Annotated in this window: 99 protein-coding genes, 1 tRNA gene and 4 pseudogenes (1 of these 104 running past the window's edge); 34 read left to right on the top strand and 70 right to left on the bottom strand. The window is 71.8% G+C overall.

Going from position 1 to position 113,735, the window contains the following annotated elements:
- Both IE145_RS21740 and IE145_RS21735 read right to left on the bottom strand, forming a co-directional pair.
- On the bottom strand, positions 1-266 hold the 5' end (the start) of the coding sequence (locus tag IE145_RS21740) for a hypothetical protein (RefSeq protein ID WP_189527130.1). Its footprint begins 400 nt before the window's first position; 266 of the gene's 666 nt are visible here — the first part of the coding sequence; its start codon is at positions 264-266; its stop codon lies off the left edge, out of view.
- Positions 263-655 carry an SseB family protein gene (locus tag IE145_RS21735; protein ID WP_189527147.1) on the bottom strand — a complete coding sequence of 131 codons (393 nt, stop codon included), beginning with the start codon at positions 653-655 and terminating at the stop codon, positions 263-265. The genes IE145_RS21740 and IE145_RS21735 overlap by 4 nt, the downstream gene beginning before the upstream one ends.
- Positions 656-1,155: 500 nt before the next feature.
- On the opposite strand from IE145_RS21735, the pseudogene IE145_RS21730 reads away from it, so the two are divergent.
- Positions 1,156-1,257, top strand: a pseudogene (locus IE145_RS21730) (3-hydroxyacyl-CoA dehydrogenase family protein); the annotation flags it as partial.
- 329 nt (positions 1,258-1,586) lie between these two features.
- Here IE145_RS21730 and IE145_RS21725 read toward each other — a convergent pair.
- From IE145_RS21725 to infC, 9 genes and pseudogenes are all read right to left on the bottom strand, one after another.
- Complete coding sequence (locus IE145_RS21725; protein ID WP_189527129.1) at positions 1,587-2,117, bottom strand: NUDIX domain-containing protein; 531 nt, start codon at positions 2,115-2,117, stop codon at positions 1,587-1,589.
- A gap of 87 nt (positions 2,118-2,204) precedes the next feature.
- Positions 2,205-3,558: pseudogene (locus IE145_RS21720) on the bottom strand (NsdA family TPR-like regulatory protein).
- Between the two features lie 465 nt (positions 3,559-4,023).
- Positions 4,024-6,576 (bottom strand): phenylalanine--tRNA ligase subunit beta, encoded by a 2,553-nt coding sequence (pheT, locus tag IE145_RS21715; protein WP_189527128.1) that lies wholly within the window; start codon positions 6,574-6,576, stop codon positions 4,024-4,026.
- Positions 6,576-7,715, bottom strand: a complete 1,140-nt coding sequence (gene pheS / locus IE145_RS21710) for a phenylalanine--tRNA ligase subunit alpha (RefSeq protein ID WP_189527127.1) — start codon at positions 7,713-7,715, stop codon at positions 6,576-6,578. Before pheS ends, pheT begins: the two co-directional genes overlap by 1 nt.
- A gap of 116 nt (positions 7,716-7,831) precedes the next feature.
- The gene (locus IE145_RS21705) at positions 7,832-8,989 is read right to left on the bottom strand and encodes a sensor histidine kinase (protein ID WP_189527126.1); all 1,158 of its coding nucleotides are present in this window, start codon (positions 8,987-8,989) and stop codon (positions 7,832-7,834) included.
- A 172-nt stretch (positions 8,990-9,161) separates the two neighbouring features.
- Positions 9,162-10,007: a TrmH family RNA methyltransferase gene (locus IE145_RS21700; RefSeq protein WP_189527125.1), complete on the bottom strand. Its 846-nt coding sequence runs from the start codon at positions 10,005-10,007 to the stop codon at positions 9,162-9,164.
- 118 nt (positions 10,008-10,125) lie between these two features.
- Positions 10,126-10,509, bottom strand: coding sequence for a 50S ribosomal protein L20 (rplT, locus tag IE145_RS21695; RefSeq protein ID WP_003970214.1), 384 nt, complete (start codon positions 10,507-10,509; stop codon positions 10,126-10,128).
- Between the two features lie 107 nt (positions 10,510-10,616).
- Complete coding sequence (rpmI, locus tag IE145_RS21690) at positions 10,617-10,811, bottom strand: 50S ribosomal protein L35 (protein WP_003970213.1); 195 nt, start codon at positions 10,809-10,811, stop codon at positions 10,617-10,619.
- 121 nt (positions 10,812-10,932) lie between these two features.
- A complete protein-coding gene (infC, locus tag IE145_RS21685; protein ID WP_189527146.1) occupies positions 10,933-11,592 on the bottom strand; it encodes a translation initiation factor IF-3 in 660 nt (219 codons plus the stop codon).
- A 390-nt stretch (positions 11,593-11,982) separates the two neighbouring features.
- Between infC and IE145_RS21680 the strand changes: the two genes are divergently transcribed.
- Positions 11,983-12,345 (top strand): DUF1844 domain-containing protein, encoded by a 363-nt coding sequence (locus IE145_RS21680; protein WP_006123336.1) that lies wholly within the window; start codon positions 11,983-11,985, stop codon positions 12,343-12,345.
- 89 nt (positions 12,346-12,434) lie between these two features.
- On the opposite strand, the gene IE145_RS21675 is transcribed toward IE145_RS21680, so the two are convergent.
- The 4 genes from IE145_RS21675 to IE145_RS21660 all read right to left on the bottom strand — a co-directional run bounded on the left by IE145_RS21675 (position 12,435) and on the right by IE145_RS21660 (position 16,034).
- Complete coding sequence (locus IE145_RS21675) at positions 12,435-13,148, bottom strand: MIP family channel protein (RefSeq protein WP_093813581.1); 714 nt, start codon at positions 13,146-13,148, stop codon at positions 12,435-12,437.
- Between the two features lie 107 nt (positions 13,149-13,255).
- A complete protein-coding gene (locus IE145_RS21670; RefSeq protein ID WP_189527124.1) occupies positions 13,256-13,984 on the bottom strand; it encodes an SseB family protein in 729 nt (242 codons plus the stop codon).
- 158 nt (positions 13,985-14,142) lie between these two features.
- Positions 14,143-15,324: a type VII secretion-associated serine protease mycosin gene (gene mycP, locus IE145_RS21665; protein WP_189527123.1), complete on the bottom strand. Its 1,182-nt coding sequence runs from the start codon at positions 15,322-15,324 to the stop codon at positions 14,143-14,145.
- Complete coding sequence (locus IE145_RS21660) at positions 15,321-16,034, bottom strand: hypothetical protein (RefSeq protein ID WP_189527122.1); 714 nt, start codon at positions 16,032-16,034, stop codon at positions 15,321-15,323. The genes mycP and IE145_RS21660 overlap by 4 nt, the downstream gene beginning before the upstream one ends.
- An 881-nt stretch (positions 16,035-16,915) precedes the next feature.
- On the opposite strand from IE145_RS21660, the gene IE145_RS21655 reads away from it, so the two are divergent.
- Entirely contained in the window at positions 16,916-18,118 is a 1,203-nt protein-coding gene (locus IE145_RS21655) for an amino acid deaminase/aldolase (protein ID WP_189527121.1), read from the top strand.
- 18 nt (positions 18,119-18,136) lie between these two features.
- On the opposite strand, the gene IE145_RS21650 is transcribed toward IE145_RS21655, so the two are convergent.
- Positions 18,137-19,207 carry a DUF2510 domain-containing protein gene (locus tag IE145_RS21650; protein WP_189527120.1) on the bottom strand — a complete coding sequence of 357 codons (1,071 nt, stop codon included), beginning with the start codon at positions 19,205-19,207 and terminating at the stop codon, positions 18,137-18,139.
- A gap of 47 nt (positions 19,208-19,254) precedes the next feature.
- The gene (locus IE145_RS21645) at positions 19,255-20,190 is read right to left on the bottom strand and encodes a LysR family transcriptional regulator (RefSeq protein ID WP_189527119.1); all 936 of its coding nucleotides are present in this window, start codon (positions 20,188-20,190) and stop codon (positions 19,255-19,257) included.
- A 70-nt stretch (positions 20,191-20,260) separates the two neighbouring features.
- Here IE145_RS21645 and IE145_RS21640 point away from each other — a divergent pair, with 70 nt between their 5' ends.
- Complete coding sequence (locus tag IE145_RS21640; protein ID WP_189527118.1) at positions 20,261-21,457, top strand: TDT family transporter; 1,197 nt, start codon at positions 20,261-20,263, stop codon at positions 21,455-21,457.
- Here IE145_RS21640 and IE145_RS21635 read toward each other — a convergent pair.
- The 4 genes and pseudogenes from IE145_RS21635 to IE145_RS21620 all read right to left on the bottom strand — a co-directional run bounded on the left by IE145_RS21635 (position 21,396) and on the right by IE145_RS21620 (position 26,599).
- Positions 21,396-22,106 carry a helical backbone metal receptor gene (locus IE145_RS21635; RefSeq protein WP_189527117.1) on the bottom strand — a complete coding sequence of 237 codons (711 nt, stop codon included), beginning with the start codon at positions 22,104-22,106 and terminating at the stop codon, positions 21,396-21,398. The two genes, IE145_RS21640 and IE145_RS21635, sit on opposite strands and share 62 nt — an antisense overlap.
- A 27-nt stretch (positions 22,107-22,133) precedes the next feature.
- Entirely contained in the window at positions 22,134-22,679 is a 546-nt protein-coding gene (locus IE145_RS21630; RefSeq protein WP_189527116.1) for a helix-turn-helix domain-containing protein, read from the bottom strand.
- A 164-nt stretch (positions 22,680-22,843) separates the two neighbouring features.
- A pseudogene (locus tag IE145_RS21625) lies at positions 22,844-25,464 on the bottom strand (ABC transporter permease/substrate binding protein).
- Complete coding sequence (locus IE145_RS21620; RefSeq protein WP_189527115.1) at positions 25,457-26,599, bottom strand: quaternary amine ABC transporter ATP-binding protein; 1,143 nt, start codon at positions 26,597-26,599, stop codon at positions 25,457-25,459. Before IE145_RS21620 ends, IE145_RS21625 begins: the two are co-directional and overlap by 8 nt.
- Before the next feature lie 260 nt (positions 26,600-26,859).
- Between IE145_RS21620 and IE145_RS21615 the strand changes: the two genes are divergently transcribed.
- The 5 genes from IE145_RS21615 to IE145_RS21595 all read left to right on the top strand — a co-directional run bounded on the left by IE145_RS21615 (position 26,860) and on the right by IE145_RS21595 (position 32,069).
- Positions 26,860-27,768: a 5'-3' exonuclease gene (locus IE145_RS21615; protein WP_189527145.1), complete on the top strand. Its 909-nt coding sequence runs from the start codon at positions 26,860-26,862 to the stop codon at positions 27,766-27,768.
- An 88-nt stretch (positions 27,769-27,856) separates the two neighbouring features.
- Positions 27,857-28,708, top strand: a complete 852-nt coding sequence (locus tag IE145_RS21610) for a siderophore-interacting protein (RefSeq protein WP_189527114.1) — start codon at positions 27,857-27,859, stop codon at positions 28,706-28,708.
- 576 nt (positions 28,709-29,284) lie between these two features.
- On the top strand, positions 29,285-29,869 hold the full coding sequence (locus IE145_RS21605) for a sigma-70 family RNA polymerase sigma factor (RefSeq protein WP_189527113.1): 585 nt from the start codon (positions 29,285-29,287) through the stop codon (positions 29,867-29,869).
- Positions 29,866-30,618, top strand: a complete 753-nt coding sequence (locus IE145_RS21600) for an anti-sigma factor (protein WP_189527112.1) — start codon at positions 29,866-29,868, stop codon at positions 30,616-30,618. Before IE145_RS21605 ends, IE145_RS21600 begins: the two co-directional genes overlap by 4 nt.
- An 80-nt stretch (positions 30,619-30,698) precedes the next feature.
- Complete coding sequence (locus IE145_RS21595; RefSeq protein ID WP_189527111.1) at positions 30,699-32,069, top strand: cryptochrome/photolyase family protein; 1,371 nt, start codon at positions 30,699-30,701, stop codon at positions 32,067-32,069.
- A gap of 62 nt (positions 32,070-32,131) precedes the next feature.
- On the opposite strand, the gene IE145_RS21590 is transcribed toward IE145_RS21595, so the two are convergent.
- The 5 genes from IE145_RS21590 to IE145_RS21570 are packed head-to-tail and all read right to left on the bottom strand — an operon-like array spanning position 32,132 to position 37,536.
- On the bottom strand, positions 32,132-32,935 hold the full coding sequence (locus tag IE145_RS21590) for a DUF1295 domain-containing protein (protein ID WP_189527110.1): 804 nt from the start codon (positions 32,933-32,935) through the stop codon (positions 32,132-32,134).
- Positions 32,932-34,284 carry a class I SAM-dependent methyltransferase gene (locus IE145_RS21585; protein ID WP_189527109.1) on the bottom strand — a complete coding sequence of 451 codons (1,353 nt, stop codon included), beginning with the start codon at positions 34,282-34,284 and terminating at the stop codon, positions 32,932-32,934. Before IE145_RS21585 ends, IE145_RS21590 begins: the two co-directional genes overlap by 4 nt.
- A complete protein-coding gene (locus tag IE145_RS21580) occupies positions 34,281-35,546 on the bottom strand; it encodes an SAM-dependent methyltransferase (RefSeq protein WP_189527108.1) in 1,266 nt (421 codons plus the stop codon). The genes IE145_RS21585 and IE145_RS21580 overlap by 4 nt, the downstream gene beginning before the upstream one ends.
- Positions 35,543-36,265 (bottom strand): DUF1365 domain-containing protein, encoded by a 723-nt coding sequence (locus tag IE145_RS21575; protein ID WP_189527107.1) that lies wholly within the window; start codon positions 36,263-36,265, stop codon positions 35,543-35,545. The genes IE145_RS21580 and IE145_RS21575 overlap by 4 nt, the downstream gene beginning before the upstream one ends.
- On the bottom strand, positions 36,262-37,536 hold the full coding sequence (locus IE145_RS21570) for an NAD(P)/FAD-dependent oxidoreductase (protein WP_189527106.1): 1,275 nt from the start codon (positions 37,534-37,536) through the stop codon (positions 36,262-36,264). Before IE145_RS21570 ends, IE145_RS21575 begins: the two co-directional genes overlap by 4 nt.
- 219 nt (positions 37,537-37,755) lie before the next feature.
- Here IE145_RS21570 and IE145_RS21565 point away from each other — a divergent pair, with 219 nt between their 5' ends.
- Positions 37,756-38,403, top strand: a complete 648-nt coding sequence (locus IE145_RS21565) for a fasciclin domain-containing protein (RefSeq protein WP_189527105.1) — start codon at positions 37,756-37,758, stop codon at positions 38,401-38,403.
- Positions 38,404-38,596: 193 nt separating this feature from the next.
- Positions 38,597-39,034 carry an SPW repeat protein gene (locus IE145_RS21560; RefSeq protein ID WP_189527104.1) on the top strand — a complete coding sequence of 146 codons (438 nt, stop codon included), beginning with the start codon at positions 38,597-38,599 and terminating at the stop codon, positions 39,032-39,034.
- A gap of 207 nt (positions 39,035-39,241) precedes the next feature.
- Here the strand turns inward: IE145_RS21560 and IE145_RS21555 are convergent, their stop codons facing one another.
- The 12 genes from IE145_RS21555 to IE145_RS21500 form a co-directional block, all read right to left on the bottom strand.
- Positions 39,242-42,082, bottom strand: coding sequence for a DEAD/DEAH box helicase (locus IE145_RS21555; protein WP_189527103.1), 2,841 nt, complete (start codon positions 42,080-42,082; stop codon positions 39,242-39,244).
- Between the two features lie 81 nt (positions 42,083-42,163).
- Positions 42,164-43,057 carry a diacylglycerol kinase gene (locus IE145_RS21550; protein WP_189527102.1) on the bottom strand — a complete coding sequence of 298 codons (894 nt, stop codon included), beginning with the start codon at positions 43,055-43,057 and terminating at the stop codon, positions 42,164-42,166.
- Between the two features lie 19 nt (positions 43,058-43,076).
- Positions 43,077-44,042, bottom strand: coding sequence for a twin-arginine translocase subunit TatC (gene tatC, locus IE145_RS21545; protein WP_189527101.1), 966 nt, complete (start codon positions 44,040-44,042; stop codon positions 43,077-43,079).
- A 51-nt stretch (positions 44,043-44,093) separates the two neighbouring features.
- A complete protein-coding gene (gene tatA / locus IE145_RS21540; protein ID WP_030088270.1) occupies positions 44,094-44,390 on the bottom strand; it encodes a Sec-independent protein translocase subunit TatA in 297 nt (98 codons plus the stop codon).
- A gap of 218 nt (positions 44,391-44,608) precedes the next feature.
- Positions 44,609-44,806, bottom strand: coding sequence for a hypothetical protein (locus IE145_RS21535; RefSeq protein ID WP_069738798.1), 198 nt, complete (start codon positions 44,804-44,806; stop codon positions 44,609-44,611).
- A gap of 74 nt (positions 44,807-44,880) precedes the next feature.
- Entirely contained in the window at positions 44,881-45,219 is a 339-nt protein-coding gene (locus IE145_RS21530) for a hypothetical protein (RefSeq protein WP_189527100.1), read from the bottom strand.
- Between the two features lie 23 nt (positions 45,220-45,242).
- A complete protein-coding gene (locus IE145_RS21525; protein ID WP_189527099.1) occupies positions 45,243-46,199 on the bottom strand; it encodes a helix-turn-helix transcriptional regulator in 957 nt (318 codons plus the stop codon).
- A gap of 13 nt (positions 46,200-46,212) precedes the next feature.
- On the bottom strand, positions 46,213-47,166 hold the full coding sequence (locus IE145_RS21520) for a helix-turn-helix transcriptional regulator (RefSeq protein ID WP_189527098.1): 954 nt from the start codon (positions 47,164-47,166) through the stop codon (positions 46,213-46,215).
- A gap of 161 nt (positions 47,167-47,327) precedes the next feature.
- On the bottom strand, positions 47,328-47,699 hold the full coding sequence (locus IE145_RS21515) for an FKBP-type peptidyl-prolyl cis-trans isomerase (protein WP_189527097.1): 372 nt from the start codon (positions 47,697-47,699) through the stop codon (positions 47,328-47,330).
- A gap of 105 nt (positions 47,700-47,804) precedes the next feature.
- Positions 47,805-48,785 (bottom strand): FKBP-type peptidyl-prolyl cis-trans isomerase, encoded by a 981-nt coding sequence (locus tag IE145_RS21510; RefSeq protein ID WP_189527096.1) that lies wholly within the window; start codon positions 48,783-48,785, stop codon positions 47,805-47,807.
- A gap of 190 nt (positions 48,786-48,975) precedes the next feature.
- Complete coding sequence (pafA, locus tag IE145_RS21505) at positions 48,976-50,337, bottom strand: Pup--protein ligase (protein ID WP_006123373.1); 1,362 nt, start codon at positions 50,335-50,337, stop codon at positions 48,976-48,978.
- Between the two features lie 173 nt (positions 50,338-50,510).
- On the bottom strand, positions 50,511-51,821 hold the full coding sequence (locus IE145_RS21500; RefSeq protein ID WP_189527095.1) for an MFS transporter: 1,311 nt from the start codon (positions 51,819-51,821) through the stop codon (positions 50,511-50,513).
- A gap of 135 nt (positions 51,822-51,956) precedes the next feature.
- Between IE145_RS21500 and IE145_RS21495 the strand changes: the two genes are divergently transcribed.
- On the top strand, positions 51,957-52,994 hold the full coding sequence (locus IE145_RS21495; protein WP_189527094.1) for a LacI family DNA-binding transcriptional regulator: 1,038 nt from the start codon (positions 51,957-51,959) through the stop codon (positions 52,992-52,994).
- Between the two features lie 46 nt (positions 52,995-53,040).
- Here IE145_RS21495 and prcA read toward each other — a convergent pair whose 3' ends face one another.
- The 6 genes and pseudogenes from prcA to arc form a co-directional block, all read right to left on the bottom strand.
- Positions 53,041-53,847, bottom strand: coding sequence for a proteasome subunit alpha (gene prcA / locus IE145_RS21490; RefSeq protein WP_189527093.1), 807 nt, complete (start codon positions 53,845-53,847; stop codon positions 53,041-53,043).
- 59 nt (positions 53,848-53,906) lie between these two features.
- The gene (gene prcB, locus IE145_RS21485) at positions 53,907-54,752 is read right to left on the bottom strand and encodes a proteasome subunit beta (protein WP_044371579.1); all 846 of its coding nucleotides are present in this window, start codon (positions 54,750-54,752) and stop codon (positions 53,907-53,909) included.
- Positions 54,704-54,890, bottom strand: a pseudogene (locus IE145_RS21480) (endonuclease domain-containing protein); the annotation flags it as partial. The gene prcB and the pseudogene IE145_RS21480, both read right to left, overlap by 49 nt.
- A 119-nt stretch (positions 54,891-55,009) precedes the next feature.
- On the bottom strand, positions 55,010-55,228 hold the full coding sequence (locus IE145_RS21475; RefSeq protein ID WP_010057120.1) for a ubiquitin-like protein Pup: 219 nt from the start codon (positions 55,226-55,228) through the stop codon (positions 55,010-55,012).
- A gap of 129 nt (positions 55,229-55,357) precedes the next feature.
- Entirely contained in the window at positions 55,358-56,869 is a 1,512-nt protein-coding gene (dop, locus tag IE145_RS21470; RefSeq protein WP_189527092.1) for a depupylase/deamidase Dop, read from the bottom strand.
- Positions 56,870-57,107: 238 nt separating this feature from the next.
- Entirely contained in the window at positions 57,108-58,874 is a 1,767-nt protein-coding gene (gene arc / locus IE145_RS21465; protein ID WP_006123382.1) for a proteasome ATPase, read from the bottom strand.
- A gap of 240 nt (positions 58,875-59,114) precedes the next feature.
- Here arc and IE145_RS21460 point away from each other — a divergent pair, with 240 nt between their 5' ends.
- Positions 59,115-59,426 carry a ferredoxin gene (locus IE145_RS21460; RefSeq protein ID WP_069743886.1) on the top strand — a complete coding sequence of 104 codons (312 nt, stop codon included), beginning with the start codon at positions 59,115-59,117 and terminating at the stop codon, positions 59,424-59,426.
- A gap of 31 nt (positions 59,427-59,457) precedes the next feature.
- Here the strand turns inward: IE145_RS21460 and IE145_RS21455 are convergent, their stop codons facing one another.
- The 3 genes from IE145_RS21455 to IE145_RS21445 form a co-directional block, all read right to left on the bottom strand.
- Positions 59,458-60,039 (bottom strand): hypothetical protein, encoded by a 582-nt coding sequence (locus IE145_RS21455; RefSeq protein WP_189527091.1) that lies wholly within the window; start codon positions 60,037-60,039, stop codon positions 59,458-59,460.
- A 215-nt stretch (positions 60,040-60,254) separates the two neighbouring features.
- Positions 60,255-61,172 (bottom strand): tRNA (adenine-N1)-methyltransferase, encoded by a 918-nt coding sequence (locus tag IE145_RS21450; RefSeq protein ID WP_189527090.1) that lies wholly within the window; start codon positions 61,170-61,172, stop codon positions 60,255-60,257.
- A 31-nt stretch (positions 61,173-61,203) separates the two neighbouring features.
- On the bottom strand, positions 61,204-62,454 hold the full coding sequence (locus tag IE145_RS21445) for a site-2 protease family protein (protein ID WP_189527089.1): 1,251 nt from the start codon (positions 62,452-62,454) through the stop codon (positions 61,204-61,206).
- A gap of 177 nt (positions 62,455-62,631) precedes the next feature.
- On the opposite strand from IE145_RS21445, the gene IE145_RS21440 reads away from it, so the two are divergent.
- Both IE145_RS21440 and IE145_RS21435 read left to right on the top strand, forming a co-directional pair.
- Complete coding sequence (locus IE145_RS21440; protein ID WP_229825728.1) at positions 62,632-63,477, top strand: RecB family exonuclease; 846 nt, start codon at positions 62,632-62,634, stop codon at positions 63,475-63,477.
- Positions 63,478-63,486: 9 nt separating this feature from the next.
- Complete coding sequence (locus tag IE145_RS21435; RefSeq protein WP_006123389.1) at positions 63,487-64,158, top strand: response regulator; 672 nt, start codon at positions 63,487-63,489, stop codon at positions 64,156-64,158.
- A gap of 98 nt (positions 64,159-64,256) precedes the next feature.
- Here IE145_RS21435 and IE145_RS21430 read toward each other — a convergent pair whose 3' ends face one another.
- The 3 genes from IE145_RS21430 to metH form a co-directional block, all read right to left on the bottom strand.
- Positions 64,257-65,855, bottom strand: coding sequence for an ABC transporter substrate-binding protein (locus IE145_RS21430; protein ID WP_189527087.1), 1,599 nt, complete (start codon positions 65,853-65,855; stop codon positions 64,257-64,259).
- Positions 65,856-66,159: 304 nt separating this feature from the next.
- Complete coding sequence (locus tag IE145_RS21425; RefSeq protein WP_189527086.1) at positions 66,160-66,870, bottom strand: HAD family hydrolase; 711 nt, start codon at positions 66,868-66,870, stop codon at positions 66,160-66,162.
- 143 nt (positions 66,871-67,013) lie between these two features.
- Positions 67,014-70,532, bottom strand: a complete 3,519-nt coding sequence (gene metH, locus IE145_RS21420) for a methionine synthase (protein ID WP_189527085.1) — start codon at positions 70,530-70,532, stop codon at positions 67,014-67,016.
- 251 nt (positions 70,533-70,783) lie between these two features.
- On the opposite strand from metH, the gene IE145_RS21415 reads away from it, so the two are divergent.
- The 5 genes from IE145_RS21415 to IE145_RS21395 all read left to right on the top strand — a co-directional run bounded on the left by IE145_RS21415 (position 70,784) and on the right by IE145_RS21395 (position 77,285).
- Complete coding sequence (locus IE145_RS21415; protein ID WP_006123393.1) at positions 70,784-71,548, top strand: IclR family transcriptional regulator; 765 nt, start codon at positions 70,784-70,786, stop codon at positions 71,546-71,548.
- 353 nt (positions 71,549-71,901) lie between these two features.
- Positions 71,902-72,693, top strand: a complete 792-nt coding sequence (locus IE145_RS21410; RefSeq protein WP_189527084.1) for an MIP/aquaporin family protein — start codon at positions 71,902-71,904, stop codon at positions 72,691-72,693.
- A 39-nt stretch (positions 72,694-72,732) separates the two neighbouring features.
- On the top strand, positions 72,733-74,277 hold the full coding sequence (glpK, locus tag IE145_RS21405) for a glycerol kinase GlpK (protein ID WP_189527083.1): 1,545 nt from the start codon (positions 72,733-72,735) through the stop codon (positions 74,275-74,277).
- Between the two features lie 14 nt (positions 74,278-74,291).
- Positions 74,292-75,902 carry a glycerol-3-phosphate dehydrogenase/oxidase gene (locus tag IE145_RS21400; RefSeq protein ID WP_069738780.1) on the top strand — a complete coding sequence of 537 codons (1,611 nt, stop codon included), beginning with the start codon at positions 74,292-74,294 and terminating at the stop codon, positions 75,900-75,902.
- A gap of 336 nt (positions 75,903-76,238) precedes the next feature.
- The gene (locus tag IE145_RS21395) at positions 76,239-77,285 is read left to right on the top strand and encodes a PAC2 family protein (protein WP_189527082.1); all 1,047 of its coding nucleotides are present in this window, start codon (positions 76,239-76,241) and stop codon (positions 77,283-77,285) included.
- Positions 77,286-77,370: 85 nt separating this feature from the next.
- Here IE145_RS21395 and IE145_RS21390 read toward each other — a convergent pair whose 3' ends face one another.
- The 5 genes from IE145_RS21390 to IE145_RS21370 all read right to left on the bottom strand — a co-directional run bounded on the left by IE145_RS21390 (position 77,371) and on the right by IE145_RS21370 (position 84,118).
- Positions 77,371-80,454: an NPCBM/NEW2 domain-containing protein gene (locus tag IE145_RS21390; protein WP_189527081.1), complete on the bottom strand. Its 3,084-nt coding sequence runs from the start codon at positions 80,452-80,454 to the stop codon at positions 77,371-77,373.
- A 126-nt stretch (positions 80,455-80,580) separates the two neighbouring features.
- Positions 80,581-81,810 (bottom strand): cysteine--1-D-myo-inosityl 2-amino-2-deoxy-alpha-D-glucopyranoside ligase, encoded by a 1,230-nt coding sequence (gene mshC, locus IE145_RS21385; RefSeq protein WP_189527080.1) that lies wholly within the window; start codon positions 81,808-81,810, stop codon positions 80,581-80,583.
- A gap of 121 nt (positions 81,811-81,931) precedes the next feature.
- The gene (locus tag IE145_RS21380; RefSeq protein ID WP_189527079.1) at positions 81,932-82,771 is read right to left on the bottom strand and encodes an SCO1664 family protein; all 840 of its coding nucleotides are present in this window, start codon (positions 82,769-82,771) and stop codon (positions 81,932-81,934) included.
- Positions 82,735-83,325, bottom strand: coding sequence for a DUF3090 domain-containing protein (locus IE145_RS21375; protein WP_030114163.1), 591 nt, complete (start codon positions 83,323-83,325; stop codon positions 82,735-82,737). Before IE145_RS21375 ends, IE145_RS21380 begins: the two co-directional genes overlap by 37 nt.
- A gap of 70 nt (positions 83,326-83,395) precedes the next feature.
- A complete protein-coding gene (locus IE145_RS21370) occupies positions 83,396-84,118 on the bottom strand; it encodes a histidine phosphatase family protein (RefSeq protein WP_189527078.1) in 723 nt (240 codons plus the stop codon).
- An 82-nt stretch (positions 84,119-84,200) separates the two neighbouring features.
- Between IE145_RS21370 and corA the strand changes: the two genes are divergently transcribed.
- A complete protein-coding gene (corA, locus tag IE145_RS21365; protein WP_189527077.1) occupies positions 84,201-85,196 on the top strand; it encodes a magnesium/cobalt transporter CorA in 996 nt (331 codons plus the stop codon).
- 35 nt (positions 85,197-85,231) lie between these two features.
- Here the strand turns inward: corA and IE145_RS21360 are convergent, their stop codons facing one another.
- Together IE145_RS21360 and IE145_RS21355 are read right to left on the bottom strand one after the other, a co-directional pair.
- Positions 85,232-86,020: a ferritin-like domain-containing protein gene (locus tag IE145_RS21360; RefSeq protein WP_189527076.1), complete on the bottom strand. Its 789-nt coding sequence runs from the start codon at positions 86,018-86,020 to the stop codon at positions 85,232-85,234.
- Between the two features lie 291 nt (positions 86,021-86,311).
- Positions 86,312-87,361 carry an LLM class F420-dependent oxidoreductase gene (locus IE145_RS21355; RefSeq protein WP_189527075.1) on the bottom strand — a complete coding sequence of 350 codons (1,050 nt, stop codon included), beginning with the start codon at positions 87,359-87,361 and terminating at the stop codon, positions 86,312-86,314.
- A gap of 139 nt (positions 87,362-87,500) precedes the next feature.
- On the opposite strand from IE145_RS21355, the gene IE145_RS21350 reads away from it, so the two are divergent.
- Together IE145_RS21350 and IE145_RS21345 are read left to right on the top strand one after the other, a co-directional pair.
- Positions 87,501-88,484: an aldo/keto reductase gene (locus IE145_RS21350; protein WP_189527074.1), complete on the top strand. Its 984-nt coding sequence runs from the start codon at positions 87,501-87,503 to the stop codon at positions 88,482-88,484.
- A complete protein-coding gene (locus tag IE145_RS21345) occupies positions 88,481-90,820 on the top strand; it encodes a helix-hairpin-helix domain-containing protein (protein WP_189527073.1) in 2,340 nt (779 codons plus the stop codon). The genes IE145_RS21350 and IE145_RS21345 overlap by 4 nt, the downstream gene beginning before the upstream one ends.
- Before the next feature lie 94 nt (positions 90,821-90,914).
- Here the strand turns inward: IE145_RS21345 and IE145_RS21340 are convergent, their stop codons facing one another.
- Positions 90,915-91,577: a hypothetical protein gene (locus IE145_RS21340; protein WP_189527072.1), complete on the bottom strand. Its 663-nt coding sequence runs from the start codon at positions 91,575-91,577 to the stop codon at positions 90,915-90,917.
- A 47-nt stretch (positions 91,578-91,624) separates the two neighbouring features.
- Between IE145_RS21340 and IE145_RS21335 the strand changes: the two genes are divergently transcribed.
- Positions 91,625-91,813, top strand: coding sequence for a DUF5703 family protein (locus IE145_RS21335; RefSeq protein ID WP_006123409.1), 189 nt, complete (start codon positions 91,625-91,627; stop codon positions 91,811-91,813).
- A gap of 70 nt (positions 91,814-91,883) precedes the next feature.
- Here IE145_RS21335 and IE145_RS33860 read toward each other — a convergent pair whose 3' ends face one another.
- From IE145_RS33860 to IE145_RS21320, 3 genes are all read right to left on the bottom strand, one after another.
- The gene (locus IE145_RS33860; RefSeq protein WP_189527071.1) at positions 91,884-92,696 is read right to left on the bottom strand and encodes a chaplin; all 813 of its coding nucleotides are present in this window, start codon (positions 92,694-92,696) and stop codon (positions 91,884-91,886) included.
- Positions 92,697-92,836: 140 nt separating this feature from the next.
- Positions 92,837-93,070, bottom strand: coding sequence for a chaplin ChpH (chpH, locus tag IE145_RS21325; RefSeq protein WP_006123411.1), 234 nt, complete (start codon positions 93,068-93,070; stop codon positions 92,837-92,839).
- A gap of 164 nt (positions 93,071-93,234) precedes the next feature.
- The gene (locus IE145_RS21320) at positions 93,235-94,566 is read right to left on the bottom strand and encodes a M20/M25/M40 family metallo-hydrolase (RefSeq protein ID WP_069738889.1); all 1,332 of its coding nucleotides are present in this window, start codon (positions 94,564-94,566) and stop codon (positions 93,235-93,237) included.
- Positions 94,567-94,748: 182 nt separating this feature from the next.
- On the opposite strand from IE145_RS21320, the gene IE145_RS21315 reads away from it, so the two are divergent.
- Both IE145_RS21315 and IE145_RS21310 read left to right on the top strand, forming a co-directional pair.
- Positions 94,749-94,836, top strand: a tRNA-Leu gene (locus tag IE145_RS21315).
- A gap of 62 nt (positions 94,837-94,898) precedes the next feature.
- A complete protein-coding gene (locus tag IE145_RS21310) occupies positions 94,899-95,837 on the top strand; it encodes a pseudouridine synthase (protein WP_189527070.1) in 939 nt (312 codons plus the stop codon).
- A 12-nt stretch (positions 95,838-95,849) separates the two neighbouring features.
- Here IE145_RS21310 and IE145_RS21305 read toward each other — a convergent pair whose 3' ends face one another.
- From IE145_RS21305 to IE145_RS21295, 3 genes are all read right to left on the bottom strand, one after another.
- Positions 95,850-96,479 carry an MBL fold metallo-hydrolase gene (locus IE145_RS21305; protein WP_189527069.1) on the bottom strand — a complete coding sequence of 210 codons (630 nt, stop codon included), beginning with the start codon at positions 96,477-96,479 and terminating at the stop codon, positions 95,850-95,852.
- On the bottom strand, positions 96,479-97,564 hold the full coding sequence (locus IE145_RS21300; protein WP_189527068.1) for an S-(hydroxymethyl)mycothiol dehydrogenase: 1,086 nt from the start codon (positions 97,562-97,564) through the stop codon (positions 96,479-96,481). Before IE145_RS21300 ends, IE145_RS21305 begins: the two co-directional genes overlap by 1 nt.
- Positions 97,565-97,634: 70 nt before the next feature.
- The gene (locus IE145_RS21295) at positions 97,635-98,336 is read right to left on the bottom strand and encodes a FadR/GntR family transcriptional regulator (protein ID WP_189527067.1); all 702 of its coding nucleotides are present in this window, start codon (positions 98,334-98,336) and stop codon (positions 97,635-97,637) included.
- A 150-nt stretch (positions 98,337-98,486) separates the two neighbouring features.
- Here IE145_RS21295 and IE145_RS21290 point away from each other — a divergent pair, with 150 nt between their 5' ends.
- Both IE145_RS21290 and IE145_RS21285 read left to right on the top strand, forming a co-directional pair.
- Positions 98,487-98,996, top strand: coding sequence for a gluconokinase (locus IE145_RS21290; protein ID WP_189527066.1), 510 nt, complete (start codon positions 98,487-98,489; stop codon positions 98,994-98,996).
- A gap of 11 nt (positions 98,997-99,007) precedes the next feature.
- A complete protein-coding gene (locus IE145_RS21285; RefSeq protein WP_189527065.1) occupies positions 99,008-100,405 on the top strand; it encodes a GntP family permease in 1,398 nt (465 codons plus the stop codon).
- 123 nt (positions 100,406-100,528) lie between these two features.
- Here IE145_RS21285 and IE145_RS21280 read toward each other — a convergent pair whose 3' ends face one another.
- Both IE145_RS21280 and IE145_RS21275 read right to left on the bottom strand, forming a co-directional pair.
- Complete coding sequence (locus tag IE145_RS21280; RefSeq protein ID WP_189527064.1) at positions 100,529-102,100, bottom strand: APC family permease; 1,572 nt, start codon at positions 102,098-102,100, stop codon at positions 100,529-100,531.
- Between the two features lie 95 nt (positions 102,101-102,195).
- Positions 102,196-103,167, bottom strand: a complete 972-nt coding sequence (locus tag IE145_RS21275; protein WP_189527063.1) for a hypothetical protein — start codon at positions 103,165-103,167, stop codon at positions 102,196-102,198.
- Positions 103,168-103,371: 204 nt separating this feature from the next.
- On the opposite strand from IE145_RS21275, the gene IE145_RS21270 reads away from it, so the two are divergent.
- Entirely contained in the window at positions 103,372-103,797 is a 426-nt protein-coding gene (locus tag IE145_RS21270; RefSeq protein ID WP_189527062.1) for an ASCH domain-containing protein, read from the top strand.
- Between the two features lie 48 nt (positions 103,798-103,845).
- Here IE145_RS21270 and IE145_RS21265 read toward each other — a convergent pair whose 3' ends face one another.
- The gene (locus tag IE145_RS21265) at positions 103,846-105,501 is read right to left on the bottom strand and encodes an FAD-binding dehydrogenase (protein WP_189527061.1); all 1,656 of its coding nucleotides are present in this window, start codon (positions 105,499-105,501) and stop codon (positions 103,846-103,848) included.
- A gap of 112 nt (positions 105,502-105,613) precedes the next feature.
- Here IE145_RS21265 and IE145_RS21260 point away from each other — a divergent pair, with 112 nt between their 5' ends.
- From IE145_RS21260 to IE145_RS21250, 3 genes are all read left to right on the top strand, one after another.
- Positions 105,614-106,135: an NUDIX domain-containing protein gene (locus tag IE145_RS21260; RefSeq protein WP_189527060.1), complete on the top strand. Its 522-nt coding sequence runs from the start codon at positions 105,614-105,616 to the stop codon at positions 106,133-106,135.
- A gap of 161 nt (positions 106,136-106,296) precedes the next feature.
- Complete coding sequence (locus IE145_RS21255) at positions 106,297-106,692, top strand: YidH family protein (RefSeq protein ID WP_189527059.1); 396 nt, start codon at positions 106,297-106,299, stop codon at positions 106,690-106,692.
- Complete coding sequence (locus tag IE145_RS21250; protein WP_189527058.1) at positions 106,689-107,003, top strand: DUF202 domain-containing protein; 315 nt, start codon at positions 106,689-106,691, stop codon at positions 107,001-107,003. The genes IE145_RS21255 and IE145_RS21250 overlap by 4 nt, the downstream gene beginning before the upstream one ends.
- A gap of 248 nt (positions 107,004-107,251) precedes the next feature.
- On the opposite strand, the gene IE145_RS21245 is transcribed toward IE145_RS21250, so the two are convergent.
- Complete coding sequence (locus tag IE145_RS21245) at positions 107,252-108,190, bottom strand: NADP-dependent oxidoreductase (protein ID WP_189527057.1); 939 nt, start codon at positions 108,188-108,190, stop codon at positions 107,252-107,254.
- 64 nt (positions 108,191-108,254) lie between these two features.
- Positions 108,255-109,550, bottom strand: coding sequence for an enolase C-terminal domain-like protein (locus IE145_RS21240; RefSeq protein WP_189527056.1), 1,296 nt, complete (start codon positions 109,548-109,550; stop codon positions 108,255-108,257).
- Between the two features lie 154 nt (positions 109,551-109,704).
- Here IE145_RS21240 and IE145_RS21235 point away from each other — a divergent pair, with 154 nt between their 5' ends.
- Positions 109,705-110,727 (top strand): phosphotransferase family protein, encoded by a 1,023-nt coding sequence (locus tag IE145_RS21235; RefSeq protein ID WP_189527055.1) that lies wholly within the window; start codon positions 109,705-109,707, stop codon positions 110,725-110,727.
- A 4-nt stretch (positions 110,728-110,731) separates the two neighbouring features.
- Positions 110,732-111,946: an acyl-CoA dehydrogenase family protein gene (locus IE145_RS21230; protein WP_189527054.1), complete on the top strand. Its 1,215-nt coding sequence runs from the start codon at positions 110,732-110,734 to the stop codon at positions 111,944-111,946.
- Between the two features lie 69 nt (positions 111,947-112,015).
- On the opposite strand, the gene IE145_RS21225 is transcribed toward IE145_RS21230, so the two are convergent.
- On the bottom strand, positions 112,016-113,353 hold the full coding sequence (locus IE145_RS21225) for a M28 family metallopeptidase (RefSeq protein ID WP_189527053.1): 1,338 nt from the start codon (positions 113,351-113,353) through the stop codon (positions 112,016-112,018).
- Positions 113,354-113,735: the final 382 nt, after the last annotated feature.

The raw sequence follows: 113,735 nt of genomic DNA, 5'->3' as shown, positions 1-113,735 counted from the left end.
CCGAGACGGTCCGCGAGCGCGCTCGCGTCGCTCACCAGGGCGCGTACTCCCCACTCCCACCGTTCGCAGAAATCCTCGAAATCCACCGACAGCCCTCGATGCCCTGCCTCCATGCCCGTCATGGCCAGACCCGAGAACCCTTTGCCCATCACCGACCCGGTGGCGCCACCGAGTTCACCGAGTTGATCGATGGTCGCGCCCACGCCCTGCGTGAACTTCACCACCGACGTCTGATCGAAGGCGAGGTCCGATCCGTCAGTGCTCACGGCCGCCCACCTCCTGCGCCGGAGTCGACCGCCGCGCCGTCCGGGACGATGCCGTTGACCGGCGGGAAGAACATCGCTCCGTCCTCATCGGCGATGTCCACCGCGAGCCCGGCGGGTTCGTCCAAAGTCGGCACGATCTCATCCACGATCCGCGCCCCGAGCAGCGCGACGTAGTCCATCAGACGATCACCCGGGCCGTGGTGAACAGCGAAGCGGGCCAGCGCCGTCTCGTCCGTGAACGCACAGATCCACCGAACACCGCCCGATCGGGCACTCCACAGGCCGGATTCCCCCGACGGAACCAGAAGAACCGTGCGCCGCATCTCACCCACCAACGCCCGTGGATCACCAACCCCCGCCCGTTGCTCGGATATTCGTTGGGCGAGCATCGTCCTCTGCTGTCCCACGGGTTCCCCCTCGTCTTGGTCGGCTGACGGCACCGTAAGGCAGAACAAGTATGCGGGTGGGCCGGTTCTCGCAGGTCCAAGTGTCCCCGTCTCTCCGCCTCATGGGCATGGGCACCTCCTGTATGTCCCGCCGAGACCGTCGAGTGGGAGCGTCACCGGCCTCCGGCGACAGAATGTCCCGCCCCCTTGAGTATGAAAGGAGCCGGGCCGTGATCCGTCGGCGAAGCCAGGGCGGAGGCAGCGATCCTCCACGCGGGCGTCCGCGGCTGGTACGAAGGCCATGTCCAAGGTGAGGACGAACGCCCGGGCGCGACGTCCGGGGCAGGCCACCCAAGAACACCGAACGCGGCTGAACCGTCCCTTGGTCGCCTACTCCAGACAGATGCCGTCGAACCGAGCGCGATCAGGCGTTCCTCGACGCTCGGGTAGGTAGTCTTTCTCCGAACACCGACCAGGGCGCCCAGCGCCGACCAGTTGTACGCGAGTACAAGGAGCCGCTGTACGCCGCTCCCCCGCTGCTCCAGCGCATGGTCGACGCGGGGCGCCTCGGCCGGAAGACCGGCTCGGGCTTCTACGCCTACTGACCGTCCCCCGGCCGGGCCCGCCGGGGCGCGTTGCGCCAGGTCTTCCCGGTGGGCGGGCCCGCCGCTCACGCGTCCGGGCCCGCCGTAGCGCCTTTCCGAGGTCAGGAGGGCACGGCCGAGGTGCCGATCACCGTGCGTCGCCGCCCGAGCCGGGGCCAACGTGGATCTCCGCCCCGTCGGATCCCCGGACTCGGGTGTACCCGCCGCTCGGGGCCGGGACGACGAGGCCACCCTCCTCCAGCGGGACCATCCCGTCCGTCCTCCCGAGGACATCGCCTGTTCCTCCCCGGGGGTGTCGCGTACCGGGGCCCCGGCGCGGGGCCGGGAGGTCAGCCCAGCCGCAGGTGGTGCAGCATCAGCAGCGCCGCCGCCATGTTCGCGGCGGGCACCTCGCCCCGGGCGATCATGTCCGGGACCACCTTGAGGGGTATCCACTCGCGGCGCGACGACTCGAAGGGGTCCTGCGGGTGGCCGGTCCAGTGCGCCTGGTCGGACCAGTAGAGGTGGTGGCGGGCGTCGGTGAGGCCGTTCGACGGTTCCACGGTGAGCAGGGGGCGCAGCTCTCCGGGGCGCCAGCCGGTCTCCTCCTCCATCTCGCGGGCCGCCGCCGCTGCGATGTCCTCGCCGTCCTCGACGACGCCCGCCGCCAGCTCCCATCCCCAGCTGTCGGTGATGAACCGGTGCCGCCAGAGCAGCAGCACCTCGTTGGCCTCGTTGACGACGGTGGCGGCCGCGACGGGGCGCAGCCGGATGACGAAGTGGTCGAGGTGGCTGCCGTCGGGCAGCTCGACATCCGCCAGATTCACCCGGAACCACGGGTTCTGGTACACATTCTGTTCGCTTAAGTTCGTCCACTGCACGGTTCTGCCGCCTTTCGACATGTTGGGGTCAACATGCCAGCAGGCTCGGCAGTCCGGGGGAACGGACGACGGGGGCGTCGGCGGAGCTCACAGAGGCACGCGGAGCGCCTCGTCGATGAGATCGGCGGTCCCCACGGCGTCGGCGCAGCCGCTCGCGGCCAGTTCGCGGCGCACCTGCCGCAGCCGGTCGCGCAGCCGCTGGGACTCCATTCCCCGGGCCCGTACGGCCATTTCGGCAGCTGTACCGGCCGCGCGATCGGCCTCGCCCTGGAGCAGTTCGATATGGCTGAGCATCGCGAGGCGGTGCACGCGCCCCCGGTCGTGCGCCGGGGCGCGCACGGCGGAGGCCGCGTGCTCCCGGGCGGCGGGCAGATCACCGAGACCGATCAGCGCCTCGGCCACCTGGACGTCGACCAGGCCCGGCTGGACGTAGCCGGTCTCGTCCGGCTCCCGCCCCGTATGGATCCGGCCCGCCTGGGCCTCGGCCCGCCCGATGCAGGCGCGGGCGCTCGCCGCGTCGCCGAGCTGGGCGTACGCCTTGGCCTGCATGGCGTGCAGATCGGCGGCGAGGGCCGGGGTGATGTGGTCGCCGGCGGCCCGCAGCGCGGCCTCGGCGAAGGCGATGGAGCGGCGGTAGTCGCCGAGGAACAGCGACTGGGTGACCAGCAGGGCGATCACATAGCCGCCGAGCCCCCGGTCCCCGCTGGACTTGGCGAGCCGCAGCGCCTGGTGGAAGTAGCGCTGGGCGAGTCCGTGGGCGTCGGAGTCGTAGGCGCAGATGCCCGCAACCGCGACCAGCCCCGCCGTCGCCCGGTGCAGGCTCCGGCCCAGCGCGTCGCTGTGCCCGCCGCGCAGCAGCGGCGCGGTCTCCGCGTTGAGGAAGCGGACGATCCGGGACCTGGTCGCGACGCCGCCCGTCTTGCGGTACATCTGCTCGTAGTGGTCACGGGCCGCCTTGAGCATCGCTATGTCGGCGGGGCTCACCCGGCCGGGGCCGGGACGGGAGACGTCGGTGTCCTCCGGGGGGGTTCTCCCACTCCCAGACCGGCATCACCGCCGAGGTCCCCGTGACGGCGGGGACGGCGGCGAGGTGCGGGCGCCGCTGTTCGTCGGAGCGCCACAGCGCGGTGGCCCGCTCGACGAACCCGGAGAGGGAGGCGTTCCCGGATCCGGTGTCCGTCCCCGCCGAGGCGGCCGAGGCGCCCATCCCGATGTCGTCGAGCCCGACGGGCCTGCCGAGCCGCGCGCCCAGCACCTCGCAGATGAGGTCGGGCACCTGGCCGCGCGGGCGCTGGCCCTTGAGCCAGCGGGAGACGGCGGTGTGTTCGTACCGCAGGCTCAGCCCGCGGGACCGGCCCGCCCGGTTGACGTGACCGGCGAGGCCCGCCCGGGAGACACCGGACTCCTCGATCAACGATTCGAGCAGGACATTGGGCTCCATCGTCCCCCCAGGTGCGTGTCGCAATGAGCCTAGTGGAGCACGATTCACACGGGGTGTGAACGGAATGCCCGAACCCTCCTGCTGTGCGCTCTGCCGCAAGGGTCCCGAGGTCGGTTGAATGAACTTCCTCGCAAGAGGCGGCCGGGTCGTCGGCTCCCCCTCGTAACGGCCCACGACCCGCACCCGCGCCGTCCGCACCGCTACCTGCCCGACACTCCGAGGCGGTGCGGACGGCGCCCGGACCGCACGGCCCACTGACCGACGACGAAGGAGGGTGGCTGCGGAACGGCGGCACGGAACCGCGCTTCCTCCCGGTTCCCGCCCCGGATCCGGTGTGTGGTCCCTCCGTCGATCGGCGGGACGGAGAAGGGGCGTATCCGGTGGCCGGATACGCCCCTTCTCGACGCCCGGGGAAGTCGCGCCCCGGGCGTCCGGGGCCTTACGCCCCGCGCAGCACCACGGGCTCTACGCCCCGCGCAGCACCGCGCCCGTACGCTCGGCGGCCAGGGCCACCGCGCTGTCGCGGGCGGCCGAGGCCTCCTCGACGGTCAGCGTGCGGTCGGCGGCGCGGAAGCGCAGCGCGTACGCCAGGGACTTGTTGCCCCCGCCGATCTGCTCGCCGGTGAAGACGTCGAACAGCCGCAGCGATTCGAGGAGTTCACCCGCGCCCTCACGCAGCGCCGCCTCCACGTCGGCGGCCGGGACGTCCCCGGCGACGACGAGCGCGACGTCCTGGGTCGCCACCGGGAAGGTGGAGATCCGGGGCGCCTGGAGCACCCCGTCGACGGCCTGTTCCAGAACGTCCAGCTCGACCTCGGCGGCGCAGGTCCGCTCGGGCAGGTGGAGCGCCTTGATCACGCGCGGGTGCAGTTCGCCCGCGTGTCCGAAGAGGGTCTCCTCGCCGTTCACCTTGACGTACAGCGCGGCGCAGCGGCCGGGGTGCCACGGGGCGTGCTGGTCGGCGCGGACGATGACCTCGACACCGGCCTCCGCGGCGATCAGGCGGGCCGCCTCGACGGCGTCCGCCCAGGTCGCCGGGGTGCCCTTGCCCCACCAGCCGGCCTGCTCGCGGGCGCCCGCGAGGACGACGGCGGCGCGGCGCGGCTGACGCGGCAGGGCCGCGTTCAGACCGGCGATCTCCTCGTCGGTGGGGCGGCGGTCGACGGGCAGCCGGACCGCGGCCGTCTCCTCCCCGGTCGATGGGGCCTCCCCTGCTCGAACGGAGCTGAGAGCTTGGGGAAGGAAGACCAGGCCGGTCTCGAAGAGCGCCAGGTCGTGGCTGCCGCGCCCGTCGTTGCGGCGCAGCGCGCCGAGGAGGCCCGGCAGCAGCGTGGTGCGCAGCGCCGGCTCCTCGTCGGAGAGCGGGTTGACCAGCTTGACCGTGCGGCGGCGGGCGTCGTCCGCCTCCAGACCGAGCTGGTCGAGGACCGCGTCGCCGATGAACGGGTAGCTCAGCGCCTCGACGTAACCGGCTCCGGCCAGCGTCCGGCCGATGCGGCGGTGCAGCCGCTGCCGGTCGGTGAGACCGCGCCCGGAGGGGGGCGTGGGCAGGGTGGAGGGCAGGTTCTCGTAGCCCTCCAGACGGATGACCTCTTCGGCGAGGTCGTTCGGCTCGTTCAGGTCGGGCCGCCAGGACGGGACGGTGACGATCAGCTCGTCCTGCCCGTAGACGTCGCAGCCGACCTCCTGGAGGCGGCGGACGACGGTCTCGCGGCCGTACTCCACACCGGCCACCCGGTCGGGGTGGTTCGCCGGCATCGCGATGGTGCGCGGCGCGTGCGGCGAGGTGATCTCGGTGACGCCGGCCTCGGCGGTGCCGCCCGCGAGGAGGACCAGCAGGTCGACCGTGCGCTGCGCGGCAGCGGCGGCGGCCTGCGGGTCGACGCCGCGCTCGAAGCGCTTGGACGCCTCGGAGGACAGCTTGTGGCGGCGCGCGGTGCGGGCGATCGAGATCGCGTCGAAGTGCGCGGCCTCGATGACGACCTCGGTGGTCAGCGCGTGCTCGCCGTCCGCGTCGGCGATCTCGGTGTTGGCACCGCCCATGACGCCGGCGAGGCCGATGGGCCCGCGGTTGTCAGTGATGACGAGGTCCTCGGCGTCCAGCACGCGCACGGTGCCGTCCAGGGTGGTGAGCTTCTCGCCCTGGGTGGCGCGGCGCACGCCGATCGGCCCGTCGACCCGGTTGCGGTCGTAGGCGTGCAGCGGCTGGCCGAGCTCCAGCATCACGTAGTTGGTGATGTCGACGGCCAGCGAGATCGGCCGCATCCCGGCCTTCTGGAGGCGGCGCTGCATCCAGATCGGCGAGCGGGCCTCGGGCTGGAGACCGGTGACGGTGCGGGCGGTGAAGCGGTCGCAGCCGATCGGGTCGGAGATCTGCACCGGGTAGCCGTACGCGTTCGGCGCGGGCACGTCCAGCAGCGCCGGGTCGCGCAGCGGCAGCCCGTAGGCGGTCGCGGTCTCGCGGGCGACACCGCGCATGGACAGGCAGTAGCCCCGGTCCGGGGTCACGGCGATGTCGAGGACCTCGTCGACGAGCTGGAGCAGCTCGATCGCGTCGGTGCCGGCCTCGTGCTCCGGCGGCAGCACGATGATGCCGTGGGTGCCGTCGTCGCCCATGCCGAGCTCGTCGGTGGAGCAGATCATGCCGTGCGAGGTCTTGCCGTACGTCTTGCGGGCGGCGATCGCGAAGTCGCCGGGCAGGACGGCGCCCGGGAGGACCACGACGACCTTGTCGCCGACCGAGAAGTTACCGGCACCGCAGACGATCTCCTGCGGTTCGCCGGTGCCGTTGGCGGTGCCGACGTCGACGGTGCAGAAGCGGATGGGCTTCTTGAACCCCTCCAGCTCCTCGATGGTCAGGACCTGTCCGACGACCAGGGGGCCCTTGAGGCCCGCGCCGATCTGCTCGACGGTCTCGACCTCGAGGCCGACGGAGACGAGCTTGGCCTGTACGTCACGGCCGGTCTCCGTCTCCGGCAGGTCGACGTACTCCCGCAGCCAGGAAAGCGGGACGCGCATCAGATCTCCATCCCGAACGGCCGGGTGAACCGGACGTCACCCTCGACCATGTCTCGCATGTCTTCGACGTTGTGGCGGAACATCAGCATCCGTTCGATGCCGAACCCGAAGGCGAATCCGCTGTACTTCTGGGGGTCGACGCCGCAGGCGGTGAGCACCTTGGGGTTGACCATGCCGCAGCCGCCCAGCTCGATCCAGCCCTCGCTGCCGCAGGTGCGGCAGGGGCGGTCGGGGTTGCCGACGGACTCGCCGCGGCAGACGTAGCAGACCATGTCCATCTCGGCGGACGGCTCGGTGAACGGGAAGAAGTTCGGCCGCAGCCGGGTCTTCATGTCCGGCCCGAAGAGCGCCTGGACCATGTGGTCGAGGGTGCCCTTGAGGTCGGCCATGGTCAGGCCCTCGTCGACGGCGAGCAGCTCGATCTGGTGGAAGACCGGAGTGTGCGTGGCGTCCAGCTCGTCGGTGCGGTAGACCCGGCCGGGGCAGACCACGTAGACGGGGGGCTTGCGCTGCAGGAGCGAGCGTGCCTGGACCGGGGAGGTGTGCGTACGCAGCACGACACCGGACTCGTCGCCCTCGGTGACCTTGCCGTCCGGCGTGGTGCCCTGGACGAAGAAGGTGTCCTGCATCTGGCGGGCCGGGTGGTCGGGCACGAAGTTCAGGGCGTCGAAGTTGAACCACTCCGCCTCGACCTCGGGGCCCTCGGCGATCTCGTAGCCCATGGCCACGAAGACGTCCGCGACGCGCTCCATGATCGTCGTCAGCGGGTGGCGGGCGCCGGCCGGGGTGCGGTCGTAGGGCAGCGTGACGTCCACGGCCTCCTCGACGAGCACCCGGGCGTCGCGCTCGGCCTCCAGCTCGGCCTGGCGGGCGGCCAGGGCCTTGGAGACGGCGCCACGGGCCTGGCCCACGCGCTTGCCCGCCTCGGCCTTGGCCTGCGGGGGCAGGGCGCCGATCTCGCGGTTGGCGAGGGACAGCGGCGAGGTACCTCCGGTGTGCGCGGTCTTCGCCTGGGCGAGCGCGTCGAGGTCACCGGCGGCGGCGAAGGCGGCGAACGCCTCGTCCCGCAGGCGCTCGATCTCTTCCGGTTTCAGTGCCTCGACCTCGACTGGGTCGTACGACTTGTTCGGTGCCGACATCTCTTCCCGTGCTTCCGATTGGCTGATGGCGCGACCCCGCTCGACGACTGGAGGACGCAAAGGTGCCAAAGGTCGAGTCTAAGGGCCGCAGGACGGTCGGGGCGCCTGTGGGCCGCTCACACCAGGTAGGCGGGCGTGCTCACAGGCAGAATAAATCGGAACTCGGCCCCGCCGCCGGGCCCCCGGCCGACGGTGATGGTGCCGCCGTGGGCCTCGACGATGCCCTTGACGATGTAGAGGCCCAGGCCCGTGCCGCCGCGCTTGCTGCCCCGCCAGAAGCGGGTGAAGACGCGGCTCATCGACTCCTCGGGGATGCCGGGGCCTTCGTCGCTCACGGTGACAGCCGTTCCCATCTCGTCGCAGCCGCCCGGCGCGGCTGCCGGGGCGATCTCAATGGTGACGGTTCCCTCGCCGTGGCGCACCGCGTTTTCCAGGAGGTTGCCGAGGACCTGGTCGACCTTGTCGGGATCGGCCCACAGGTCGGGCAGCGGTCCGCGGGTGCGGACGAGGAAGCGCTCGGCGGCCTGGCCGCCGGTGATGAGCGCCTGGATGTGCCGGGCCACGGCGGCGGAGATGTCGACGGGCTGGCGGCGCAGCTCCAGGCGCCCCGAGTCGATGCGGGAGATGTCGAGCAGTTCCGCGATGAGCCGGGTGACCCGGCCGGCGTCGGCGTCGACGGTCTCCAGCATCAGCCGCTTCTGGTCGTCGGTGAACCTCTCCCACTTGGCGAGCAGCGTGGCGGTGAACCCTTTGACGGAGGTCAGCGGGGAGCGCAGTTCGTGGGCGACGGTGGCGATCAGTTCGGCGTGGCTGCGTTCGGTACGCCGGCGGGCCTCGGTCCCCCGCAGGCAGACCACGACCCGGCGCACCGGTCCGGTCGGGTGCTCGCGTACGTAACGGGCGGAGACGAGCACCTCACGGCCGCCGGGCAGCAGCAGATTGCGCTCGGGCTGGCCGTTGCGGGTGGCGAGACCGCCGTACGGGTCGGTCAGCGGCCACCAGCGCTTGCCCTTGAGGTCCTCCAGCGGAAGGACGGCGTCCAGCGGCCGGCCGATCGCCTCGGCGCGGGGGGTTGCGGTGATCCGGGCGGCGGCGGTGTTGAAGCAGACGACGTGTCCGCGCTCGTCGGCGACGACGAGGCCGTCGGGAAGATCGTCCGGGTCGAGGCCACCGGCGAGGCCGTCCGGACCGGCCGCAGGACCGGCCGGCTCCTCGGCCGCGGCGCGCACGGCGGTGGTGCGCGCCGGTCGCGGCGCGCTCATGCCGACAGCCATCTTCCCGTATCCCCACCTCTCGAACAGGTGCAGTGGGCCCCCGAGTTCGTCACCCTACTAGGCGGCGGCGAACCGGCGACACCCTGTGGGGGCGCGGAGAGGAGTGCGCCGGTGGGAGGGGGCGCGGGATGGCCGGGATCGTGTGCTGACGGGCCGTGAGGGCGACGACTTGTTACGCGTCGGGGGCGCGCCGCGGACGCTGCGCGCGGGCGGAGGCGTAGAGGCAGACGGCGGCGGCGGTGGCGAGGTTGAGGCTCTCCGCCTTGCCGTGGATGGGGACGCGGACGACGGCGTCGGCGAGCGCGCGGGTCTCCTCGGGGAGCCCCCAGGCCTCGTTGCCGAAGATCCAGGCGGTGGGGGTGCCCATGGTGCCGGCGTCCAGCTCGTCGTCCAGGTCGTCGGCGCCGGCCCCGTCGGCGGCGAGGATCCGCACCCCGGCGTCCCGCAGGCCCTGGACGGCCTGCTCGACGGGGACGCCGACGGCGACGGGGAGGTGGAAGAGCGAACCGACCGAGGCGCGTACGGACTTGGGGTTGTAGAGGTCGACGGAGGCGTCGGTGAGGATCACCGCGTCGGCGCCCGCGGCGTCCGCGCAGCGCAGGACCGTACCGGCGTTCCCGGGGTCGCGGACGTTGGCCAGAACGGCCACCAGGGCGGGCCCGGCGTCCAGGATCTCCTGGAACGGGGAGTCCAGGAAGCGGCAGACGCCGATGAGGCCCTGCGGGGTGACGGTCTGGGAGACGTCGGCGAGGACGTCGGCGTCGGCCAGGTGGACCCGGGCGCCCGCCGTGTGGGCGGCCTCGACGATGTCGGCGTACCGTTCGGCGGCCTCGGGGGTGGCGAACAGCTCGATGAGGGTCGGCTCGCCGTCCCCGCCGCGGTGGGCGGCGGCCTCGCGTACGGCCTGGGGCCCCTCGGCGATGAACCTGCGCTCCTTGCCCCGGAAGTTGCGGCGGGCCAGCCGGCGGGCGGCGGCGACGCGCGGGGAGCGCGGGGAGATCAGTTCGGGGGTGCCCATGGTCGGCGGCGAGCCTCTCTGCGTACGGCGGTGGGGTTCAGCGGCAACGCACCGGACCCGCAGGCGGCGTGCGCCTGCGGGTCCGGTTCACGTACTGCCTGGGAAGGCGGTGCCTGGATCAGGCGGCCTTCGGGGCGTTGACGTCGCTCGGGAGGGCCTTCTGGGCGACCTCGACGAGGGCGGCGAACGCGTTGGCGTCGTTGACCGCGAGCTCGGCCAGGATCTTGCGGTCCACCTCGATGTTGGCGGCCTTCAGGCCCTGGATGAGGCGGTTGTACGTCATGCCGTTCTGGCGGGCAGCGGCGTTGATGCGCTGGATCCACAGCTGACGGAAGTCGCCCTTGCGCTTCTTGCGGTCGTTGTAGTTGTAGACCAGGGAGTGGGTGACCTGCTCCTTGGCCTTGCGGTACAGACGCGAGCGCTGACCGCGGTAGCCGCTGGCGGCTTCGAGGATTGCCCGGCGCTTCTTGTGGGCGTTGACTGCCCGCTTGACGCGTGCCACTTGTTAACTCCTTGTAGCGGGGCCGTGGGTGTCTTCACACGGCCCGGAAACGAATTGGTCCCGGTGTGATCGAGGTCGTGCCTCCGGGGCGAGCCGGAGGCCGGACCTCACTTGCCGAGAAGCTTCTTGATCTTCTTGGCGTCGGCCGGAGCCACGACGACCGTGCCGGTCAGCGAGCGGGTCTTCTTGGACGACTTGTGCTCGAGCAGGTGGCGCTTGCCGGCCCTCTCGCGGAGCACCTTGCCGGAGCCGGTGATCTTGAAGCGCTTGCTGGCACCGCTGTGCGTCTTGTTCTTCGGCATCGCGCCGTTCTCTCCTCGTCAGTGGCGCCCCTCACGGTGCGGAGCACCGGACTGCAGGGGCGTCAGATCTCTATGGGATTCCGGGATGACCCGGGGGCGCCTGGGTGGCGGCCCCCGAAGGTCACGCCTCGGAAGGTGTCTCGGCCGGAGCCTCGGCCGCGTCGGCCTGGGCCTCGGCGGTCTCGCCCTGGGACGCGGCGTCGGAGGAACCCTGACGCTCCGCCTTGCGGGCGGCCTGGGCCTCACGGGCTTCGGCCATGGCTTCGGTCTTCTTCTTGTGCGGGCCCAGAACCATGATCATGTTCCGGCCGTCCTGCTTCGGGTTGGACTCGATGAAGCCCAGGTCCTCGACGTCCGAAGCGAGACGCTGGAGCAGTCGGAAGCCCAGCTCAGGACGGGACTGCTCACGACCACGGAACATGATCGTGATCTTGACCTTGTCGCCCTGCTTGAGGAACCGGACGACGTGACCCTTCTTGGTGTCATAGTCGTGCGGGTCGATCTTCGGCCGGAGCTTCATCTCCTTGATGACCGTGTGCGCCTGGTTCTTGCGCGCCTCACGGGCCTTCATGGCCGACTCGTACTTGAACTTGCCGTAGTCCATGAGCTTGCACACGGGCGGACGGGCTGTCGCCGCCACCTCGACCAGGTCGAGGTCGTACTCCTGTGCGAGTTCCAGGGCCTTGGCAAGCGGAACAATCCCGACCTGCTCGCCACTGGGACCGACAAGTCGGACCTCGGGAACGCGAATCCGGTCGTTGATGCGGGGCTCGGCGCTGATGGATCCTCCTCGGTAGCACCACGCGACCGCCTGGCGGACAGCCGCGTAACGTCTTGTAACGTCAAGACCAACCGCGCCGGAACCGCAAAAATGCCCCGGACGGAACACAAGGCGAGGCTCCAGGAACTACCGGAACACCGCCGCGGTGGACCGCGGGGCTATCGGGCGGGCCCATCGTCCGTACGGAACGATGGTCGCCGCCTGACCGGTGACCCGCCGTCCTGAACGGACGGCCAGGTGGGAGATCGGAGCCTCCACTTGTGGGCCGGGCACATAGATGTCCGGCCGGTCGTTCCACCAGACTACCGCACGATCGCCGGTACCCGCACCACGGAGGCGGGAGGGACGCCCGCGGACGGAAGGGCGGTGGCCTGGCCTTATCGTGTGGGCATGAGCGACGCGACCCCCAGCAGTGAGAACCCCGGCTTCGACGACATGGCCCGCGACATCGCGGAGGTCCCCGCGGTCGAGGTGATCGTGACGGTCGCCGTCAACCTGATGAGCGCTGCCGCCGTGAAGCTCGGCCTCACCGAGGAGGGCGAGGACCACAAGGACCTCGACGAGGCCCGCAAGCTGGTCCACGCCCTGGCCGGACTGCTGGACGCGAGCACCACGGAGATCAGCACCTTCCACGCCTCGCCGCTGCGCGACGGCCTGAAGTCGCTCCAGCTCGCCTTCCGCGAGGCCTCACTGGTGCCGGACGAGCCCGGCCACGGCCCCGGCGAGAAGTACACCGGCCCCGTCTACGGCTAGCCGCGCCCTCCCCCGTACGCCAGGGAGCCCGCCGTCCCCCCGTGGGACGGCGGGCTCCCGCGCGTTTGCGTCGAGACCGTTCGCGGGCCTCAGATGGCGTCCTCGGTCTCCTCGGGCAGGACGTTGGGGAAGGGGTGGGTGAGCCGGTGGGCGTAGGCCGCGATCACTCCGCCGACCAGCGGCGCGACGATGAACAGCCAGAGCTGGGAGAGGGCGGCGCCACCCGCGAAGAGCGCCGGGCCGAAGCTGCGCGCCGGGTTGACCGAGGTGCCGGTCAGCGGGATGCCCACCAGATGGATCGCCGCGAGCGCCAGACCGATGGGCAGGCCGTCGAAGCCGGTGACCGCGACCTTGTGGGTCACCGCGAGGACCACGTAGACGAGCAGGAACGTCAGCACGACCTCGGCGAGGAAGGCGCCGCCGATGTTGATGCCGACGGCCGACCGGTCGTCGTAGCCGTTGGTGCCGAACTCGCCGCTGGTCTCCAGGCCGGGGATCTGCTTCGCCAGCAGGAACAGCAGGGCGGAGCCGACGATCGCGCCGAGGAACTGGGCCACCCAGCGCTCCACGGCCGTACGGATGTCGATGCGGCCGGCCATCAGCATGCCCAGCGTCACCGCCGGATTGACATGGCAGCCGGAGATCGGGCCGAGCGCATAGGCCAGGGCGAGGAGGGTGAAGCCGAAGGTGAGGGCGATCCCCACCGTGCCGAGGTATTCGACGGCGACCACCGCGGACCCCACGGCGAAAAACACCAGCAGCAAGGTGCCGAGAAACTCTGACGCCACGATCCGCTTCTGCATGGAACCACCTCGCGATGTCGTCCGGTTGGTCGGATTCCTCCGATTTTCCCGACAATTCTCATGGTGGTGGACGCTTCGCGCTCGTCGGGCCGGGGCTCACCCGTGGTTCAGCGGGTGAAAAGAGGCTCTCCCGGCATGGCCGTTCCGGCGGGGAGGAGGGCCAGGTCCAGGCCGCTGACCAGCCGGGCCCGCAGCATCTCACTGACCGACAGGGCCTGCGCGACGCGGCGGGCGGCCTCGGCGGGGACCGCGTCCGGGGCGAGGACGAGCGCGAGGGTGCCGTCCGCGCTGCCGGGGCCGAGGTGGGCCCGGACCACGGCGGGGTCGGCGGCGACGATGTCCCGTACGGCGTCGATGACCGCGGGGTCCTGGAGCGGGTCGGTGGTGGTGCGGTTCTCGGCCAGCGCCAGGAGCGCCTGTCCGCTCAGCTCGAAGGTCACGGGCCCGGCGAGGTCCAGGACGACGGTGTCGGCCTTCTCGTGGGCGGCGGCCTGGAGGGCCTGGTGCAGCGGTACGGCGACGGGGCGCGCCTCGGGGTCCCAGAGCGCGAGCGAGGCGGTCGAGGTGAAGGCGGGCAGCGCGCGCCGGTCGCCCGCCTTGAGGGTGGGCACGGCCATGTCGCTGGTCTTCTCGCGCCGCAGCCCCCTCTCGTCCTCCTCGACCTCGCCGAGTACGGCGACGACGGGGACCAGGAGCCGGGCGTCCCGCAGGGCCGTGAGGACCGGGCCGACGGCGGTCCGGTCCCGGGACCATGCGTCGAGTGCGCTGGTCAAGGCCGGAGAGGCCGAGCCGTCGTCGTCGGAGAAACCGGGGTCCGGAATGTTCTTGAGCTCCACGGGACGAGGGTAGTGCCTGGCGCCCGGGGGCCTGCTCGCAGGTGTCGCGGTGGGCGGGTCCGGCGTACGCCGACGAGGCGGTGGCCGGGTCCGGCGTACGCCGACGAGGCTCGGCGGCGTCCGGGCCCGGCGTGCGCCGAAGGGGCGAACGCGCTCGGTCAGCGGTGGCCGGGGGCGTTGCGGCCGCGCCACAGAACGACGGCGGCGGCCAGCAGCACCGCGCCGAGGCCGCCGGCGAGCGGGGCGGCCCAGTTGGCCGTCCCGTCGGCGGTACGGGGCGGGGTCGGGCCCGCGCCGAAGTACCGCCCCCGGTGTCCGGCCGGGGCGGCCTTGGCGTCCAGGTCCGCCGGGCGCAGCCGGGCGCCCGCCTCGATGGCCTCCGCCGGGTCGACGATGCCGTAGCCGCGGGAGTCGTCGCGGCCCTGGGCGGGGGCGTCGCGGGCGGTGTCGGCGAGAAGCTTCTTGATCTGGGCCGGGGAGAGACCGGGGTGGGCGGCCCGGACCAGGGCGACCGAGCCGGAGACGAACGCGGCGGCGGCGGAGGTGCCCCACTCGATGTAGTAGTGCCCGTCCGGGTTGGCGACCACGATGTCGACGCCGGGGGCGCTGACGGTGGCGTACCAGCGGCGGGTGGAGAACGAGGCGTGGGTGCCGTACTCGTCGACGGCGGCGACCGCGATCACCCCCGGGTAGGCGGCGGGGTAGGAGATCCGGTCCCCCTTCTCTCCGCCGTTGCCCGCCGACGCGATCACGGGGATGCCCTTGGACAGGGCGTACTGGATGGCCTCGTCCTCGCCGGGGTCGGGGTGGGCGGACTTGCTGTCGTCGCCCAGGGAGAGGTTGATGACGTCGGCGCCGTTGTCGGCGGCCCACCGGATGCCGTCGGCAAGTGCGGCGCCCCGGGTCTTGCGGGCCTTGGCGCGGGCCGGGTCCTTGGATTCGAGGATGACCCGGACCGGCAGGATCCGGGCTTCGGGGGCGATGCCGAGGATGCCGTCGGTGCGGCCGGGACCGTTGCCGTGTCCGGCGATGATGCCGGCCATGGCGGTGCCGTGCAGGGCCCAGGAGGAGTCGCCGCGGGCGGCGCCGAAGCCGACGAGGTCCTTGCCGGGGAGCACCTGGCCGGTGAGGTCGGGGTGGGCGTCGTCGACCCCGGTGTCCAGGACGGCGACGGTGATGCCGTCGCCGCGGGTGGTCTGCCAGGCCCGGTCCGTGTGGAGGGCGTCCAGGGCCCACTGCTGGTCGCGGATGGCGTCGGCGTGGGCGGGCGCGGCGGGGGTGAGGACGAGGACGGCGGCGGCGCAGAGCGCGGCGAGGGCGCGGCGGGGTCGGCGGGTCATCCGGGCTGCTCCGTGAGGTCGGCGACGGCTGCGCGCAGTCCGCGCTCCACCCGGTCCGCGACGCCCTTCGCCTCGTGGCCGAGCCCGGCCTGGGCGACGGCCGTCTCGGCGCCGGAGGCCATGGCGTCGGCCGCGGGCTGCGGTTCGGCGACGGCGCGGCCGTCCGCGAAGCCGGAGACGGCGAGGACGACGACCGGGATCTCGGTGAGCGGGTTGACTGTCCAGCTGGCGCGCTGTTCGTCGCCGAAGGAGGCCGCGGAGGTGCCCTCGGGGGCGTACGTGCGCGGCATCAGGTCCTTGCGCGCACCGAGCTTCTGCTCGGTGAACCGGGTGCGCAGGGCCTGCATGCCGGAGGCGTCGGCCTCGGTGAAGACGAGGCCGACGGTGGTGACGGCGGAGCGGGTGGCGTCGGTGTACGTGGCGCGCAGCAGCCGCTCGCAGCCGACGGGGCGGAGCGTGGTGAGGAGCAGCGGATCGAGGCCGTCCTTGCAGGTGCTGTCGGCGGCGACGGCGACCCGGGTCCAGGTGCGGTGGGTGCCGCCGGGGCCCGCGCCCCGGCCCTTCAGGGTGCGCGGGAACAGCGTGTCGACGGGGACGCTGTGCCAGGCGTCCCGGGCGGCGGTGTACGGGCTCCTGGCCGTCCCGGCCGAGGAGTCGCCGGTCAGCCAGGCGCCGGTGACGGCTCCGCCGATCAGCCCGAGCCCGAGCACGACGCAGGCGGCGGCCGCCGTCGTACGCCACCGCTGCCGGGGCCTGACGGGGCGCAGCCGGGTGGTGGTCTCGACGGGCGTCTCGGGGAAGCCGGGGCGGACGGGCGTCCGGTGGCCACCGGGGGGCGGAGGAACGGCCCCCGGCGCGGGCGTCGGGCCGACGGCCCCGACGGGCCTGCGCCAGGTGCCGGGGGGCGGGGTGGGGCTGGTCGCGGGCTGGGCGGGGGGCGCGGTGGGCGGGCCCGGGTGCGCGGAGGGCGCGGGGCTCGTGGTCGGGGGCGGCGCGGGGCCTGCGGCGGGCGGGCCGGGGTGCGCGGAGGGCGCGGGGCTTGCGGCGGGCGCGCTGGGCGGGCCGGGGCGCGCGGAGGACGCGGGGCCTGCGGCGGGCGGGCCGGGGTGCGCGGGGCTCGTGGGCGCGGGCGCGGGGCTTGCGGTGGGCGGGCCGGGTTGTGCCGGGGGCGCCTGGCGGCGTGATGCGCCCTGCCGGGTGAAGGCTGCCGGTGGACCGGATCGGTCCGATGCGGCCGACGGGGCGGTGGGAGCCTCCTGGGCGGGGCCCGGAGACTGGGCGGCGGGGGCTGCGGGGGCCGGAGGCGTCCCGGGGCGGGGCGGTGTCGGGGGCTTCGCCGGCGGGGATGTGGGAGGAGTGGTCGGGCGGGGCGGGACAGGAGCGCGCTGCGCTTCGGTACTCATCCGGCCCCCTGCTGACACATCCTCGTACCGACCACGGATCACCGCCGGTGACAGGCCCGTTGGTGCTCGCGTGCAGGTCACTCTACGGGCTGTGGGCGGGCTGCGGGGAACAGGACTGCCGGGCGCCGGAGGATCTGTCCCGATCGTCCCCCTACCCAGCCGTAGCGGCTCTCTGGCAAGCTGCGGCCATGACTGCCCGCACCGCTGACCGGACCTGCTACGACCGGGCCACCGCCCATCTCGACGCCCCGATCGCGATCGTGGATCTGGAGGCGCTCGACGCCAACGCCGACGATCTGGTGCGGCGGGCGGCCGGGAAGCCCGTCCGGGTGGCGAGCAAGTCGGTGCGGTGCCGCACCCTGCTGGAGCGGGCGCTCGCGCGGCCCGGGTTCGCCGGGATCATGTCGTACACGCTGGCGGAGTCGCTGTGGCTGGCGCGGGCCGGATTCGACGACGTACTGCTGGCGTATCCGTCGGCGGACCGGGCCGCCTTCGCCGAGCTGGCGGCCGATCCGAAGCTGGCCGCGGCCGTGACGGTGATGGTGGACGACCACGCCCAGCTGGAGCTGATCGACGCCTCCCGTGCCGGTGGGCGCGAGGAGATCCGGGTCTGCCTGGAGCTGGACACCTCGCTGCGGATGCTGGGCGGCCGGGTGCGGATCGGGGCGCTGCGCTCGCCGCTGCGCTCCCCCGCCCAGCTCGCCGAGCTGGCCCGCTCGGTGGCGCGCAGGCCCGGCTTCCGGCTGGTGGGGCTGATGGCGTACGAGGGCCATGTCGCCGGGGTCGGGGACGCGGTCGTCGGGCGGCCGCTGCGGTCCCGGGCGATCCGGCTGATGCAGGCCGCCGCCCGCAAGGAGCTGGCGGTACGCCGGGCGGAGGTCGTGCGGGCGGTCCGGGCGGTCGCGCCGGAGCTGGAGTTCGTGAACGGCGGCGGCACGGGCAGCGTGCAGCACACGGCGGCCGAGAGCGCGGTGACGGAGATCGCCGCCGGTTCGGGGCTGTACGCGCCCCGGCTGTTCGACAACTACACGTCGTTCACCGCCCGTCCGGCGGCCCTGTTCGCGCAGCCCGTGGTGCGCCGGCCCGGGGTGGGCGTGGTGACGGTGCTCGGGGGCGGCTATCCGGCGTCCGGCGCGGCCGGCGCGGACCGCTCGCCGGTGCCGTATCTGCCGGAGGGGCTGCGCTACGACCGGCAGGAGGGCGCGGGCGAGGTGCAGACACCGCTGCTGGGCTCCCCCGCCGACGATCTGCTGATCGGCGACAAGGTGTGGTTCCGGCACGCCAAGGCCGGGGAGCTGTGCGAGCGCTTCGACACGCTGCACCTGATCGAGGGCGACCGGGTCACCGCGAGCGTTCCGACGTACCGGGGCGAGGGGCAGACCTTCCTCTGACCGGGGACACGCGCGCCCTCAGGGGCTGATCGACGCGCCCACGCCGCCACTCGTCCCGTCGTCGCCGAGCGGGCGGATGCCCCGGGTGATCGTGTCCATCAGCGAGAGCGGCAGCCCGGTGACGTCCGCGTCGAAGACGAGCCGGACGATCACGGGGGTTCCGGTGCCCACGGACGAGGGGAAGGCGACGGACTGCACGTACCCGCCGGGTCCCTTGCCGGTGGTGACCTGCCAGCGCACCAGGTAGCCGACGCGTCCGGCGACGGACAGCTGCTCGGCCTTGAGCACCTTGTGCGAGGTGATGCCGCCGTGGTTGCGGCGGCCGAGGCTGTCCTCCTCGTAGGCGAGGTCGGCGGCGGTGGTGATGTCGGCCTCGGCCAGGGCCTTGGGGTCGGTCCCGGTGCTCCGGGCGGTGTGGGTGGTGACCGTGCCGTGGTAGCAGAACGACGAGCCGCCGGGGCAGTCGTAGGACTGGACGGTGCGGATGGTGGGGACGTCGGAGGAGCTGCTCTTCGGCTTCTCCCAGCCCTCGGGCACCGGCACCGTGACCCCGTTGAGCTGGTCGACGAGAACGGCCGGGTTCTCGTCGGGGTCGGGTTCGTCGGAGGCCGAGGCGGTGGCCGAGGGTGTGGTGACGGGGGCCGGCGTCGAGGTGGTCGTGGTCGGAGCGGCCGGCGTGCCGCCGTCGTCGCGGCCCAGGAGGATCACGCCGGTGACGGCCGCGCCCAGGACCAGCGCCCCGGAGAGCGTGATCGCCAGGATCTTCGTCCGGTTGCCGCCCCCGGGGCCGTCGTGCGGGCCGCGCTGGTGCGGGAGCGGAAACGACGGCGGGCCGAACCCGGCCGACGCCGACTCCGCCGGGCCGAAGCCCCCCGGGCCGGGGTCCGCCGGACCGACCCCGGCCGGGCCGAACCCGGCGGGCCCGGACTGCACGGGCCCGGGATCCGCCGGTGCGGAGGGCTGGTGCGATGCGGCCGGGCCGGCGGCGGGCGGGCGGGTGTGCGCGGTCCAGGCCGTGCCGTCCCACCAGCGCTCCAGGCCGGGTGTGCCCGTGTCCGGATACCAGCCGGGCGGCGTCGCGTAGCTCATGCCCACACTCTAAAGTCCGCCCCCGGCACGGTCACGGGCGTCCCGGTTCAGGCGCCGCGGCCGGTCAGGGACAGCAGATCGCGGGCGGGGCCGGCGGGGCGGTGGCCGCCGGGCCAGACGGCGCGCAGTTGGCGGCGCAGCCGTACGCCCGCGACCGGGACCTGGACGAGGCGGCGGGCGGACAGCTCCTCGCCCAGGGCCAGTTCGCTCAGGACACAGGGGCCCGCGCCGCTCTCGGCCGCGCCCTTCACGGCGGTCGTGGAGGAGAGTTCCAGCAGCGGCCGGGCCAGTCCGCCGTGCACGGCGAGCGCGGCGTCCAGGACCTGGCGGGTGCCGGAGCCGTGTTCGCGCAGGATCAGCGGGGTGGCGGCGAGTTCGCCGGGCAGCAGCGGGGTGCGCCGACGGGCCCAGGGGTGGGTGGGGGCGACCACGACGACGAGGCGGTCGTGGGCGATGACGGTCCCGTCGAGGCCCTCCGGTATCGACAGGCCCTCGACGAAGCCGAGGTCGGCCTCGCCGGTGACCAGGCGGCGGGCGACGGCCGCCGAATTGCCGACGAGGAGCGAGACCGCGGTGTCCGGGCGCTCCCCGCGCAGGGCGATCAGCCAGCCCGGCAGCAGGTATTCGGCGATCGTCATGCTGGCGGCGACCCGCAGCCGGGAGTCGCGGCGGTCGCGCAGCGCCTGCGTGCCCGCGTCGAAGGCCTCGGCCGCCTCGACGACCCGGCGCGCCCAGTCGGTGACCAGCGCGCCCGCGTCGGTGAGCCGGGAGCCGCGCGGCGAGCGGTCCAGCAGGGTGACACCGAGCTGCCGCTCCATGGACCGGACCCGGCTGGAGGCGGCGGGCTGGGTGATGCCGACGTCCCGGGCGGCCCGGCCGAGGCTGCCGTGGCGGGCGACGGCGAGCAGGAGTTCCAGCGCCCCGAGGTCGGGGACCCGGTGGGCGAGGGGGATGTGGGGGGTGTGCGGGTCGTCGCCGGTCATCAAGCCAGCTTATGACCTCATAGGAACGGGGTCCCTGGTGGGCGTGGGCGCCGCCGCCAAGAATCGTGGCATGGCCATCTTTCCGCAGACCAGGACCGCCGTACCGCCTCCCGCCGCCGCGTCGGCGCCCCGCCCGGCGCAGGCGTCCGGGACGTCCGGCGACGCGTCGCGGCTGCCGTCCCTGCGGCACATCGGCCCGAACTGGTACGCGAGCGTGATGGGCACCGCGATCGTCGCGGGCGCCGGGGCCGCGCTCCCCGTCGGCGTTCCCGGTCTGCGGGCAGCGATCACCGTGGTGTGGGCGCTGTCGGCCGTGCTGCTCCTGGCCGTCCTCGCCGCGCGGACCGGGCACTGGCTCTGCCACCGGGACCAGGCCCGCGCCCATCTGCTGGACCCGTCGGTCGCCCCGTTCTACGGCTGTCTGTCGATGGCGCTGATGGCCGTCGGCGGGGCCACCCTGACGGTGGGCGCGGACGTGGTGGGGACGCGGGCGGCGCTCGCGGTGGACGTGGTGCTGTTCTCGGCGGGTACGGCGGTGGGGCTGGTGGCGGCCGTCGTGGTGCCGTATCTGATGGTCGTGCGCCACCGTCCCGCGCCCGGGACCGCGTCGCCGGTCTGGCTGCTGCCGCTGGTCGCCCCGATGGTGTCGGCCTCGCAGGGCGCGCTGCTGGTGCCCCGCCTGGGGGCCGGGCAGGGGCGTGAGGCGCTGCTGCTGGCCTGCTACGCGATGTTCGGGCTGTCGTTGCTGGCGACGCTGGTGGTGCTGCCGCTGGTCTTCTCGCGGCTGGTCCACCACGGTCCGCTGCCGCTCGCGCTGACGCCGACGCTGTTTCTGGTGCTGGGGCCGCTCGGCCAGTCGACGACCGCCGTCAACCAGCTGGCCGATGTCGCCCCGGGGGCGGTGGCGGCCCCCTACGCCTCGGCGTTCGGCGCGTTCGCCGTGCTGTACGGGGTGCCGGTGATGGGCTTCGCGCTGCTGTGGCTGGTGCTGGCGGCCGCGATGGTGGTGCGGGCCGTACGGAACGGGATGGGGTTCGCGATGACGTGGTGGGCGTTCACCTTCCCCGTCGGTACGTGTGTGACGGGGGCGGCGGGTCTGGCGCGGCACACCGGTCTGGACGCGCTGACCTGGCTCGCGGTGGCGCTGTACGTGTTCCTGGTCGTGGCGTGGGCGGCGGCGGGGACGCGGACGGTGCGCGGGGTGGTCAGCGGAGCGCTGACGGCAGCGCCCGTGCCGCCTCGGCCAGTGACGGCCCGTACCACGTGAGCAGCCGCCCGTCGACGAGTGCGGCGGGCAGGGCGGGGAAGGCCTCGGGGCCGTCGTCGGCGGTGAAGCGGTAGGGCTCGTCGGGCAGGACGACCAGCTCGGCCCCGGAGGCGTTCAGCTCGTCGACGGGGACGCGCGGGTAGCGCTCGGGGTGGTCGGCGTAGACGTTGCGGACGCCGAGGCGGGCGAGGAGGTCCCCGGCGAAGGTGTCGTGCCCCAGCACCATCCAGGGCCTGCGCCAGATCGGTACGACGGCGGGGCGCGGGGGTGCGGAGGGCGCGGGCAGGGCGGCCCAGGCGGCCTCGGCCGTGTCCAGCCAGCGGGGCCGGGCGAGCCCGCAGCGGTCGACGAGGACGTGGTGGAGTTCGGTGAACGCCTGGTCCAGGGTGCGGACCTCGGTGACGAGGACGTCGAGCCCGGCGGCCCGGAGCGCGTCGAGGTCGGGGGCCCGGTTCTCCTCCTCGTTGGCGATCACGAGGTCGGGGGCGAGGGCGGCGATCGCGGCCACGTCGGGGTTCTTCGTGCCTCCGATCCGGGCGGCGGCGAGGCCGGCCGGGTGGGTGCACCAGTCGGTGACGCCGACGAGCAGCCCGGGGGCGGTGCGGGCGACGGCCTCGGTGAGCGAGGGGACCAGGGAGACGACGCGCACGGAACGCCTTTCGGGCAGGGGCGGGGCTCAGCGGCGCGAGTCGAAGGTGGCGTCGATGTGTTCGGCCACCGAGACGACGAGGAGCCGGGTGCCGGGCACGGTGGCGCGCCAGCGGTGGCGGACCCCGCCGGAGAGGAACAGGGTGTCGCCGCTCTCCAGCCGGTGCACCTGGCCCTCCGCCTCGACGTCGACGGCGCCCGCGACGACGTACATCAGCTCGTCGTTGCGGTGCTGGAACTCGCGGCCGAGGTCCGGTTCGCCGGAGAACTCCAGGGCGCTGAGCTGGTGGCGGCCGCGCACCAGGCGGCGTACGCCCTCGCCCTCCTCGCCCCGGACGACGTCCACGGCGCGGGCGGAGTCGGCGGCGTCGTGGAGCTTCTTGGTGGTGGTCTCCAGCGCTTCGGCGACCCGGTCGAGGGAGCGGGCGCTGGGGCGGGCCCGTTCGTTCTCAATCTGGCTGAGGAAGGGCACGGAGAGCCCGCTGCGCTCGGCGACCGCGGCCAGCGTGAGGCCGAGGGTTCGGCGTCGACGCCGGACCGCGGCGCCCACCCGCGGTGTGTCCTTGTCGTCCATGTCCGAGCTCCCTCCCGCACCCGCCCATCCTCGCGGTTGCGAGCACCTTACGCACATGGTTGCGCACGACGTCCGGAAAACGACCTGCGGGCAGCCGGAAAGGGGTGGCCCCGCCCGAAGGCGGGGCCACCCCTTTCCGGCCTGTGGTTTTCTGCCCGTGAGCCCTACTGGGGCGCCATGGTGTCCGCGATGCCCGGGTTGTCGTCCATCCAGGCCTTCACGGCTTCCTCCTCGTGGCCCGCGCCGCGCTTCTGGATCTCGTTCTCCAGGCCGCCGAGCTGCTTCTCGGTGAGCTTGAAGTCCTTGAACCACTTCGTCAGCTGCGGGTACTGCTGCGGGAACTCCTTGGAGGCGATGGTGTGCAGCCGGTCGCCGTCACCGAACGCCTTCTTCGGGTCCTTCAGCTTGGTCATGCCGTACTCGTTGTACGCCCAGTGCGGGGTCCACAGCAGGACCGCGATGGGCTCCTTCTTGGCGTACGCGCGCTTCAGTTCGGCGAGCATGCCGGGCGTGGAGGAGTCGAGGACCTTGAACTCCTTGTCCAGGCCGTACTGCGGCAGGACGTTCTTCTTGAGGTTCTCCATCGCGGCGGCGCCGGGCTCGATGCCGACGATCCGGCCCTTGAAGTCGGAGCCCTTGCCCTTGAGGTCGTCGAGGGACTCGACGTCCTTGACGTAGTCGGGGACGGCGATCTCGACAGAGGTCGGCCCGTACCAGGAACCGATGTCGGTCAGCTTGTCGCCGTACTTGTCCCAGTAGTTCTTCTGGGTGTACGGCAGCCAGCCGTCGAACTGGACGTCGATCTGACCGCGTGACATGGCGGCGTACATCGGCCCGACGTCGAACTGCTTGAGGTTGATCTTGTAGCCGCGCTCCTCCAGGACCGCCTTCCACAGGTACGTGGCGGCGATGTCCTCCTCCCAGGGGAACCAGGCGACCTCGACCGGGCGCTTGCGCTCGTCGTCACCGCTCACGGCCCGGGCGTCCTTCGGGGCGGGGCCCACGTGTCGACGACGCCGGAGTTGTCCTTCAGCCAGGTGCGGACCGCTTGCTGCTCCTTGCCCGAACCGGCCTTCTGGATTTCGGCCTCCAGGCTGGTGAGCTGCTCCTCGGTCATCTTGAAGCTCTTCAGCCACTGGGCGACCTCGGGGTTCTCCTGCGAGAAGCCCTTGCGCGCCAGGGTGTGGATGCCGTCGCCCTCGCCCCACAGACCCTTGGGGTCCTTGAGCTTGGTGAGGTCGTAGTCGTTGTAGGCCCAGTGCGGCGACCAGAGCGGAACGACGATCGGTTCCTTCTTGGCGTACGCGCGCTTCAGCTCGGCCAGCATGGACGGCGTGGAGCCGTCGATGAGCTTGTACTCCTCGTCGAGGCCGTAGCCCGGCAGGAGCTTGTCCTTGAGCAGGCCCATCTCACCGGCGCTCGGCTCGATGCCGACGATGCGGCCCTTGAACTCGGAGGCCCGGCCCTTCAGGTCCTCCATCGACGTGATGTCCTTCATATACGCCGGGACGGCCAGCTCCAGCGAGGTGGGCGCGTACCACGAGCCCATGTCCTCCAGGCGGTCCTGGTACTTCTCCCAGTAGCTGGCGTGGGTGACCGGCAGCCAGGAGTCGGTCTGGAAGTCGATCTGCCCGTTGGCCATACCGGTGTACAGCGCGCCGGCCTCGTACTGCTTGACGTCGACCTCGAAGCCGCGCTGCTCCAGCATCTCCTTCCAGAGGAACGTGGAGGCGATGCCCTCGTCCCACGGGATGTAGCCGATGGAGATCTTCTTGCCGTCGCCGACCTGGGCGCTCTTGCCGGCGGTGTCGGCCTTGGAGCCGCCGAAGACGCTCATGCCTCCGGCCACGAGGGCGAGGGCGACGATCGCCGCGACCGCGACGACGGGCTGCGGGCGGTAGGTCCAGATCTTCCAGCCCTCGGCCATCGCCCGGGTCTTGGCGACCGCGCGGCGGCCCAGCGGGGAGACCACGGTGCCGAGCGCACCGGTCATCCGGTCCAGGTACATGGCGAGGATGACGATGGAGATGCCCGCCTCGAAGCCGAGGCCGACGTCGACGTTGCCGATGGCGCGGTAGACGGAGCCGCCGAGGCCGCCGCCGCCGACCATGCCCGCGATGACGACCATGGACAGGCCGAGCATGATCACCTGGTTGATGCCGGCCATGATCGTGGGCAGTGCGAGGGGCAGCTGGACGCGCAGCAGGGTGTTGCGCGAGGTGGTGCCGAAGGCCTCGGCCGCCTCGACGAGTTCGCCGTCGACCTGCCGGATGCCGAGTTCGGTCATCCGGACGCCCGGGGGCAGCGCGAAGATGATCGTGGCGATGATGCCGGGGACCACGCCGACGCCGAAGAAGATGACGCCGGGGATCAGGTAGACCATGGCAGGCATGGTCTGCATGAAGTCCAGGACCGGGCGGACCACCGCGCTGACCGTCCTGGACCGGGAGGCCCAGATGCCCAGCGGTACGGCGATGAGCAGGGTGACGAGGGTCGCGACGAGCACCAGGGTGAGGGTGTCCATCGCCTCGTCCCACAGTTCGACGGAGTCGATGAGGGCGAATCCGACGAAGGTGAGCAGGGCGGCGGGCAGGCCGCGCAGCCACCAGGCGATGACGGCGACGATGCCCGCGAACAGCAGCGGTGCGGGGGCGGACAGGACGGCGGCTATGCCGTCGAACATGCCGCTGACGATCGAGCTGATGGCGTCGAAGAGCCAGACGAGGTGGGTCTGCAGCCAGTCGACCGCGGAGTCGACCCATTCGCCGAGGGGGAGCCTAAACACCGGCCACCTTCTTCACGTCGGCACCGGCCGCGGCTGCGGGCTCGGCGTCGCGGGGGGCCTCGGCCGGGGTCATGGGCTCGCCGAGGACGGCGAGCAGCCGGGAGCTGGGGACGACTCCGACGAGCTTGCCCTTGGCGTCGGTCACGGCGACCGGGTCCGGGCTCTGCGAGCAGGGCGTGAACAGGTCGATGATCGGCGTGGACTCCGCGACCGCGGCGGGGGCGGCGGCGAGCACGTCCTGCGGGGTGCGCAGTTCCGTGCCGTCCGCGGCCTTGCCGCCCATCACGGTGTGCGGTTCGGCCATGATCGCGCCGGCGGTGAGCACCCGGGAGCGGTCGACGTCCTGGGTGAAGGAAGCGACGTAGTCGTTGGCCGGGGTGACGAGGATGTCCTCGGCGCTGCCGAGCTGGACGATCTTCCCGTCGCGCATGACGGCGATCCGGTCGCCGAGGCGCATGGCCTCGTTCAGGTCGTGGGTGATGAAGACGATGGTCTTCTTCAGGCGCTTCTGGAGCTCCAGGAGCTGGTCCTGCATGTCACGGCGGATCAGCGGGTCGAGCGCGCTGAAGGACTCGTCCATGAGGAGCAGGTCGGCGTCGGTGGCCAGGGCGCGGGCGAGGCCCACGCGCTGCTGCATACCGCCGGACAGCTCGTCGGGCCAGGACTTCTCCCAGCCTTCGAGGCCGGTGAGCCGCAGCGCCTCGGCGGCGCGCACCTCGCGCTCCTCGCGCGAGACGCCCTGGACCTCCAGGCCGTACGCGGCGTTCTCCAGGACGCTCCGGTGGGGGAAGAGCGCGAAGTGCTGGAACACCATGCTGATCTTGGTGGAGCGGACATGGCGCAGCTCGCGGGGGCTCAGCGCGGTCAGGTCCTGGCCGTCGAAGAGCACCCGGCCAGCGGTGGGGTCGAGGAGGCCGTTGAGCATCCGCAGCAGGGTGGACTTGCCCGAGCCGGACAACCCCATGACGACGAAGATCTGGCCGGGCTCGACGGTGAACGAGGCGTCGATCACCGCCGCGGTCGTTCCCTCGGCGCGCAGCTCGTCGCGGTCCGCACCGCTCTCCAGCTTCCGCACGGCTTCATCGGGTCGTCTGCCGAACACTTTGTACAAGTGCTCGGCCTGCAGCCTGGACACATACACCTCACGCGTCGAACCGAAAAACGGTCTGCCACCCCCTCCGGCAGACCGTGGAGCAATGCGGGCTCTGTCCGCGTGACACATGCACTAGTTGAAAATGCGACGTGGTCCGCTCCGGTGCCGCGCCTGCCCGTACTTACACAGCCCAAACGCGACCGTGACCCACATCACTGACCTGCGACGGAGCGCTGACAAGCGATGACTGGGAGCGACTGTCGGCGGGGTGGGGCATCATCGGGTCTGTGACGCGACGCCTGATGCTCCTCGACACCGCCTCCCTGTACTTCCGCGCCTACTTCGGAGTGCCCGATTCGGTGCGCGCGCCGGACGGGACGCCCGTGAACGCCGTGCGCGGCCTCCTCGACTTCATCGGCCGCCTGGTGCACGACCACCGGCCGGACGAGCTGGTCGCCTGCTGGGACAACGACTGGCGTCCGCAGTGGCGGGTCGACCTCATCCCGACGTACAAGGCGCACCGGGTCGCCGAGGAGACGCCTGCCGGACAGACGGACGAGGAGGAGATCCCCGACACGCTGTCCCCGCAGGTCCCGATCATCGAGGACGTGCTGGCGGCGCTCGGGATCGCCCGCGTCGGCGTCACGCCGTACGAGGCGGACGACATCATCGGCACGCTCACGGCGCGGGCGAAGGGCCCGGTCGACATCGTCACCGGCGACCGCGATCTGTATCAGCTGGTCGACGACGCCCGCCAGGTGCGCGTGCTCTACCCGCTCAAGGGCGTCGGCACGCTCCAGGTGACCGACGAGGCGTGGCTGCGCGAGAAGTACGGCGTGGACGGCGCGGGGTACGTGGATCTGGCACTGCTGCGCGGCGACCCGAGCGACGGACTGCCGGGCGTCCCCGGCATCGGCGAGAAGACGGCGGCGAAGCTGCTGGACGCGTACGGCGATCTCGACGGGATCATGGCGGCGGTAGACGACCCCGAGGCGAAGCTGACCCCGTCGCAGCGCAAGCGGCTGGACGAGTCCCGCGCCTACGTCGCCGTCGCGCCGAAGGTGGTCCGGGTGGCCGGGGACGTGCCGCTGCCCCACTTCGATCCGGCGCTGCCGCGCGAACCGCGCGACCCGGCCGCGCTGGAGGCGCTGGCGGAGCAGTGGGGGCTGAGCGGGGCGATCCAGCGCCTGCTGACCGTCCTTCAGCACTGAGGGGTCGACCAGCAATGAGGGGTCGACCGGGGCTCCGGCCGGGGTGTTAACTTAGGTATACCTAAGTCTTCGAACCAGGGAGTACCTCGTGGCAGAGCGGCCGGCCCGGCAGGGACCCAAGGCCCAGGGCGCGCAGGTCGTGCGCACCGAGCAGATCACCCCGCACATGGTGCGGGTGGTCCTCGGCGGCGAGGGGCTGGCGGACTTCTCCCTCTCCGGCTTCACCGACCACTACATCAAGCTGTGCTTCGCGCCCGAGGGCGCGGACTACTCGCACCCGTTCGACATGGCGGCCGTCCGGGAGTCCTACCCGCGCGAGCTGTGGCCCACCACCCGTACGTACACGGTGCGTTCGTGGGATCCGGTCGCCCGGGAGATGGCCGTCGACTTCGTCGTGCACGGCGACGAGGGCCTGGCGGGACCGTGGGCCCAGCGGGCGCGCGTGGGTGAGCAGGTGACCTTCCTCGGCCCCGGCGGCGGTTACGGCCCCGACGCCTCGGCGGACTGGCACCTGCTGGTCGGCGACGAGAGCGCGCTGCCCGCCATCGCGGCGGCGCTGGAGCAGATGCCCGTGGGCGCGCTGGTGCACGCCTTCGTGGAGGTGCCGGACGCCTCGGAGGAGCAGAAGATCGTGACGCCCGACGGGGTGGCCGTGACCTGGCTGCACCGGGGCGACCGCCCGGTCGGCCAGCTGCTGACCGCCGCCGTGAAGGGGCTGGACTTCCCCGAGGGCGAGGTCCAGGCGTTCGTGCACGGGGAGGCGGGCTTCGTGAAGGAGATCCGCCGCTATCTGCGCGTGGAGCGGCAGATCCCGCTGGCCCAGCTGTCGATCTCGGGCTACTGGCGTCTCGGCAAGAACGACGACGCCTGGCGCGCGGTGAAGCGCGAGTGGAACGAGCAGGTGGAACGCGAACAGGAGGGCGGCACGACCGCCGCGTAGCGGCTGCTTGCCGGACGGCCGAGGCCGCCTGGCCGCCTGGCCTCCGGGCGGCCGGACCGCAGTCTCACCCCGGCAGCCGGCCCACCTGGCCGCCTCGGCGCTCGGCGAGCAGAGCACATCCCCGGACCCCGTCCGCCGCACATCGCGGCGGACGGGGTCCGCTCGTTCAGGGGCGCGGCCGACCCGACGGGCCAGGAACGACCTCAGGTGCCGCAGAGCGCCGAACATCGCCTCGCCGAGGACGGTCCGGCGGGGCGGGTGCCCTCCGGGCGCAGGTGATCGCCCGGGATCTGCTGCTCGGTCGGTGGATGTTTGCCCCGAGAGCCGGAAGCTGGGGGGCTGTCGCCGCTGCTGACGGGCCCGCCGCCGGTGCTGACGATCTGCCGGCGCCGTTCGGGCCGCTGGTCCTCCTCGCCGTCCGCGCCGTCCGTTGGCGGCGGCGGGAACCGCTCCCCGGCTGAGTCGCGCGGCCTCCGGGGGGCCGGTCTGGAAAGATCGCGGACATCCGACCAATCCGCACGGGCGCCGGCTCCGAATCACTTGCGGAACCGTCGATCGCTCCGGGAGGAAACCCGCGTGAAGGAAGCCGTACACATCAGTGGGGTGCCCTCGCCCGGTCCCGATCTCCAGGAACTCCTGGTGCGGGTCGCGCGGGGCGACCAGGACGCGTTCGCCTCGGTGTACGACGCGGTGAGCGGTCCCGTGCTCGGCCTGGTGCGCAGTGTCCTCCGCGACCCGGCGCAGTCGGAGGAGGTGGCGCAGGAGGTGCTGGTGGAGGTGTGGCGCACCGCGCCCCGCTTCCAGGCCGCCCGGGGCAGCGCGATGAACTGGGTGCTGACCCTGGCCCACCACCGGGCCGTCGACCGGGTCCGCTCCGCCGAGGCGGCCGCCGCCCGGGAGCACAAGGCGGCGCTGCTGGATCGGACGCCCGCCTTCGACGAGGTGTCCGAACAGGTCGAGACCCGGCTGGAGAGAGAACAGGTACGGCGCTGCATGCGCACCCTGTCCGAGCTGCAACGGGAGTCGGTGACCCTCGCCTACTACCGGGGCCTGACCTACCGTGAGGTCTCCGAACTGCTCTCCGTGCCGCTCGGCACCATCAAGACACGACTCCGCGACGGCCTCATCCGGCTGCGCGACTGCCTGGGGGTGAGCGCATGAGCACGGCCGAACTGCACACGCTGACCGGGGCCTACGCCCTGCACGCGCTGCCGGAGTCCGAACAGCGGCCGTTCGAAGAGCATCTGGAGGACTGCGAGGCCTGCGCCCAGGAGGTGCGGGAGCTGTCGGCCACCGCTGCCCGGCTCGGTCTCGCCGTCGCCGAGACCCCGCCGCGCGAGCTGCGCGAGAGGGTGCTGCGGGAGATCACGACCGTACGCCAGGAGGCTCCGGCGCACGGCAGGCGTGAACGGACCGGCGGCAGGGGGCGCACCGGGCGGTGGTACGCCTACGCGCTCGCCGCCTGCGTCGCGGCGGCCGCCGCGTTCGGCGGGGTCGCGGTCTGGCAGAACCAGCTGGCGCAGGACGCGCGGCAGGAGGCGAACCAGGCGCAGCGGCAGAACGAGCAGCTGGCGCAGGTGCTCTCCGCCCCGGACGCGAAGACCTCGTCGGGCGAGCTGACGGGTGGGGCTCGCGGCACCGTCGTCGTCTCGCAGAGCCAGAACCGCGCGGTGTTCCTGGCCTCCGGCATGGCACCGCCGCCGAGCGGCAAGGTCTACCAGATCTGGTTCAACGACGAGGGCACGATGCGCTCGGCCGGACTGATGGACCCGAAGGCGAGCGACGACGCGGTCCTGCTGGACGGGCCGGTGGACCGGGCGTCCGGGATGGGCATCACGGTCGAGCCCGCCGGTGGCTCCGTCGAACCGACTTCGGATCCGGTGGCGCTGATGGACTTCCCGACCGCCTGACGCTTCCCCCACGAGTACCGCGTTGTCCCCCACGAACACCGCATTTCCCCCCACGAGTACCGCAAGGGAGCACACGTTCCATGAGTAGTGTCGCGGTGGTGCTGTTCACCTCCGACCTGCGTCTGCACGACCATCCGGTGCTGCGAGCCGCCCTGCGGGACGCGGACGAGGTCGTCCCGCTGTTCGTGCGGGACGACGCTGTCCAGCGGGCCGGGTTCGACGCGCCCAACCGGCTGGCGTTCCTCGCGGACTGCCTGGCGGACCTGGACGCCGGACTCCGTGACCGCGGGGGGAGACTGGTCCTCCGTCGGGGCGAGAGCGCCCGCGAGGTGAAACGGGTCGTCGAGCGGACCGGGGCGGAGTCCGTGCACATCGCCGCCGGGGTCAGCGGGTACGCGGCCCGGCGTGAGGAACGCATCCGGGAGGCCCTCGCGGGCACCGGCTGCGAGCTGCGCGTCCATGACGCGGTGGTCACCGCGCTCGCCCCGGGCCGGGTGGTCCCGACGGGCGGCAAGGACCACTTCGCGGTGTTCACCCCGTACTTCCGCCGTTGGGAGGCGGAGGGAGTACGGGGCACACTGGCCGCTCCCCGCACGGTCCGGGTGCCCGACGGCGTGTCCGGTGACGCGCTCCCGGACCGGGGCGCGATCCAGCACGTCTCCCCCGGTCTCGCCCGGGGCGGCGAGCAGGCGGGCCGCAAGCTGGTGACGTCCTGGCTCCACGGCCCCATGGCCGACTACGAGGACGGCCACGACGACCTGGCCGGCGACGCGACGTCCCGGCTCTCCCCGCATCTGCACTTCGGTACGGTCTCCGCCGCCGAACTGGCCAACCGGGCGCGGGAGAAGGGCGGCCCCGGCGGCGAGGCGTTCGTGCGGCAGCTGGCCTGGCGCGACTTCCACCACCAGGTCCTCGCCGCCCGGCCCGACGCCTCCTGGTCCGACTACCGGCCGCGCCACGACCGCTGGCGCTCCGACGAGGACGAGATCGCGGCCTGGAAGTCCGGGCACACGGGCTATCCGCTGGTGGACGCGGCGATGCGGCAGCTCGCGCACGAGGGCTGGATGCACAACCGGGGCCGAATGCTGGCCGCGAGCTTCCTCACCAAGACGCTGTACGTGGACTGGCGGGTGGGCGCACGGCACTTCCTGGAGCTGCTGGTCGACGGGGACGTGGCGAACAACCAGCTCAACTGGCAGTGGGTGGCGGGCACCGGCACGGACACCCGCCCCAACCGGATCTTGAACCCGGTGATCCAGGGCAAGCGCTTCGACCCCGACGGTGCTTACGTACGGCGGTGGGTGCCGGAGCTGGCGGAGGTGGAGGGGCCCGCGATCCATGAGCCCTGGAAGCTGGAGGGCCTGGACCGGGCGGGCGTGGACTATCCCGACCCGGTGGTGGACCTGGCCGAGGCACGGTCCCGCTTCGAACGCGCGCGCGGCCTGGACTGACCCGTACGCGCCCGGAAGGGGCCTGTTCCGCGCGGCTGCGGAACAGGCCCCTTCCGGGTTCCTCACGCCCGGCGCGGCGGCCGCGGGAAGAAGCCGCTCGTCCGGACCCGGTACTCGGCGAAACCGGGCCGGTCGGCCATATGGCGCTCCAGCAGGGCCGCGCCACTGCCCTTGGTCAGCAGGAAGCTCATCACCAGCGGGGCGACGACGGTGGCGGCAGCGGCGGCGGGCGCCTGGCAGACGAAGAGGAAGAGGCCCCACCAGACGCAGAAGTCGCCGAAGTAGTTGGGGTGGCGGGTCCAGGACCACAGCCCTCGGTCCATGATCTTCCCCTTGTTGGCGGGGTCGGCCTTGAACCGGGCGAGCTGGGCGTCACCGATCGCCTCGAAGGCCAGTCCGACCGCCCACAGCAGCACCCCCGCCCAGGCCCACCAGGCCAGCGGCGCGGTGAGGTACTGCGCGGCCTGCACCGGCAGCGAGACGAGCCAGACCAGCGCGCCCTGGAGCAGATACACCTTGCGCAGGGCGTACAGCTGGGGGTTTCCGGGGGCCTTGGCCAGCATCTTCGCGTAGCGCGGATCCTCTCCGTGGCCCTTCCCGCGCCGCCCGATGTGGATCGCGAGGCGCACCCCCCAGATCACGGTCAGCGCGGTGACCAGGAGCCGGCGGCCGTCGTCTCCGACGCCCGCCGAGAGACCGTAGGAGACCAGGGCGACGGCGGCGAACCCGAGTCCCCAGGCGATGTCGACGATCCGGTGCACCCCCTTGTTCAGGGCGACGGCGAAGGTGACGAGCATGACTCCGAGGGCGGCGACGGCCGCGCCCGCGAGCCCGCTCGCGAACGCGTCCCAGGCGAAGCCGCTCACCGCTCCTCCTCGGGACCGGCCGGTGCGTGCCAGTCGCGCCGGGTGGCGGGCATCGCGGCGGAGCCGCCCGGGTCGGGCCGTACGGACAGGATCTGGTCGACGCCCATCCGCCGTTCCTCGAACGCGAGCGCGCCGCCGACGAGATAGAGCCGCCACACCCGCGCGGTCTCCTCCCCCACCATGGCGACGAACTCCGCCCAGCGCTCCTCCAGGGTGCGCCGCCAGGCCTCCACGGTCCGTACGTAGTGCTCGCGCAGTGATTCGACGTCCCGCACTTCGAGGCCGGCGCCCTCCAGCAGGGCGACGGTCTCGCCGAGCGGCCGCATGTGCATGTCGGGGGCGATGTAGGACTCGATGAACGCGCCGCCGCCCGGGGCGGTCGTTCCCCGGGACATCTGCTGGACCATGGCCCGGCCCTGCGGCCGGAGCACGTCGTGCAGGATGCGGGTGAACGCCGGATACTCGGCGTCCCCGACGTGTTCGCCCATCTCGACGGTGGAGACGGCGTCGAACGCGCCGCGGGTTCCGGGCCGCTCCGCGATGTCCCGGTAGTCGATGTTCAGCACCTCGACGAGGTCGTCGAGACCGCGTGCCGTGACCTGCTGCCGTACGTACGCGGCCTGTTCGGCGGCGAGGGTGACGGCGGTGACGTGGACGCCGTGGCGCTCGGCGGCGTACAGGGTCAGCGAACCCCAGCCGCAGCCGATGTCCAGCAGCCGTGCGCCGGGCCGCAGTGCGAGCTTGCGGCAGATCAGCTCCAGCTTGTCGCGCTGGGCGTCGGCCGGGCCGTAACCGGGTGCGTCGCTGGTCCAGTAGCCGCAGGAGTACGCCATCGTCTCGTCGAGGAGCAGGGCGTAGAACGCGTTGGACAGGTCGTAGTGGTGGCTGATCGCCGCCCGGTCGCGGGCCTTGCTGTGCAGTTCCCCGCGCAGTCCCGCGCGGGCGGCAGGCACCGGCGGCCGGAGGCCGACCGCGCCGAGGCGCAGGGCGAGGCCGGCCGCCTTGACGCGGTCGGCGAGGGCGGGCGCGGGCGCGGTGAGGCCGCGTTCCCGTACGGCGCGGCGCATCGCGCGCAGCCCGTCGCCGAGGTCGGCGTCGAGGTCGATGTCGCCGGTGATGTAGGCCTCGGCGAGGCCGAGTTCGCCCGGCTCCCACAGCAGGCGGCGCAGGGCTCTGCGGGTCCGCACATGGACGGTGGGGGCGTCCTGCGGGCCGGTCTCGCTGCCGTCCCACATCCGTACCCGGACCGGCAGTCCGCCGCCGAGGAACCGCTCGATCAGCGGTTCGACGCGCTGGGCGGCCCCGGTCGGGGTGCGCCGGGTGGGCGGCCTGGTGGCGGCGGTGGTCACGCGGTCTCCTCACGGGTCAGCAGCAGTTGCTGCACGTCGAGATAGCCGGAGCGGAAGCCCGCTTCGGAGTAGGCGAGGTAGAAGGTCCACATCCGGCGGAAGACGGCGTCGAAGCCGAGGGCGTCGACCTCGGCGGCCCGCTCGGTGAACTTCTCGCGCCACAGCCGGAGCGTCTCGGCGTAGTGCGCGCCGAACCGGACGCGCTGGGTGGTGCGCAGCCGGGTGTACTCGGTGGTGACCCGCTCGACGGCCTCGGTGGAGGGCAGCAGCCCGCCGGGGAAGATGTACTTGCTGATCCAGGTGTAGGTGGAGCGGCTGGCGCGCAGCCGGTCGTCGGGCATGGTGATGGCCTGGAGGGCGACCCGGCCGCCGGGCGCGAGCAGCCGGTCCAGGGTCTGGAAGTAGACCGGCCAGAACTCCTCGCCGACCGCCTCGACCATCTCGACGCTGACGATCGCGTCGTAGTCGCCGGTGACGTGGCGGTAGTCGCTCAGCAGCACCTCGACGCGGTCCTCGAACCCGGCCTCGCGGATGCGGGCGCGGGCCAGCTCGCGCTGTTCGGCGGAGAGGGTGACGGTGGTGACCCGGGCGCCGCGGGCTGCCGCGCGGAGGGCCAGTTCGCCCCAGCCGGTGCCGATCTCCAGGAGGCGGGTGCCGTCGGTGACCCCGGCGGCGTCGAGCAGCCGGTCGATCTTGCGGTGCTGGGCGGCGGGCAGCAGGGCGTGGTCGGCGGGGAAGCCGCGGAAGACGGCGGAGGAGTAGGAGAGCGTCTCGTCGAGGAAGAGGGCGAACAGCTCGTTGGACAGGTCGTAGTGGTGGCTGATGTTGTCCCGGGATCCCTCGGGGGTGTTCGTCTGCGCGGCGGGCCTGCGCAGGTGCCAGATGCCGCGCAGGCGCTGGAGGGGGCGGGGGACGAGGTCGGCGGCGTTGTCGGCGAGGACGGTCAGCACGGCGACGAGGTCGGGGGCGTCCCACTCGCCGGCCATGTAGGACTCGCCGAAGCCGATGAGTCCGCTCGCCCCGATCCGCCGGAAGAAGGCGTCGGGGTCGCGGATGTCCATGAGCGGCCCGCCGAGGCCGATGTCGCCCCGGCCCGCGAGCCGGGCGCGCAGGGGGAGCCGGCCGAGCGCGCGGCGGACGATGCGTTCCGCGACGGCAGTCCGGGCGCGGGAGGCCCGGGGCAGGGTGACGATGTCGGGCCAGCGTTCCGGGTCGGTCCCGGGGATGTGCTCTGCCGGCAGCGCCGAGGTGGGAGCGGTCACTGCATGCCTTCCTGTGTGCGGTGCGGGGGACGGGGTTGCACGGGGAGCCCGCGCAGGTAGAGCCGGATGCCGTGCAGGCGGATCGCGGCGGAGACGAGGACGGTGGAGAGGGGGTGGCGCAGGGCGAGGCGCACCAGCTCCCGGGGGGTGGCCGGGCGGCGGAGGCCCCGTACGGTCGCGGTGAACGGGCGGGTCCCCTCGCGTTCCAGACGGACGCTCAGGTCGAGCCGGGGCCCGGGCTCGGGCAGCCGCATCCGGTAGCCGCCGTCCACGGGGAAGAATGGCGAGACGTAGAATTCCTTGCCGGTCACGGCTCGGTCCTTCCCGTCGGGGCGAAGAAGGTAGCCGTGCCGTCCGCCGTACGTGTTGTGCACCTCGGCGACGACGCACAGGGGACTGCCGTCGGCGCGGTGGCACCAGTAGACGGTGATCGGGTTGAAGACGTAGCCGAGGACTCTGGCCTGGGTGAGCATGGTGACGGTGCCGTCGCCCAGCTCCACGCCCCGGGCCCGCAGGAAGCGTTCGAGCCCGGCCCGGATGGTGGGGGCGGTGCCGCCGAAGTGGTCGCGGGCGTCGAACCGGGCCAGCGGGCGCAGGGCGCGCGGCAGCCGGGGCGGCCGGTCGGGGTCGATCAGCCACAGGTAGGTCCGGTGCCGGAAGGCGTACCTCGTCGGCCGGTTCCGTACGTGTGTGATCGTGCACGGGTAGAGGGCGTTCACCACCTCACCCCCAGGGCGGCGGCCGCCTCGACGCCCGAACGGCAGCCGTCCTCGTGGAAGCCCCAGCCGTGGTACGCCCCCGCGTAGGCGGTGACGCGACCGGACAGGGTGTGCAGCCGGGCCTGGGCGGCGACGGATTCCGGGGTGTAGACGGGGTGCTCGTAGACCATGCGGGCGCGGACGGCCTCCGGGTCGACCCGGTCGGCGCCGTTCAGGGTGACGACGAAGGTGTCCGGGGCGTCGAGCCGCTGGAGCCGGTTCATGTCGTAGCTGACGGTGACCCGGTCGGCGTCGGCGGCGCACGAGGGCATCAGGTAGTTCCAGGAGGCCCTGGCCCCCCGGGCGCGCGGCAGCAGCGTGGTGTCCGTGTGCAGCAGGGTCGGGTTGCGGGAGTACCGGAACGCGCCGAGCGTGCTGCGCTCGGCGTCATTCGGGTCGGCGAGCATCCGCAGCGCCTGGTCGGGGTGGGTGGCGATGACCACGGAGTCGTACGGGGTGGTCGTGCCGTCCTCGGTGGTGACGTCGACGCCGTCCGCGTGCCGGGTGATGGCCCGGACCGGGGTCGCGGTGTGCACGGCGGCGAGCTGCTTGACGACGAGGTCGACGTAGGAGCGCGAGCCGCCGGTGACGGTGCGCCAGACCGGGGAGTCGCCGACGGTGAGCATGCCGTGGTGGTCGAGGAACCGGAAGAGGTAGCGGGCCGGGTAGCGCAGGGCGGTGACCGGGTCGCAGGACCAGACGGCGGAGACCATGGGGGTGAGGAAGTGGGCGTGGAAGTACGGTGAGAAGCGCCCGCGCCGGGCGAACTCCCCCAGCGTCATTTCGCTCGTCCCGCTCTCCGGCAGCGCGAGCAGGGCCCGGGCGGCCCGGTGGAAGCGCGGCACCTCGGCGAGCATCCGCAGGTAGGGGCCCCGCACGGCGGAACGCGGCTGCGCGAAGAGCCCGGCGGGCCCACGCGCCCCGGCGTACTCCAGACCGCACCCCTCGCACCGTACGGACATCGACATCTCGGCCTCCTGGGTGGCGACGCCCAGTTCGTCGAAGAGCCGCAGCAGGTGGGGGTAGGTCCGCCGGTTGTGCACGATGAACCCGGAGTCGACGCGGTGGGCCCGGCCGTCGGACGCGTCCAGCTCGTGGGTGTGGGCGTGGCCGCCGACCCGGTCGTCCGCTTCGTACAGCGTCACCTCGTGCGCGTCGCGGAGGACGTGGGCGGCGGTCAGTCCCGCCACTCCGGCCCCCACGACGGCCGTCCGCCGCCGTTCCCCTGACATTCCGGCTCCCTCCGGTCCTGACCGCCTGGTCGGAGCTCTGCTGGAGCCCCCTCACCTGGCATTCGTGGCCGGAGGCCGGGCGGATTGGTCGATCACCGGATCTGCTCCGAACGAGTGAAAGAAGGGCCCGGGACCAATCCGCCGAACGCTCCGGCGCCGAACCCCCCGTGCCAGAACAGACCGCTCTCCGCACGACACTTCCGATCCAGGAGAAACACCATGAACACGCTCCTCTTCCGCCGCGCAGCCGTCGCCGCGTCCGCAGCAGCCGTGCTGCCGCTGGCGCTGACCGCCTGCTCGTCGGACGACTCCTCCAAGGATTCGGCGTCCGGCTCCACGGCCAGCGCGTCCGCCCCGGCGAGCCCCTCGGCCGACGACTCGGCGGCCATGACCGAGCCGTTCGGCCCGGCCTGTTCGTCGGTGCCGAAGGAAGGCGCGGGCTCGTTCGACGGCATGGCGAAGGACCCGGTCGCCACGGCCGCCTCGAACAACGAGGAACTGTCGACACTGGTGGCCGCCGTGAAGCAGGCCGGCCTGGTCGACACGCTCAACAACGCCGAGAACATCACGGTGTTCGCCCCGACCAACGACGCCTTCGCGAAGATCCCGAAGGCCGACCTGGACGCGCTGCTGGCGGACAAGGCCGAGCTCACCAAGGTCCTCACCTACCACGTGGTGGGCGAGAAGCTGACGCCGCAGCAGCTGGAGAAGGGGTCCTTCGGCACCCTGGAGAAGAGCAAGCTGACGACGGTCGGCTCGGGCACGGAATACACCGTGAACGACTCCTCGAAGGTCGTCTGCGGCAATGTCCCGACCGCCAACGCGACGGTCTACATCGTCGACACGGTCCTGATGCCTCCGAAGTAGTCCTCCCGCGATTCCCCCATCGACGAGGGGCGGGCAGCCGCGGTGCGCGGCTGCCCGCCCCTCGTCGCACCCGGGAAAAATCTGCCCGAAATGTACACATAAGCACCAGATAAGCACACTATGGAGGTGAGGGCACCTGCCACATCCATCCGCACGGCGGCAGGGCCCGCAGGACCGAAGGAGACGAAATCTCATGAGCAACGTCTCACACGCGAGGAGCGACTTGTCGGGTCACCCCGATGCCTCCGAAATGCGTGCGCGGTACGACCGCGTGATGGGCGGCCGCGATGTGGCGCTGGTGGACGCGCCGGTGTTCCTCGTCGGCCTCTACTGTGCCGTTTCCCCGTGGGTGCTCCACTTCACGGCGAACCAGCCGGCCCTGGTCACGCACAACCTGGTGATGGGTATCGCCATCGCGGTACTGGCTCTCGGCTTCACCGTGATGCCCGAGCGCATGTACGGCCTGAGCTGGGCGATGTGCGCCATCGGGGCGTGGATCATCGTGTCGACCTGGGTGGTGGGCAACAGTCCGGACGCCGGGATCGTGATCAACAACATCATCGTCGGCGGACTGACGGTACTGCTGGGCATGGTCTGCGCGGGAGCAGCGGCCAGAACCCGCGACACGTGACCGACGAGCACGACGCGCACCCCCGACAACCCCGCTCCTCACGTCGGCCCGAGGCTTTCCACCCCGTCCGACGCATGAGGAGCGGGGCCCGGGGCGGCGCACCGCCTCCCAGCCCCTCCGGCACGTGAGGAGCGAGTTCGGGGCTGAGGAGCGGGGCCCGGGGCGCAGGCGTCCGCACCCGCACCCCACCCGGCTTCATCCCCCCGCTCACCCCACCGAGCTGTAGGCCACAACCCCCCGCAACACCGCGTCCACCGCCTTGCGCGCGCTCTTCGCCACGCCGGACGCCCCCTCCCCCGCATCCCGGGGCGCCGCCGCGGCCACCTGCCCCAGCACATCGATCACCTGCTTGCACCACCGCACGAAGTCCCCCGCCGGCATCTCCGCCTCGCGCAGCACCTCGTCCAGCGTCCGGCCGGAGGCCCACATGTAGACCGCCCAGGCGAAGCCGAGATCGGGCTCGCGCTGCCCGACCCCTTCCGTCTGGTTGATCTTGAAGTCCTCCTCCAGGGCGTCCAGCCGCCCCCAGATCCGCACCATCTCGCCCATGGCGACCTTGGCGGGACCGGCCGGCAGCTTCGGCGCGACCGCGTCGTCGGCCTGCCGCGCCTCGTAGACCAGGGCAGAGACGCACGCGGCGAGCTCAGCGGGATTGAGCCCTTCCCACACGCCCTCCCGCAGACACTCACTCGCCAGCAGGTCCAGCTCCCCGTACAGCCGGGCCAGCCGCCGGCCGTTGGCGGTGACCTCGTTGCCCCGGAGGTAGTCCAGCTCGGTGAGGAGCGCGACGATCCGGTCGAAGGTCCGGGCGATCGTGTTCGTCCGCCCCTCGATCCGCTTCTCCAGCTGCCGGGTGTCCCGCTGCAGCCGGTGGTAGCGCTCGGCCCACCGCGCGTGGTCCTCCCGCTCGTCGCACCCGTGGCAGGGGTGGGCGCGCAGCTCGGTCCGCAGCCTGACGATCTCGCGGTCGTCGGCGGCCGGCGCCCGCCCCTTGCGGTGCCGGTCGGGCACGATGTGCCCGGCCTTGGACCGCAGCGCGGAGGCCAGATCGCGCCGGGACTGCGGCGAGCGCGGGTTGAACGACTTCGGGACGCGCATCCGGTCCAGCGCCTCCACCGGCACCGGGAAGTCCATCGAGGCCAGCCGCTTGACCTGCCGCTCGGCCGTCAGCACCAGCGGCCGTGGCCCGTCGTGGTGGTCGAAGCCGCGGTGCCCGTTGGCCCGCCCGGCGGGCAGCCCCGGGTCGAGCACCAGCGCGAGACCCGCGAACTTCCCCGTCGGAACGTGGATGACATCGCCCGGCTTCAGCTTCTCCAGGGACGAGGCCGCGGCCGCCCGCCGCTGCGCCGCACCCTGCTTGGCCAGCTCCGTCTCGCGGTCCTTGAGGTCGCGCCGCAGGCGCGCGTACTCCTCGAAGTCCCCGAGGTGGCAGGTCATGCCCTCCTTGTAGCCCTCCAGGCCCTCCTCGTTGCGCTGCACCTGCCGGGAGATCCCGACCACCGACTTGTCGGCCTGGAACTGGGCGAACGAGGTCTCCAGCAGCTCCCGCGACCTGTGCCGCCCGAACTGCTGCACCAGGTTGACGGCCATGTTGTACGAGGGCCGGAAGCTGGAGCGCAGCGGGTACGTACGGGTCCCCGCGAGGCCGGCCAGCGCCGTCGGGTCGAGGCCGCGCTGCCACAGGACCACCGCATGGCCCTCGACATCGATGCCGCGGCGTCCGGCCCGGCCGGTGAGCTGGGTGTACTCGCCGGGGGTGATGTCGGCGTGCTGCTCGCCGTTCCACTTGACGAGCTTCTCCAGCACCACCGAGCGCGCGGGCATGTTGATGCCGAGCGCCAGGGTCTCGGTGGCGAAGACGGCCTTGACCAGCCCCCGGACGAACAGCTCCTCGACGACCTCCTTGAACGTCGGCAGCATGCCCGCGTGGTGGGCGGCGATGCCCCGCTCCAGGCCTTCGAGCCACTCGTAGTAGCCCAGCACGTGCAGGTCCTCGCCGGGGATGGACGCGGTCCGCTCCTCGACGATCTCGCGGACCAGCCGGCGGTTGTCCTCGTCGTTGAGCCGGAGTCCGGCGTACAGACACTGCTGGACGGCGGCCTCGCAGCCCGCCCGGCTGAAGATGAACGTGATCGCGGGGAGCAGCCCCTCGTTGTCCAGCCGGTCGATGACCTCGGGCCTGCCGGGCGTCCAGATCCGGCCGCGCTGACGCCTCTCGCGCTCGCGGTCGGCCTCGCGCACCATCTTGCCCCGGCGGCGGTCGCGCGGGTTGTCGGTGTTCTGGCTCTCCTGGCGGGCGAGCCGGACCAGGTCCGGGTTGACCTCGCGGCGTCCGGCGCCGCGGCCGCCGTGGTCGGTGCCCTCCTCGAAGAGGTCGTACATCCGGCGTCCGGCCATCACGTGCTGCCACAGCGGCACCGGCCGGTGCTCGGAGACGATCACCTCGGTGTCGCCGCGCACGGTGTCCAGCCAGTCACCGAACTCCTCGGCGTTGGACACGGTCGCCGAGAGGGAGACCAGCGTCACCGACTCCGGGAGGTGGATGATCACTTCCTCCCACACCGCGCCCCGGAAGCGGTCGGAGAGGTAGTGCACCTCGTCCATGACCACATAGCCGAGGCCGGAGAGCGACTGGGAACCCGCGTACAGCATGTTCCGCAGGACCTCGGTGGTCATCACGACCACCGGCGCCTCGGAGTTGACGCTGTTGTCGCCGGTCAGCAGACCGACCTTGTCCGCGCCGTACCGCTTGACCAGGTCGGCGTACTTCTGGTTCGAGAGCGCCTTGATCGGCGTGGTGTAGAAGCATTTGCGGCCCTGCTCCAGGGCCAGGTGCACGGCGAACTCGCCGACGATCGTCTTGCCCGACCCGGTGGGCGCCGCGACCAGCACCCCCTTGCCCGCCTCCAGGGCCTGGCAGGCCTCGATCTGGAACGGGTCCAGGCCGAAGTCGTACATCTCCCGGAAGGGCCCGAGGGCCGTCGCCATCTCGGCCGCACGGGCGCGGGATGCCTGGTATCGCTCAGCTGGTGAGAGGTCCTCTGTCATCTTGGCTACGAGCCTACCCGTCACCTCTGACAGTCAGCCCGATCTTTAAATTGCCTTGGGCCTCCACCCGGCCGGCGCCGGTCAGGGCCCCGTGAGCACCCGCACGGCTCCCGGTACGCAGGTGGCGGTGAGCGGCAGCGGCCCCATCGGTTCGCCGTCCGCGTACGCCGTGATCCCGGCGGCCGCCAGCTCGATCGAGGAGACCCGGTGCACGGTGACGGCGGGGTGGCCCAGATGCGTGCCCTTGTAGACCTTCGGGAAGACCTTGATCAGCTCGGTGCGGGTGCACTCCCCGACCACGGTCACGTCGAAGAGCCCGTCGTCCAGCTCGGCGTCGGCGCAGATCCGCATCCCCCCGCCGTACGTGGTCCCGTTGCCGACGGCGATGAGGGTGGCCTCGATCTCGCGGGCCTCTCCCCCGTCGAGCCGGATCCGGTACGGGATCGGCTTGAAGGCGGCCAGTTCGGCGAGGATCGCGAGGTCGTACGTGAACCGGCCGCTGACGAGGCGCATCCGGTTGCCCCGGTCGTTGACCCGGGAGTCGAAGCCGGAGGCGAGGACGGTGCCGAACCAGCGGTCCCCGACCCGGCCCAGGTCGATCTCGCGGTGGCCGCCGTCCTTGAGGGCCCGCGCGGCCAGCCGTCCGGCGGCGGCCGGGTCGCGGATCGGCAGCCCCAGCGCGCGGGCGAAGTCGTTGCCGGTGCCGACGGCGACGGCCCCGAGCGGGGTGGCGGTCCCGGCGACGGCCTGGAGGGCGAGGGACATCAGCCCGTCCCCGCCCACGGCTATCAGTGCCCCGGTCCCCGCCGCGACGGCCTCGCGGGCCCGGCGGAGGGCGTCGTCGGCGTCCTCGCCCAGCACCGTACGGACGGAGAATCCGGCGTCCCGCAACGCGGAAGCGGCCGGCTGCGCGGCGTGCGCGCCCCGGCCGCGTCCCGCGGTGGGGTTGACGAAGAGGGTGATCTCGCTGGTCACCCTTCCGGACCCTACAAGGTCAGGTGATGTCGTCGTAGCCGTTCAGCCGGTGCGATCCGGGCCCGTCCGCCTCACCGGTGTTCTGGCCGGGCAGCGCGGGGCGGGAGGAGGAGACGTTCTCCACACGGCCGACGGGCTCGGGTGTCAGATCCAGATCCGAGGCCTCGTCGTCGCTGAGCTCGGCGTCGGGGTTGTTGCGGTTGCGCCGCTTGTCGTTCAGCAGGGAGAAGCCGACCGCGATGAAGTAGAGCACCCCGAGCGGTCCGGCGAGAAGCAGCATGGAGACCGGTTCGCCACCGGGGGTCGCGATCGCCGCGAACGCGGTGAGGCCCACGATCATCCCGCGCCACCAGCCGAGCATCCGCTTGCCGGTGACGACACCCGTCATGTTCAGCGCGATGAGCAGCAGAGGCAGCTCGAAGGCGATGCCGAAGACGATCACCATGCGGACCAGCAGATCCAGATAACTGTCGAGCTCGATCTGGTTCTGCACGTTCTCGGGGCTGAACCCGAGCATGATCTCGGCGGTCTGCGGCAGGATCGCGTACGCGAGGTAGCCGCCGGAGAGGAAGAGGGGCGCGCCCACGACGGCGAAGGCGTAGGCATAGCGCTTCTCGCCCTGGTGCAGCCCCGGGGCGACGAAGGCCCACAGCTGGTACAGCCAGACCGGCGTGGCCAGCAGGACGCCGGACATCAGAGCGACCTTGAGGGCGTTCGTGAACGGCGCCAGCAGGGTGTTGGTCTTCAGCAGCGCGCAGGGCTTGCCGTTGACGGCGACGACCACGCCGTCCTTGCACCCGACGGATTCGAGGAGGGGGCGCAGAAGGAAGTCGTAGATGTCCTTCTGGAAGAACGCCGCGACGATCGTCACCACGACGATCGCCAGCACGGCCTTCAGCAGCCGGTTACGCAGCTCACGCAGGTGATCGAGGAGAGGCATCCGCCCCTCGTCGTCCTTCTCCTGCTTGCGGGCAGACTTGAGCAACCCACTTCCCTCGTCTCGTGCGGCGGCTGTCGGCGGAGCGCGTCAGCTGTGTCAGCTCTGGGTGGTGGGCTTGGCCTCGTTGACCGGGCGGGAGCTGGTGACGTCTCCCGGCGCGGCCTGGATGGTGCGCGCGGTGGTGGACTGCGGCGGGACCGTGTCGTCGACGGTCTCCGTGGTGGGCGTCGCGGTCGCCGCGTCGTCCTTCTTCATCGCCTTGGCCTCGCTCTTGAGAATGCGGGCCGACTTGCCGAGCGAGCGCGCCATGTCGGGGAGCTTCTTGGCACCGAAGAGCAGCAGGATGACAGCGATGATCAGAACGATCTCGAGGGGCTTCAGATTGCCGATCATGTGCGACTTCCTTCTCACTGAGGCGGCTGGGGGTGGGCTCGCTACCCGTTCGACCGGGCATACGTCCGATCGTTGCGCTTGGCAGCGATCGTAACCCGCAGGGGTAAACGCGAGGCAATGCCCGTGCGTACTCCGGCTTGCGGCCCCGCACCTCCCTGCCTGGGCCGACCCATGCAGCGTACCCCCCTGTCCTGTGGGGGTTCGGGCCCACGGCCCCGCTATCGCAGGCCGTCACCGGTGGCCGCGAGGCGGGTGGCGGCCCGTTCCAGGTCCTCGGAGGCCCGGTTGATGCGCTCGGTGGTGTCGGTGACCTGACGGCCCAGACGCCGCGCCTCGACGAAGACCTTGATGCCGAGGACGCCGAGCACGGCGATGCCCAGGAATCCCAGGGCGATGGCGAGCATGGGCCAGAACATACGGGTGCCTCTTCCTACGAGCTTGCCGCGGGCTTCCGGCGGGCGGGCGGTGCGGTCGGAGCGCTGCGGGGGCGCTACAGGGCGGTGTGCAGGCGCAGGGTCCGTACGCCGCCGCCGGTGAGCAGTTCGATGATGCGCTCCCCGGCGGGCTTGCGGACCGAGGCGCCGCACTCGGGGCAGGTGAAGGTGTAGAAGGTGGTGCGGCGGGTGGCGCCGATCGCCAGGCGCAGTGCGGCGGCGGCCAGCTCGAAGCGCCCCCGGCAGTCGGGGCAGGCGGCCCGGAATCGTACGGTGGCGGGGACCGGCACGGGGACGGGACCGGCGGCGGACCGGTGCGCCGGGCGTATCCCGGTGCCGGGCAGAGCCTCCGGGCGGGTCTCGCCGGCGGCGCGGAACAGGGGCGTCCGGTTCATCGTCGTCTCCCTTCCCCGGGCCCTCAGACCGTGTCCTCGTAGGCGGCGAGCGCCTCGCGCGCGGCGTCGCGGGCGCTGTCCGCGAGCTCCGGCGGGGCGACGATGCGGCCGTCGCCGCCGAGCCGCAGGGCGAGCCGGCGCAGCGAGGCCGGGTCGGGGGTGCGCAGGGTGATGCGCAGGCCGCCGTCGGGGAGTTCCTCGGCACTGTCGTGCGGGTAGTACTCGGCGACCCAGCGGCCGCCGGTGCCGACCTCGATGACGACTTCCGGGTCCTCGGCGGCGGGCTGGACCAGACCGGCGGACAGGTCGCGCAGTTCCAGCTCGGGCGGGGCGGCGGGGGCGTCGAGGAGGCGGATCTCGGCGACCCGGTCGAGCCGGAAGGTCCGGCGGGCCTCGGAGAGCCGGCACCAGCCCTCCATGTAGGTGTGGCCGACGGCGAAGAGCCGGATGGGGTCGACCTCGCGCTCGGTGAGTTCGTCGCGGGCGGGCGAGTAGTAGCGCAGCCAGAGCCGGCGGCGCTCGGAGATGGCACGGTCGACGTCGGCGAAGACGCCGCCCTCGGCCTCGAAGGTCACCGAGAGGCGGGAGCTGGCCGCGCCGGACTCGCCGGCGGCCGTCTCCAGCTTGGCGGTGGCGCGGACGAGGGCCTCGCGGTCGCTCTCGCGCAGGCCGGGGAGGGTGGCGACGGCGCGGGCGGCGACGAGCAGCGCGGTGGCCTCGTCGGCGGCGAGCCGGAGCGGCTCGGCGACGTCGTCCGGGTTGTGCCACCAGATGCGGTCGCCGTCGGTGTCGATGTCGAGGAGGTCGCCGCCGCGGAAGCTGGTGCCGCACATGGGCAGGACGTCGAGGTCGGAGATCAGCTCGTCCTCGGTGATCCCGAAGGCCCGCGCCACGTCCTGGACGTGGGCACCGGGGCGCTCGCGCAGATACGTCACCAGGGACAGCATCCGGCGGGTCTGGTCGATCGCGTTCGTGGCCATCGTGTCGGCTCCCCTAGTCCTTGGCCACGGCTCGGAGCCGGTCCACCACATCGGCCCGCAGATCGGCGGGCTCCTCCACGACGACGTCCGGGCCGAACTCGACGAGCCAGGCGTCGAGCCCGTGTCCGTACGGGATCTCCAGTTCGTCCCAGCCGTCGCCGCGGTCCCGTACGGCGGTGGCGCGGGAGCGCAGCGGGTAGCCGGCTCCGGCGCGCAGCCGGATGCGGGCGGTGCGGGTCGCGGTCTCGCCGGCCCAGCTCTCGACGGTCTCGCGGACGGTGACCACGTCGGGCACCCCGGCGCTGAAGGCTCCGGCGCGGGAGCGGACCTTGCCGCTGATGCGGGAGAGCCGGAATACGCGTTCGGCGCCCCGCTCGCGGTCCCAGCCGGCCAGATACCAGTGGCCGCGCCAGCATTCGAGGGTCCAGGGTTCGACCTGGCGCTGTTCGGCGCGGGCGGAGTTGGCCTTGCGGTAGTCGAAGGTGACCGGGCGGCGGTCGCGGCAGGCCAGCATGAGGGGCTCGAAGGCGGCCTCGTGGACCGGGATGCGGGGTTCGAGGGCGCTGTGGACCTCGTAGGCGTCCTCGGCCTCGGGCATTCCGGCGGCGCGCAGCTTCTGCAGGGCGCCGCTGGCCGCCCCGGCGAGTCGGGCCTGCTGCCAGACCTTGGCGGCGAGGCCCAGGGCTGCGGCCTCCTCGGCGTCCAGGGTGATGGGGGGCAGCCGGTTGCTGTCGCGGCGGGCGAGGTAGCCGGTGTCGCCGTCGAGGTTCTCCACGGTCTCGATGACGAGTCCGAGCTCGCGCAGATCGTCCTTGTCGCGCTCGAACATCCGGTTGAAGGAGTCGTCGGAGCCCGCTTCGAGGTAGGCCTCGATGGATCCGCGGAGTTCGCGCTTGCTGAGGGGGCGCCGGGTCCCCAGCAGGCACAGCGCGAGGTTCATCAACCGCTCGGCCTTGGCAATCGCCATCGACGCCCTTTCTCCGGTGCTCTACGACGGTCGACCGTACCGCCCCGGGGTGTGGGGATCCAAAGCCGGGCCGTCGGGCGGAGGGCGGGGGCGGGCCCCTGGACGGCCCTGAGGGCCCCCGCCGTGCGGCGGGGGCCCTCAGGGGTACGTGCGCAAACGGCTCAGGCCGAGACCAGGTCGCAGACGAAGATCAGCGTCTCACCGGGGGCGATCTTGCCGCCGGCGCCGCGGTCGCCGTAGGCGAGGTGGGCGGGGATGGTCAGCTGGCGGCGGCCGCCGACCTTCATGCCCTGCACGCCCTTGTCCCAGCCGGAGATGACCTGGCCGGCCCCGAGCTGGAACTGCAGCGGGGTGCCGCGGTTCCAGGAGGCGTCGAACTCCTCGCCGGTGGAGAAGGACACGCCCACGTAGTGGACGGAGACGGTCTGGCCCGCCTGGGCCACCGGGCCGTCGCCCTCCCAGATGTCCTTGATCTCCAGATCGGCCGGCGGCTCGCCACCCGGGAAGTCGACCTCGGGCTTCTCGATGCTCACTGAACTGCTCCTAAAAGAATCTTGGGGAAAAACCCCACAAGTCTTGCACGGCTCGCCCCGTCGCCCGGACGTGCGGAGAGGGTGTCACCGTACGGAGAGGGTGTCTCAGACGGTGCCGAGGATGTCGACGACGAAGACGAGGTTGTTCTTGGCCAGCTGGTTGGAGGGGTCGGCTCCGTAGGCCTGGTTCGGCGGGATGGTCAGCAGCACGCGGTCACCGACGTGCTTGCCGACCAGTCCCTTGTCCCAGCCCTGGATGACACCGCCGACGCCGATCGGGAAGGCGCTCGCCCCACCGTGGTCCCAGGAGGAGTCGAACTTCTCGCCGTCCTCCCACTTCACCCCGGTGTACTGGACGACCAGGCCTTCACCGGCCTTGACCGCAGCCCCGTCGCCCTTGATCAGGACCTGCTCCTTGAGGTCCTTCGGGGCCTTCTCGCCCTTGGGGATGGTGATGGTCGCGGCCTTCTGCGACGCCGCCTTCACCTCGGGCATCCCGGCCTCGCTGGCGGCCTGGGTCCCCTTCGCCTCGCCCTTCTTGTCGACCTTCTTGGCGTTGACGATGTCGACGACCCAGACCAGCGGGTCGGTGGGCTTGATCCCGGACTGCGGGTTCAGCTGCTCGCCGACGATCGCCTCGGCCGTGCCCTCGACCTGGACCCGGCTGCCGATCTTGTGGCCGGCCAGTGCGTCCGCGACCTTGGTCGGCAGCATCTGCCCCTGCTTGCCGACCTCCTGCACGACCTGGGCGCGGGGGGCCTTCGGGTCGGCGCCCTGCCGCTGGGCCCAGGTGGAGCCGAGCGCCTCGATGTTGCCGGCGAAGTCCAGGCGGACGATGTCGCCCTTCTTCACCTCGGCGCCGTCACCGGTCGAGACGTCGCTCGCGACGACCTCGTCGGACACCTTGGCGTCCTTGGCGATCTCGATCTTGGGCTCGGCACCGAACTTCCCGGAGACCTCGGCGACCGGCCCCGAGTTCTTGGGCGCGGAGTCGTCCTTGGAATCGGAACCGCAGGCGGCGGTGATCAGCAGAGCGGGCACGGCCAGCAGGGCGGCGGCACGCCGGGCAGTTTTCGTGGGGATCATCAGTCCAACTCGCGTAGGGGGCTCCGGGCACTCCCGCCACTCTACGACTTCGCCCCAGCGGCATCACGGGCACCGACACGGCTGTACGCCGGGGCGGCCGGCCCCGGCGTACACTGTGCCCCTTTTCCCGCGAGTCCCGCCCGTCCCGGGAGTCCCGCGCGTCCTGCGGGTTCCGCGCGGGCCGGGCCCGTCACATGCCGGCGATGAGCTTCTCCACCCGTTCGTCCACGGACCGGAACGGGTCCTTGCACAGCACCGTGCGCTGCGCCTGGTCGTTCAGCTTGAGGTGGACCCAGTCGACGGTGAAGTCCCTGCGCTGTTCCTGGGCCCGGCGGATGAAGTCGCCGCGCAGCCGCGCCCGGGTGGTCTGCGGGGGCACCGTCTTGCCCTCGAAGATCTTCAGGTCGTTGCAGATGCGGGCCGTCTGCCCCTTCTTCTCCAGGAGGTAGAAGAGACCGCGACGGCGGTGGATGTCGTGGTAGGCGAGGTCTATCTGGGCGACCCGGGGGTTCGACATGGTCATGTTGTGCTTGGCCCGGTACCGCTCGATGAGCTTGTACTTCATGACCCAGTCGATCTCGGTGTCGATCCGGTCGAGGTCCTGGGCCTCGATCGCGTCCAGGGCGCGGCCCCACAGCTCCAGGACCTGGTCGACGGTGCCGGTGCGGATACCCCGGCGTTCGACGAAGTCGACGGCCTTCTCGTAGTACTCCCGCTGGACCTCGATGGCCGAGGCCTCCCGGCCGCTGGCGAGGCGCACCTTGCGCTGCCCGGTGAGGTCGTGGCTGACCTCGCGGATCGCCCGGATCGGGTTCTCCAGGGTCAGGTCGCGCATCACCGTGCCCGCCTCGATCATGCGGAGCACCAGGTCGGTGGCGCCGACCTTGAGCAGCATGGTCGTCTCGGACATGTTCGAGTCACCGACGATGACGTGGAGGCGGCGGTACCGCTCGGCGTCGGCGTGGGGTTCGTCACGGGTGTTGATGATCGGCCGGGAGCGGGTCGTCGCGGAGCTGACGCCCTCCCAGATGTGCTCGGCGCGCTGGCTGACGCAGTAGACCGCGCCACGCGGGGTCTGGAGCACCTTGCCGGCGCCGCAGATCAGCTGCCTGGTGACGAGGAAGGGAATGAGGATGTCCGCGAGCCGGGAGAATTCTCCGTGCCGGGCCACAAGGTAGTTCTCGTGGCATCCGTAGGAGTTTCCCGCCGAGTCGGTGTTGTTCTTGAAGAGATAGACGTCGCCCGCGATTCCCTCCTCGTGCAGGCGGCGTTCGGCGTCGACGAGCAGGCCTTCGAGAATGCGCTCGCCGGCCTTGTCGTGGGTGACCAGTTCGGTCACGTTGTCGCATTCCGGGGTTGCGTATTCCGGATGCGATCCCACGTCGAGGTAGAGGCGGGCGCCGTTCCGCAGAAAGACGTTGCTGCTGCGGCCCCATGACACGACACGGCGGAAGAGGTAGCGCGCCACTTCGTCAGGTGACAGTCGGCGCTGTCCCCTGAACGTGCACGTGACGCCGTACTCGTTCTCCAGCCCGAAAATGCGGCGGTCCATGACTGAACATTACGCCTTGTGGCCCGAGCTGAAACCGGGTTCGACGGCACCGTTTCGATCATTTTCCGATCCCGTCACGACGGCGGCCGTACGGACGGGAGCGGCAGGGGGTGTCCCGGCGCTCAGGGCCGGATGGGCCGCGGCGTCCGGTGCGGTGCGTCTCGCGGTGCGTCTCAAGGCGCCGGAACGTCCTCATCGCGGAGCGGTTCGGGCGTTTCGGCAACACCGCGAGGGATGGAGCCTCCCCTGCTCGAGCGAAGCCGAGAGCTCGGGGAAGTGCCAGGCGTCGCGGTCCCGGCCCCGGGCGCCGGGACACCGCCGAGTACCTTCCCGGTGGCCAGGAGGACCACCAGGGCGGCCACTCCCCCGGCCCCCGCGACGGCGAAGCTCCAGGCGGTCGAGCCGAGTTCGACGGCCGGTCCGGCGACGGCCGTGCCGACCGCCGCGCCTACGCCGAACGTGGTGACGAGCCAGGAGAACGCCTCGGTCACCGTGCCGCGCGGGGCGTGCCGGTCGACCACGATGAAGGAGCAGGCGATGGCCGGGGCGAGGAAGACCCCGGCGAGGGCGGCGAAGACGGTCATGAGCGGCACCGAGGGGGTGAGCGTCAGCGGCAGATAGCCCAGTGCCAGCAGCCCGACGATGACCCGCAGCCGCTTCTCGGGGGCACCGGCCCACTGCCGTGCCCCGTAGGCCAGACCGCCGATCAGCGCGCCGAGGCCGAGGGCGGCCATCAGCCAGCCGTACACCGCCTCCCGCCCGTGGTCGTCGGCGTACGCCACCCCGGCCACCGTGATGGAGCCGAGGGCGAGCCCGACGAAGAAGAACGCGCCGAGGAGCGCGAGGAGTCCGGGCGAGCGCAGGGCGCCGAGCCAGTGCGCCTCGCGGGGCGCGGAGCGCCAGGTGCGCGAGGGCTCGGAGAGGACGACCGAGAGGGCGCCGAGGACGCCGATGGCGTTGATGACGAGCAGGGCGGCGGCCGGGGACCAGAGCGAGACGAGCAGCGTCACCAGGAGCGGTCCGACGGTGAACATGATCTCCTGCGCCACGGCGTCCATGGCATAGGCCCGGTGCACCTGGCCCTCGCCCTTGAGGACGCTGGGCCACAGGGCCCGCAGACCGCCCTCCAGGGGCGGTGTGGCGACTCCGGCGACGATGACGGCGAAGTAGGCCAGCGGGAGCGAGCCGAGGCCGGTGAGGGCCAGCAGGGACATCCCGAGCGCGGAGAGCACGGCGGCCGGGAGCTGGACGCGCGGCTGCCCGTACAGGTCGACCGCGCGGCCGAGCAGCGGCTGCCCGACGGCGGTGGCCAGGCCGTACGCGGCGGCGAGCGCGCCGGCCAGGGTGTAGCTGCCGCCCTCCGCGCGGGTGAACAGCACGATCGCGATGTGCGCGGTGCCGTTGGGCAGCCGGCCCACCAGGGTGCCCGCCAGCAGCCGGGCGGCGTGCCGCGCCCGGAGGATGTCCAGATATCCTGCGGCCATTCCCGCCCCTCTCCGCTCCGGCCGACCGTGCGCTCGCCGAAGTGTTACGTATAACGTCGAGGTTCATACGTACCATGTGCGCAGTTCGCGGGTCCACCCCGCGGCACCACGGAGACGTTCCGCACGGAGGCACGAGTGACCAGCCCGCAGCAGCCCGGCCCCGCCCGGCCCACCAGTCGTGACGTGGCCCGTGCCGCGGGCGTCTCCCAGGCGACGGTCTCCCTGGTGCTCGGCGGGAAGTGGCCCGGCCGGGTGTCGGAGGTCACCGCCCAGCGGGTCCGGGACACGGCGGCGGAGCTCGGCTACCGGCCCAATCTGGCGGCCCGCAGTCTGCGGCTCGGCCGCACCAGGACGGCGCTGCTGGTGGTCCCGGCGCTCACCAACGAGTTCTTCGCCCGGGTGTACGCGGGGGCCGCGGCGCTCGCCGCCGAGCACGACTTCGGCGTGGTGCTCTACCCCTCGCCGGACGGCACGGGCCCCGCCCGGGACCCCTTCGCCTCGGCCCGGGCGGCGCTCGACGGGGTGATCGCGTCCTCGATGGCCGCCGACGCACTGGACGCGCTGCACGGGGCGGATCTGCCGTTGGTGATGCTGGACAGCGACCCCTCGGACACCGGGCCCGCCGCCCATGTGAACCTCGACATCGCGGACGGGATGCGGCAGGTGACGGGCCATCTGCTGGGGCTCGGCCACCGTCGGTTCCTGCATCTGGCGTCCGCCGTGGGCACCTGGACGTTCGCGGTGCGCGCCCAGGCGCTGCGCGAGGCGCTGGACGCGGCGGGCGGCGCGACGGTGCGTACGGTACGGGCCCCGCTGGACGTGGGGGCGGGGCGTGAGGCGGCCGAGCGGGCCCTGACGGCCGCCGGGGAGCGGCCCACCGCGATCATCTGCGACGACGACATCCTGGCCGCCGGGGCCTGCAAGGCGGCGCGCAGGCTCGGGCTGCGGGTGCCGGACGAGCTGTCGGTGACCGGCTTCGACGACCTGGCGCTGGCCACCGCGCTGGAGCCGGAGCTGACCACCGTGGGGCTGCCGGCGGAGCAGGTCGGGGAACGGGGCATGGAGGCGCTGCTCGCCGTGCTGGACGGCCGCCCCGCCGAGCAGCGCGGACTGCCGGTCGAGCTCGTCGTACGCGGCTCCACGGCGCCGCCGCCCGCCACCGCCCGGGCATGACGGTGCCCCCGGGCCGGGGCCCGGGGGCATGTCGAGCGTCGCTCGGCTACGTGCCGGTCTCCTCCGTGGAGCCGGACGCGCTGCCGTTGTCCGTGCCGGTGGGGTCGTCGCCCTCGGCGTCGGACGGGGCGTCCGTGGGCGTGCTGGCGGCGGCCTCCGTCTCCAGCAGCCGGGCCAGCTGACGGCCGACGATCCGCTTGAACTTCCGCTGCTGGGGGCGGGTGCGGTCCAGGACCGCGACCTCCAGCCGCTCCGCGGGGATCTCCCGCTCGCCGCCGCCGGGCTCCCGCGAGAGGGCCTGGACGGCCAGCTTGAGCGCCTCGGCCAGCGTCATTCCGTCGCGGTGCCGCTGGTCCAGGAAGCCGCTGATCTGCTCGGCGTTGCCGCCGACCGCGACCGAGCCGTGCTCGTCCACGATCGAACCGTCGTGCGGCAGCCGGTAGATCTGGTCGCCCTCGGGCTCGGTGCCGACCTCGGCGACCACCAGCTCCACCTCGTACGGCTTCTCGGCCGCGCTGGAGAAGATGGTGCCGAGCGTCTGGGCGTAGACGTTGGCCAGCCCACGGGCCGTCACATCGTCCCGGTCGTAGGTGTATCCGCGCAGATCGGCGTAGCGCACCCCGCCGATGCGGAGGTTCTCGTACTCGTTGTACTTGCCGGCGGCGGCGAAGCCGATCCGGTCGTAGATCTCGCTGAACTTGTGGAGCGCGCGGGACGGGTTCTCGCCGACGAACACAATGCCGTCGGCGTACTGCAGCACAACGAGGCTGCGACCACGGGCGATGCCCTTGCGGGCGTACTCCGCCCGGTCGGCCATGGCCTGCTGGGGTGAGACATAGAACGGCGTCGACACCGGCTATCCGTCCCTTCCTGTCAGTGACGAGTGCATCGGAAAAAGGCTCGGAGTCCGGATCAGAGCAGCGCGGCGCGCGGGCCGTCGGGCTGCTCGAGTCGGCGCTCCAGGATGGAGCGCGCGATCTCGGAGGACTCCTGGTCGGTCAGCCTCCGGAAGCCTTCGTCGGTGATGACGGTGACGATCGGATAGATACGGCGGGCCACGTCCGGGCCTCCGGTCGCCGAGTCGTCGTCCGCCGCGTCGTACAGCGCCTGCACGACCAGGGTGAGGGCCTGCTCCTGCGTCAGGTCCTCGCGGTAGAGCTTCTTCATCGAGCCGCGGGCGAAGATCGATCCGGAGCCGGTGGCGGCGTATCCGGTCTCCTCGGAGCGGCCGCCGGTGACGTCGTAGGAGAAGATGCGGCCCTTGTCGCGGTCGACGTCGTAGCCCGCGAAGAGGGGGACCACGGCGAGGCCCTGCATGGCCATGGCGAGGTTGGAGCGGATCATGGTGGAGAGCCGGTTGGCCTTGCCCTCCAGGGAGAGCTGGGCGCCCTCGACCTTCTCGAAGTGCTCCAGCTCCAGCTGGAACAGCTTGACCATCTCCACGGCCAGTCCGGCGGTGCCCGCGATGCCCACCGCGGAGTACTCGTCGGCCGGGAAGACCTTCTCGATGTCGCGCTGCGCGATCATGTTGCCCATGGTGGCGCGCCGGTCGCCGGCCAGAACCACGCCACCGGGGAAGGACGCGGCCACGATGGTCGTCCCGTGCGGCGCCTCGATCGCCCCCTGGAGCGGCGGGAGGCTGCGGTTGCCCGGCAGCATCTCGGGCGACTGGTCGGACAGGAAGTCCATGAACGAGGACGAACCCGGCGTCAGGAAGGCAGCTGGTAGACGCCCGGTGCTACGAGTGTTGGCTTCCACGCGTTTCCCTCCAGGTATGCGATGGCCCTGCGCAAGAGAGTCAGGATCATCCCCCAACTTGCCGATGGCCGAATTGCAGTTGAAGCAGCTTATGCCACGGACCCTACCCGCCTCGCGCGAGTGATCCACATGTTCGGCGAGGGATATCCGTGCCGATCCGGCGGCCCGTCGGCCGGGCCCCGTTCGGCGGGCGGGGTGACGGCCTGCGCCGTCACCCCGCTTCCTACCGATTCCTACCGAGCGCTCACACCCGTGAACTACTCTCCGCCCTTCTGGACGAACGACCTCACGAAGTCCTCGGCGTTCTCTTCGAGCACGTCGTCGATCTCGTCCAGCACCGAGTCGACGTCGTCGCTCAGCTTCTCCTGTCGCTCCGCAAGGTCCTCGGACGCCTGCGCGTCCTGCGCCTGCTCCTCGACCTCCTCGGTGGAACGTGTCGCCTTCTGCTGTCCGCCGCCGGTGTCCTTGGTCGCCATGTAGCTCACCCCGCTCGGTTCGAAGCAATCGAAGCTCTTGATCAGACCCTACCCACCGGGTCCGACATTTGGCCCGGTAGTTGATGCAAGCCCGTGCCTCAGGTGATTGATTCCCAGCCCGGGGGCCTTTCAGCCGCCCGACAGCGTCCGGACCAGCTCCTCCGCCGTACGGCAGCGGTCGAGGAGGTCCTTCACGTGCTCCCTGGTCCCGCGCAGCGGCTCCAGGGTGGGCACGCGCTGGAGGGAGTCGCGGTCGGGCAGGTCGAAGATCACCGAGTCCCAGGAGGCCGCCGCCACGTCGTCGGCGTACTGCTCAAGGCAGCGGCCGCGGAAGTAGGCCCTGGTGTCCTCCGGGGGCGCCGTACGGGCCCGGGTGACGTCGTCCTCGTTCAGGAGGCGCTTCATCTTCCCGCGCGCCACCAGGCGGTTGTAGAGGCCCTTGTCGGGCCGTACGTCCGCGTACTGGAGGTCGACCAGATGCAGCCGGGGGGCGTCCCAGTCCAGCGCGTCGCGGCGGCGGTAGCCCTCCATGAGCTCCCGCTTGGCGATCCAGTCCAGCTCGCCCGACAGGCTCATCGGGTCGGTCTCCAGCCGGTTGAGGGTGTCCTCCCAGCGGGTCAGGATGTCCTTGGTCTGCTCGTCGGCGTCGGCGCCGTACCGCTCGTCGACGTATTTGCGGGCCAGTTCGAAGTACTCCATCTGGAGCTGGACCGCGGTGAGTGTCCGGCCGCTGCGGAGCGTGATCAGCTGCCGCAGGTCCGGGTCGTGGGAGACCTGGTGCAGGGTGCGCACGGGCTGGTCGACGGCCAGGTCGACGTTGATGAAGGCGTCCTCGATCATCGACAGCACCAGGGACGTCGTGCCGAGCTTGAGGTAGGTGGAGATCTCCGAGAGGTTGGCGTCGCCGATGATCACATGGAGCCGGCGGTACTTCTCGGCGTCGGAGTGGGGCTCGTCCCGGGTGTTGATGATGGGGCGCTTGAGGGTGGTCTCCAGGCCGACCTCGACCTCGAAGTAGTCGGCGCGCTGGCTGATCTGGAAGCCGTGCTCATGGCCGTCCTGACCGATGCCGACCCGGCCCGCGCCCGTGACGACCTGGCGCGAGACGAAGAACGGCGTCAGATGGCGCACGATGTCCGAGAACGGCGTCTCCCGCTGCATGAGGTAGTTCTCGTGCGTGCCGTAGGAGGCGCCCTTGTTGTCGGTGTTGTTCTTGTAGAGGTGGATCGGCTGGGCGCCGGGGATGGCGGCCGCCCGCTCGGCGGCCTCCGCCATGATCCGTTCGCCGGCCTTGTCCCAGAGCACCGCGTCGCGCGGATTGGTGATCTCCGGGGAGCTGTATTCGGGGTGCGCGTGGTCGACGTAGAGCCGGGCGCCGTTGGTGAGGATGACATTGGCCAGGCCGATGTCCTCGTCGGTGAGCTGGCTGGAGTCGGCGGTCTCACGGGCGAGATCGAAGCCTCGCGCGTCACGCAGCGGGTTCTCCTCCTCGAAGTCCCAGCGGGCACGTCGCGCCCGGTGCATCGCCGCCGCGTAGGCGTTGACGATCTGGGACGAGGTGAGCATGGCATTGGCGTTGGGGTGGCCGGGGACGGAGATCCCGTACTCCGTCTCGATGCCCATTACTCGCCGTACGGTCATGCGGCCCTCCTTGCCCGGCGTCGGCCCCTCCCGGAGCGACGCTCACGTACCGCTGCTGTGTCCGGTGCGTCTGTGCGGTGCCCGTCACCGCACTGCGCGACTCGGCGGTACCGCAGAGCCTAGAGCGCCTCTGCGCCGGTGGGGAGCTCCATTACGACTATTGGATCCGGCATGGCCGGAACGTGGGAATGAAACCGGCTGCGGAGGCCTCCGGGGCCTTCCGCAGCCGGTCCGGGTATTACAGGTACTGGCCGGTATTGGCCACCGTGTCGATGGAGCGTCCGGTGTCCGCGCCCTGCTTTCCGGTGACGAGTGTGCGGATGAAGACGATCCGCTCACCCTTCTTACCGGAAATCCTGGCCCAGTCGTCCGGGTTGGTGGTGTTCGGCAGGTCCTCGTTCTCCTTGAACTCGTCCACGCAGGCCTGCAGGAGATGAGCGACCCGCAGCCCCTTCTGGCCCTGTTCCAGGAATGCCTTGATGGCCATTTTCTTCGCCCGGTCGACGATGTTCTGAATCATCGCGCCGGAGTTGAAGTCCTTGAAGTACAGGACTTCCTTGTCGCCGTTGGCGTAGGTGACCTCGAGGAAGCGGTTTTCCTCGGACTCCGTGTACATCCGCTCCACGACCGACTGGATCATGGCGTGGGCGGCGGCCTCGCGCGAGCCGGTGTGCTCGGAGAGGTCGTCCGCGTGCAGCGGGAGCGAAGGGGTCAGGTACTTCGCGAAGATGTCCTTCGCCGCCTCGGCGTCCGGGCGCTCGATCTTGATCTTCACGTCGAGCCGGCCGGGCCGCAGGATGGCCGGGTCGATCATGTCCTCGCGGTTGGAGGCGCCGATGACGATGACGTTCTCCAGGCCCTCCACCCCGTCGATCTCGGCGAGCAGCTGCGGGACGATCGTGTTCTCCACGTCCGAGCTGACGCCGCTGCCGCGGGTGCGGAAGAGGGATTCCATCTCGTCGAAGAAGACGATGACGGGGGTGCCCTCGCTCGCCTTCTCCCGCGCACGCTGGAAGACCAGGCGGATGTGCCGCTCGGTCTCGCCGACGTACTTGTTGAGCAGCTCGGGGCCCTTGATATTGAGGAAGTAGCTCTTCCCCGCGGGCTGCCCGGTCACCTCGGCGACCTTCTTGGCGAGCGAATTGGCGACGGCCTTGGCGATGAGTGTCTTGCCGCAGCCGGGCGGGCCGTAGAGCAGGATGCCCTTCGGCGGGCGCAGCTCGTGCTCCTTGAAGAGGTCGGGGTGCAGATACGGAAGCTCGACCGCGTCGCGGATCAGCTCGATCTGGTCGCCCAGGCCGCCGATCTTGTCGTAGTCGATGTCCGGGACCTCTTCGAGGACGAGCTCCTCGACCTCGCTCTTGGGCACCACCTCGTAGACGTAACCCGACCTGGAGTCCAGGAGCAGGGCGTCGCCGGAGCGGATGGTGATGTCGAGCAGCGGCTCGGCGAGCCGCACCACCCTCTCCTCGTCGGTGTGCCCGACCACCAGGGCGCGCTCGCCGTCCTCGAGGATCTCCTTGAGGGTGACGATGTCCCCGGCGCGCTCGAACTCCATGGCCTCGACCACGTTGAGCGCTTCGTTGAGCATGACCTCCTGGCCACGCCGCAGGTCCTCGAGCTCGACGCTGGGGCTGACGTTCACCCGGAGCTTGCGGCCCCCGGTGAAGATGTCGCAGGTGCCGTCCTCGTTGGCCTGCAGGAAGACGCCGAAGCCGGCGGGCGGCTGTGCGAGCCGGTCGACCTCCTCCTTGAGGGCCACGATCTGGTCACGCGCCTCACGGAGCGTGTTGGCGAGCCGCTCGTTCTGGGCGGACACGCCTGCCAGATTGGTCTGCAACTCGACGATCCGCTCTTCGAGAATCCTCGTATGACGCGGAGAGTCGGCGAGCTTGCGTCGCAGGACGGCGATTTCCTGCTCGAGATAGGCAACCTGGCCGGCTGGGTCCTCGGACCCGCGCGCGGGCCGGATGCCGCGGTTGATGTCGTCGTCGTGGGCTGCCACGGTCCTCACCTCCTCCATGGGGAGCTGGACGCTTCCTGACCCTACCTGGGTGGGTGGTGATTGAAACCCCTAGATCACAAAGACTGCGGGGCGTGTCCGATCTTCACCCTTGCGCTCTCCCTCACGTCAAGGGAATACCCACCCTTCGGCACCGGAAAGCCGCCGGTTGTATCGTCGAACTGTTCAACACCCGTCAGGGCTGGCTCCAATTGGTTCGGATACGCAGGAACGGCAGGACACATGACCGTGCAGCAGGACTCGCCGGGCGACAGTGACACGCAGGACCTGGAGGTCTGGATCGACCAGGATCTTTGTACGGGGGACGGTATCTGCGTGCAGTACGCCCCCGATGTCTTCGAGCTGGACATCGACGGCCTGGCGTATGTGAAGAGCTCCGACGACGAGCTGCTCCAGGACCCGGGGGCGACCACTCCGGTGCCGCTGCCGCTCCTCCAGGATGTCGTCGATTCGGCCAAGGAGTGCCCCGGCGACTGCATCCACGTGCGGCGCGTCAAGGACAGCGTCGAGGTGTACGGGCCGGACGCCGAGTAGCCGTCCGGCGGGCGCGGGCCGCCGGCGGCGCTCAGACGCTGCGGGCGAGCTCGCCCGAGCTGCGGACGAAGGTCTTCCCCTGCCACCGCCAGGAGGCCTGTTCCTCCTGGTCGGGGCAGCAGCGGGGCACTTCCAGCGAGGAGTAGCCGAGGAGGGTCGCCGAGACAACGCCGTCGCGTACGGCGAAGTCCCCGACGGTCTTCTTGTCAGCGGGGTCCACCAGGGTCGCCACGACCCGGGGTGCGGCCCCGCTCGTCCGTGTCAGGACGTAGATGCCGCCGGGCGGGGTCCCCGATCCGGCGGCGCAGTGCACCACGGCGACGGTTTCCGGCCGCCCGTCGCCGTCGAGGTCCCCGGGGGCCTGCTTCGCGACGGTCGTCCCGGCGCCGCCGCACTCCAGCGGGAAGTCCACGCCGGCCGGGTCCGGGGCGGGCACGGGGGCGCCGTGCTGCGTGCCGGTCCGCTGCTCGGATGCCGTGGCGGTCGCCGTGGCCGTACGGGGCTGGAGCAGCCCGGCCAGCGCGACGACGCCCGCCATCGCCGCGGCCGTGGCGAGCCAGTGCATCGGCTTGGCGGCGGTGTGGGCGAGGTCCGGGAGCGCGGAGGTCTGCACGCGGTATGTCTCCTGATGGTTCCTGGGAGCCCGGTGAAGGGGTGGGAACACCCCGAGGGGTTGCCCGGCATCGTGCCACACCTCACACCGGGGCGGAACGGCGGGGTCTCGACGAATGAAGGTCCCGACGCATGAGGGTCCCGACGAAAAGGCGCCGCCGCGCCGTTCTCCGGTCGGTCGGGGAACTGCGCGGCGGCGCCGGTGCGTTGTGCGGGTCAGCCGCGCTCGGCGGCGGAGCCCTGGCGGCTCTGGCTGCCCGGTCCCTCGTAGTCCTCGCCGTAGGCGCCCTTGGAGGGGCGGCGGCGGCGCAGCGGCGGTTCGACGCCGTCCGCGAGGCGGCGGGCGGTGACCAGGAAGCCGGTGTGGCCGATCATCCGGTGGTCGGGGCGGACGGCGAGGCCCTCGACGTGCCAGTTGCGGATCATCGACTCCCAGGGCTGCGGTTCGGCGAAGCAGCCGATCTCGCGGATGGACTCGACGGTGCGCGAGAGCTGGGTGGTGGTGGCGACGTAGGCGCAGAGGATGCCGCCGGGCACCAGGGCCTTGGAGACGGCCTCCAGGCACTCCCAGGGGGCGAGCATGTCCAGCACGACGCGGTCGACGTCGGTGTCGGAGAGGTTGTCCTGGAGGTCTCCGACGGTCAGCTGCCAGGCGGGGTGCGGCGAGCCGAAGTAGCGCTCGACGTTCTGCTGGGCGATCTCGGCGAAGTCCTCGCGGCGCTCGTAGGAGTGCAGCATGCCCTGCTCACCGATGGCACGCAGGAGGAAGGTGGAGAGCGATCCTGATCCGACCCCGGCCTCCACGACGCGGGCGCCGGGGAAGATGTCGGCGAAGGCCAGGATCTGCCCCGCGTCCTTGGGGTAGACCACGGCGGCGCCGCGGGGCATGGACAGGACGTAGTCGGGGAGCAGGGGGCGCAGCGCGAGGTAGGCGACGTTTCCCGTGGTGCGGACAACACTGCCCTCGGGAGCACCGATCAGCTCGTCGTGCTGGAAAGAACCCTTGTGGGTGTGGAAGTTCTTTCCGGCTTCGAGCGTGAAGGTGTAGTGGCGTCCCTTGGGGTCGGTGAGCTGTACCTGGTCCCCGACCTTGAAGGGCCCACGTCGGCGGGCGGCACCGGTCGGTTCAGACATGTGACCAGCCTACCGGTGTTCCGGGGGGCCTTCAGGCCTCGGGGCGGGCCATGGCCTTGACGAAGGCGCGCTCGACGTCGGCGGTGGAGAGGACGCCGTAGATCTCACCGGTCTCCTCGACGACCAGGTACTCGGTGGCGGGGGTGGCCTTGAGCCGGTCCAGGAGGGCCTCGCCGGCCAGTTCGGCGGGGACCTTCATGCCTTCGGTGAGGTCCTGGGCGAGGCCGCTGACGGCGACCCAGGGGCGGCGGTGTTCGGGGACGCCGACGATGGCGGCCTCGCGGACGACGCCCTTGGGGTTGCCCTGTCCGTCGACGACGACCAGGGCGCGGGCCCCGGCCTCGTTGGCCCGGCGCAACGCTTCGGAGAGCGGGGTGGCGGACTCGACGGGGACGGCGCGGCGGGTCAGGGTGCGGGCCCTCAGGTCGGGCAGGTGCTCGCGGAGGCGGGCCATGCGCAGGCTGTTCCCGGCGCCGGTCCAGATGATGCCGGCGAGGATCGCGGCGAGCAGCGCGTCCAGGACGGTCTCGACGCCGCCGATGTCCTGGGCGCTGCCGCCGAGGGCTCCGGTGTGGGTGAGCAGCGGCAGTCCGACGAGAACGGTGACGGCCAGGCCCCGGCCGACCCAGGCGGCGGCGATGGTGCCGCTCATGGGCTTTCCGGTGATCTTCCAGACGACGGCGCGGAGCATCCGGCCGCCGTCCAGCGGCAGCCCGGGCAGCAGGTTGAAGGCGGCCACGATGAGGTTGGAGATCATCAGGCCCGCGAGCAGGACGCCGGGGACGGTGCCGGGCTCGACGAGCTGCATCGCGCCGTAGAAGACGCCGCCGAGGACGAGGGACAGGAGCGGTCCGACGAAGGCGAGGACGAACTCGCGGCCGGGGGTCTCCGTCTCCTTCTCGATCTCCGAGACGCCCCCGAAGAACTGGAGCTGGATGCGGCGGACCGGGAGCTTGTAGCGCAGGGCGGCGACCGTGTGGGCCAGTTCGTGGACGAGCACGGAGGCGTAGAAGGCGATGGCGAAGAACAGGGCGACGAGATAGCGGGCGCCGCCCAGCTCGGGCAGCACCCGGTCGAGCTGGCCGCCGAAGACCCAGGTGATCAGCGCGGCGACGACGAACCAGCTGGGGGCGACGTAGACGGGCACGCCGAAGGGGCGGCCCATGAGCAGGCCGCCGCCCGGCTCCGCGGGGCGTTGGGGCTTGCTGTCGTCCGGGTCGGTGCCGGGGGCCGTTCCCCCTGCGCCGGGCTGCGGCCGCCCGCTGTCGCCGCTGTCGTCCACGGGGTCCCTTCGGTTCGGTGAGTGGTCTGCGCCACGATCATGCAGTGTGCGAGGGTCTGCCGTCGATGGTATGCCGCTCGATGTCAGTGGCGGGCCGTAGGGTCTTGAGACATGACCTCCGTGCCGCGGCCGCCTCAGCCGCCTTCGTCCCTGTCGCCGTCGCGGGCGAGCGATTTCATGCAGTGTCCCTTGCTGTACCGCTTCCGGGTCATCGACAAGCTGCCGGAGAAGCCCAGCGAAGCGGCTACCCGCGGCACGCTGGTCCATGCGGTGCTGGAGCGTCTCTTCGACGTCCCGGCGGCCGACCGTACGGCCCCGCGGGCGCGGGCACTGATCCCCGGCCAGTGGGACCGGCTGCTGGAGTCGAAGCCGGAGCTGAGCGATCTGTTCGCCGGGGACACCGAGGGCGAGCGCCTGACGCGGTGGCTGGGCGAGGCGGAGCGGCTGGTGGACCGGTGGTTCTCGCTGGAGGACCCGACGCGTCTCGAGCCGGCCGAGCGCGAGATGTTCGTCGAGACGGAGCTGGAGTCGGGGCTGCGGCTGCGCGGCGTGATCGACCGGGTGGACATCGCGCCGAGCGGCGAGGTCCGGATCGTCGACTACAAGACGGGCAAGGCGCCGCGGCCGGAGTATTCCGACGGGCCGCTGTTCCAGATGACGTTCTACGCGCTGGTGATCTGGCGGCTGAAGGGCGTGGTGCCGCGCCGCCTCCAGCTGGTCTATCTGGGCAGCGGGGACGTCATGACGTACGACCCGGTGGTGGCGGACCTGGAGCGGGTGGAGCGCAAGCTGCTGGCGCTGTGGGACGCGATCCGGCTGGCGACGGAGACCGGCGACTGGCGGCCCCGGCCGACGAAGCTGTGCGGCTGGTGCGACCACCAGGCGGTGTGTCCGGAATTCGGCGGGACTCCCCCGGTCTATCCGCTGTCGGCCCGCCCGGCGGGCCCGGGTGAGGATGGCCAGGGCAGAATGGGACCGGTCCGGGCCGAGGCCGGCCGAGCCGTGGCCCTTGAGGGCCCTTAAGGAGTTCCTGTGGCGATCCGCGTCCTTCTGGTCGACGACCAGCCTCTGCTGCGCACCGGTTTCCGGATGATCCTGGAGGCGGAAGGCGATCTGGCGGTGGTCGGCGAGGCCGGTGACGGTCTGCAGGCCATCGATCAGGTGCGGGCGCTGCAGCCGGATGTGGTGCTGATGGACATCCGGATGCCGCGGATGGACGGGGTGGAGGCGACCCGTCAGATCACCGGTCCCGGCAAGGACGGCCCGGCGAAGGTGCTGGTGCTGACCACCTTCGACCTCGACGAGTACGTGGTGGAGGCGCTGCGCGCGGGGGCGAGCGGCTTCCTGCTGAAGGACGCCCCGGCGGCCGAGCTGGTGCAGGCGATCCGGGTGGTGGCGGCGGGCGAGGCGATGCTCGCGCCGAGCATCACGCGTCGGTTGCTGGACAAGTACGCGGACCATCTGCCGTCCGGCGAGGAGCCGGTGCCGGACGCCCTGCACACGCTGACGGACCGTGAGGTCGAGGTGCTGAAGCTGGTGGCGCGGGGGCTGTCCAACGCGGAGATCGCGGCGGAGCTGTTCGTGAGCGAGACGACGGTCAAGACGCATGTGGGCCATGTGCTCACGAAGCTCGGTCTGCGCGACCGGGTGCAGGCCGCGGTGTACGCGTACGAGAGCGGGCTGGTGCGCCCCGGCGCGCAGTAGCGGCCCCGCGCTCCCGGGGAGGCCCGCGCAACGCAGTCCGGCCCGCACTCCTCCTGTCGCGAGGAGGGTGCGGGCCGGACTGCGTTGTGTGTCGGGGCTCAGGCGCTCTGCCGGTTGAGCTCCCAGAGCTGGAGTTCGGAGGTGGCACTGACGGAGCGCTCCACCCCGGCGATCCCGTCGCGGGAGGCCACGTACTGCTTGCCCTGCCAGATCGGGAGCACCGGCACGTCGTCGGCGACGATGTCCTGGAGCTTCTCGTAGGTGGCGGCCGCGGCGCTGCGGTCGGTCTCGCGGCGGGACTGCGGGATGAGGACCTTCTCCGCCTCGGGCGACCGGTAGGGGGAGTTGAGGAAGTTGTTGGCGTCCAGGAAGGGCGCGGTGTAGTTGTCCGGGTCCGGGAAGTCGGGGAACCAGCCCATGCCGTAGGCCGCGTAGTCGCCGCGCTTCTGCTCGGGGCGGTACTTCGACCACTCCGTGCCCTGGACGGAGACGTCGAAGAGGCCCGACCTGTTCAGCTGCTGCTGGATCGCCTTGAACTCGGCGGCGGTGGCCGGGCCGTAGTGGTCGTTGGTGTAGTGCAGGGTGAACTTCACCGGCGTCTTGACCCCGGCGTCGCGCAGGATCGCCGCGGCCTTGGCGGTGCTGGGCTCGCCGTACTTGTTGAAGAAGGCGTTGGTGTGCCCGGCGATGCTGGAGGGGATCAGCGAGTAGAGCGGTTCCGCGGTGGTGCCGTACACCTTGCCCGCGATCTGGCCCCGGTCGATGATCTGCGCCATGGCCTGCCGGACGGGCTTGTCGACCACGGGGTTCTTGGTGTTGAACCCGAGGTAGCTGATGGCCAGTCCGGGCAGCTCGGTGAGGTCGATGCCTTCCTTCGGCGCCACGAGCATGTCGTGGGCCTGCTCGGGCGACATCGCCCGGGTCATCAGGTGGATCTCCTTCTCCTCGAGCGCCTTGCCCATGGCCTCGGCGTCGGGGAAGAGGTCCATCTCGACCTTGTCGTTGAGGACCTTCAGCTCGCCCTTGTACGAAGGGTTCTTCTTGAAGGCGATCTTGACGACGCGGCCGTCCTCGACTTCCGGCTTCATGGTGTACGGGCCGGAGCCGTCGACCTGGAAGCCGGTGCGGGCCTGCTTCGCCGGGTACTGCGCCTTCGGGACGATGCCGGCGGCGGGGGTGGCGAGCTTGTACGGGAAGGTCGCGTCGGGTGTGGTCAGGTGGAAGATCACCTGGTCCTCGCCCTTGGTCTCGATCATGTCGATGTTGGCGAGCAGGCCGACCGGCCCGCTGTCCGAGTCGATGTCGATGACGCGCTGGATGGAGTGCTTCACGTCCTCGGCGGTGACGGGCGTCCCGTCGGCGAAGGACAGGCCCGCCCGCAGCGTGCAGCGGTAGCTCTCGTTCGCGGTGTCGGTGAAGGTGCAGCTGCGGGCGGCCTCGGGCACCGGCTCGCCGCCGCCGGTGGGCACCGTGGTCAGGGTCTGCACGGTCTGCCGCAGGACGTTCCAGACGCCCGCTTCGTAGCCGATGGCCGGGTCGAGCGGCGCGGGGTTCTCCTCGGAAGCAACCAGCTGGTCCGTGGTGCCGACGACGATGGCCCCGTCGCCACCGGCGCCGCTGTCCGTGCTGCCGCAGGCGGCGAGCACGGGGGCGAGCAGGCCGACGACGGCCGGCAGCACCAGGGTCTTGCGGTTCATCTGGACGTTCTCCCTCATCCCGGCAGGTGAGGAATCCAAGTTAGTAGCCGCGGGTGGACCCTCCGACCGCCCGGCGGACGGTTCGCGCTCCCCCGACCACCAACGAGGCGAACATATGATCATTATTGAGGACAACATGCCCGTTTCGGCGAGACACCGAAGGCTGCCGAGTGAGCAAGGTCACCCCTCCGACGTCTTCACAGAAGCACCTTGCGGCTGATCCACATCCACGGAACGTTGCCGGAACGCACACGGAGGAGAGCAGGAAATCCACCGTTCGTTCACAAGCCGGCGCGCGGACCGGTCAGCCGGTGCCGCTGGATCCGGTGATGAGCCCGCGCAGGAAGGCGAGGTCGACCTCTTCCAGGGAGCCGACGACCACGCGTCCGGCGGCCGGGGCGATGGGGGCGACGGACGGCACGGCGACGACCCGGCAGCCAGCGGCCTCGGCGGCGGCCACGCCGGTCGCGGTGTCCTCGATGACCGCGCAGCGCCAGGGGTCGGCGCCGAAGCCCGCGGCGGCGGTGAGGTAGGGCTCGGGGTGCGGCTTGGTCCGGGCGACCTCGTCCCCGGCGACCGTGAGCGCGAAGTGGTGACGGCCCACGGACTCCAGCACCCGGTCGATGATCCGGCGGTGGGAGGCCGAGACGAGCGCGGTGGGCACCTCGTGGACGGCCAGCTCGGCGAGCAGCCGCTCGGCGCCCGGCATCAGCGGCACACCCCGGCTGATGCGGTTCTCGAATCCGTCGTTGAGCAGCACGGTCAGCTCGTCCAGCCGGATGTCGGCCCCGGTGACGTCGATGAGGTAGCCGGCGCTGCGGGACATCGGGCCGCCCACGACCACGTCGCGCCAGGCCTCGTCCAGGCGGTGTCCGAGGCCCGCGAAGACCTCCTTCTCGACGTCCCACCAGAAACCCTCGGTATCGACCAGGGTTCCGTCCATGTCGAGAAGGACCGCCTGCAGGGCGGCCTGCTCGGCCGTGCGGGTCAAGGACGCGGGGACCGTACTGGTCATCCGGCACACCTTCCGTAAGGGACGAGAAGGCCGGCCGCCATTCCCAGAAGTGGGAGGGCGACCGGCCTGCGCTGGACCGACCAGTGTACGACGTGTCGCCCCGCGGTGCGCGGCAGGCGCGTGGCCGCGGGGCGAAACCTTTCCTACCGGGCGTTGAAGTACTTCGCCTCGGGGTGGTGGATGACGATGGCGTCGGTGGACTGTTCGGGGTGGAGCTGGAACTCCTCGGAGAGGTGGACGCCGATGCGTTCGGGCTGGAGGAGGTCGGCGATCTTGGCCCGGTCTTCCAGGTCGGGGCAGGCTCCGTAGCCGAGGGAGAACCGTGCGCCGCGGTATTTGAGCGCGAACATGTCCTCGACGTCGTCGGGGTCCTCCCCGCCGAAGCCGAGTTCGTTGCGGACGCGGGCGTGCCAGTACTCGGCGAGGGCTTCGGCGAGCTGGACGGAGAGGCCGTGCAGTTCCAGGTAGTCGCGGTAGGAGTTGGCGGCGAACAGTTCGGCGGTGGCCTCGCCGATCCGGGAGCCGACGGTGACGATCTGGAGGCCGATGACATCCCTCTCGCCGGACTCCTCGGGGCGGAAGAAGTCGGCGAGGCAGAGGCGGCGGCCGCGGCGCTGGCGGGGGAAGGTGAAGCGGGTGCGCTCGGAGCCGTCCTCGTGGAGGAGGATCAGGTCCTCGCCCTTGGAGACGCAGGGGAAATAGCCGTAGACGACGGCGGCTTCGAGGAGGTTGTTGGACTGGAGGTGGTCGAGCCAGCCGCGCAGGCGCGGGCGGCCCTCGGTCTCCACGAGTTCCTCGTAGGTCGGTCCGTCGCCGGTCCGGTTCTGCTTGAGGCCCCACTGCCCCTTGAACAGGGCGCCCTCGTCGAGCCAGGAGGCGTACTCCTTGAGCGGGATGCCCTTGATGACGCGGGTGCCGCGGAAGGGCGGGGCGGGGATGGGGTTGGTGATGGAGACGTCCGAGCGCACCGAGCCCTCGGGCTCCTCGGCCTCCACCACCGCGGGGCCGGTGTTCTTCTTGGGGACCCGGCGCTGCTTCAGCTCGGGCAGGACCGCGCCCGGCACTCCGCGCTTGACGCCGATGAGGGCGTCCATGAGGCGCAGTCCTTCGAAGGCGTCGCGGGCGTAGCGGACCTCGCCCTCGTAGATCTCGTGGAGGTCCTGCTCGACGTAGGCGCGGGTGAGGGCGGCGCCGCCGAGGATGACGGGGTAGTCGGCGGCCATCTTGCGCTGGTTGAGCTCCTGGAGGTTCTCCTTCATGATCACGGTCGACTTGACCAGGAGACCGGACATGCCGATGACGTCGGCGCGGTGTTCCTCGGCGGCTTCCAGGATCGCGGAGACGGGCTGCTTGATGCCGAGGTTGACGACGTTGTAGCCGTTGTTGGAGAGGATGATGTCGACGAGGTTCTTGCCGATGTCGTGGACGTCGCCGCGGACGGTGGCCAGCACGATGGTGCCCTTGCCCTCGTCGTCACTCTTCTCCATGTGCGGCTCCAGGTGGGCCACCGCGCTCTTCATGACCTCGGCGGACTGGAGGACGAACGGCAGCTGCATCTGGCCGGAGCCGAACAGCTCACCGACGACCTTCATCCCCTCCAGCAGGGTGTTGTTGACGATGTCGAGGGCCGGGGTGTCCCGGAGGGCCTCGTCGAGGTCAACCTCCAGGCCGTTCTTCTCACCGTCGATGATGCGGCGCTGGAGCCGCTCGTCCAGCGGGAGGGCCATCAGCTCCTCGGCCTTGCCCGCCTTCATCGACTTCATGTTGACGCCCTCGAACAGCTCCATGAGCTTCTGGAGGGGGTCGTAGCCCTCGGCCCGGCGGTCGTAGATCAGATCGAGGGCGACCTTGACCTGCTCCTCCTCCAGCCGGGCGATCGGCAGGATCTTCGACGCGTGCACGATCGCCGAGTCCAGACCCGCCTTCACACACTCATCCAGGAACACCGAGTTCAGCACGACGCGGGCCGCCGGGTTCAGACCGAAGGAGATGTTGGAGAGACCCAGCGTGGTCTGGACATCCGGGTGGCGCTTCTTCAGCTCACGGATCGCCCCGATCGTCGCGATCCCGTCACCCCGCGACTCCTCCTGGCCGGTGCAGATGGTGAAGGTCAGAGTGTCGATGAGGATGTCCGACTCACGGATACCCCAGTTCGTGGTCAGGTCGGCGATCAGCCGCTCCGCGACGGCGACCTTGTGCCCGACCGTCCGGGCCTGGCCCTCCTCGTCGATCGTCAGCGCGATCAGGGCCGCCCCGTGCTCGGCAGCCAGCGCGCTGACCTGCGCGAACCGGGACTCGGGCCCGTCACCGTCCTCGTAGTTCACCGAGTTCAGCACCGCCCGGCCGCCCAGCTTCTCCAACCCGGCGCGCAACACGTCCAGCTCGGTGGAGTCCAGCACGACCGGCAGCGTGGAAGCCGTCGCGAAACGGCCCGCCAGCTCACTCATGTCGGCGACACCGTCGCGGCCCACGTAGTCGACACACAGATCGAGCATGTGCGCGCCCTCACGGATCTGGTCACGGGCCATCTCCACACAGTCGTCCCAGCGCGCCTCCAGCATCGCCTCGCGGAACTTCTTCGAACCGTTGGCGTTGGTGCGCTCCCCGATCGCCAGATACGCCGTGTCCTGGCGGAAGGGAACATGCTGGTAGAGGGAGGCGGCACCGGGCTCGGGGCGCGGGTCACGCCCGGTCGGGGTCAGCTCGCGGGCCCGCTCGACGACGGCCCGCAGGTGCTCGGGGGTCGTACCGCAGCAGCCGCCGATCAACGACAGACCGTAGTCCCGGACGAAGTGCTCCTGGGAGTCGGCGAGCCCGTCGGGGCCGAGCGGGAAGTGCGCCCCGTCCTTGGTGAGGACGGGCAGGCCCGCGTTGGGCATGCACATCAGCGGCGTACGGGAGTGGCGGGCGAGATAGCGCAGGTGCTCGCTCATCTCGTCCGGACCCGTCGAGCAGTTCAGCCCGATCAGATCGATACCCAGCGGCTCCAGCGCGGTCAGAGCCGCGCCGATCTCGGAACCCAGCAGCATCACACCGGTGGTCTCGAAGGCGAGGGAGCAGATCAGCGGGACCTGCAGACCCAGAGCGTCCATCGCCCGGCGGGCACCGATGATGCTGGCCTTGGTCTGCAGCAGGTCCTGGGTGGTCTCGACGATCAGCGCGTCGGAACCGCCCGCCAGCAGGCCCTCGGCGTTCTGCTGATAACCGTCACGCAGAACGCCGTACGTGGTGTGGCCCAGCGAGGGCAGCTTGGTGCCGGGGCCGATCGAACCGAGAACCCAGCGCTGGCGGCCGTCCCTGGCGCCGAACTCGTCCGCGACCTCACGCGCGATCCGCGCACCCGACTCGGACAGCTCGAAGATCCGGTCAGCGATCTCGTACTCATTCGCCGCGGAATGGTTCGCGCCGAAGGTGTTGGTCTCCACGCAGTCCACACCGACCGCGAAGTACTCCTCGTGGACCGAGCGCACGATGTCGGGCCGGGTGATGTTGAGGATCTCGTTGCAGCCTTCGAGGTTCTCGAAGTCCTCCAGCGTGGGGTCCTGCGCCTGGAGCATGGTGCCCATCGCCCCGTCGGCCACCACCACGCGGGTGGCGAGCGCCTCTCGGAGTGCTTCTGCGCGGTTCCGGCTGTCGGCGGCGGATGTCGGCAACGAGGCCATGGATGATCTCCCAGGGATGCGACGGCTGTCGGCTTTGCGTCCTTCTTGGGGAAGGCGCACCTCGCCAGCCTAGCCCGAGGACGCCCGGGTCCGTAGGGGCGTCCACGGGGCGGAACGCGTACGGCCTGCATGCTGTGCCGGGTGCGACACGTGTGGCCGGGTGGCGGAGACTTTTCCCCGGAGTCCGGCGCAGGTCGGCATCGACCGATAGTGTTCAGCATTGTCGAACCGAGGTGGAGGAGTACGGCGCGATGGCCAAGAACATCCAGTCGCTGGAGCGGGCGGCCGCGATGCTGCGTCTGCTGGCGGGCGGCGAGCGCCGACTCGGGCTCTCCGACATCGCCTCCTCCCTGGGGCTGGCCAAGGGCACCGCGCACGGCATTCTGCGCACCCTCCAGCTGGAGGGCTTCGTCGAGCAGGACGCGGCGTCGGGCCGCTATCAGCTGGGCGCGGAGCTGCTGCGGCTCGGCAACAGCTATCTGGACGTCCACGAGCTGCGGGCGCGCGCCCTGGTCTGGACGGACGACCTGGCCCGCTCCAGCGGCGAGAGCGTCCACCTCGGGGTGCTGCACCAGCACGGCGTGCTGATCGTCCACCACGTCTTCCGGCCCGACGACAGCCGCCAGGTGCTGGAGGTCGGGGCCATGCAGCCGCTGCACTCCACGGCTCTGGGCAAGGTGCTGTCCGCGTACGACCCGGTGGCGCACAGCGAGGTCATGGAGGCGGAGCGCCGCTCCTTCACCGGGCGCACCGTCACCGAGGCCGACGCGTTCGAGTCGATGCTCGACCTGATCCGGGCCCAGGGCTGGGCGGCGGACGCCGAGGAGACCTGGGAGGGCGTCGCCGCCGTGGCCGCCCCCGTGCACGACCGGCGCAGGATGCCGGTGGGCGCGGTCGCCGTGACCGGGGCGGTGGAGCGCGTGGCCCCGGGCGGCACGCTGCGCCCCGAGCTGATCGCGGCCGTACGCGACTGCGCCCGGGCGGTCTCGCGGGATCTGGGCGCCGGCCGCTTCTGAGCCGCATTCGCCCCGCGCGCACCGCTCCGGGCCCGGCACGCGCCCTTCACCCCTCCGACCCGGCCCACCCCTGCCCGGGTACGCCCGGCACCGGCCGGTAACGATCCCGTCGCGCACCGAGTCGTGGGCCACAGAACCCTTGACGCTTCCTTCACTTCGGGGAAACACTGCCGTTCAACGGTCGGCATTGTCGAACGCCTAACGGCAATACGCGTTAGGGTGTGACAGTGCCAAGGGCCGGTCAAGCCCTTACAGATGGGCTGCCCACGCTTCGTGGATACCCATCTGGGGCGCGGAACACCGGCGGGACCGGTGATCCGCTCTCCCCTGGACGAAGGACGAAGGAGTCGCGGGTGTCCAGCTCCGACATTTTCATCGGCGAGACCATAGGTACCGCCGTACTCATCCTGCTCGGCGGCGGTGTCTGTGCCGCCGTCACGCTGAAGAGCTCGAAGGCCCGGAACGCGGGCTGGCTGGCCATCACCTTCGGGTGGGGCTTCGCCGTGCTGACCGGCGCCTACCTCGCCGGCGGCGTCTCGGGCGCCCACCTCAACCCCGCGGTCACGGTCGGCCTGGCCATCCAGGGCGGCACCGAGTGGGGCGACGTACCCCTGTACCTCGGCTCGCAACTGCTCGGCGCGATGATCGGGGCCCTGCTGGTCTGGGCGGTGTACTACGGGCAGTTCCACGCCCACCTCACCGACCCCGAGATCATCGAGGCGCAGCCGGCCGAGGAGGCCATGGTCGACCAGGCCGCCGCCCCCAAGGCGGGCCCGGTGCTCGGGATCTTCTCCACCGGCCCCGAGATCCGCAACGGCGTGCAGAACGTGATCACCGAGATCATCGCCACCGTGGTGCTGGTCCTGGCGATCCTGACCCAGGGCCTCAACAACGAGGGCAACGGCATCGGCGTGCTCGGCGCGCTGATCACCGCCCTGGTCGTCGTCGGCATCGGCCTCTCGCTCGGCGGCCCGACCGGCTACGCCATCAACCCGGTCCGCGACCTCGGTCCGCGCATCGTGCACGCCCTGCTGCCGCTGCCGAACAAGGGTGGTTCGGACTGGGGCTACGCGTGGGTACCCATCGTGGGTCCGCTCGTCGGCGGCGCACTCGCCGGCGGGCTCTACAACCTCGCCTTCGCCTAGCCGCCCCTCCACCACCTCACAGACTTCCGGGAGCACATCGTGACCGACGCACACACCACCGGCACCCATGGCACCGGGCCGTTCATCGCGGCCATCGACCAGGGCACCACCTCCAGCCGCTGCATCGTCTTCGACAAGGACGGCCGGATCGTCTCCGTCGACCAGAAGGAGCACGAGCAGATCTTCCCTAAGCCGGGCTGGGTCGAGCACGACGCGACCGAGATCTGGGAGAACGTCCAGGAGGTCGTCGCCGGCGCCATCGTCAAGGCCGGCATCACCTCCGCCGACGTCAAGGCGATCGGCATCACCAACCAACGCGAGACCACCCTGCTGTGGGACAAGAACACCGGTGAGCCGGTGCACAACGCGCTGGTCTGGCAGGACACCCGCACCGACGCGCTCTGCAAGGAGCTCGGCCGCAACGTGGGCCAGGACCGGTTCCGCCGCGAGACCGGGCTGCCGCTCGCCTCGTACTTCGCGGGCCCCAAGGTCCGCTGGCTGCTCGACAACGTCGAGGGACTGCGCGAGCGCGCCGAGCGCGGCGACATCCTCTTCGGCACCATGGACTCCTGGGTCATCTGGAACCTCACCGGGGGCACCGACGGCGGCGTCCACGTCACCGACGTCACCAACGCCTCGCGCACCCTCCTGATGAACCTGCACACGATGGCCTGGGACGAGAAGATCCTCTCCTCCATCGGCATCCCGGCCTCGGTGCTCCCCGAGATCCGCTCCTCCGCCGAGGTCTACGGCAACGCCAAGGGCGGCATCCTGGACGGCGTCCCGGTCGCCTCCGCGCTCGGCGACCAGCAGGCGGCGCTGTTCGGCCAGACCTGTTTCGCCGAGGGCGAGGCCAAGTCCACGTACGGCACCGGCACCTTCATGCTGATGAACACCGGTGGCACCCCGGTGAACTCGTACAACGGGCTGCTCACGACCGTCGGTTACCAGATCGGCGACAAGCCCCCGGTGTACGCGCTGGAGGGCTCCATCGCGGTCACCGGTTCGCTGGTGCAGTGGATGCGCGACCAGATGGGCCTGATCAAGTCGGCCGCCGAGATCGAGACGCTGGCCTCCTCGGTCGAGGACAACGGCGGCGCGTACTTCGTGCCCGCCTTCTCCGGACTGTTCGCCCCCTACTGGCGTCCCGACGCCCGTGGCGTCATCGCCGGTCTCACCCGTTACGTCACCAAGGCGCACATCGCCCGTGCCGTCCTGGAGGCCACCGCCTGGCAGACCCGTGAGATCAGCGACGCCATGACGAAGGACTCCGGCGTCGAGCTGACCGCGCTCAAGGTCGACGGCGGCATGACGTCCAACAACCTGCTGATGCAGACGCTCGCCGACTTCCTGGACGCGCCCGTGGTGCGCCCCATGGTCGCCGAGACCACCTGCCTCGGCGCCGCCTACGCCGCCGGTCTGGCCGTCGGCTTCTGGCCGGACACCGACGCGCTGCGCGCCAACTGGCGCCGGGCCGCCGAGTGGACCCCCCGCATGGACGCGGACACCCGTGCCCGTGAGTACAAGAGCTGGCTCAAGGCCGTCGAACGGACCATGGGCTGGATCGAGGACGAAGAAAGCTGACGAGGAGCATCACCATGACCACCCTGCAGAGCGTTCCCGCCCTCGGAACGCACCCGGCCTCCGGCTCGCTGCCGAGCCGCGCCGAAACCCGGGACCAGCTGTCCCGGGCCACGTACGACCTCCTGGTCATCGGCGGCGGCATCCTGGGCATCTCCACCGCCTGGCATGCCGCGCAGTCCGGGCTGCGGGTGGCTCTGGTGGACGCCGGCGACTTCGCCGGCGCCACCTCCTCCGCCTCCTCCAAGCTGCTCCACGGCGGTCTGCGCTACCTCCAGACCGGTGCGGTGAAGCTGGTCGCGGAGAACCACTTCGAACGGCGCGCGGTCTCCCGCGAGGTGGCCCCGCACCTGGCCAACCCGCTCACCTTCTACCTGCCCGTCTACAAGGGCGGCCCGCACGGCGCGGCCAAGCTCGGCGCGGGCGTCTTCGCCTACTCCGCGCTCTCCGCGTTCGGCGACGGCGTCGGCCACGTCATCTCCCCGGCCAAGGCGCAGCGCGACGTCCCCGAGCTGCGGACGGACGACCTGAAGGCGGTCGCGGTCTACCGCGACGACCAGATGAACGACGCCCGCATGGCGCTGATGACGGTCCGCGCGGCGGTCGACGCGGGCGCGGTCGTCCTCAACCACGCGGCCGTCACGGGCCTCCGCTTCACCCGGGGCCGGGTCACCGGCGCCGAGCTGAAGGACAGCACCGACGGCACCGAGTTCGGCGTCGACGCCCGCCTCGTCCTCAACGCCACCGGCCCCTGGGTCGACCACCTGCGGAAGATGGAGGACCCGAACGCGGCCCCCTCCATCCGCCTCTCCAAGGGCGCGCACCTGGTCCTCAAGCGGACCCGGCCGTGGCGGGCGGCGCTGGCCACCCCGATCGACAAGTACCGCATCACGTTCGCGCTGCCGTGGGAGGACATGCTGCTCCTCGGCACGACGGACGAGGAGTACGAGGGCGATCCGGCGGACGTCTCGGTGACCGAGGCGGACACCGCGCAGATCCTCGACGAGGCGGCGTTCTCGATCAAGGACCAGCAGCTCTCGCGCGATCTGATCACCTACTCGTTCGCCGGTCTGCGGGTACTGCCCGGCGGTCCGGGTGACACCTCCAAGGCCAAGCGCGAGACGGTCGTCACCGAGGGCCGCGGCGGGATGCTGTCGGTCGCGGGCGGCAAGTGGACGACCTTCCGCCACATCGGCCGTACGGTCATGAACAAGCTGGCCGCCCTGCCCGGGCACCCGCTGGCCGAGGACATGGAACCGATGAACCGGCTGCCGCGGAAGCTGCCGCTGCCCGGTATCGCCAACCCGAACGCGGTCGCGCACCGGCTGCTGATCGACGGCCCGGCCCCCGGCCCGCGCATGGCGCCGGATACCGCCCGGCACCTGGCCACGCACTACGGCTCGCTCGCCTTCGACATCGCCCGGCTGGCGAACGAGAACCCGGAGCTGGCCGAGCGCGTCCACCCGGACGCCCCGGAGATCTGGGCGCAGGTCGCCTACGCCCGGGACCACGAGTGGGCCGAGACGGCGGACGACGTGCTGCGCCGCCGGACCACGCTGACGATCCGGGGCCTGGCGACGGACGGCGTCCGCGAGGGCGTCGAGAAGCTGCTGGCCGAGCGGGACTGATCCACCGGTCCACCCCCCACGGGTACGGGAACGGGGGCGGCTTCCGCACGGGAGCCGCCCCCGTTCCCGTACCCCCGGCGCACCGGCCGGGCGGCACAGTCCCGCCACACACCGGCAACACCCCACAGGGGCAGTGGAGTTCATGCGTCCGCCACCGCGAGGGGTCCGCGGCGTACGGGCACGATCCGGCGGACGCGAGGGCGCGGCGTCCGGCGCCGGCCTCGCTCCGGGAGTGATCGAACACTGTTCACCCGGCCGTGCAAGAGGGCTGCGGCCGGGGGCCCGGAAAGCCGTAAGGTTGCTCCGTACGTATGGAGACATCGGAAGGAGGCCCGGGTGATCGAGCTCGAGTCGGTGCCCGAGCTGGTCGACCCGGTCATGGTGGCCGCGTTCGAAGGCTGGAACGACGCCGGGGACGCCGCCTCCACAGCGGTCGGTCATCTGGACCGGGAGTGGAAGGGCGAGGTGTTCGCGGCGCTGGACGCCGAGGACTACTACGACTTCCAGGTCAACCGGCCCACGGTGTGGCTGGACGGCAACACGCGGAAGATCACCTGGCCGACGACGCGCCTGTCCGTGGTGCGGGTCGGCGGCGACAAGCCCCGCGACCTGGTCCTCGTGCGCGGAATCGAACCGTCCATGCGCTGGCGGTCGTTCTGCAACGAGATCCTCGGCTTCGCCCATGAGCTGGGCGTCGAAATGGTCGTCATCCTGGGCGCGTTGCTCGGCGACACCCCGCACACCCGGCCGGTGCCGGTGAGCGGGGTCACCTCCGACGCGGACCTGGCGCGGACGATGGACCTGGAGGAGACGCGGTACGAGGGCCCCACGGGCATCGTCGGGGTCCTCCAGGAGGCGTGCACGCACGCCGGGGTGCCCGCGGTCAGCCTGTGGGCGGCGGTCCCGCACTATGTGTCGCAGCCGCCGAACCCGAAGGCGACCCTGGCCCTGCTGAACCGTCTGGAGGACCTGATCGGGCTGCGCATCCCGCTGGGCGAACTGCCCGAGGACGCGCGGGCCTGGCAGCTCGGGGTGGACCAGCTGGCCTCGGAGGACAGCGAGGTCGCGGAGTACGTGCAGACGCTGGAGGAGGCGCGGGACACCGCGGAGCTGCCCGAGGCGTCCGGCGAGGCCATCGCCCGGGAGTTCGAGCGGTATCTGCGGCGGCGGGACGGTGGTCCCGGGCAGGGGCCGGGCGGCCATGCCACGGAGACCGGGGACGTCTCCTATCTGCGCGACCCCTCCAGCGGGCGCACCCGCCCGCCGAAGCCGCCGCGCCCGGAGACGGGACGCGGGAAGGCCTCCGACGACAAGGGCGCGAAGGGCACCGACGGTGACGAAGGCACCGGCGACAGCCGTCCCGAGGAGGACGGCGAGGGCTGAGGGCCCGTACCGGTGAGGAACGGCAGGGGCGCCGCACGGGAGTCGATCCCGTGCGGCGCCCCTGTTCGCACGCCCCGGTACGGGCTCAGGCGCAGTGGAACTTCGCCGCCGCCCAGTCGCCGTGGTCCCCCGTCTTGGACCCGTTGGTGTCGGTGACCTTCAGCCGCACGTGACGTACGCCGTCGAGCTTCACGTCCACCGGTACGGTCGCAGAGGCGCCCGTCAGCTTCGGCGAGGTCCACAGCACCTTGCCGTCGCCTTCCACGGAAAACGCGACCTCTCCGTAGCCGTTGATCTCGTCGTCGATCCCGACGTCGGCGGTGAACGCGGTGCAGCGGCCGCCGAGATGGAGGGCGATGTCGGAGTCGGCGTGGGTGCCGATGCCCTTCTCGTACGTCTTTCCCGCGAGCGTCAGCGTGTTGCCGTCGCTCGCGCCCGACTCGCCGTTGGAACGGTCCCGTTCGGCGGGGCCGTAGCCGTTGGTCCCGGAGAGCCAGACCAGGTCGCTCGCCCAGGCCTCGCCCTCGGGTGCCGGGGGCAGTACGGAGACGGCGAGCCTCTGCTGGCTCGTGCGGGCCTCGCCGGCGGTCCGGTAGCGGGCCAGCGCGGTGAGCCGGGTCTCGCGCACCTCGGCGTCCTTCGCCGGGGTGAGCGCCACCTCGACCCGGCGGGTGGCGCCCGCCGGGATGCGGCCCGGGACCTTCGCGGTGGAGGTCTGCCAGCCCTCGGGGGCCTGGAGGGTGACCGTGGTGTCGGTGAGGTCGGACCGGCCCGCGGTCACGTCGACCTGGACCGTGCCGGGCGTGCCCGCTCCGGCCTCCTGGCCGGCGGGGGCGGTGAGGGAGGCGGCGGCCGAGGCCTTCCTGCCGCCAACCGCGCTGGTGCCCAGCAGTTTCACCGTGAACGTCTCCGCGGTGCTCAGGGGCGCGGTCTTCACGTGCACCACGCCGCCCCGGTCGTCACGGTCGTACCACCAGCCCTGGCGGGCCCGGTCGTACGCGGCCTTCGAGGTCAGTTCGGGCAGCGTCCGGTCCAGCTTCACCGCGCGCGGTGCGGAGCCGGTGTGGACGGTGAACTCGTAGGGTCGGGCGGTCTGTTTGCCGGTGAAGCTGCCCCGGCTCTCGTTGATCGTGACCGAGACGTCGCCCGAGCCGTGCTCCGGGGCCCGCACGTCGGCGCGCTGGGTGGCGTACTTCCCGTCACGGTGCTGCCGGGTGACGCCGTCGTCCTCGTACAGGGTGAAGGAGGTGTTCCCCTGCGGGTAGACGTCCCAGGCCAGCGGGGAGTCGGCGGTGCGGTCGCGGTACGAGCGGATGCCCGGCCACATCGGGACGGCCGCGCCCGCCTTCACGAAGAGCGGCAGGGTGTCGAGCGGGGCGCTGTAGGTGTCGATGGTGGTGGGGCCCTCGTAGGTGCGGCCGCTCCAGTAGTCGATCCAGGTGCCCTTGGGGAGGTAGATGTCCTTGCGCTCGGTGGTGTCCTGGTAGACGGGCGCCACGAGGAAGTGCTCGCCGGAGAGGAACTCGTACTTCGCGGCCTCCGTCGACGCCTTCGGGTCGTCGGGGTATTCGAGGACCAGCGGGCGGACCATGCCGACACCGGTCCGGGTGGCCTCGTGGGCGTAGCTGTACTGGTAGGGCAGCAGCGACTCCTTGAGCTTGAGGTAGTCGCGGTTGACGGAGGTGTACGGCTCCCCGTGGCGGAAGGGCTGCTTGTCCGTGGCGGCCCAGCCGTCCATGGTCATCGTGGTGCCGAGGAACATCTTCCACTGGAGGTCGCGGGTGTACGTCTTGGCGCTGCCGCCGAAGATCCCGTCGATGTCACCGGTGGTGTAGGCGAGTCCGGACATGGTGGCGCCCGCGTAGGTGGGGATCTGCCAGCGGATGTACTCCCAGGTGCCGGACTGGTCGCCGGACCACTGGACCCCGCAGCGCTGGGCGCCCGCCCAGCTCTCGGGGGCCCAGGTGAAGCCGCGGGCGTCGCTGTGGTCCTCGATGCCCTGGTAGGCGTCCTTGCAGGCGTCGAGGGCGAACTTGTAGCCGGGGCCGACCCAGGCGACGTCCAGCTTGGCGACCCGCTGGCCGGCCTTGACCTGGGCTTCCAGGTTCTCGATGCCGTCCTCGGTCCACAGGCCCAGCTCCATGTTGCGGTCCTTCAGCCCCTGGGCGGTCTCCTCCAGGTCCTCGTAGCCGCAGCCGTAGCCGTCGTTGACGAGCATCCAGCCGTTGGGCATGTCGTTCTCGACGTATCCGTCGGCGACCTTCAGCGAGTCCAGGGTGCGGCGCTCGCCCCGGTTGGCGTTGTGGAGGTAGCAGTCGGCGTCGCCGATCTCCATGCCGTAGACGGGCGGCAGGAACGGCTTCCCGGTGAGGTCGGTGTACTGCCCGATGACGTCCTTGGCGGCGTCGGCCCCCTCGCCCGCGAAGTAGTAGGCGTCGAAACGCCGTTCCTTCGCACTGGTCGTCACCGGGTCGGTGAACGTGTAGGTGTTGGGGGCGTAGGTGTTGCGGAAGACGCCGTAGCCGGCCGACGAGAGGTAGAACGGCACGGAGTTGGGGTGGCCGCCGTCGTCCCAGTCGTAGTCGACGGCGACCTCGACGGTCCTGTCGCGGTGGGTGGTGTTGCCGCGGCCGTTCTGCATCCCGGCCCCGTAGAACTGTTCCTTCGCGCCCCGGGCCAGCGTCTGGACGGTCTTCTCGCCGGTCCAGCTCAGGCCCTTCGTCTCGGACCAGATCCGGCTGCCGTCGGCCCGGTGGAGGGCGAAGCGCAGCGGCTTCTTGTAGGCCCGCAGGGTGACCTCGCCCGTCGACAGCTCGTAGCGGTCGCCGCGCTCCTTCCAGCGGGTGCGGGGCGGTTCGCCCTGCGGGAGGACGATGTCGTCGCCGGTGGGGTCGGTGAACTTCCCGTCCGGGGCGAGCTCGATGCGGAAGGTCTCGTCCGAGACGAAGCTGACCCGGGCCTCGGCCTGACCGGCGGTCAGCCGGTAGACCGCCCCGTCCGCGCGGAAGCCGGTCACGTCCCCCACGGTGGTGGTCTCCGTGGTCTCCGCGGTCTCCGTGGTCCCCGGCGGGGCCTCGTCGGCGTGGGCCCCGCCGGGTCCCGTGACAACCGCGAACAGTCCGAGCAGCGCAGCAACCGCTGCCGCCCTCATGCGCGTTGATGTTTGCATAGAGAGCTTTTAGCGCAACTTCGAGCACATGACCATGGACAAAAAGGAACCGGCCGCGAACTTCGTAGAGAAGTCCGAGGCCGGTTCGAGCCATCGGGCGGGCGGGGAATCCGCCTACGGCAGGCCCTACAGCGCGACCCCCAGCAGGGCGTCGACCGTACGCGAGACGAGGCCGGGCGCGCCCTCGTCGGTGCCGCCCTCCGCGCCCTGGAGCGCGGCCCAGCGGTCCACCGCGGCGAGCGCGGCGGGGCTGTCCAGGTCGTCGGCGAGGGCTTCGCGGACCTCCTCGACCAGGGCGTCGGCGGACGGCCCGTCGGGGCGCGAGACGGCGGCCCGCCAGCGCGCGAGGCGCTCGACGGCGTCGGCCAGCACCTGGTCCGTCCACTCCCAGTCGGAGCGGTAGTGGCGGGAGAGCAGCGCGAGCCGGATGGCCGCCGGGTCCACGCCGTCGCGGCGCAGCGCCGAGACGAAGACCAGGTTGCCGCGCGACTTGGACATCTTCTCGCCGTCCAGGCCGACCATGCCCGCGTGGACGTAGGCCCGGGCGAAGGGGTGCTCGCCGGTCAGCGCCTGGGCGTGCGAGGCGCCCATCTCGTGGTGCGGGAAGGCGAGGTCGGAGCCGCCGCCCTGGACGTCGAAGCCCATGCCGAGGTGGTCCAGCGCGATGGCGACGCACTCGATGTGCCAGCCCGGGCGTCCCTCGCCCAGGGAGGCCCCGTCCCAGCTCGGCTCACCCGGGCGGGCGGCCATCCAGAGCATCGGGTCCAGGGGGTTCTTCTTTCCGGGGCGCTCCGGGTCGCCGCCGCGCTCGGCGGAGAGCAGGCGCATCGCCTCGGCGTCGAGGCCGGAGACCTCGCCGAAGTGCGGGTCGACGTCGACGGAGAAGTAGATGTCGCCGTCCAGGTCGTAGGCGGCGCCCGCATCCCGGAGGCGTTCGACGAGGGGCACGATGCCGGGTATGGCCTCGACCGCTCCGATGTAGTGCCGCGGGGGCAGCATCCGCAGGGCGGTCATGTCCTCGCGGAAGAGTGCCGTCTCGCGCTCCGCGAGCTCGGTCCAGTCCTGACCGTCGCGCACGGCCCGCTCCAGCAGCGGATCGTCCACGTCGGTCACGTTCTGGACATAGTGAACCTGCCGCTTGGTGTCGAGCCACACGCGCTGAACGAGGTCGAACGCGTTGTAGGTCGCCGCATGACCCATGTGGGTCGCGTCGTACGGCGTGATGCCGCAGACGTAGATGCGGGCGACGGGACCGGGGTCAAGGGTGATCCGTCCGCCGGTCGCGGTGTCGTGGATCCGAAGGTCGCGGCCCTTGCCGGGCAGGGCGGGGACCTCAGAAGCGGGCCAGGCATGCATGCCATGAGCGTAACCGGACGTTGCTTCCGGATACGAACCGGCACCGGAAACCTGTCCGAAGAGGCCCTCTTGCGTGCAACCGCCGACAGGGGATAAGGCGCGGGTCGCCGTCAGGCGCGCGCTACACCGGTGGCCAGGGAATGGGCGGCCACTGGCCGCTCGGCCGCGGGTGCACTCCGCCCTTGAGCAGCCCGTCGACCCGCTCCCGCAGGGCCTCCAGCTCGGCCACCGTGATGAGTTCGGCCATCCGGGTGGCGAGGGCGGTGCCCGGCGCCAGCTCCGCCGCGAGCCGGCCCAGCACCGCCAGGGCCTCCTCGGTCAGCGGTTCGCCCGCCCAGCCCCAGAGCAGGGTCCGCAGCTTGTCGTCGGCGTTGAGGGTGACGCCGTGGTCGATGCCGAAGAGCCGCCCGCCGGGCGCGGGCAGCAGATGGCCGCCCTTGCGGTCGCCGTTGTTGATCACCGCGTCCAGCACCGCGAGCCGCCGCAGCCGGGGGTCGTCCGCGTGCACCAGCAGGGCGGTCTTCCCCTCCCCCACGTCCGCGAAGCCCACGGCTTTCCAGCCGTCGCCCGGCTCCTCGCCCTCGACGAGCGCCAGCAGTTCGGGGACGTCCTCACCGTCCTCGGGACCGTCGATCCAGAGCTGGACCATGCCCTGCCCGTACGGCCCGTCGCGCAGCACGGTCGGCGGCACGAGGTCCCAGCCGGTCGCCCGGGAGATCTCGTACGCGGCGACCTCCCGCTGGGCGAGGGTCCCGTCGGGGAAGTCCCAGAGCGGCTGCTCGCCCGCGACCGGCTTGTAGGCGCAGGTGCGCTCCTCGCCGTCGTGCGCCACCGTGCAGTGCAGCACAGCGTTGGACGCCCCGCCGACCTGGCCGAGGACGGTGAGCGTGCCCTCGGTGAGCAGGGTGAGCAGTCCGGGGTCGGTCAGGCTCCGCGACGGTATCCGTTCTGGCGCGGGCATACGTGTCCTTCCGGATCGAGCGGCAGGCTGCACAGCGGGCACGGCGGGCGGCCGGCGTTGACGACGTCCAGGGCCCGCTTGGCGAAGGCGCGGGCCTGGGCGCCGCTGAGCCGGACGCGGAGCATCGGCGGGCCGTTCTCCTCGTCCTGGAGGAGCTTCTCCTCGGCCTCCGCGAGGTCGTCCTCGGAGTCGGCGTCGAGCTCGACGAGGGCCTGCGCCTCGACGATCATGCGCTGTTCCTCGCCGTCCCAGGCCAGGGCCATGGTGCCGACCCGGAACTCCTCCTCGACGGGCACGTCGAGCGGGGCGGTGTCGGTGACGTCGGTGGGCGCCACGGCGGGCACCGGGGAGTTGCCTCCGGTGCGGCGTACGACCTCGTCGAGCAGTTCGTCGATCCGCTCGGCGAGCGCGGCGACCTGGGTCTTCTCCAGGGCGACGCTGGTGACCCGGCCCTGGGAGGACGCCTGCAGGAAAAACGTACGGCGGCCAGGCAGCCCGACCGTACCGGCCACGAATCGGTCCGGGGGGTCGTAGAGGAACACCTGACGGGACACGTCCTGCTCCCTTGAGCTTCGATGGTGGTTGGGCGGCGCTACGGCGCGTCCACCCTACTGCCCGGAGCGATCACGGCGCGCCCGCGCCGCCCCCGACCGCCGCGTCCGCCGAACCGTCACCGGTGGAGGACGCGGCGGCGTCCGCCCCGACGGCCTGTTCGCGGGGCGCCAGGGAGTCGAGGTCGCCGGTGTCGCCGAGCCGCAGCAGGAAGGGCCGCAGCCGGGTGTAGCGGATCGCGGTGACCGAGCAGGGGTCGACGTGGATGCGCTGGAAGAGGTCCAGGTGCATGCCCAGCGCGTCGGCGACGAGGGACTTGATGATGTCGCCGTGCGAGCACATGACGTACGTGGCGTCCTCACCGTGCTCCGCCTCGACGCGCTCGTTCCAGTCGCGTACGGCGTCGACGGCGCGGCCCTGCATGGCGCGCATGGACTCGCCGCCGGGGAAGGCCGCGGCGGAGGGGTGCTGCTGGACGACCGACATCAGGGGCTCGTCGGCGAGTTCGGCGAGTTTCCGGCCCGACCAGTGGCCGTAGTCGCACTCGCTGATCCGGTCCTCGGTGTGCAGGACCAGCCCCGGGCGTGCGTCCAGGAGCGGCTGGAGCGTCTGCCGGCAGCGCTCCAGGGGGCTGCTGACGGCGAGGACGGGGGCCACGGCGGAGAGCCGGCCGGGGAGGGCGGCGGCCTGTCCGGCGCCGCGTTCGTCGAGGAGGACGCCGGGGGTGCGGCCCGCGAGCACCCCGGCGGTGTTGGCGGTGGAGCGTCCGTGGCGTACGAGGATCAGCGTGGGCATACCCGCCAGGGTACGACCGGGGCGCGTGCGGTCGGGCGGGCCGGGGCGGCAAAGGTGCGGGCCGGCGGGTTCTCGGGGAAGAATGCCCGCCGTGATCGTGGACTGTGCCATCTACCGGGACGGGCGCCGTATCGAACGGCCCGAGGATTTCTCCGAGGCTCTGGACGAGGCCCGGGACGCGCTGGACGCGTTCCTGTGGATCGGGCTGCACGAGCCGACGGAGGCGGAGTTCGATCGCGTCCGGGACGAGTTCGGCCTGCACCCGCTGGCCGTGGAGGACGCGCTGCGGGCGCACCAGCGGCCGAAACTGGAGGTGTACGACGACTCGCTGTTCGTGGTGCTCAAGCCGATCGTCTACGAGCCCGCGAGCGACACGGTCAGCGCCGACGAGCTGATGGTCTTCGTCGGGGACTCGTTCGTGGTCACCGTCCGGCACGGCGAGGGCGCCCCGCTGGCGGCCGTGCGCCAGCGGCTGGAGTCCGAGCCCGAGGTCCTGAAGCACGGCCCGACGGCGGTGCTGTACGCGGTCAGCGACGCGGTCGTGGACCACTACATGGACGTGGCCGGCGAACTCCAGGTCGACCTGGAGGAGCTGGAGACGCAGGTCTTCGCGCCGACCGGCTCGGGCGACTCGAAGAACACCGCCGCCCGGATCTACACCTTCAAGCGGCAGGTGCTGGAGTTCCGCCGGGCCGCCGGGCCGCTGACGGCGCCGATGACCCGGCTCTCGGCCGCGGGCGTCCCGTTCGTCCACGAGCACGCGCAGCCGTTCTTCCGGGACGTGGCCGACCACCTGACCCGCGCCAACGAGCAGGTGGAGGGGTTGGACCGGCTGCTCTCGGACATCCTGTCGGCCCATCTGGCGCAGATGGGCGTGCGGCAGAACGACGACATGCGCAAGATCTCCGCCTGGGCGGCGATGGCCGCCGTCCCGACGATGGTGGCGGGCATCTACGGCATGAACTTCGACCACATGCCGGAGCTGCACTGGCCGTGGACGTACCCGCTGGTGGTCGCGCTGATGGGCCTCACGGTGTACGGGCTGTACCGGCTGTTCAAGCGGCGCGGCTGGCTCTGAGCGGCCAGGACCGGAACCGCCCGGGGCCCGTGCTCTCAGGCGTATTCGTGCTCGGGCACCGCGGGGCTGCCGAGCGCGTTGCGCCGCTCCGGCATCTCCAGGGTCACCATGCGCCGCCAGCCGAGGAGGCGCTCGTAGGCGTACACGGCGTGGATGCCCGCGGCGAGGACGGCGGCCTTGGGGCGGGACCAGCCGAGGATGCGGCCCATGTTGGCCATCACGGCGAGGCTGACGTCGCGGTAGACGCGGATCTCGGCCAGGGCGCACTCGCGCATGATCCGCTGGATGGTGCGGCCGTGTCCCTCGCGCGCCAGGGCGAGCAGTTCCTCGTGGCAGTAGGCGAGGTGGTTGTCCTCGTCGTGGGAGATCATCTTCACCGCGCGGCCGATGTCGGGGTGGTCGGCGAAGTGCCGGCGCAGCAGCTGCATCTGCTCGGACGCGCGCTGCTCGGTGATCCGGCTGTGGGCCAGATAGGTGATGATGTCGCGCTCGGTGAGCCGCTCCTCGCCGCGCAGCCGGGAGTGCGCGAGGCCGATGCCCTGCTGCTCCAGGAGCATCGTGTAGTCGGTCTCCGGGGGGACCTCGACGGGCGGCAGTCCGCGCTTCTTGAGCAGGGCGTTGAAGATCCGGCCGTGCTTGTCCTCGTCGGCGCCGTGCCGGACGATCCGGGGGGCCAGCTCACGGCGGCCCTCCGGGACGAGGGCGGCGATGCGGGCGTTCTCCCAGCCGCCCTGGGCCTCGCCGCTCGCGGCGATGGAACAGAAGAGCCGGTAGGACTCGTCGTTGTCCAGTATCTCCTGGAACAGGGTCTGCGCAGAGAGCATGAGGGCCACCTCCGTACCCGTTTTCCGCGAAGCCCAGGTCCGCGGAGCGGTAGTCCGCAGAACGAGTCAAAGGCGCTACGGGGCAGTCGGCAACCGGAGCGGTCACGCACCGCGCACGTCGGCGGCCGGGCCGCCGACGGCCGGCACCCCGCCGGGGGCGTAACTCCTGGGCGCGTGGCGCGTTGATCCTGCTGACGGCCGTGGCGGGGAAGACCCCCGAGCCCCCACCACGGCCGTAGTGCTGCCCGCGGGCGTCAGGGCCAGTCCGGCCCTGAGCCCGCCGGACACGCCCTACGCGAGTCCGGAGCGCTCCAGGGCGTCCGTGCCGGCCCGCAGGGCGGTGAGCCGCTCCTCAAGGGTGAAGCCGGCCGGGGCGAGGTTGAGCGTGGTGACCCCGGCGGCGGCGTAGGCCTGCATGCGGTCGGCGATCCGCTCGACGGGGCCGAGCAGCGCGGTCTGGTCGATCAGCTGGTGCGGTACGGCGGCGGCGGCCCCGGACTTGTCCCCGTCCAGGTACTTGTCCTGGATCTCGGCGGCCTCCTTCTCGTACCCCATGCGCTGGGCGAGCTGGTTGTAGAAGTTCTGCTTCCGGCTGCCCATCCCCCCGACGTACAGGGCGGTGTACGGGCGGAACATGTCGGCGAGGCCGGTCACGTCGTCGCCGACGGCCAGCGGCAGCGTCGGGCTGACGTCGAAGCCCTCCATGGTCCTGCCCGCCTTCTCGCGGCCAGCGCGCAGCGGCTGGATCGCGGTCTCCTCCAGGTGCTCGGCGGAGGGGAAGATCAGCAGGGCGCCGTCGGCGATCTCACCGGTCTGCTCCAGGTTCTTGGGGCCGATCGCGGCGATGTAGAGCGGGATGTGCTCGCGCTGGGGGTGCACGGTGAGCTTGATCGGCTTGCCCGGGCCGCCGGGGAGCGGCAGCGTCCAGTGCGCGCCCTCGTAACTCACGCGCTCGCGGGTCATCGCCTTGCGGACGATCTCCACGTACTCCCGGGTGCGGGCCAGCGGCTTGTCGAACTTGACGCCGTACCAGCCCTCGGAGACCTGCGGGCCCGAGACGCCGAGGCCGAGCCGGAAGCGGCCGCCGGAGAGCGAGTCGAGGGTGGCGGCGGTCATGGCCGTCATGGTGGGCTGGCGGGCCGGGATCTGCATGATGGCGGAGCCGACGTCGATCGACTCGGTCTGGGCCGCGACCCAGGTCAGCACGGTCGGGGCGTCGGAGCCGTACGCCTCGGCCGCCCAGCAGACGTCGTAGCCGAGCCGGTCGGCCTCCTGCGCGACGGCGAGGTTGTCGCCGTCCATGCCGGCGCCCCAGTAACCGAGATTGATGCCGAGCCGCATAACCGCTCCCCTTACTGATCAGTAACGTCCCTTTCTCCGGACTCTAGCGCGGGCGGCGGCGATCCGGCAGGCCCGGCGGACCTCGGGTTGTCCACAGCCCCTGCACCCCGTGGTGCCATGGCCAGTAATCTCAGCGCCCATGGAGCAGAGGCATCTCGGCCGTACCGGCCTTCGCGTGTCCCGGATCGGGCTCGGCACCCTCACCTGGGGCCGGGACACGGACGAGCACGACGCCGCCGACCAGCTCAAGGCCTTCTGGGACGCGGGCGGCACCCTGGTGGACACCGCCGACGTGTACGGGGGCGGCGAGGCCGAGTACCTGCTCGGGCGGCTCGTGGGCAGCCTGGTCCCGCGCGAGGATCTGGTCATCGCCACGAAGGCCGGAAACGTCCCCGACCCCTACCGCCGCGTCAACGGTTCGCGCGGGCATCTGCTGGCCGCCCTGGACGCGTCCCTGGAACGGCTCGGCACGGACTACGTGGACCTGTGGCAGGTCCACGCCTTCGACCCGGAAACCCCGCTGGAGGAGACCCTCCAGGCGATGGACCTGGCCGTCTCCTCGGGCCGCGTGCGCTACGCGGGCGTGTCGAACTTCTGCGGCTGGCAGCTGGCGAAGGCCGCCACCTGGCAGCTCGCCGCGCCCGGAGTGCGCACGCGGCTGGCCAGTACGCAGATGGAGTACTCGCTGCTCCAGCGGGGCATCGAGCGCGAGGTGCTGCCCGCCGCGCTGGACCTCGGGATCGGGCTGCTGCCGTCCTCCCCGCTGGGGCGCGGCGTGCTCACCGGCAAGTACCGCCAGGGCACCCCCTCCGACTCACGGGGCGGGTCCGAGCGGCTCGCCCCGTTCGTCGAGCCGTATCTCGACGACGCGGCGGCCCGGGTCGTGGACGCGGTGGCGACGGCGGCGGACGGCCTGGCGACGAGCCCGCTCCAGGTGGCGCTCGCCTGGGTCCGGGACCGGCCGGGGGTGGCCGCGCCGATCCTCGGTGCGCGCAACGCCGGGCAGCTCGCGGAGGCTTTGTCGGTGGAGGCGCTTAGTCTTCCCTACGAGATCTGCCAGGCGCTCGACGATGTGTCGGCGCCCGTGCACCGCTATCCCGATCAGGACTGGAGCACGCTGTGACTGCGCTTCCCGGGGAGACCCCCGGCACCGGCGGCACGGACACCCCGCAGGACGCCGTGTCCCCGCCGGACGAGGCCGGGGCCGAGCAGCCCGCGGCGGACGCCGGGGCCGCGGGCGACGGGGCCGAGGCCCCCGACTCCCCGAGCGACGCGGACGAGGCCGCCGACCTCGCGAGCGACGGGGCCGGGACCGGGGCCGCCGATGAGGCCGAGTCCGGGGCTGCCGGCTCCCCGAGCGCTGGGGCCGGGGCAGCCGGCCCCGCGGGCACCGACGCCGACGCCGCGTCTCCCGCCCCCGAGCTCTCCGAGGCGCAGGCCGAGCTGGCCGCCCAGCGCGAGCTGCGGGAGCGCATCGAGCAGCGCAAGGCGGCGAAGGCCGCGCCCATCGCCGCCGGTGCGGGGCTGAGCGGCACGGCCGCCGATCTGCTCGCGGCCGTCCGGGCGGTGGAGAGCGGTGAGAAGGCGGGCTCCGCGTTCTTCGCGTCGCCCGCCCCGGCACAGGCCCCCCGGCCGTCCGCGCCGGCCGCCGCCGCACCGCCGCCCCGGGCCCCCGCGCCGCAGGCCGCCCCCGCCCGCGCCCCGCAGCCGGCCTCGCCGGAGGCCCTGGACGCGGTGCGCGCGGTGCTCGTGGCGGGCGCGGCCCCCGAGGCGCTGGCCCGCCCGGCCGTCGGCGCACTGGGCGAGCAGGCGGCCGAGCTGCTGCGCACCGACCCCTGGCAGTTGCTGGCCGTGCCAGGGGTGCGGCCGGAGCAGGCCGACGGCTTCGCCCGGGCCCTGCTGGGCGCCGACTGCGGCCCGGACGACAGCCGCCGGACGGCGGCCCTGGTCGGCTGGGTGCTGGAACGCGCCGCCCTCCAGGGCCACACCGCGCTGGACGCCGAAGCCGTCCGGGCGGCGCTCGCCGAGCGTGCGGTGAGCGACCCGGACGCGGCGGTGCGCGAGGCCGTCGAGGAAGGCGTCGCGCTGCTCTTCCAGGAGGGGGAGGACGAGGAGCCGGAGGGGGACGGAACGGCGGATGAGGGCGGCCTCGCACCGGACGCCGATACGCCCCGGGAGCCGGTCCGCATCCTGCTGGGCCTCGACCGCTACGCCCTGGCCGAGGAGAGTCTCGCCGACGGCCTGGCCCGGCTGGTCAACGCCTGCGAGAAGGCCGCCGACTGGGCGGAGGCCGCTGCCGCCGCCCCGAGCCCGTCGGCCGCCGAGCTGATCCGTACGACCGCCGCCGCCGGGCTGGTCGCGCACAGCGGCGGTGAGGCCGCACGGGCCGAGCCCGCGGCGCTGATCGCCGCGGCGCGGGGCCTGGGACTGCGGGCCGTCGGCGCGACCCACAGCGAGGACGGGCGGCGGCGGCTCGCGGCGGCCACCGGCGACCCGGACACGGCGGTCACGCTGGCCGGTCTGCTGTCCGGCGCCCAGGGGCCCGGCCGGGACGAGGACGGGGCGCTCGCCCTGGACCTGCTGGTCGTGCTGGACGCCCCGCAGCTGGACGTGGAGGGCGCGGCGGTCCTCGTCGAGGCGCTGGCCGACGGCTCCCGGCTGGTGCTGAGCGGTGACCCGGGCGTGCTGGGCTCGGCCGGCGCCGGGCGGGTGTTCGCCGATGTGCTGGCCGCCCGCACCTGCCCGCAGGTCGTCTCCCGCACCCCGGACCCCGGGCCGATCGGCGAGCTGGTCTCCGGCATCGGCATCGGTGAGCTGAACCAGGTCGACGCGCCGGGCAAGGAGGTGGTGATCGTCCCCGTCCGGGACGCGGGCGAGGCCGTCCACCGCACCGTGCAGCTGGTCGCGGACTCGGTGCCCCGGGCCTTCTCCATCCCCGCCGACGCGACCCAGGTGATCACGGTGGGCCACGGCGGGGCCGCCGGGACCAGGGCGCTGAACGAGGCGCTGAAGCAGCGGCTCAACCCGGGGCCGGGCCGGTTCGGCGGTTTCGACCCGGGCGACCGGGTGGTCCATGTGCCCGCGCCCGGCCGTGCGGTGCCCGGAGTGGTGCGCTCGGCCGACGCCGAGGGGCTGCATCTGGACTGCGGGGGCGTCCCCGTCGTCGTACCGCAGGAACGGGTGGAGTCGTCGGTGCGGCACGGCTGGGCCCTCAGCGCCCACCAGGCGGCCGGGATGCGCTGGCCCGCCGCGGTGGTCGTGCTGCCGGGCGACGCCGCCCAGGGGCTGAGCCGGCCGTGGGTGTACACCGCGTTCGGCCGGGGCGAGCGGCATCTGTCCGTGGTGCACGGGGTGGACCAGGCGCTCCCCCGCGCGGTGGCCGAGGTCCCTGCCCAGGAGCGGACGACGCGGCTGCGCCCGCTGCTGGAGGCGCTCCCGACCCCGGACGCGGCTTCTTAGGAGGCCCACGGCCCGGACGTGACGGTGGGCCCCGGCGCGATGCGCGCCGGGGCCCACCGTCACGTCCGGTGCGGAAAGCGGTGAAGGAGAAGGATCAGGAACCGCTCACCGCCGGACCGGCGAAGTCCTCGTCCGCGTCGTCCTCCTCGTCGAAGACCGCGCTGACGTCGAAACGGCAGACCACCCGTGCGGGGTCGGCGTCCTCGAAGGGGGCGCCGAGCCACTCCCCCGGCTCCGGTGCCGCTTCCCCGGCCGAGACCCAGAGGGTGGAGTCCCCCTCCTCCAGGCCGAACTCCTTGTGCCGGGAGGCGATCTCGTCCGGTTCGTACTCGCCGAAGAGCACACCGAGCGCGGCGTGGACGCTGGTGCCGACGACCGGGGTCGTGTCCTCGGCGCCCGGACCGGCGTCGACGTCGGCGAGGCGCTGGGCCTGGGCGAGGAGGCGCGGTGGCTCCGCGACCACGTAGTCGCGGCGGATCAGGACACTGAGCGCGCTGGGCTCCGCGGGACCGGCGTAGGGCGGCAGGGAGTCGTCCGCGCCGGGGATCTCGAAGGGGGTGACTTCGTCGTAGCGGTCGTAGAGGAGTTCGTCGTAGACCTCGGCGGCAGCGGCCAGGGCGTTGAACGCGTCGTAGACGGCGGGGTCGTCGTCCCCGGTACGGCGTTCGACCGCGTCGAGGTGACGGTCGATCGCGGCTTTGACCGCTTCGGCGGCGGCACGTACCTCGGCAGCGGTGGGCTGCGCAGCATCAGACATAGTGCAGACGCTATCCGTAGCGGGGCTCTGCCCGCACAATAGATGCGATGCCGGAATACGAATTCATCGACGTGTACGTGCCGCGCGGGGTCTCCCGCAAGGATGCGGCCCGACTCCTGACCGACCACGCCGAGTACGGACACTGGGAGCTGGACCGCCTGACGCTCCGCAGGGACGGCAGCCGCAGGGTGCGGCTGCGTCGACGGATCATCCGTCAGCTGCGGGCGACCTGGTGACACGGAGCGGGCCCCGCGGTGGCGGGGCCCGCTCTCTTGCGTGGGGGGAGCCGTGCTGGGCGCGCCAGGATCAGGCGGCGCTGCGCGAGCGGCGGTAGAGCACCGATCCGGCGCCGGCGAGCAGCAGTCCGGCGCTGGCCGGGATGAGCAGTTCGAGTCCGTCACCACCGGTCTGTGCGAGCTGCTCGCGGGGAACGTTCCGGGTCTCGGGGGCGTTCGGCTCGGGCGGCTGGCTGACCGGCGGGTCGACCGGCTTCTCGGGCGTGACCGGGGGCTTCTCCGGCTGCTCGGGCGGCGGGGGCGGAACCTCGGCGTCGTTGGAGCAGCTGTTGCCGAAGACGGGGTTCAGCAGTCCGCCGATGGTGACGCTGTTCCCGCAGAGGTTCACGGGGATGTCGATCGGCGCCTGGACCGAGTTGCCGGAGAGGATGCCGGGCGAGCCCTGGGCGGTCCCTTCGGCGGTGGCGCCGCCGCCCGGGGCCCGGTGACGGCCCGTGCCGGGCTCGGAGGTACGGTCCGAGGCCGTGGTGTCACCGGCCTGGGCGCCGTTCCCGGAGCCGCCGGGGACCGAGCGGTCCTGGGCGCCGCCGGACCGGTCGGACGCCGATCGGTCGGAGTGCGCGGACCGGTCGGATCCTGCTGATCCGTTTCCGCAGTCGTTTCCACTGGCCGGGTTGAGCAGTCCGCCGACGCTGACGGAGTTTCCGCAGACGTTGACGGGGATCTCGATCGGCACCTGGACCGAGTTGCCGGACAGCACGCCCGGCGAGCCGGAGGCGGTGCTCGCCGCTCCGGAGTCGGCGTGGGCGTATCCACCGCTCAGCGCGAGCACTCCGCCCGCAGCCGCCATGGTGATCAGGCCTTTACGAGTGACCTGTCGCATAGGTTCGTTTCCTGCCTTCTGGCTTCCGAAATACCCCCGGACATGACCGTGCGGGAGCCGAATGCCGAACGGTCCCGGAGTGCATGGGGTGCACTCCGGGACCGGTCGAGCTCAAACCCTTACGGGTTGACGTTCAACGATCAGGCGTTGACGCAGGTGTTGCCGAAGGCGGGGTTCAGCAGACCGATCACGGAGACCGTGTTGCCGCACACGTTGACCGGCACGTGGACCGGAACCTGGACGACGTTGCCGGAGAGCACGCCGGGGCTGCCGATGGCCGCACCCTGGGCGCCCGCGTCGGCGGAAGCCATGCCCGCACCCGCGAGAACGAGTCCACCGGTGGCAGCCGCAACTGCGACGACCTTCTTGATCATGATTCCTCCTAGTTGGAAAATGCGGTCCCAGCCGCGGACCGCAAACCTTGTAACGAGGGGGAATTCGCGGGGCTACGTGTAAACAGCTCGTTTCACCCGTTCGGACATGTCCGCACGGGTGACCGAATCAGCGGTGACCCGATGATGAATCGGTCATGGACCGGTCAGGAGTGGTCGATGAAGCGGTCGAGCACCCGCACGCCGAACTGGAGCCCGTCGACCGGGACCCGCTCGTCGACGCCGTGGAACATCCCGGCGAAGTCCAGCTCCGGCGGCAGCTTCAGCGGGGCGAAGCCGAAGCCCCGGATGCCCAGGTCGTCGAAGGACTTGGCGTCGGTGCCGGCCGAGAGCATGTACGGCACGGCCCGGGCGATCGGGTCCTCGGCGACCAGCGCGGTCTGCATGGCGTCGACCAGCGCCCCGTCGAACGTGGTCTCCAGGGCCTTGTCCGCGTGCACGTCCTCGCGCCGGACGTTGGGGCCGAGGATCCGGTCCAGGTCGGCGAGGAACTCCTCCTCGTACCCCGGCAGATACCGGCCGTCGACATGGGCGGTCGCCTGGCCCGGGATGACGTTGACCTTGTAGCCGGCGCCGAGCTGGGTGGGGTTGGCGGTGTTCTGGAGGGAGGCGCCGATGAGCTTGGCGATGCCGCCGAGCTTGGCGAGCGTCTCGTCCATGTTCTCCGGGTCCAGCTCGGTGCCGAGCGCGTCCGAGAGCTCGTCCAGGAAGTGCCGCAGGGTCTTGGTGACCCGCACCGGGAACTTGTGCCGGCCCAGCCGGCCGACCGCCTCGGACAGCTCGGTGATGGCGTTGTCCCGGTGGATCATCGAGCCGTGTCCGGCGGTGCCGTCCACGGTCAGCTTCATCCAGTGCATGCCCTTCTGGGCGGTCTCCACCAGATACAGACGCAGGTTCTCGTTGACGGTGAAGGAGAAGCCGCCGACCTCGCTGATCGCCTCGGTGACGCCCTCGAAGAGGCCCGGGTGGTTGTCCACGAGATAGCGGGCCCCGTACGTGCCGCCCGCCTCCTCGTCGGCCAGGAAGGCGAGCACGATGTCGCGCGGGGGCTTGCGGCCGCTGCGCATCCGCTCCCGGACGACCGCGAGGGTCATCGCGTCCATGTCCTTCATGTCGACCGCGCCCCGGCCCCAGACACAGCCGTCCGCGATCTCCCCGGAGAACGGGTCGTGCGTCCAGTCCGCCGCGTTGGCCGGGACGACATCGGTGTGCCCGTGGATGAGGAGCGCCGGGCGGGAGGGGTCCTCGCCCTCGATCCGGGCGACGGTGGAGGCCCGCCCCTTGTGCGACTCGAAGATCTGCGGCTCCAGGCCGACCTCCGCGAGCTTCTCCGCGACGTACTCGGCGGCGAGCCGCTCACCGGGGCCCGAGTGGTCGCCGTAGTTGCTGGTGTCGATCCGGATCAGGTCCCGACAGAGGTCGACGACCTCCTGCTCGGCCTTGCCGGTGCCGGCCTTGCCCGTGCTGCTCTCGCTCACGCTGGTTCCCTCCACTGTCGCTGTGGTGCTCCTTCTCATCCTCCCGCGCCCGCGGCGTACGCCCAAGGCCGCACACCCCCGTCACGCACCGTTCACCGCCATCGGGGCGTGATCGAGCACCCTCAAATGTTTGCTATGGTTTTCCACGTCGGAACGGGCACGGCCCGCGAGACAGACACCTTGTCCGGGTGGCGGAATGGCAGACGCGCTAGCTTGAGGTGCTAGTGCCCTTTATCGGGCGTGGGGGTTCAAGTCCCCCCTCGGACACCAGCAGGAGCCCCACTTCGGTGGGGCTCTTTTGCGTCACCGGGCGATCACGGAGAGGGGCGGCAATGCGGGGCCGCAGGAAGCCACCCGTCTCCCCTCTTCCCCAGCGGGACGGGATCGATGCCGTGCGGGTGCGGCTTCCGGAGGACCCCGAGGGGCGGTGGGCGTCCGTCGGGGAGCATCTGGCCGACCGCTTCGGTGGGGCGATCGGGGCGGACCGGGTGGCCGGAATGCTGGACGCCGGGCGGTTCGTGGGGGCCGACGGAGCCGCCGTGCGGGGCTCGGAGCCGTACGCCGCCGGGCGGTATCTCTGGTTCCACCGGGACTTCGCGGCCGAGGTGCCGGTGCCCTTCCCGGTCGGGGTGGTGTACCGGGACGAGCGGATCGTGGTCGCGGACAAACCGCACTTCCTGGCGACGACGCCCCGGGGGCGGCACATCACCGAGACCGCCGTGGCCCGGCTGCGGCGGGAGCTGGATCTGCCCGCCCTTCAGCCCGCGCACCGGCTGGACCGGCTGACGGCGGGGCTGGTGCTGTTCGTGGTGCGGCCTCAGGACCGGGGGGCGTACCAGACGCTGTTCCGGGACCGGCGGGTGCGGAAGGAGTACGAGGCGGTGGCCCCGTACGACCCCGGCGTGGCACTCCCCCGGACCGTACGCAGCCGGATCGTCAAGGATCGCGGGGTGCTCGCCGCCCGGGAGGAGCCGGGCGAGGCGAACAGCGAGAGTTACGTGGAGCTGGTGGAACACCGGGGTGCGCTGGGACGCTACCGGCTGGTGCCCGCCACCGGGCGGACGCATCAGCTGCGGGTCCATATGAACGCCCTGGGGCTGCCGATCGTCCACGATCCGCTGTATCCGGTGGTGGAGCCGGACGAGGCGGCCGAGGATGGCGACCGGCCCCTGCAACTGCTGGCGCGGGTATTGGAGTTCACCGATCCGGTCGGCGGGGAGCCGCGTCGCTTCGCGAGTGCGCTGCGGCTCTCCGCCTGGCCGGAGGGGTGACGTACCCGGCGGTCAGTGGCCGCGCTTGACCCACTCGTCGAGCTGCGGGGCCTCCGCGCCGATGGTGGTGGGGTCGCCGTGGCCGGTGCGGACCGCCGTGTCGCCGGGGAGGGTGAGCAGCCGGTCCCGGATCGAGTCGATGATCGTGGGGAACGACGAGAAGGACCGGCCGGTGGCGCCGGGCCCGCCCTGGAAGAGGGTGTCGCCGGTGAAGACGGTGCCCAGCTCCGGGGCGTACAGGCAGACCGCGCCGGGGGCGTGGCCCGGGGTGTGCAGGACCGTCAGCGTGGTGTCGGCCACGGTGATTTCCTGGCCGTCGGTGAGGGTGCCGTCGGGGGCGCGGTCCGGGTGGGTCTGCTGCCAGAGCGGGAGGTCGTCCGGGTGGAGCAGGACCGGGGCGCCGGTGGCTTCCGCGAGGGCCGGGGCGGCGTCGATGTGGTCGTTGTGCGCGTGGGTGCAGACGATGGCGCGCAGCGTACGGCCGGCGAGCGCGGTCTCGATGGCGGCGGCGTCGTGGGCGGCGTCGATGACGATCGCCTCGGTGTCGTCGCCGACGATCCAGACGTTGTTGTCGACATCCCACTCGCCGCCGTCGAGGGCGAAGGTGCCGGAGGTGACCAGGTGGTCGATGCGGGCGGTCATCAGAAGACCACCACCGAGCGGAGGACGTCGCCGTCGTGCATGCGGGCGAAGGCCTGCTCGATGTCGCCGAGTCCGATGGTCTCGGTGACGAAGGCGGCGAGGTCGATGCGGCCCTGCTGGTGGAGGTCGACGAGCATCGGGAAGTCGCGGGAGGGCAGGCAGTCGCCGTACCAGGAGGACTTGAGGGAGCCGCCGCGGCCGAAGACGTCCAGGAGCGGCAGTTCGAGCTTCATGTCGGGGGTGGGGACGCCGACGAGGACGACCGTTCCGGCGAGGTCGCGGGCGTAGAAGGCCTGTTCGTAGGTCTCCGGGCGGCCGACGGCCTCGATGACGACGTCGGCGCCGTTGCCGTCGGTGAGGGCGCGGATCGCCTCGACGGGGTCGTTGGTGCGGGAGTTGACGGTGTGGGTGGCGCCCATCTTCTTCGCCGTCTCCAGCTTGCGGTCGTCGATGTCGACCGCGATGATCTTCGCCGCGCCGGCGAGGCGGGCTCCGGCGACGGCCGCGTCGCCGACGCCGCCGCAGCCGATGACGGCGACCGAGTCGCCGCGGCCGACCTGGCCGGTGTTGATGGCGGCGCCGATGCCCGCCATGACGCCGCAGCCGAGGAGCCCGGCGACCTCCGGGGCGACCTCGGGGTCGACCTTGGTGCACTGGCCGGAGGCGACGAGGGTCTTCTCGGCGAACGCGCCGATGCCGAGGGCGGGCGACAGCTCGGTGCCGTCGAGCAGCGTCATCTTCTGCTCGGCGTTGTGGGTGTTGAAGCAGTACCAGGGGCGGCCGCGCAGACAGGCCCGGCACTGGCCGCACACGGCACGCCAGTTGAGGATGACGAAGTCGCCGGGGGCGACGTCCGTGACGCCCTCGCCGACCGACTCCACGACACCGGCGGCCTCGTGGCCGAGCAGGAAGGGGAACTCGTCGTTGATGCCGCCCTGCTTGTAGTGCAGGTCGGTGTGGCAGACGCCGCACGCCTGGATCTTCACGACGGCCTCGCCGGGGCCGGGGTCCGGGATCACGATCGTCTCGACCCTGACCGGCTCGTCCTTGCCCGGTGCGATGACCGCTTGCACCTGCTGTGCCATAACCCTGCTCTCCCTGCTCCCGCGCTTCGCGAAGATCGATCGCGGACCACCGTACGCCTTGGCGGGCCGGCTACGGAGCGAGGACGTCCAGTTCGTGCAGGGCGCCCACCGCGATTTCCTTGGTGATCCGCTCGGCGGCCTCCGGGTCCCCCTCGCGGACCGCCTCGGCGAGCCGGACGTGCAGGGTGACGGCGGCCGGGTCGGGGTCCTCGAACATCACCTGGTGGTGGGTGCGGCCGGCGAGGACCTCGGCGACGACGTCCCCGAGGCGGGCGAACATCTCGTTGCCGGAGGCGTTGAGGACGATCCGGTGGAAGGCGATGTCGTGTTCGAGGTAGCCCTCCAGCTGGTGGCCGCGCGAGGTGGCGACCATGCCGAGGGCGCGTTCGGTGAGCTCGGCGCACTGCTCGGCGGTGGCGTGGCGGGCGGCGAGGGACGCCGCGACCGGTTCGATCGCGGAGCGCAGCACGGTGAGGGAGCGCAGCTGGCGGGGGCGGTCGGCGCCGGCCAGGCGCCAGCGGATGACCTGGGGGTCGTACACGTTCCACGTCTCGGTGGGGCGGACCGTCACGCCGACGCGGCGGCGGGACTCGACCAGGTGCATCGATTCCAGGACCCGGATCACTTCGCGGATCACCGTGCGGGAGACGTCGAAGCGCTGGGCCAGCTCGTCGGTGCGCAGGACGCTGCCGGGCGGGCACTGGCCGGAGGAGATCTCCAGACCCAGGGTGTCCAGCACATGTGTATGCAGCCCCTGGCTCTGTGTGGTCATGGGTCAAGCCTACGGGGAGACCCCCGGGAGCAATAAGTACGACGTTTACGTCACAGCCTCTTGAATAAGTCGTACCTAATGGGTTTCAGTAGCGCGACGGACCGATGTCGAAGAAGACAGCGAGACACCCCCATGAACACCGCACCCCGCATGAGCACCCCCCACGTCGTCGTGGTGATGGGCGTGGCAGGAACCGGCAAGACCACGATCGGTCCCCTGCTCGCCGCCGAACTCGGCGTTCCGTATGCCGAGGGCGACGATTTCCATCCCCCGGCGAACATCGCCAAGATGTCGGCCGGCACCCCCCTGGACGACGACGACCGGTGGCCCTGGCTCGATGCCATCGGCGCGTGGGCGCACGGGCGTGCCGGGCGCGGCGGGGTCGTCTCCAGCTCGGCGCTCAAGCGGGTCTACCGGGACCGGCTGCGGGACGGGGCGCCGGACGCCGTCTTCCTGCACCTGACCGGTGACCGCGCGCTGATCGAGGAGCGGATGGCGGACCGCAAGGGCCATTTCATGCCCACCGCGCTCCTCGACTCGCAGTTCGCGACGTTGCAGCCGCTCCAGGCCGACGAGGCCGGGGTGAGTGTCGACGTGTCCGGCACCCCCGAGGAAATCACCCAGCGAGCCGTCGCCGCGCTGCGCCGGCTCGACAGTTAAGGACCATTACCGTGACCAGTCTCAGCGTCGAGATGCTGGCAGCGGACGCCGCCGAACCGATCACCTCGGCAGGCAACGCTCAGTTGGGCATCGCCGTCCTGGCGGGCATCGCCGTCATCGTTCTCCTCATCACCAAGCTCAAGATGCACGCGTTCCTGGCGCTGACCATGGGTTCGCTGGCGCTCGGCTCCTTCGCCGGAGCCGCCCCGGCCGACACGATCGCCAGTTTCACCGCGGGCCTCGGCTCGACCGTCGCGGGCGTGGGCGTCCTGATCGCGCTCGGCGCGATCCTCGGCAAGCTGCTCGCCGACTCGGGCGGGGCCGATCAGGTCGTCGACACCATCCTCGCCAAGGCGAGCGGCCGGGCGATGCCCTGGGCGATGGTCCTGATCGCCTCGATCATCGGGCTGCCGCTGTTCTTCGAGGTCGGGATCGTGCTGATGATCCCGGTCGTGCTGCTCGTCGCCAAGCGCGGCAACTACTCCCTGATGCGGATCGGGATCCCCGCGCTCGCCGGGCTCTCGGTGATGCACGGGCTGATCCCGCCGCACCCCGGTCCGCTGGTCGCGATCGACGCCCTGGACGCCAACCTCGGCGTGACGCTGGCGCTCGGTGTGCTGGTCGCCATCCCGACGGTGATCATCGCCGGTCCGGTCTTCTCCCGCTACGCCGCGCGCTGGGTGGACATCAAGCCGCCGGAGAAGATGATCCCGCAGCGTCCCTCCGAGGACCTGGACCGCCGTCCGAGCTTCGGCGCGACCCTGGCGACGATCCTGCTGCCGGTCGTCCTGATGCTGCTGAACGCGCTCGTCGAGATCGTGGTCGACAACCCGGAGAACGGCCTCCAGAAGGTCACCATGGTCATCGGTTCGCCGCTGATCGCCCTGCTCGCGGCCGTCCTGGTCGGGATGTTCACCCTCGGCCGGGCCGCCGGGTTCACCAAGGACCGGCTGGCCGGCACCGTGGAGAAGTCCCTCGCCCCGATCGCCGGGATCCTGCTCATCGTCGGCGCGGGCGGCGGCTTCAAGCAGACGCTGATCGACGCCGGGGTGGGCCGGATGATCCTGAACTTCTCCGAGAACTGGTCGATCCCCGCCCTGCTGCTGGGCTGGCTGATAGCCGTCGCGATCCGCCTCGCCACCGGCTCGGCCACCGTCGCCACCATCTCGGCCGCCGGTCTGGTCGCCCCGCTGGCCGCCGATATGTCGACCTCGCACGCGGCGCTGCTGGTGCTGGCCGTCGGCGCCGGTTCGCTCTTCTTCAGCCATGTGAACGACGCCGGGTTCTGGCTGGTGAAGGAGTACTTCGGCATGGACGTCGGGCAGACGGTGAAGACCTGGTCCGTGATGGAGACGATCATCTCCGTGGTGGCCATGGCGTTCATCCTGCTGCTGTCGCTGCTGCTGTAGCCGGTTCTGCACGGCACGGAGAACGACGAACGCCCGCCCCGGTACGTCACCGGGGCGGGCGGTTCGCGTACGGGCGTCTCGCGTACGGGCGGTTCGCGTACGTGCGTCTCGCGTACGGGGATGTCAGCGGCGGGCCGACTCGCTCTCGGCCGCCTTCTCCAGCTGGAACGCCTCGTTGCCGAGGCCGATCCGGGCGTGCACCTCAGGCTTGGCCTTGCGCAGCACCGCCCCGTACACCAGGCCGCCGACGAGGGCGAGGATGATCACGCCGGGCAGCAGCAGGTCGAGGACCGAGCCGGGTCCGGAGCCGACCAGGACGTCGAAGTCGCGGACGGTGAAGACGGCGATCGTCAGGAGCGCGAGTCCGGCGAGGGCTGAGGCGACCAGGCGCGGGGCCTGCGCACGGCCCGTGCCGCGCTTGACGAAGAAGGCGATGACGGCGAAGGAGGCGGCGGCCATCAGCAGGATGACGCCGAGCGCGCCGACGTTGCCCATCCAGGTGAACAGCCGCAGGACGGGGGCGGTGGGGTCGCCGACCGGGTTGTCGTCGGTGAACGCGAACGCCGCGATGATCACGACGGAGACGGCCGACTGGAGCAGCGAGCCGGTGCCGGGGGCGCCGCTCGCCCGGTTGGTGCGGCCGAAGCTCGCGGGCAGCAGGCCCTCGCGGCCCATCGCGAACGCGTAGCGGGCCACGACGTTGTGGAAGCTGAGGAGCGCCGCGAACATCCCGGTGACGAAGAGGATGTGCAGCACGTCGGTGAAGGTGGAGCCGAGCCGTTCCTCGGTGAGGCCGAACAGCATGCCGGGGCCCTCCTTGAGGGAGGTGCCGGCGATGGAGCCGGGTCCGGCGGCCACGGTCAGGGCCCATGAGCTGATGGCCAGGAACAGCGCGGCGTAGCCGACCGCGAGGAACATCACACGGGAGACCACAATCTGCGGACGGCTGGTCTCCTCCGCGTACACCGGGGCCTGCTCGAAGCCGACGAACGCGGCGATGCAGAAGCAGAGCGCGGTGCCGAGCCCGGCGCCGGTGAGGGTCTCGGGGTTGAAGGCGTGCAGCGACAGGCCCTCGGGGCCCGGCTTGCCCACGGCGGCGATGTCGAAGATCACGACGAGGGCGCACTCGATGACCAGCAGGACGCCGAGCACCTTGGCGTTGAGGTCGATCTTCAGCCAGCCGAGGACGCCGACGACGGCCGCCGACACCAGGGCGGGTATCCACCACGCCAGCTCGATGTCGAGGTACGTGGCGAAGATGCCGGAGACCTCGAAGCCGAGGATCCCGTAGATGCCGACCTGCATGGCGCTGTACGCCACCAGCGCCACGAGCGACGCCCCGGCGCCGGCGGTCGGGCCGAGCCCCCGGGCGATGTACGCGTAGAACGCCCCCGCGTTGTGGACGTGCCGGCTCATCTCCGCGTAGCCGACGCTGAACAGCATCAGGACGACGCCCAGGATGATGTAGAGCAGCGGCTGGCCGACGATGCCCATGACGCCGAAGACCGTGGGCATCACCCCGGCGACCACCATCAGCGGGGCGCTGGCCGCGACCACCGAGAGCAGGAGGCCGGGGGTGCCGAGCCGGTCGGCGCGCAGGGCGCGTTCCTCGCCCTTGTAGGTGTTGATCCCGCCGGTATCGGCCGGCCCCCTGGTGGTGCCGGTCTCGCTGGAAAATGAACTGCCGGTCGACATGGCGGGATGGGTCCCCTTCTCGTGGTTCCGGGTGGTGGGGTGGTGGTGCCCTTCGTGCTGTGTTCCGTGCCGTGCGCCTGCTGAGTTTCCGTGCTTCACGGGGTGCCGAGCGCGTACGTGCGCGCGGCGGTGAACGCCTCGTGGGGGTCCCGGCCCGAGTACGACCAGGGCGCGGGGGTGGCACAGGCGCCGATGCGGTGGAAGAGGGCGGCGGCCTCGGCGGGCCGGCCCTCGCAGACCTTGGCGTGCGCCAGGAAGTTCAGGTCGAGGCGGTGGCGCGGGTGGTCGTCGCGCTCCCACTCCAGCCACCAGTCGAAGGCGGCCTTCATCACCTGGCGGGACCGGCGGCCGGACCAGTGCTCGGAGCGCGCCGGGTCGTCGGGCTCGATGCCGGCGGCGACCAGGACGCGGTAGCGCTCGGCGTGGGCGACGACCGGCAGGACGGCGAGCGGGGAGTCGGCGGGGGCCAACTCGGCGGCCCAGGCGGCGAAGTCGTACACCTCGTGGAGCGGGTCGTGACCGCTCTCGGGTTTGCTCTCGGCCAGCAGCCCGGTCATCACGTGGTGGGCGTGGTGGTGGTCGGGGTGGCGGGAGCGCACCTCCTCGAAGAGCCTGCCCGTCTCGTCCGCACCGTCGTCGCGGCCCCGGTTCAGCAGGAGCAGCGCGAGCCAAGGGGTGGGGTCGTCGGGGGTGAGGCGGGCGGCGGCCAGGCAGGCTTTCCGGGCGCGGGCGGCCTCGTTCGCCCTGGCCTTGGGCCGCAGGGCGCGCACGACCCGGGCGCAGGCGAGGAGGAGGGCCGCCTCGGCGCTCTCGGGTTCGACGAGCAGCCAGTCACCGGCCCAGTTCTCGGCGGACGAGGTCTCGGCGAGGGCGAGTACGCGATGGCCGCGGCGGTCCCAGTCCCGCCCGGTGGCCACCAGCAGCGTGCGCGCCTCGGACCATCTGCCCTGGACGAACCGGCTGCGTACGGCACGGAGTTCGCCGTCGTCGAGAGCCGGGTCGAAGACGTGGTCCGAGCGGCTGCCCCGGCGACGGGAGCGACCCAGGGGCGGCGGGGGCGGGGGCATGCCGCGGGCTTCCTTCGATGCGGTGTGCGAGCGGATGATCGCGCACAGCAAAGCGGCAGGCAACGCTCCACGTCAAGGGGCACCGCCCGACCACAGCTCGGGCTTCTCGGCCAGTTGGCTGGATCCGGTCGAGCCGTCGGTGGTATCGGCGCAGCGTGCGGGTGGGGCGGGCGGGGCGGAGGTGACGCCTGACACACTGCGTGCATGGAGCCTCGTGAACCCCTCGCCCCCTTCCTTCTCGCCTTCCCCGGGCCGTTGCGCGACCGGTTGGTGGCGGCGGTCCTCTCCGGCGAGAAGGTGTCCACCACCGGGCTGCTCTGCGAGTACGAGCTGGAGCAGGAGGAGTTGCCTCCCGTGGGCGAGCGCTCCGCGCTGATCGACTCGGACGGGCGGGAGGTGGCGGTGGTCGAGGTGACCGAGGTACGGGTGCTGCCGCTGGGGGCCGTGGATCTGCGGCACGCGCTGGACGAGGGTGAGGGGTACACGTCGGTGGCCCAGTGGCGGGCGGGGCACGAGCGGTTCTGGCACAGCGAGGAGATGCGGGAGGCGTTGGGGGATCCGTCGTTCACCGTGGACGACGGGACGATGATCGTCGCGGAGCGGTTTCGGGTGGTGGAGCGGTTGGGGTGAACGCCGGGGAGCTGCCCCCGGGCCCCGCTCCTCGGTCGCCGGAGGGGCTCACAGCGCTGCGGCCGCCGCCCGGCCCGCCGCCCGGCCCGAGAAGATGCAGCCGCCCAGGAACGTGCCCTCCAGGGAGCGGTAGCCGTGGACTCCGCCGCCGCCGAAGCCCGCCGCCTCGCCCGCCGCGTACAGGCCCGGGAGCGGGGTGCCCTCGGCGGTGAGGACGCGGGAGGACAGGTCCGTCTCCAGGCCGCCCAGGGACTTGCGGGTGAGGATGTTGAGGCGGACGGCGATCAGCGGGCCCGCCGCCGGGTCCAGGATCCGGTGCGGTTTCGCGGTGCGGATGAGGCGGTCGCCCAGGTAGGCGCGGGCCCCGTGGATCGCGGTGACCTGGAGGTCCTTGGTGAACGGGTTGGCGATCTCGCGGTCCCGGGCGGTGATCTCGCGGCGCAGCTCGGCCGCGTCGATCAGGCCGTCGCCCGTCACCGCGTTCATGCCCCGGACCAGGGCGTCGAGGTCCTTCTCGACGACGAAGTCCGCGCCGTGGTCCATGAACGCCTTCACCGGTGCGGGCACGTCCGCCCGGGCCCGGCCGATCACGTCGCGGACGGACTTCCCGGTCAGGTCCGGATTCTGCTCGGAGCCGGAGAGGGCGAACTCCTTGCCGATGATGCGCTGGTTGAGCACGAACCAGGTGTAACCGTGGCCCGAGCCCATGATGTGTTCGAGGGTGCCGAGCGTGTCGAAACCGGGGAAGAGCGGGACCGGCAGCCGCTTGCCGCGTGCGTCCAGCCAGAGGGACGAGGGGCCGGGCAGGATCCGGATGCCGTGCTTGGACCAGATCGGGTTCCAGTTCTCGATGCCCTCGGTGTAGTGCCACATCCGGTCGCGGTTGATGTGGTGCGCGCCCGCCTTCTCGGCGATGCCGAGCATCAGGCCGTCGACGTGCGCGGGGACACCGGAGAGCATCTTCTCCGGCGGGGTGCCGAGCCGCTCGGGCCACTGGGCGCGGACCAGGTCGTGGTTGCCGCCGATGCCGCCGGAGGTGACGATCACCGCCTGGGCCTTCAGCTCGAAGGGGGCCGTGACCTCACGGCTGCTCGCCGTGCCGCGCTCCGCCCCGCTGGGCTCCAGGATCTCGCCACTCACCGTGTCGAGCTCCCCGGCCGTGCGGGCGAGGCCGGTGACCCGGTGGCGGAACCGCAGCTGGACGAGCCCCTTGGCGACGCCCTCGCGGACCCGGCGTTCGAAGGGGGCGACGACGCCGGGGCCGGTGCCCCAGGTGATGTGGAAGCGGGGAACGGAGTTGCCGTGGCCGGTCGCGTCGTAGCCGCCGCGCTCCGCCCAGCCGACGACCGGGAAGATCCGCAGCCCCTGCTGGTGCAGCCAGGAGCGCTTCTCACCGGCGGCGAAGTCGACGTACGCCTCCGCCCACTTGCGCGGCCAGCGGTCCTCCTCCTCGCGGTCGAAGCCGGCCGTGCCGAACCAGTCCTGGAGGGCCAGCTCCCGGCTGTCCTTGATCCGCATCCGGCGCTGTTCGGGCGAGTCCACGAGGAAGAGCCCGCCGAAGGACCAGTGCGCCTGGCCGCCGATGGACTGCTCGGGCTCCTGGTCGAGGAGGATCACGGAACGGCCGGCGTCGACCAGTTCGGCGGTGGCCACGAGCCCGGCGAGTCCTGCCCCGATCACGATCACATCAGCGTCGTACGCCATGGGTTCCATCCTGTCGGGGAGGGGCGGGGCCGGGCGACAAGTTACCCGTGCGTCAGATCTTGGATACCGGCCGCTGCCACGTCAACCGTCCGACTGCTGTTGGATGAAACGCATGACGCCTTCTGACGAGATTCTGGACATCGTCGACGAGAACGACGAGGTCATCGGGCAGGCCCCGCGCGGCGAGGCGACCGCGCGGGGGCTGCGGCACCGCTGCGTGTTCATCGAGGCGCGCGACGCGGAGGGGCGGATCTTCGTCCATCGGCGTACGGCCACCAAGCTGGTTTTCCCCTCGCACTACGACATGTTCGTCGGCGGGGTCGTGGGCGCGGGCGAGTCGTACGAGGAGGCGGCGCTGCGCGAGGCGGAGGAGGAGCTGGGTGTCCCGGGGCTGCCGCGGCCCGAACCGCTGTTCCGGTTCCTCTACGCCGACGGCGAGCACACCTGGTGGTCGGCCGTGTATCAGGTGCGGTGCGAGCTGCCGGTCTCGCCGCAGGTGGAGGAGGTCGCCTGGCACGCGTTCCTGGACGACGCCGAGCTGGAGCGGCGCCTCGGCGAGTGGCCCTGGGTGCCCGACGGTCTGGAGGCGTACCGGCGGCTGCGGGAGCTCCGGCGGGCTGACCGGGCGGGCTGACCGGGCCCGCGCCGCGCGCACGGCTCGGCCCTGGCGTCAGCCTGGGCCCTGTCGTCAGCCTGGGCCCTGTCGTCGACCTGCTGTCTGCCGTGCGACGCCCGGCACGCGGCCGCCCCACGGGCGACGACGGCAGGTTGACGACAGGACCTAGGGTTTCCCGTGTGAACAAGATCGCGCGGAGTGTACGGCTGTGGTTCGCGCCGCAGCGGATCCGGGAAGAGGGGGACACCCCCGACTACCGGTTCTCGCTGGCCAACGAGCGGACGTTCCTCGCCTGGATCCGGACAGCTCTGGCCCTGATCGGCGGGGGTTTCGCCGTCGATCAGTTCCTGCCGGAGCTGGTGTGGGGCGTCCGGGCCGGGCTCGCGCTCGGGCTGCTGGCCGCCGGGGTGCTCTGCGCGCTGCGGGCGGTCAACCACTGGGTGCGGTGCGAGCGGGCGATGCGGCGGGGCGAGGACCTGCCGGTGTCCCGGTTCCCGGCCCTGCTGGGTCTGGTCGTCGCCGTCGTCGCCGTGGCGATGGTGGTGGTGGTCCTCTTCGGCTGGGAGGGCGTGTGACGGCGGTGACGGACCGGGATCCGGGGTTGCAGCCGGAGCGGACGCGGCTGGCCTGGCGGCGCACGACGCTGACCGCCACGGTGGTAGCGCTGCTCGCGGGGCGGCAGGCGCTGCATAGCGGGGCGACCCCGGCCGCGCTGGTCGGGGTGGCGCTGAGCGCGCTGGCCTGGCTGGGGTTCTTGCTGGTCGCCCACCGCCGGGTGAGCGTGCTGGGGGTGGCGCGGCCCGTGCCGTTCGCGCCGCGCGCGGCGCTGGCGGCGGCGCTGTGCACGGTGGCGCTGGCGGTGTTCGCGGCGGCGATGCTGTTCTGATCCGCTCGGCCGGCTGGTGTCGCTGCAGCGGTGTGTCCAGGTCCTGGCGTCGAACGGCAGTCTGACGGCAGGGCCTAGGTTCTGTCGTCAAACTGCCGTCGTCGCCCGGAGGGCGGCCGCGCGGCGTCCGGTGCGTGCGATCGCAAGGCGCCTGAATGGTCTTGTAGCGGAGCTACCAGGGCATTTGGGCAACGCCGCGAGCGTGCGTGCCGGGCGTCGCGCGGCAGACGGCAGTTTGACGGCAGGGCCTAGGGAGCCTCCCAGTCCACCGTGACCACGATCTTGCCGCGCGTCCGCCCCTCCTGGTTCAGCCGGTACGCCTCGGCCGCCTCCTCCAGCGGGAACACCCGGTCCACGTGGACGGTGACGATGCCCCGCTCGGCCAGCTCCGCGACCTGGGCCAGGTCCGCCGCGTCCGGGCGCACGAACGCGTAGCGGCCGCCGTAGGAGAAGACCTCGTCGTCCGCGATGGAGGCGAGCCGGCCGCCCGGGGCCAGGGTCTCGGCGGAGGCTCTCAGGGCGTCTCCGCCCACCGTGTCGAAGGAGGCGTCGAAGCCCTCGGGGACCAGGTCCCGCAGTCGTTCGACGAGGCCCTCGCCGTACTCCACGGGCTCCGCGCCCAGGCTCCGCAGGTGCTCGTGGTTGCGGGGGCTCGCGGTGCCGACGACCCGGCAGCCGGTGTGCCGGGCGATCTGGACGGCGAGCGATCCGACGCCCCCGGCCGCCGCGTGGACCAGGACGGTGTCGCCCTCGCGGACCTTCAGGGTGCGGTGGAGCACCTGGTAAGCGGTCAGCCCGGCCAGCGGCAGGCCCGCCGACTCCTCGAAGCTGAGGCTGAGGGGCTTGCGGGCGAGGGTGCGCACGGGCGCGGCGACGTACTCGGCGAACGTACCGCGGGAGAGGAAGTCCTCGCGTACGTAGCCGATGACCTCGTCACCCACCGCGAACTCGTCGACGGCGACGCCCGGTTGCACGACGACCCCGGATACGTCCCAGCCGGGGATCACCGGGAAGACGGCGTCGAGGGCGCCTTGGAGATAGCCCTCGCGGGCCTTCCAGTCGACCGGGTTCACCGCTGCCGCCCGCACCTTCACCAGGACGCTGTCGGGGCCGACCTTGGGGTCGGGCCGCTCGCCGTACTCCATGACGTCGGCCGAGCCGTACGCGCTGTAGCTGATCGCCTTCATCCCTCGACCTTCCGCGCAGGTCAGGGTCGGCGCAACTCAGGCGGTACGGCCGTGGGCCCCGCCCTCACCAGCGCGGGACCGTCGGCGTCGTCCAGTCCGGGTCGACGACGCGCATCGCCGCCGCGTCGTCGCGCTCACGGTGGGTCCCGTCGTCCTCCAGCCAGCGGCGGTGCAGGGCGGCGAGGCGGTCGCGGTCCAGTTCGACGCCGAGCCCGGGGGCGTCGGAGACCGGCAGCCGTCCCCCGGTGAAGGTGTGGCGCTCGGTGATGACGTCCTCGGTCTGCCAGGGGTAGTGGCTGTCACAGGCGTACGCGAGGCCGGGCACCGTGGCGGCGACGTGGGTCATCGCGGCGAGGCTGATGCCGAGGTGGGTGTTGGAGTGCATGGAGAGTCCGACGCCGAACGTGCGGCAGATGGCCGCCAGTTCCCGGGTGCGGTGCAGTCCGCCCCAGTAGTGGTGGTCGCTCAGGACGATCTGCACGGCGTCGCGGGCGATGGCCTCGGGGACCTCGGCGAGGGTGGTGACGCACATGTTGGTGGCGAGCGGGACATCGGTGGCGGCGGCCACGGCGGCCATGTCGCCGGTGCCGCTGGTGGGATCCTCCAGGTATTCGAGGACGTCCTTGAGCCGGTCGGCGACGTACAGCGAGGTGGGGACGGACCATGCGCCGTTCGGGTCCAGGCGCAGCGGGCGGCCGGGGAACGCTTCGGCCAGGGCGCGGATCGCGGCGATCTCCCGGTCGGGCTCGAAGACGCCGCCCTTGAGCTTGAAGGAGCCGAAGCCGTAGGTGCCGGCGAAGCGCCGGGCCTGGGCGACCACGCCGGCCGGGTCGAGCGCCGCGCCCCAGCCGTCGCGCTCGCCGGAGGCCGGGTGGTCGGCCCAGCGGTAGAAGAGGTACGCGCTGTACTCGACGCTGTCGCGGACCTTGCCACCCAGCAGCGCGTGCACCGGCAGGCCCTGCGCCCTGCCGAGGGCGTCCAGGCAGGCGACTTCGAAGGCGGAGACGACCGAGAGCCGGATCTTCTCGGCGTTCCTGACCCCGCGCAGCCCTCCGGCGTCCACCCGGTCGTCGGCAGCGGCGGTGTGCGACGCGTCGCACACCTCGTCGGCCAGGGCGAACAGCCCGTTCAGATCGGTGACCGCGCGGCCCGGGAGCGCTTCGGCGAGGGAACGCGCGGGCTCCAGATAGGCGCCGTCGCCGTACGTCTCCCCCACGCCGGTGGCTCCGCCCCGGGTGACGACCTCGACGATCAGGCGCGGGGTGTACGGCTGGTGGACGCCCTGCGTGTTCAGCAGGGGTGGATCGGACACGAGGATCGGGGTGAGCCGGACGTCTTCGATCACCAGAGCTGTATCCATACGTGAACTGTATTCAGGGATGCGTTTCGCTGCCAGAGTCCGGACGACTTCCGCGGCGGCAGATCCCGAAGGACACTGGACGACATACCGACTGGTCGGCATCATGGTTCCCGATCGTCCCGTGACCTCGTTCCGTCGCCCGGAGGTACGCACCATGAGTTCAGTCCCCCCACCAGGTCTCGACCCGGAGCTGCTGCGCGGCCACCTCGACCGCGAGCGGCCGGGGCTGGTGAGCGGACCCCTCGAAGCGCGGCTCATCGAGGGCGGCCGCTCGAACCTGACGTATGTCGTCGGCGACGGGACCGGACAGTGGGTGGTGCGCCGGCCTCCGCTCGGCCATGTGCTGGCCACCGCGCACGACATGACGCGCGAGCACCGGGTGATCAGCGGTCTGCACCCGACCGCCGTCCCGGTGCCGGAGCCGCTGCTGCTCTGCGAGGACGACTCGGTGATCGGCGCGCCGTTCTACGTGATGGAGTACGTCGAGGGCACCCCGTACCGCACCGCCGAGCAGCTCGCCCCGCTGGGCCCCGAGCGCACCCGGGCGGCGGTCCTCGGACTCGTCGACACCCTGGTCGATCTGCACGCCGTGGACCCGGAGGCGGTCGGGCTCGGGGACTTCGGACGGCCCGAGGGCTTCCTGGACCGGCAGTTGCGGCGCTGGGGCAAGCAGTTGGACGCCTCCCGCAACCGTGACCTGGCCGGCATCGACGAGCTGCACGCCGCGCTCGGCCGCGCCCTGCCCTCCTCCCCCGCGCCCACCGTCGTCCACGGGGACTACCGCCTGGACAACGTCCTGATCGGCTCCGACGACCGGATCAAGGCCGTCCTCGACTGGGAGATGTCCACCCTCGGCGATCCGCTGACCGACCTCGGGCTGCTCGTGATGTACAGCTCCGACCTCGGGCTGCCGCAGTCGCCGGTCTCCACCACCAGCGGGGCGGCCGGGCACCCCGCCCCCGCCGAGCTGATCGAGCGCTACGCGGCCCGCTCGGGCCGGGACACCTCCGCCATCTCCTGGTACACCGCGTTCGCCTGGTTCAAGCTCGCCGTGATCCTGGAGGGCATCCACTACCGCTACACCCTCGGCCAGACCGTCGGCGCGGGCTTCGACCGGATCGGCGAGCTGGTCCCCGTCTTCATCGCGCACGGCCTCACCACCCTCCAGGAAGGCTGACCCCATGGACTTCGCATTCGACGCCCGTACCGAGGAGCTGCGGAGCAAGCTGCTCGCGTTCATGGACGAGCACGTGTATCCGGCCGAGCAGGTCGCCGAGGAGCAGCGGGCGCGGCTCGCCTCGCCGTGGGACACCCCGGCGGTCGTCGGGGAGCTGAAGGCCGAGGCCAAGCGGCAGGGGCTGTGGAACCTCTTCCTGCCCGACGCCGAGTACGGGGCCGGGCTGACGAACCTCCAGTACGCCCCGCTCGCGGAGATCACCGGACGCTCCCCGCACCTCGCGCCGACCGCGACGAACTGCGCGGCCCCGGACACCGGGAACATGGAGGTGCTGTTCCAGTTCGCGACCGAGGCGCAGAAGAAGCAGTGGCTGGAGCCGCTGCTCGCCGGGGAGATCCGCTCCGCGTTCGCGATGACGGAGCCGGACGTGGCGTCATCGGACGCGACGAACATCGAGACGCGGATGATCCGCGATGGCGATGACTACGTCATCAACGGGCGGAAGTGGTACATCTCCGGGGCGATGAACCCGGAGTGCGCGGTCTTCATCGTGATGGGCAAGACCGACCCGGACGGCGCCGACATCCGCCGTCAGCAGTCGATGATCCTGGTCCCCCGCGACACCCCGGGCGTCGAGGTGCGGCGGGCGATGCGGGTGTACGGGTACGAGGACCACTCCCACGGCGGCCACGCCGAGGTGGTCTTCCACGACGTACGGGTGCCCGCGGCGAACCTGATCGGCGAGGAGGGCGGCGGCTTCGCCATCGCCCAGGCGCGGCTGGGCCCGGGCCGGATCCACCACTGCATGCGGCTGATCGGGATGGCGGAGCGGGCCATCGAGCTGATGTGCCGGCGGGCGGTGGCGCGTACGGCGTTCGGCAAGCCACTGGCCGCGCAGGGCGTCGTGCAGAACTGGATCGCGGACGCCCGGGTCACGGTGGAGCAGCTGCGGCTGCTGGTGCTGAAGACGGCCTGGCTGATGGACACCGTGGGCAACAAGGGCGCGCACACCGAGATCCAGGCCATCAAGATCGCCACCCCGCGCGCGGTGGTGGACATCCTGGACTCCGCGGTGCAGTTGTACGGCGCGGGCGGGGTGAGCCAGGACTTCCCGCTGGCGGAGCTGTGGGCCTCGGCGCGGACGCTGCGGCTGGCGGACGGTCCCGACGAGGTGCACCAGCGGTCGCTGGCCCGGCGGGAGATCAAGCGGTACGTGTGACGGACGCGGTGCGGCCCCCTCCCGTGGTGCTCGTCGGGAGGGGGCCGTGCCGTTACCCGGACAGCATGATCAGAAGGTGAGCTGCCAGCTGTCGACATAGCCGGTGTCGTACCGGGCGACGTCCTGGACGCGGAGCTTCCAGGTGCCGTTGGCCACCTCGCCGGAGGCGTTGACCGTGTACGTCGTGATGACGTTGTCGGCCGAGTCGCCGCTGCTGGAGTTCTTCAGCCGGTACGCGCTGCCGTCCGGGGCGATCAGGTCCACGACGAGGTCGCCGCGCCAGGTGTGCTTGATGTCGACGCCGACCTGAAGTGCGGACGGGGCGTTGCCCGTTCGTCCGCTGACCGCGACGGACGAGGTCACCGCCGCTCCGGCGTCCGGGATGGCCACGTCGGTGGTGTTGCTGAACACGTCCCCGCCGGTCGGCGGTTCGCCGGTGCCGGCGGAGAGGGTCCAGACGGCGTGGGCGGCGGCGTCGCTGTTGCGGTCCAGGGCGGTGTCGTTGACGTTGCTCAGGTTGTCGCAGGAGGAGTGGTAGCAGCGGTCGAAGGCCTGGCCCGCCGTGCCGCCCCACTTCTGGGCCTGGGCGGCGGACTTGGTGTTGCTCGCGCCGGTGAAGAGCCCGCCGACGGGGACGCCGGCGCTCTTGAACGGGGCGTGGTCGGACCGGCCGTCGCCCTCGACCTCGATCTCGGTGGGGACGTTCAGGCCCGCGAAGTAGTCCTTGAAGGTCTTCTCGATGACCGGGTCGTCGTCGTAGACGAAGTAGCCGGCGTTGGGCGAGCCGATCATGTCGAAGTTGAGATAGCCGGAGAGCTTGGAACGCTCGGCGGACGGCAGGTTGTTGACGTAGTACCGGGAGCCGACGAGGCCCAGCTCCTCCGCGCCCCACCAGGCGAACCGCAGATGCTTGTCGGGCTGGTATCCGGCGCGGGAGACGGCGAGCGCGGTCTCCAGCACGGCGGCCGAGCCGGAGCCGTTGTCGTTGATCCCGGCGCCGGAGGAGACCGAGTCGAGGTGGGCCCCGGCCATCAGGACCTTGTTCGGGTCGCCGCCGGGCCAGTCGGCTATCAGGTTGTAGCCGGTGGCGCCGTTGGAGGTGAACTGCTGGATCGTGGTGGTGTATCCGGCCGCGTCCAGCTTGGCCTTCACATAGTCGACGGACGCCTTGTAGCCGGGGCGGCCGTGGGCGCGGTTGCCGCCGTTGTTCGCGGCGATCGTCGAGAGCTGCGAGAGGTGGGCCTTGACGTTGGCCAGGGAGATGTCGGGGGCTGCCGCGGCAGCCGCCCCGGCGGTCGGCGCTCCTGCTGCCTGGACGGCCGGGGCACCGGCCCCGAGGGCTATGGAGAGGGCTACGGCGGCGACGGCCGCCGAGGATCTGCGCAGGGTGAAGCGGTTCGGTCTCATTCACGGGCTCCGGATTCCGTTGGGGACTGACGGAACGTGCGGGGGGTACCCGGCCGCGCGGTGCCCGGCCGGGTCCTGGAGCTGGCTGTGCGCAATGCGAGACCGATGCTCAGGGAGATGACGGTGCTCCGTCAAGAGCGGAAACCGGACAGGTCCGTTCTATTAACGAACGGGTCTGCCCCGACGGACGGATCTCCCCTGTCGGACGGGTCCCTCGCCGTGCCCACCGGCGCGCCCGCGAGGAGGCCGGACACACCTCACACATCCGGATTCACCGCGCCCGGCGGGGCGGGGGCCACTGGATCGGCCGCGTGCCGGGAGCCCTAGGGGTCGTCTTCAAAGGGGATCGGGTGGTGAGAGATGATCCTGGTCATGGTGCGTC

This window comes from Streptomyces sindenensis, from assembly GCF_014649035.1.
GTDB classification, from domain to species: Bacteria; Actinomycetota; Actinomycetes; order Streptomycetales; family Streptomycetaceae; genus Streptomyces; species Streptomyces sindenensis.
This window is presented reverse-complemented; position numbering and strand designations above follow the sequence as displayed.

What these genes read in the sequence shown, in the direction of transcription:
- IE145_RS21735 (WP_189527147.1), bottom strand. Translation starts at nt 655, where the DNA reads ATGCTCGCCCAACGAATATCCGAGCAACGGGCGGGGGTTGGTGATCCA.
- pheT (WP_189527128.1), bottom strand. Translation starts at nt 6,576, where the DNA reads ATGCGCGTCCCGCTTTCCTGGCTGCGGGAGTACGTCGACCTGCCGGAG.
- pheS (WP_189527127.1), bottom strand. Translation starts at nt 7,715, where the DNA reads ATGTCGGCACCGAACAAGTCGTACGACCCAGTCGAGGTCGAGGCACTG.
- IE145_RS21705 (WP_189527126.1), bottom strand. Translation starts at nt 8,989, where the DNA reads ATGGCTGTCGGCATGAGCGCGCCGCGACCGGCGCGCACCACCGCCGTG.
- IE145_RS21700 (WP_189527125.1), bottom strand. Translation starts at nt 10,007, where the DNA reads ATGGGCACCCCCGAACTGATCTCCCCGCGCTCCCCGCGCGTCGCCGCC.
- rpmI (WP_003970213.1), bottom strand. Translation starts at nt 10,811, where the DNA reads ATGCCGAAGAACAAGACGCACAGCGGTGCCAGCAAGCGCTTCAAGATC.
- IE145_RS21680 (WP_006123336.1), top strand. Translation starts at nt 11,983, where the DNA reads ATGAGCGACGCGACCCCCAGCAGTGAGAACCCCGGCTTCGACGACATG.
- IE145_RS21675 (WP_093813581.1), bottom strand. Translation starts at nt 13,148, where the DNA reads ATGCAGAAGCGGATCGTGGCGTCAGAGTTTCTCGGCACCTTGCTGCTG.
- mycP (WP_189527123.1), bottom strand. Translation starts at nt 15,324, where the DNA reads ATGACCCGCCGACCCCGCCGCGCCCTCGCCGCGCTCTGCGCCGCCGCC.
- IE145_RS21655 (WP_189527121.1), top strand. Translation starts at nt 16,916, where the DNA reads ATGACTGCCCGCACCGCTGACCGGACCTGCTACGACCGGGCCACCGCC.
- IE145_RS21650 (WP_189527120.1), bottom strand. Translation starts at nt 19,207, where the DNA reads ATGAGCTACGCGACGCCGCCCGGCTGGTATCCGGACACGGGCACACCC.
- IE145_RS21645 (WP_189527119.1), bottom strand. Translation starts at nt 20,190, where the DNA reads ATGACCGGCGACGACCCGCACACCCCCCACATCCCCCTCGCCCACCGG.
- IE145_RS21640 (WP_189527118.1), top strand. Translation starts at nt 20,261, where the DNA reads ATGGCCATCTTTCCGCAGACCAGGACCGCCGTACCGCCTCCCGCCGCC.
- IE145_RS21630 (WP_189527116.1), bottom strand. Translation starts at nt 22,679, where the DNA reads ATGGACGACAAGGACACACCGCGGGTGGGCGCCGCGGTCCGGCGTCGA.
- IE145_RS21615 (WP_189527145.1), top strand. Translation starts at nt 26,860, where the DNA reads ATGCTCCTCGACACCGCCTCCCTGTACTTCCGCGCCTACTTCGGAGTG.
- IE145_RS21600 (WP_189527112.1), top strand. Translation starts at nt 29,866, where the DNA reads ATGAGCACGGCCGAACTGCACACGCTGACCGGGGCCTACGCCCTGCAC.
- IE145_RS21595 (WP_189527111.1), top strand. Translation starts at nt 30,699, where the DNA reads ATGAGTAGTGTCGCGGTGGTGCTGTTCACCTCCGACCTGCGTCTGCAC.
- IE145_RS21570 (WP_189527106.1), bottom strand. Translation starts at nt 37,536, where the DNA reads ATGTCAGGGGAACGGCGGCGGACGGCCGTCGTGGGGGCCGGAGTGGCG.
- IE145_RS21565 (WP_189527105.1), top strand. Translation starts at nt 37,756, where the DNA reads ATGAACACGCTCCTCTTCCGCCGCGCAGCCGTCGCCGCGTCCGCAGCA.
- IE145_RS21560 (WP_189527104.1), top strand. Translation starts at nt 38,597, where the DNA reads ATGAGCAACGTCTCACACGCGAGGAGCGACTTGTCGGGTCACCCCGAT.
- IE145_RS21555 (WP_189527103.1), bottom strand. Translation starts at nt 42,082, where the DNA reads ATGACAGAGGACCTCTCACCAGCTGAGCGATACCAGGCATCCCGCGCC.
- tatA (WP_030088270.1), bottom strand. Translation starts at nt 44,390, where the DNA reads ATGATCGGCAATCTGAAGCCCCTCGAGATCGTTCTGATCATCGCTGTC.
- IE145_RS21535 (WP_069738798.1), bottom strand. Translation starts at nt 44,806, where the DNA reads ATGTTCTGGCCCATGCTCGCCATCGCCCTGGGATTCCTGGGCATCGCC.
- IE145_RS21530 (WP_189527100.1), bottom strand. Translation starts at nt 45,219, where the DNA reads ATGAACCGGACGCCCCTGTTCCGCGCCGCCGGCGAGACCCGCCCGGAG.
- IE145_RS21525 (WP_189527099.1), bottom strand. Translation starts at nt 46,199, where the DNA reads ATGGCCACGAACGCGATCGACCAGACCCGCCGGATGCTGTCCCTGGTG.
- IE145_RS21520 (WP_189527098.1), bottom strand. Translation starts at nt 47,166, where the DNA reads ATGGCGATTGCCAAGGCCGAGCGGTTGATGAACCTCGCGCTGTGCCTG.
- IE145_RS21510 (WP_189527096.1), bottom strand. Translation starts at nt 48,785, where the DNA reads ATGATCCCCACGAAAACTGCCCGGCGTGCCGCCGCCCTGCTGGCCGTG.
- pafA (WP_006123373.1), bottom strand. Translation starts at nt 50,337, where the DNA reads ATGGACCGCCGCATTTTCGGGCTGGAGAACGAGTACGGCGTCACGTGC.
- IE145_RS21500 (WP_189527095.1), bottom strand. Translation starts at nt 51,821, where the DNA reads ATGGCCGCAGGATATCTGGACATCCTCCGGGCGCGGCACGCCGCCCGG.
- IE145_RS21475 (WP_010057120.1), bottom strand. Translation starts at nt 55,228, where the DNA reads ATGGCGACCAAGGACACCGGCGGCGGACAGCAGAAGGCGACACGTTCC.
- dop (WP_189527092.1), bottom strand. Translation starts at nt 56,869, where the DNA reads ATGACCGTACGGCGAGTAATGGGCATCGAGACGGAGTACGGGATCTCC.
- IE145_RS21460 (WP_069743886.1), top strand. Translation starts at nt 59,115, where the DNA reads ATGACCGTGCAGCAGGACTCGCCGGGCGACAGTGACACGCAGGACCTG.
- IE145_RS21450 (WP_189527090.1), bottom strand. Translation starts at nt 61,172, where the DNA reads ATGTCTGAACCGACCGGTGCCGCCCGCCGACGTGGGCCCTTCAAGGTC.
- IE145_RS21440 (WP_229825728.1), top strand. Translation starts at nt 62,632, where the DNA reads ATGCAGTGTCCCTTGCTGTACCGCTTCCGGGTCATCGACAAGCTGCCG.
- IE145_RS21430 (WP_189527087.1), bottom strand. Translation starts at nt 65,855, where the DNA reads ATGAACCGCAAGACCCTGGTGCTGCCGGCCGTCGTCGGCCTGCTCGCC.
- IE145_RS21425 (WP_189527086.1), bottom strand. Translation starts at nt 66,870, where the DNA reads ATGACCAGTACGGTCCCCGCGTCCTTGACCCGCACGGCCGAGCAGGCC.
- metH (WP_189527085.1), bottom strand. Translation starts at nt 70,532, where the DNA reads ATGGCCTCGTTGCCGACATCCGCCGCCGACAGCCGGAACCGCGCAGAA.
- IE145_RS21415 (WP_006123393.1), top strand. Translation starts at nt 70,784, where the DNA reads ATGGCCAAGAACATCCAGTCGCTGGAGCGGGCGGCCGCGATGCTGCGT.
- IE145_RS21400 (WP_069738780.1), top strand. Translation starts at nt 74,292, where the DNA reads ATGACCACCCTGCAGAGCGTTCCCGCCCTCGGAACGCACCCGGCCTCC.
- IE145_RS21390 (WP_189527081.1), bottom strand. Translation starts at nt 80,454, where the DNA reads ATGCAAACATCAACGCGCATGAGGGCGGCAGCGGTTGCTGCGCTGCTC.
- mshC (WP_189527080.1), bottom strand. Translation starts at nt 81,810, where the DNA reads ATGCATGCCTGGCCCGCTTCTGAGGTCCCCGCCCTGCCCGGCAAGGGC.
- IE145_RS21380 (WP_189527079.1), bottom strand. Translation starts at nt 82,771, where the DNA reads ATGCCCGCGCCAGAACGGATACCGTCGCGGAGCCTGACCGACCCCGGA.
- IE145_RS21370 (WP_189527078.1), bottom strand. Translation starts at nt 84,118, where the DNA reads ATGCCCACGCTGATCCTCGTACGCCACGGACGCTCCACCGCCAACACC.
- corA (WP_189527077.1), top strand. Translation starts at nt 84,201, where the DNA reads ATGCCCGCCGTGATCGTGGACTGTGCCATCTACCGGGACGGGCGCCGT.
- IE145_RS21360 (WP_189527076.1), bottom strand. Translation starts at nt 86,020, where the DNA reads ATGCTCTCTGCGCAGACCCTGTTCCAGGAGATACTGGACAACGACGAG.
- IE145_RS21355 (WP_189527075.1), bottom strand. Translation starts at nt 87,361, where the DNA reads ATGCGGCTCGGCATCAATCTCGGTTACTGGGGCGCCGGCATGGACGGC.
- IE145_RS21350 (WP_189527074.1), top strand. Translation starts at nt 87,501, where the DNA reads ATGGAGCAGAGGCATCTCGGCCGTACCGGCCTTCGCGTGTCCCGGATC.
- IE145_RS21340 (WP_189527072.1), bottom strand. Translation starts at nt 91,577, where the DNA reads ATGTCTGATGCTGCGCAGCCCACCGCTGCCGAGGTACGTGCCGCCGCC.
- IE145_RS21335 (WP_006123409.1), top strand. Translation starts at nt 91,625, where the DNA reads ATGCCGGAATACGAATTCATCGACGTGTACGTGCCGCGCGGGGTCTCC.
- IE145_RS33860 (WP_189527071.1), bottom strand. Translation starts at nt 92,696, where the DNA reads ATGCGACAGGTCACTCGTAAAGGCCTGATCACCATGGCGGCTGCGGGC.
- chpH (WP_006123411.1), bottom strand. Translation starts at nt 93,070, where the DNA reads ATGATCAAGAAGGTCGTCGCAGTTGCGGCTGCCACCGGTGGACTCGTT.
- IE145_RS21310 (WP_189527070.1), top strand. Translation starts at nt 94,899, where the DNA reads ATGCGGGGCCGCAGGAAGCCACCCGTCTCCCCTCTTCCCCAGCGGGAC.
- IE145_RS21305 (WP_189527069.1), bottom strand. Translation starts at nt 96,479, where the DNA reads ATGACCGCCCGCATCGACCACCTGGTCACCTCCGGCACCTTCGCCCTC.
- IE145_RS21300 (WP_189527068.1), bottom strand. Translation starts at nt 97,564, where the DNA reads ATGGCACAGCAGGTGCAAGCGGTCATCGCACCGGGCAAGGACGAGCCG.
- IE145_RS21295 (WP_189527067.1), bottom strand. Translation starts at nt 98,336, where the DNA reads ATGACCACACAGAGCCAGGGGCTGCATACACATGTGCTGGACACCCTG.
- IE145_RS21290 (WP_189527066.1), top strand. Translation starts at nt 98,487, where the DNA reads ATGAGCACCCCCCACGTCGTCGTGGTGATGGGCGTGGCAGGAACCGGC.
- IE145_RS21280 (WP_189527064.1), bottom strand. Translation starts at nt 102,100, where the DNA reads ATGTCGACCGGCAGTTCATTTTCCAGCGAGACCGGCACCACCAGGGGG.
- IE145_RS21275 (WP_189527063.1), bottom strand. Translation starts at nt 103,167, where the DNA reads ATGCCCCCGCCCCCGCCGCCCCTGGGTCGCTCCCGTCGCCGGGGCAGC.
- IE145_RS21270 (WP_189527062.1), top strand. Translation starts at nt 103,372, where the DNA reads ATGGAGCCTCGTGAACCCCTCGCCCCCTTCCTTCTCGCCTTCCCCGGG.
- IE145_RS21265 (WP_189527061.1), bottom strand. Translation starts at nt 105,501, where the DNA reads ATGGCGTACGACGCTGATGTGATCGTGATCGGGGCAGGACTCGCCGGG.
- IE145_RS21260 (WP_189527060.1), top strand. Translation starts at nt 105,614, where the DNA reads ATGACGCCTTCTGACGAGATTCTGGACATCGTCGACGAGAACGACGAG.
- IE145_RS21245 (WP_189527057.1), bottom strand. Translation starts at nt 108,190, where the DNA reads ATGAAGGCGATCAGCTACAGCGCGTACGGCTCGGCCGACGTCATGGAG.
- IE145_RS21240 (WP_189527056.1), bottom strand. Translation starts at nt 109,550, where the DNA reads ATGGATACAGCTCTGGTGATCGAAGACGTCCGGCTCACCCCGATCCTC.
- IE145_RS21235 (WP_189527055.1), top strand. Translation starts at nt 109,705, where the DNA reads ATGAGTTCAGTCCCCCCACCAGGTCTCGACCCGGAGCTGCTGCGCGGC.
- IE145_RS21230 (WP_189527054.1), top strand. Translation starts at nt 110,732, where the DNA reads ATGGACTTCGCATTCGACGCCCGTACCGAGGAGCTGCGGAGCAAGCTG.
- IE145_RS21225 (WP_189527053.1), bottom strand. Translation starts at nt 113,353, where the DNA reads ATGAGACCGAACCGCTTCACCCTGCGCAGATCCTCGGCGGCCGTCGCC.